Below are 115343 nucleotides of genomic sequence, written 5' to 3'. Positions count from 1 at the left end.
CCAACGCGAGACCTGCGGCGCCGGCCGTCACGGTCAGGGCCAGAGTCCCGACCGCATTACCGAAAGCGGGCCAATAGCGTTGGCGTTGAATCAGCCGCACCGTTTCGAAACTTGCCGTGCTGAAGGTGGTGTACCCGCCGCAGAACCCGACTCCGACGATCAACTGCAGCTCGCGCGAGGCGCCGTGGAAGAGGACGGCTCCGGTGACCAGTCCCAGGATCAAGGAGCCGGTGATGTTGATGATCACTGTGGCCCAGGGGAATTCGGCACTACGCCGGGTTCGGATCGCCCCGTCGAGAACGAAGCGGGCCACTGCGCCGGCGCTACCGGCGAGTGCAATCCACACGGTGATCATCGTGCGGCCTCGACACGTCGGGTCCGTACCTGCGCGCCCACGGCGATACCGGCGGTCGTGGCGAGGAGACCAGCGATCACACTGGCCACCGCGTACAGGGCGGCACTGCCCAGGTGGTGATCACGGAGGAGCAGATCGGTGTCCACGGCGAGGGTGCTGTAGGTGGTGAACGAGCCGAGCACACCGGTGCCGACACACAACCGCACCCGCCGGAGCCACCCGGCGTCTTCACCGAGGCGGGTGAGGGCTTCGAGCAACAATCCCAACAGCAGGGCGCCGGCGATGTTGATCGCGAACGTCGTCCACGGGAATTGTCCGGCCGAGGTGGGGAACGCGACGCCCAGTCCGTAGCGCAGCGGCGCGCCGAGCAGCCCACCTGCGGCGACGGCGGCGATGGCCGAGGGGCGCACATGCAGCGGCCCCGGCTCGCGGGGAACGGAATCGGGGTCGACCGGCAGCGTCGGTGCGGGATCGGTGGGGCGGGTCACAGGCACAGTCCTTCCACGGTGGGAAGGAGCCATCAGCCCCGGGAGTGGGGCGGTTCAGACAACCCTCCGGAGGGTGTGTCTAGGCGGAGATCCATCGCCTGTTACTGATGAATATATCCTGACTGGGCCGCGGCTGTCGCCTCCGGGGAACGCTCGAGTCTCACAATCCCCACTCCTCTCGTGGACGAATTCGTCGCCGGCGGGTGCCGGCTTCGAGTCGCTCCATTCCCCCATCGCGGCGTAACGTGAAATCCACGATCATGGCGGTGGGGCTCGCCATAACCGCATTTCGCACCGGACGGAGCGGAACGCCAACGGTCCCTGGTCCAGCACACAACGCTGGCCGGGGCTCCTACCCACGAGGTGTCGGTAGCCGGTCAGCGGCAACCACATCCCGAGGGGGATCCGATGTCTGTCACATTCTCGACCATTCGCGCGGTGGAAATCCTGGATTCACGCGGCAACCCCACCCTGTCGGTCACCGCCGAACTTTCCGATCGGACCGTCGTCTGCGCAGGTGTTCCCTCCGGCGCCTCCACCGGCACCCGTGAGGCGGTGGAGTTGCGTGATCACGACGCAGCACGATTCGGTGGCCGCGGTGTTTCCCGGGTTGTCGCTCACGTCAACGGACCGATCGCCGGTGCGCTGACCGGGCGGGTGTTCGAAACACTCGCCGATGTCGACGCGGTGATGATCCAACTCGACGGCACTGCCGACAAATCCAGATTGGGTGCCAACGCGATCGTCGGTGTCTCCATCGCCGCGGCCCGCGCCTTCGCCGCCAGTGCGAAGCAACCGTTGTGGCGCGCGCTGACCCCGGACGGTGTGCAGCCGCGGCTACCGGTACCGCATTTCAACGTCGTCAACGGTGGCCGCCACGCCCCGAACGCCCTGCAGTTCCAAGAATTCATGATCGCCCCCCTCGGTGCCCCATCGATGGCCGATGCCGTGCGGGCCGGATCGGAAATTTATGCCGACCTCCGAAGCTCGCTCGAACACCGCAACCTCGCAACAGGTCTCGGCGACGAAGGCGGCTTCGCGCCCGAGGTGGCATGGCCGGAAGAAGTGCTCACCCTGCTCGTCGATGCGATCAAGAAGGCCGGCTACATCCCCGGGCTCGGCGACGTGGCGATCGCGTTGGATCCGGCGGCGAGCGAATTCCACACCCACGACTTCTACGAGGTTTCCGGGCAACACGTCACCAGCGCCGAGATGATCAGCCGGTACGAACGTCTGGTCGACGAATACCCCATCTGGAGCATCGAAGACGGATTGAGCGAAGGCGACCTCGACGGGTGGAAACACCTCACCACCACCCTCGGCGATCGGATCCAGATCGTCGGTGACGACAACTTCGTCACCAACCCGGCCATCATCACCGACGCCATCGCCGCCGGTGTGGGCAACGCGGCCCTGATCAAGGTCAACCAGATCGGCACCGTCACCGAAACCCTCGAGGCGCTGAAAATATGTCGAGACGCCGGATACGGGGCGATGATCTCGCACCGCTCCGGCGAAACCGACGACACCTTCATCGCCGACCTCGCCGTCGCATCCGGATGCGGCCAGATCAAATCCGGTGCGCCCGCCCGCGGGGAACGGGTCGCGAAGTACAACCGCCTCCTGCAGATCGCCGACGCCAACCCCCGCCTGCGCTACGGGCTACCGTCGTGACGGAGGCGTCTCGACCTGCCGACCCACCGAACTCCGAACCGACCGACAGTCGCTGGTTGACCCCGGGAGTGCTCGGGGTGGGTGGGGCGTCCCTGTTCAGCGACGCCAGCCACGAACTGGTCACCAGCCTGCTCCCGACGTTCCTCACCTCCACCCTGCATGCCGGCCCGGGGGCGCTCGGAGCGATCGACGGCACCGCGGACGCGTTGACCGGGCTCGCCAAGCTCGCTGGCGGCCCGTTGTCGAACGACCCTGCCCGCAGGTCCAGGCTGGCCGCCTCCGGCTATGTCGGCACTGCGATCGCCACCGCCGCGATCGGGCTGACCACCGCGGTGTGGCAGGTGGCGTTCCTGCGCTCGTTCGCGTGGATCTCACGAGGGGTGCGTTCACCCGCCCGCGACATGCTGCTGACCTCGCTCTCGCGTGACGACTCGTACGGGCGGGCATTCGGTGTCGAGCGTGCGGGCGATAATGCCGGGGCGATCATCGGGCCGTTGGCGGCATCGATCCTGGTCGCCGTCGTCGGTGTCCGGCATGCGATGGTCCTCTCGATCGTTCCGGGCATCCTCGCGGCGGTGGCGATCCTGATCGCCGCCCGCGAAGCCAAACGCTCCCTCGGTGAACCAGCCGGCCGGCGGACCCTCACACTGAACCTGCGGGAGCTGCGGGAAGTGGGGTTCGCCCGCACATTGACGCCGGTGGCAATGTTCGAACTCGGCAATCTCGCCACCACCCTGCTGATCCTGCGGGCGACGGATCTCCTGCAGAGCGGAGGTCGGGATCTCACTGCGGCCACCAGCCTGGCGATCCTGCTCTACGTCGCACACAACGCCGCCGCTACGGTGTGTTCGCTTGTCGCCGGGCAACTCTCGGACCGCATCGGCCCGCGGCTGGTGTTCGCGAGTAGCGCGCTCGTCTACGTGGCGGGGTATCTGGTGTTCGCTGTCGGTCCGCACGCGTGGCCACTGCTTCTGTTGGGGTTCGTTCTCGCAGGTCTCGGGATCGGCGCGGCCGAGACGGCCGAATCGACAGCGGTCGCGAAGACGTTGCCGGAGGGTCTGCGCGGCAACGGTTTCGGGGTTCTCGGCTTGGTGCAGGCGTTCGGTGACATGGGTTCGACGGTCATCGCCGGGATCTTGTGGTCGCTGATCTCGCCGATGGTGGCGTTCGGGTACGTGGCGGCGTGGATGTTCGCGTCGGTGCTCGCATCGCCGCTGCTGCAACCCCGTGACCGCCGCAACTGGACAACGGCATGACCGGGCGACGCTGCGCAGGTACTCGAATCATGCGCTGAGACAAGGACCGAGGGCCGCGTACACCAGCTATCGACGATCTGCCGCACCCCTGCGCGACAAGCGACTCCGAAAAGAGCGAACCACCGGCGGGCAGCGGTTCTCAGCAAATACACAGCGCCATCGGTGAAGACTGCGCACGGAGAGGCCGGTGACGGGCGGCTGGTGCACACAGTGGTGACGGCATCGCGTACCGGGATGGGCAATCGTGGACGATCCGCCACGGGAGTGGGCAGTCGAGTTCTCCGGCGGCCGATTCGCCGGACCGGGTGCTGCGACAAACCGGCGCAACCGACTGACGACGACAGACGAACGAGGACATGAACACACACAATCTTGCGCTCGACGGATCCGGAATCGACGGATCGTCGTATATCGACGTGACCGATTTCGCCCGAGACACACCGTGGCTCAACGAGCCGATGTATCTGTACACCAGCATCGGCATCGCCTTCTTCGGTGTGCTGATCATCGCTGCGTGGTGGAAAGCCCGGCGCGAAGACTCGGCGACCATGGCCGCCGTCGTGGCCGCACCCATCGCCGCGGTCGCCGCGTACCTGGTCAACGACGCGGTCAAAGGGGTGGTCGAGGAGCCGCGGCCCTGCAACTCCTATCCAACTGCGTTCATTCTCGAAAAGTGTCCACCTCTGGCGGACTATTCGTTTCCCAGTAACCACACCGTCGTCGCCGCCGCGGTCGCCGCCGCCCTGTTTTTCGTCAGCTGGCGATGGGGCACGGTGGCAGCGGTGGCCGCCGCCTTGATGGCCTTCTCTCGCGTCTACGTCGGTGCCCACTACCCCCACGACGTCATCGCCGGTCTTGTCGTGGGATTCGTCGTTGGTCTGGTCACCGCACTAGTACTGCGCAAGTATGTGACCGCACTCGTCGAAAAACTCTCGACCGGGCCGCTTCGTCCTCTACTTTCAGGGGCCACTGCGCCCGAACAACCGGAGCACAACGCAATCACCATCACGATGCAAGGTCGGCGTCGAGCAGTGGGCCCGACTAAACAGTGAACAACTCTTCGCCGACCCGGCTAAACCCAGGTAAGAGCACGCCACTCCCGTCGAGAATCGCATCTTTCGTGTCAGGTAGCAGTCAGATCAGAGACGAATGCTCGAGGCGCACTCCGAAGATTCGCTGGTAGAGGTCCTCGCCGAAACTGGTGGGCAACGGTGCGCCCGGGATGATCCGGAAGGTGCGCTCCCCGTCCGGTCTCCGTTCGGCGCGGAGGAAGAGAGTGGTGTCGCTGGCCTCGGTGTGGAGGCTGTCGGCGAGGTCGAACATGTGGGTCACGAAGAAGACGGTGGTTCCGGTGTCCACCAGCCCGTGAAGGATCGAACTCGCTATCTGCGAGCCTTCACGTTCGTTGGTGGAGGCGAAGGATTCGTTGCACAGCAACATCGCGTTCGTCGGCATCAGGTCGATAGTCCGGCTCATCCGGTGAAGTTCCTCGTCGAGTTTGCCGCGCTGCATGGCGGCGTCTTCTTCCCTCTTGAAATGGGTGTAGACGCCGGGGCGCGCAGTGGCCCGCATCGATTGTGCGGGCGCGAACAGTCCGGCTTGCATCATCAGTTGGGTAAGCCCGACGCTGCGCAGGAATCTCGACTTCCCACCCTGGTTGGCGCCCGTGATCATCACCAGTGTGTTCCCGTCGGCGGCGATGTCGTTGCCCACCACACGATCTTCGGCGGTCAGGCTCAGTGCCACGTCGTACATTCCGGTGCAGGTGAACACGGTTTCTCCGGGGCGCGTGGGTTCGGGGAAACAGATGGGTTCGTCGAGTGCGGCGAGGTGCCGGGCGAGATTCAGGGCGCCGATGTAGAAGCCGAGTTCTGTGCGCAGCATCCGAAAGAAGCTCAGGATGTGGTCGGCGGATTGGGCGAGGGCGTTAGCGACGAGGATTACCCCTTGTCCCTTCAGATCGCCCAGTGCCTGTGCGCCGGCGATATCGCGGTCGGCGATCTCGAAGCTGTAGGAGACCGGCTCCTGCATCGCGAAAATCCGTTCCCACCACCGCCGATGAGGCGGTTCGTGGAGAACGTATCTCTCACCTTTGTTGCCCTCGCCCAGGGTGGCACTGAGCAGCGCACCTTGAGGAAAGTGCAACTGCTCGAGTTGGTCCCGCGCGCTACGGAAGAAGGTGTCGTCGAGTTCACGGGCGAGCGTGGTGAACAGTGTCGTGAACCCCTCCGATGTGAACTCCGCGGAATGTTCGGCTCCGATGTTCTTGAGTCGGGCAAGCATGTCGAGGAACATCTCGAGTACCTCAATGGATCGGTGCAGGACCGGATCGGGGGAATGGATCAGCAGTGGATAGTACTGCTTGTGTTCGCGTTCGATCGCCTCGACGGCAAGCTGGTACATCTGCGTGACCACGGCGGGCTGCGCGAAGCAGTCGCGCAGTATCTGTTGCCGGTAGATGATGGCATCCGGGTCGGTCACTGTCGTCAGCAGCGCGGCGTCGGCCACACCGCGCAGGAAAGAATCACCTTCGGCCATTGCATCGAGCATGGTGTCGAGTTCGAGGTCTTTCCTCAGATCGGTGGCGTGAGAGGGTAGTTCGGTTCCGGCGGCGAAGTCGCGGCTGCGGTACATCAGGTGTGCTTTCATGATCGACGTTCCTTCACCTGCTGGTAGGTCAGGCGGTACTTTTCTGCGAGCGTGAGGGCATACGCCAGGCCGTCCGCGCGCTGGCGGACGAGGGTGAAGGTGCGATGCGCCGGATCGTCGGGGTCGACGGCGGCGACCATGCTGACGGTGGCCTCGTTCAGCCTCGACAACTCGTCGACGAACGTGACGTACACACCGAGCATGCCGCGGTCGATGATCCGGTTGAGCACGGCGCCGCCGAGAAGACGGGCGTCCTTGACGGTGGTGGAGGTGAAGGTTTCGTTCATGATGACGATGCTCTCGCTGGTGGCCTGGTCGAGAATGTCGTGAATCCGCTCGAGTTCGTCCTGGAGTTTGCCGCTGAGGTTGGTGATGACCTCCTCGCGTTCGAAATGTGTGAACAGGTGATCGTAGAGATGCAATCGGGCCCGGTGGCCAGGGACAAGGCAGCCCAGGCGGCCCAGGTAGTGCATTTGTCCGAAGGTGCGCGCGAAGGTGGTCTTGCCGCCCTGATTGGGTCCACTGACCACGATGACGCGTTCTCGGCCCGTCAGTGCGAAGTCGTTGCACACCACCGCTCGTTCGGGAACAAGGCGTTCGGCGAGCGCGATATCGAATGTGTCGAACGCGCTGACCTCATGGGACCGATCGGTGACGTGGGGGTAGCAGAACTGCAGGCCGGCGTGTTCGAACCGGTCGAGGTAGTCGAGATAGACGAGGTAGAACTGGATCTCGCGGTCGAAGTCGTCGATGACCCGGTCGAGGAATCCACGGTTGTGCTGACAGAACTGGTTCAGTTCTGCGAACTCGCGGGGATGTAGTCGGGCGAGAAGATCCAGTACGTGCGCTTCGACGTGGTTCAACCCCCACCCGGCGGTGTTGCGGAGATGGTGCTCACGCACCTCGCCTTGCTTGAACTTCTCGAATGTTCTCTCCACCTCAGTGCTGTAGTCCGATTCGCCGTCATATCTTCGGACCGTGATGCGGTCACCCTTGATGATCAGGCAGTACCGGATGCCCGACAGTGCCCGCTCGACATTGTCCAGATCACCTCGCAGCGTGGAGAACTCCGGGCCCTGGAGATAATCGGCGAGGTAGTCGCGGAATCTACGCAGACCCGACGATCGTAGGGACAGAACAGTGAGGTTGTCGGACAAGCGGGTAGTGGCCACGGCGAAAACGCGGACAGCCATGAGAAACCAGGCCTGCTGTTCGCGGGGGTAGTACCGCTTACGGGCACGGGCGAGGTGTGTGCGCATCTCGTGCATCCCGGCCGCGAACTCGTCGACCGCCGACCGCACCTCCTCCATCTGCACGTCGCGGAAGACCTCGTGTCGGTAGGTGATCGCCGCGGTATCGGTCAGGGCCGTGTGGAAGAACTGCTCGAGGTCGTACTCCTCGTGGCCGGCGACGATCGATGTCACGACCTGCTCGAGGTTCAGATCGCCGAAGAACTCGGGCGGATTCGTCTCGAGAGGTGGTGCGGTTGCGGGGTTTTCGAAGAGGATGCTGCGAAAACTCTCGGCTGTCATAGCTGCCGCGTCGTCGTCGGGTGCGTACGTGCGATGAATGGCGTCGACATTGTGCATTGGAAGGGGCGGTCGGACGTTCATCCGGATCTCCTCTCGGTCAGTCGACCGAGCTGTTAGATCCTCGTGATCAGTGCGGCCCCGGTCAGCATCGAATATCTGACCAGGAACCGTTGGCTCCACCCGTACGGATGCCGGATGAGCGCACATTGTGGCGAGTCCCACCGCCATGCAAGCTAACTATCAGAATACTCCGTGTCGATCCTGCCTGACCAGCATGCGGTCACCGAACCCGCGTCGAAGAACTCGAAATCCCGTGCCGTGCAGAAGAACAGCACATGTGAGCGCAGGATGCGCGGACGAGCCGACCCTGTCTGATTCCGAGGCACACGAGCAGGCGGACATCGGAAGTGAGGACTGCTATGGCGGCGGTTCGATCGCCGCGGCACCCCTCACGCGGTATACGACGGAAGGACACCGTCGGGAAGGTCCTCCGGCGTTGAAAACCCGGGAGCCGACGCCGCGGATTGCCCTCGACAACTCCACCGGTGACGACCGAGATCGGCGAGGTTCACCACGACCATGTTGTTGTCGATCGGATCATGGTTGCGGCCCAGACCGTCGATGAGCGTTCGATAACCTGTGCCGTGCAGCAGTGCCTGGTGACGGTGGTGGAAATGGCCGTGCCACAGGCGTGCCGGTTGCACGTGATCGACGATCTCCCGTAATCGTTGCCGATTGGCTTCCGACGCGGCCAATTCCCGTGGTGGGAAGCCGTACCGATCGCGCTGCATTCCGGGAACCGGAATTCCGGCCGGGCAGTCATGACAGAACATGACATCCGCGAGGCCACCGGTGATCGCCGCGTCCATCTCGCCGGTGTCGATCGTTTCCTGCGGCCACCACGACGTGCCCTCGATCCGTAAGAACCGATCGATGGAGTACGCGCCACCCATCGCCAGGCATGTCGTCGATCCCCACGACCACCGCAATCCACGGGGCAGATGCACGATCCGTTCTCGCAGGTACCGAAGACCGTCCGGTGCGACGGGACGCGCCAACAGCGCGTCGAACGCTTCATGATTGCCGTCCACGAAACCCAGGACCAGATCGAACTCGGTGAGAGCAGCGTCGAGTGCATCGAGGTAGGCGTCGGTGAAGCGATACCCGAAGTCGCCGAGATGGACTACCACGTTCGCATTGCGTTTGGCTGCATGTTCGATCGCCTCGACCGCATATCGAGTGTCGGCATGCCAGTCCCCTGCAATCGCAATACGGTTGGGAGAGTTGAGGAATCGTCCCGTCGTGGGCTGGTGAGCTGTGTACATAGCGGAACCTTCGGCCGTGATCTCTGCTGTTCGAAGAATGGTGAAGTTCCGAGCGGTCCTGCGCGTCGACGACGCCCCGAAAGGTGTCGACGATGCCGAGAATCGGCAGCCACACCGTCGCGGTATTTTCCGGTGCCTTCACCGATGCGATGCGGCAGAGCGGCCTACCTTTCCGAGCGATACGTCGCTCGATTCGAGGTAGGGACCGTTGGCGGCGCGAACACCGCATTTGGTGGTGGGCCCCACCACCACTGTTCCGGTCAACTTTACTCCCGCCGGCGTACGTTCCCATACTGCAGTGTGGACGAAACCGCCGAACTCGAAGGTGATGTAGACACGCCACCGTCGAATCGTCACCAAGCCAGGTGTGGTGTGCGGCACCATCTAACCGAGCGTGAAATTACCGATGTCTCCCCGACCTCGTCTCGGTTGTACCCGACGTTCTCGACGAGACCTCACTTACCCAACCCCACGAGTACAGGCAACGCATGTTGAACCGCCGCCCGGCAAGTTCGAAAACCTTGATGTGGCCCGGTGTCGAGATGTGGCGAGGATCGACGGAACTCGCTGCACCTTAAGGACGGCCTTGGCGCTTCTACGCGCCTCAGGTACTTTGAGCCGCACCGAATCCCGCCGGCTCAACCAAAATGATTCCTCCCAGGTCGATGCCGCGGAGAAACATCAGATTCAATGAGTCTGAACATTCGGTGAAAATGGCCGAAATCCCAGGACCGGCCGAATGTCGCCCGGGGAGCCCTTACCCCTACCTGCAGGCGATTCGTCGCTCTACAGGGCCGCTGACAACGACGCTGAAGAGCCTGAACAAGCCGCCTGCTCCACTCGGCAACAACACCGGCTGCCCATCTCACGGTGCCGCACTTACGACAACGCCTTGGTCGACTGTTGCCATGACAACAAAGCAGCCACGCCAAATCTCCCGCACCGACGGCAGCGAGATCCTCGCTGCATCCGATCTCCGGGCCTGCGACGTTGTCCGGATGAAGGACGCCGACGGCAACGTCACCGAACCGACCGTGAAGGCGGTGAAAGCGATCGACCGGTGGTCTACCGAACTCGACCTACTGGACGAAGCGGGAGCGTCACTGGTGACTGTGCATCTCCGGCCCGAAACGCTGGTGACTGTTGTCCGTCCACACGAACACGTCCTTCGTACGTCGAGCCCGGTGGTAGTCGACGGCTCGGCAACCTTGCAGCCGCTGTTCTACGACCGCGACGCGGTTCCCTTCCCGTTCAGCGAAGGTCATCGGGTTGAGATGGTCAATGTTGCGAATGCTCCGGTGCAGTCGGATTCGGACTACGACATACAAACGAGGATCAACCAGGATGAGATGTCGCTGCTCGTGAACGGATCCCTTGTGTGGAACGCCGACCACCTGCGCGCCCGAGCCGCCGGGGTCACCACCAGCGAAGGCGGTTTTCTGGTGTTCTATGTGACCGACCGCTCCCGAAATGAGGAGCAGAAGGTGGGGGAGTGGCCCGTTGACCTCAACGATCGTCATGCAGTTGCTCGGTCCGCATTGCACTTGTTCACTTTGTGCTCGATCTGACCTGCCTCAGTAGGCCCCGATCACTCGATCGGGGCCGATTCATGTCCGGTTGAGTGGCCATCGGGACAGTTCAGCCGTGATGGCCGATTTGTGGATTCGACTCGGCGTCCACGGAGGACTCCACTAGTTGAGGTGCGGGCGTGTTGCTTCCGCGATCGCCGCGTAGAGCTGATCAAATATCGGAATGACACGACCGCCAGCGTCGGCGCCTGCGATTCGCCTTCGCATTGCTCCGGTCCCAGTCGCGGTTTACGCCGCCTTCACGATGCTCGTGCTCGTCTTCGCTGCGTACTTAGTCTTTGACGGCCTCACGCAACCGATTGCCCTACCGAAAGTCATTGCGGGTGCAATGTACGGAGCCATCGTGATTCCAGGAATCATGCTGATGGTCACATACTTTGAAAAGGTCGACCGTCGCACATCGATACGAAGCGTGTTGCTCTCATCCGGATTTGGAATACCGCGCCCCATCAGGATCCCTCACCGTCCCGTCGAGCCATTGCTACTGGGTGTTGTTGCTCCCCTCGTCCTCGTCTTCGTCTGGTTACGGGTGTTGGATCCTCTGTTGCGTTCTGCCACATCGATAACGCCGGCGATCGTTTCCACTGACCGCATCAACTGGTACACCGGTCTCTCCACGGGTCTGGTGATCGTGTCGATCTCAGCTGGTGTGCTCTGGGAAGAGGTCCTCTTTCGTGGCCCCGGGCTGCTGCTCTGACCGTGTCGAGAGCCAGATCAGCAGACGCGCGCTGACGATCGTCTCGATCATTGGTGGCGGTCTACTCTCCACCGTCGCATTCGGCTTCCACCACAGCAATCAAGGCGCATGGAATGTGCTTCTCGCGTGCACGTTCGGTGCACTGTTCTACCCGCTCACGCTGGCAACACGATCACTGTGGCCGTCGATTGTCGGGCATCTGGTGTGGAATCTGGATGCGTGGGGGATCGTGAACTGGCTCCAATGATCGGTCGGTGAGGTCAGAGGGCACCGCTACGGTTCCAGATATGGATCCGTCAACGATTCCGAACCTCCCCGCCACCACTTCGGCTAGAGGACAGCTCTCGCCCTGGGGCAGAGGGGGCGACGAAGCGAAGGCCCGTGTCGTCGAAGCGGTCAGTCAATCGCAGGCCTCGACGACAACCCGCGCGTATCGCTCGGATTGGCATCGGTTCGCTCGTTGGTGCGCAGCGAACGAACTCGATGCCTTGCCGGCGGCCGCGGAGACGGTGGCGTCGTACCTGGCAGAAGCCGCCTCCGAACCCCGGGAGGGCATGGGTCCGTACTCGCCGACGACTCTGCGCAGGTGGGTGGCGTCGATCAATTTCTTCCACAGGGCCGCGGAGTTGCCGCCGCCGGGCACGAGTCAGTTGGTGGCGTCCACGCTGGCCGGTTTGCAACGCAAAGCTGCGCGCGATCCGAACCGACGTAGCCGACAGCGAGAAGCGTTGCTGCTCGACGACATCGAACACATCCTGGTGACTGCTCGTGAGGGGTGCAGTAGTTGGGTTGACCGGGTTCGTGAACGCCGTGACTCTGCGCTGTTGCTTCTTGGCTTTGCTGGTGCGTTCCGGCGATCGGAGCTCGCGAACCTGGTCCTCGCCGATGGCCGGATGCACCGTGAGGACGGACTGCATCTGCGCGTGCGGGTGTCGAAGTCGGACCAGAGCGGTGTCGGACAGACCAAGGTGGCGCCGTTCGGGCGGGGTCATCATCACCGGTGCCCGGTCTGCGCGTACCGGCGATGGCATCAGGTGGTGTGTGCGTTCGATTCGGGAGGCCGGCCCGCGGTGATCGCGGAGCTGGCGCGGACCGAACCGTTCACTCATCATGTGTGCCGCGATCGCGGTGTCTCCCCGGTTGATGGGTTGGCGCCGTTGTTCCGGAAGATCGACCGGCACGGGAACATCAGCGAATCCGGGTTGTCAGGGGCGGCGATTCACAGCGTGATTCGGATGCGGGCCAGTGCATCCGGGTTCAGCGATGAGGAGGTGATGATGTTGGGTGGGCATTCGCCTCGCGCAGGGTTCGTCACACAATCGCTGTCGAATGGCGCAAGTACACATTCGATCATGCGTCAGACCGGGCACAAGTCCCCGGCCACGGTTGAAATCTATGCGCGCGAACGCAATCCGGCACAAAACAACGCAGTCATGGATCTCGGGTTCTGACCACTGGACGCCAGGGCGACCTACGCCCGCCAATTCCCCTCGCGTGGTGCATCTACGAGGGGAATTGGTTGTGCCCACACCGGCATATGTGAATCAGATTTGAATCAGGTCCATGATCATGTGGATGCCGAACGGAGCGCTGAGTAACAGCGCTATCCCGATGAGAGCGGCGACGATAAGTTGTTTGCTCTGGTGGATCTTGAATTTGTTGTAGGCCGCCAAGGACTCTGCATCTCGTCGCGTGTATTCGTCGAGGAGCACTGCATCGGCAGTGTTTGAGGGTCCGCCGTCTCGGAAGATCCGGACCAAGTTGTAGCGGTCCGCCCCGGTGAACCCGAGTGCCACGATGTTTGCGTCCTGGCCGTGCGTTGCGTGATTTGGGACATTCATTGCGCTATTGCCTTTCTGGTCGTGCATCTTCCGAAACGGAGGTTCCGGCGTGGCTGCCTCCTCACGATGCGGGGCCCTGGAGGAGGGCGCGGCACGTGTCCCTCGTAGGAATTGACTCGGCCTTCGAACGATTGACGTCGCACATACATTGTCGAGCACGCTCGGCGCACTCGATCATCGTGAGACCGGAGACTCCCTGGTTAATTGACGAGACGAGGGCTCCCCGGGCTCCAGACATGAGACGAGCGTTCGGCTGGATACCTACTGATTGAGAGCGGAGCTGTGTAGCCGCTCGAAGAGGAGCGCCTGATTGGATGCGGCCAATGCCAGTGTCGCGTAAGCATTCGCGAGCTGGACATGTTGGGTCGCAACGCCATCTGGGTCACCACTCTTGATCGCCGTGTCTGCGTCGTCAATTTGTTCCGTGGCTAGCACCGCGAATTCCTTCGCGCCTTTGCCAACGAGGGTTGCCTGGCCCGCAGCGAGATCTAGGATTTCGTTTCGCACGCGGTTTTTCGCTTCTTCGTCCATCGAATATCTCCTCGGTTCTGGTGGGCTGCTGAGTCCGTCACGTGAACCATAGCGATTTCGGCGGCCGCTGTGGCACATCGTGTTACCACAGCGTGAAGGGCAGTCCGGCCTGTTCTGCGAGATAGATTCGACGGTCGATTTCGGTGCTGTCTTCGTTTCGTTCGAGGCCTGCTCGGACAGCGTCAGCGATGGCCCGGGTGCGGCCGGCCGGTCCGCGTACGTCTGCGAGAGGGCTGGCGATGTTGCGGCGGCGCAGTTCGTATTCGCCGCGGTTTGTGCGACGGGTGCCCAGTCGCAGATGAGTCGGATTTGTACAGCCAGCGAAGTCACACTGATGGCACAGCACGGCGTCGTCGGCATTGGACCAGCCCAACCGTGGAATTACCCCGTATTCGAGCTGAAATGCGAACAGGTGGGCCGGGACTGTTCCCCGACGCGAGGGGCCTGGCAGGCTTGCTGCGCGGAAGGATCCATAGCCTGTTGATGACACCCCGGAAGTCCATGGCCAGCATTGGTCGTCCAGCCGCCGGTATCTTTTGGACTCGAAGCGAGCCACGATCGCGGGGTTCTCGAACCAGGATCGCCATATCCGTTCCGGGATCCGGACTGGTTGAGGTTCGCCGATCAAAGTCAGTTGGAATGCATGAGGTTCCGGCGCGGGTTCAGGCATCGAGGGAAGTGGCTGTGGTGCGTCGTTTCCGAATGTCATCAGCGGTGCACCTCCCGCGGTTTTGGACTGCTACCGGTACCAGCGTAGGCGGCTGGACAGTAATCGCAGACAACCGGGAGCGTTCGCGTACTCGGAACGTGAAGTGACATTGCGAGCGTCGGCGCCGTTCGGGTACGAGCTGGTGTGACGGTGTGCCGCAGCCAATAGGCACGTAGGGAAGAGTTGTATGTGAAATCACCGGCAGAACTCGGTCGGTTCGTACCAACATCATCGGAGGCTCCATGTCCACTTCCCCTGCCCTGACACAGATCCCGCAACTCTCGCCGGAAGCACCCCCGGGCGTCGCTGAACTCGTGGGCAAGTTCGACGGGTTCTGGTGGTTCGCCCTCGTCGTCGGGATCGCTGCCTTTGCGATCGGCTTCGCGTCCTATCAGGGGCGGATACGCATGACGGTGAGTCAGGAGTTCCCGTTGCTCTTCGGCGGTGCAATTGCCGCTGTCGTCGCAGGCGCGGCACTGATTTGGGGCGCGTAGCAGCGACACAGCCGACCCACAAAAAGCCTAAGCGGTGCCCCGAATAGCTATTCGAGGCACCGCTTTCGTACTGGTCGCTGCACGTTGTTGTCGTGTCCGTCGACTTCGCCGAGGCAGGCTCGGATATGGGAAATGGTTGGACAGCCAGCCCCAGGGCCGGCAGGGATGGGCTGGTGTCCACCACGCGGAACTATCAGTCACTGGCGGGTTCTGTCGCACACAGAAATGCCGCAGCCGGAACGCATCACCCGGGGGGAGGGCTGACGTTCCGGCTGCGGGGGAGACCTGCACCCGCTCGGGGGGTTGCGGGTGCAGGTGGCTTTCAGGCCGCGATCTCACGGCGGTAGCGGTCTACGGCGGCGTGCCAGTCAGTGCCCGCGTCGGCGATCCAACCGGCCACGACAGCACCGTCGAAGGTGCGGGCGACTTCCTGGGTCGACACCTCGAGGAATCCCTCAACCAGGACACGAGGACCGGAAGTGGTGGAACCGTCGGCGAACACGACGAGCATGGCGCCCTCGCCCGCTGCGTTGTGCAACGCGGTCGAGATCATGTTGTCGTCGGTGAATGTCGTCAGTGGCGTTCATCGTGTGCTCCTCGGCTCGGCGTTTGCTGTTGGGACAACTCTCTCTGGCGGGGTTCCGGTGTGCGGCACCGTCGAACAGCGCAGCCGTCGGGCTCACCTCCGCGTAGGCCACGGCATTTCCACCGGTGAACGGGGCATTCGACGAACGATTCGTAGGTCCGCGTCGACGGACAGGGTTCAGAGCTTCGGCAAGGAAGCGCCGCGCACGATTTGCGGCGGGACCGTGGCGGATACCGTAGGGCCATGCACGATCACGATGAACTCGAACGCGTGGGCATGCTGCTGCCTGCACGCCATCGAGCGCGGTGGTCACTGTTCACGGATTGGTGCATCGGTGTCGGCGCCACCCCTATACCGGCAGACCGTGAGACGCTGATCGGATTCGTGCGCGCCAATCCGGCGGCGTTGTCGACACAACGGGAACGACTGGCGGCTGTGCGGGCAGCTCATATGCACGCTCAGGTCCCAGTGCCTGCCAAGGCCGATGCGAGGGCCGTGAGAGGCGGTGGCGGTCACGAGTGGCCGTCGAGCGAGGCCGCACAGGTGGTAGCAGCGCTGCCGTCAGCAGGATGGCCGTCGGGATTGTTCGGCCGCCGGGATGCGCTGCTGTTGGTGTTGTCGAAGGCCGCTGGAATGTCCTACGGGCAGATCGAACGGCTGCAACGAAGCCAGGTGCGGGTAGTCAACTCGACGTTGCAGGTTCAGGTTGGCCAGGTGTGGATTCAGGTGCCGGCCAACGATGATCCGCGCATGTGCCCGGCTGCGGTGTTTCTGCGCTGGGCGCGGTTGTTGGCGTATGTGGACAGGTGGCCTTCGACGGCGGCGGTCGCGGCCGCGCTCGCGAAAGCTCAGCCGATGACCGCGCAGTCGCAAGAGTCGTACGCAGCTTTGCCTCAGGTGGTCCGAGACGGCCCGCTAGTGGTGCCAATCGATCGCTGGGGCGGCCTGGGGATGGGGCGGTGGCGGCAGAGTGCGCGCGCTCGGTGGGGGTTGAGCGCGACGGCGATTGGGGAGATCGTGGCCGCGCACCTATCTGGCAATGGTGGCCGGCACGTGGGGTCGGGCTGGGATGGTTTGCCCCGGATGCCCGAGCTAGAGGACGAGCCGGACAGCCCACCGGTGTCGACGCTCAGTGATGTGGATCCGGCAGTGGGTTGGCACGCGCGGGCGCGGGCGCAAGAACAGTTGGCGAATGTGCGGGAGACGCTGAACGACGTGGAGCGGGAGGCTGAGGCGTTGGCGGCGAGGATCGCAGCGATCCTCGCCGATGACAACGAATAGCGTTCACGCCCTTCGTCGATCAGATCCGCGCTTCGGAGATCAACGTGTTCGAAGTCGATGGGCTCTGGTGAAGCTGTAGGCAGAGGCCGTGAGGGCGAGGACTCCCGCGACGAACATGGTCCGGGTGCCAATGACGAAGTCCAGGGCCGCGACAGCAAGGGCTGCGACCCCGAAGACGTTGTGGCGGATCACTCCCGCCCTGGTTCGGTGTTCCGTTTCCGGATTCGCGGGCCGCTTGTTCGCTGGATCGGTCACAGTTGGCCGTCACGGATTTGCGATGTCGTCAACTGTTTTTGGCTGCGAATGACTGCCAGAGCTGCGCGCAGACTGCGGGCTGCGGCGTCGAGGTGGGTGGTGATGTCCTGGTTGGAGGCTTCGCCTGCGAGGAATGTTTCGACTTCGTCCGACGCGGTTGGACCTGAGTACAGGTCTCGGAGGGCTTCGCGAGCATCGCTGATTCCGGCGAGGGAATCGTCGAGGGCGGCGAGCATGGCTCGCAGTTTCTTTTCGACGGTATCAACATCCGCGCCGAGGTTCCGGTTCGGAATGCCCGAGACGGAGTGCAGTGCGGCGCTCATGATGCATCCTCCAGCCGATTGGCGGTGGACGCTGTTCGATCGACTGGTGGAGTGTCGGTATTCCAACCGTGCACTATTCGTTTACGCAGGTCCGCTTGGGTTTTCACTGATGAATCCATATCGCCGCTTCTCATCGGTGGTCCGGGCACAGGAGGGTGGGCGTCAAATTCCACCCACTGGCAGTCAGCCATTGTTGAACAGGAACCGGGAGGCCTTCGACTGTCGCGGCGTGTGCGAAGGTGTCGGCAAGAATTGGACCGTCACCGCATACGGCGCACGCGACGTCGAAAGCGGGTGGCTCGGGTTCGCAATGGCGACAGTGCGAACGGATGACGACCGCATTCGGATCGTCGACATCCGGGTGGAGCCATGCAACGGCCAGGTCGCCGCGTTGATGAGTGGCTTCCGCTCGTGTACTCGGCTCGTAACCACACGTCGGGCAGGTGCGTGGCACTCGCATGGGCACAACAGAATTCACAGGAACGTCCCCGCGAGGATGCGCTGTGGGGGTCGAAGCTGACTTGTTCTTGTTGAGATGGCCGTACACAGTTGTGCGGGGCACGTTCAACATCGCCGCAATCTGCGCGACCGTATTCTCTCCGGCGTCGTACAGCCGTTGAGCAAGTGCGATTTGATCGTCGGTGAGCTTCGAGGGGCGCCCGCCCTTTCTGCCGCGCGCCCGCGCAGCAGCCAAGCCGTCCCGAGTGTTCGCCGTTATCTATACGACGGCAGGAAGGATTCTCCTCTTCAGCTGGGGAATCAGGATATTCGGCGACATCGCTCTGGTGAGTTACATGGGTGACGAGCGGTGGATGCCAGCATGAGGCGATCGGCGGTGTCGCCGATCATGGGCGAGGTTTCGAAAAATGAGGGCCGAGCCCGACACCCTGACATGAATGAAATCCGAGTCGGCGGGTGTCCCTCCGATGCGAGCGAAAGAGGTGTCGAAAACACCGTCGAAAATCAATGTCGACTAACCACCGTCGGGGTATTGTCGACGGATGCTGCTCGGATATGCCCGGGTCTCGACCGCAGATCAGAACCCTGCCCACCAGATCGACGCGCTGCGCCGGGCGGGGGTTACCACTGAAAACATTCACGTCGATCACGTCAGCGGCGCGAAGGCCTCCCGCCCTCAGTTGGATGTGGTGCTCGCCCTGTTGGACGACGGCGACATCCTGGTCATCACGCACCTGGATCGGCTCAGTCGTTCGGTGCTGCACCTGATCACGCTCGGCGCCGACCTGCGCAAGCGCGGGGTAGGTTTGAAGGTTCTCGAGCAGGGCATCGACACCGCCACCGCCGAGGGCCGGGCGATGTTCGAAATGCTGTCGGTTTTGGCCGAACTCCAGCGTGAGCTCGCCGTGAACAATGTCCGGGAAGGTGTGGCGGCGGCCAGGACTCGCGGCCGCAAGGGCGGACGCCCACCGAAACTCACCGACGATCAGGTCCAGCTCGCGCAGCAACTCTACGACGGCGGTGAACACACCGTTGTCCAGATCGCCGACATGTTGGGCGTGCCTCGCACTACCGTCTACGGGCATCTGAACAAAGCCGCAGCAGCAAAAACTACTGGAACAGTCTCTCTCGCAACAACTCCCGAGCCCGCGGCTCCGGAGTCCGGTTCGGTATCCGGCACTGTCCCCCGGCCGAGCCGGACACGCAGGACAACCCGCGCCTGCCCCACTTGCAGGCACGAACCGACCACCCGAGCCGAGGCGGCGCATCAGCGCGACGATCTCGCGGTGAGCTGGCTTCGTCCCGACAAAGACCGGCGTGGCGAGCTGGTAGCCCAACATCATTGTCGCCAGTGCGAACCCGACCTGCCGGTCTTCGACGTTGCCTGCGCCCTGTGCGGAGATGGCCCCATCCTCACCGGAGAGCTCGCCACCGCGGCAAGAACAGTGTTACCCGTACCGGTGCAACGGTGGCTCGCCGACGCCGGCTGGTGCACCTCGCCAACACTTCTGTGCCCCGACCATTCTCTCCAAAGCCGATAGCCACGCGGCCGGTGTAGGTGTTTCGCCGATCATGGGTGCGAGCGGCTGGCTTCTTTCATGTACCGGCGGAGCAGGATGTTCGCGGTCTCGAGGTCGTCGCGTTGCTGGTCGGTCAGCTCGACCAACCGAGTATTGGTTTCGCGTAGCTGCGCGTTGTCGACACGCAGGTTGGCGACGAGGGCCTCGAGGTCGGCGATGCGAGCGGCCAGCTGGGAGTGGTCGATCTGTTCGATTTCGTTGCCGAGGGTGCGTTGCAGCCGCTCACGGAGCTTGCGTTCGGAGGTGCGGAGCGCGGCGATCTCGTGCCGGGCGAGTTCGAGGTCGGTGCGCAGGCTGTCCCCGGACGTGAGGGGGCCTGGCGGGTGTCGGGGTGGGCTCTGTTGGGCCATCGCGTCCCGGATTGCGGTCGTCAGCTCCGGCTGGTTGTAGAGCAGCCACGTCGACACGCCGGCCTCGCGGGCGACCCGCGCGTAGGTGATCCGGGTACCGGATCGCACCAGCTGGTCGAGTGCGCGGAGGGCGTGGGCGTGTTTGTCGCGGCTGGCTTGTCGGCGGGCCGTGAGGAGCCTGTCGGTGCGGGTGTCAGTCATCGACAGCGCCTCTGCGGTGGGCGACGCTCAGCGGCAGAAAGTGCCGTTGGTGTTCGCGGGCTTGGCGGATGGTGCCGATTGCGGCATCGAGGGCGGCGCGTTCGTCGGGGTCGAGTCGGTGCAGGTGGGTGGTCATTTTGGTCAGGATGCCCTCGAACATGGCGAGGTTGTAGCGCAGGTTGTCCACCACTTGCGGTGCGGCGCACAATTCGGCCTCTTTCACGTCGGCCTTGATCTTGCGGATTTCCTGCTCGATTTCGGGGATGTAGGAGGGGTCGGGCCGGTAGTGGTCGCAGCCACCGCATTGAAACCTGATCGGGCAGGATTTGCCGCCGGAGTTGACGTTCGACGGTTCGACGCATCCGCCGAGAAGCGTGGAGACGGTTCGCCGTTCATATTCGATGAGCTCGGGTGTGGGACGCAGCGCACCTCGCCGGTCCATCACCATGTTGCCGACGCGTTCGATCGCCTCGCGCTTGCGGTGGTGTCCGATGCGGTAGTAGCCCTGGGTGACGGCGAGGTCGCGGTGGTCCATCAAAGCGGCGAGCACATCGACGGGAGTGCCCGCGTCGGCATGATTTTGTGCGTAGGTGTGGCGCAGCGAGTAGGCGACCAGATCCCGCCGATCGATGAGGCCACCGGGGTGGGGAACCGTCCGGATCAAGGGCGCCAGTTCGTCGATCGAGTCCACCCACTGGCGGAAGATGACGCCGAACGCGGACGCCTTGAAGTGCTTGTCCGAGCACGGGTCCGACAGATCCAGTTGCGGAAACAGGTGGGCGGTGCGGCGATCGGGCCGCAGGGTCGTCACCCGCGCCAACCAGGCGCTGACCGCCGCCGCGGCAGCGGTGGTGATGTGCAGTCGGCGCCCGAGTCGGTTGGCCTTGGCGTTGGTGTAGATCAGCACCGGGCCGCCACCGGGATCGGTGTCGAGACAGTCACGGCGCAGGGCGGTGATTTCTCCCGGTCGCCGGCCGGTGTCGCGCAGCAGCTGATAGATCGTCTGCCGCATCACTGCGTAGTCGTCGTTCGACCATCCCTCGACGCGGTGTCCGGCAGTGAACGTGGGCCGCAACAACGTCATGTTCCGGTCGAGGACCTCGACGATCTCGGTGGGCAGGGCCCGCCCCGGTTCGTCGTCGTCGCGGTGAGGAGGGACCGGTCGTTGTTTCAGGTGCGCGGCGGTGAGCGCGAATGCCCCGGGAATCTCGTCCATGTGTCCGGCGGACCGGCAATACCCGAGGACAGCCTTGATGTTCCCCAGTCTGTCGTCGGCGTAGCTGCCCGCGAAAGGCGCACCGGTGGCGGCGGTCTTGCGGCGGCAATGGTCGATGATGGCGGCGATGTCGCCGCGCCCCGCAGCACGACGATCGGTGAAGGCGGGGCCGAACTCGAGGGCCTCGGACGCCCACGTCAGTGCCCGCAGCGACGGCCTCAGGTGCTCGTATCGGGGCAGGGTTTCCTTGGCCCATGTCTTGCCGAGCATGCGTAGCCAGCCGCAGCCGACGGCGGACCAGTCGATGACGAGGTTGCGGCTGCGGGTGCCCGCGGCGCTGGGGAACCGGTCGAGGACCTCGGGGCCCCACCGGTCCGGCTCGGTGAGATCGATTCCCTCGAATGCGCCCCGCTGCTGCCGCAGCAGCGGCAACGTCATCCGCAGGAAGCTCACGACGTGCGCGTCCGAGGCGGTGGCCTCGAACAGGGTGCGCGCGCCGTGGGCGGCTTTGACGAGATTACGCATCCGCAAGAGGGAGATTCCGAATCCCCGGCGGTCGCGTTCTTGCAGGATCCACAGCAGCTCCGCTCGCACCAGATCCGTGCACCCGGCCAGGGTGAATTCGTGCGAGCGGATCAGCGGCAGCGCCTGGGCCGCGAACTCGTGCGCGTCGATCGGCGGCTCGCCGCGGTCCTGACGGCCCCGATACTGGCTGCGGTGGGATTGGCATAGTGGTGTCGAGGGGTGGAAAACCTGGTGACTGCAGCCCCCGACCGCGCAGGTTGCCAGCGCACCGAGTGGTTGCGCGTCGGCCATGAACTCGGTGATGCCGATGCCGCGGGTCTTCGCCGCGTGCGCGAACCGGCTCTGGTGTGTGAAACACAAACCGGCGGTGGAGTATCGGGGACGTGCGCAACGGACGTCGGCGGCGGCGACCGTACAAGGTTCGACGATGGTGTCGTGAAAGCGGCGCGTGAGGGTTTTGCTGTGCGGCTTGGCTTCGGTGAGGCAGAACGAGCATATGGTGTTGCGAACCCCGGTCGGGTGCACACAATTCGGATGGGCGCACAAATACACAAAGGTTTTCTGATTGTGTGGATCGCCGGTGAAGATCAGCGTCTGCGGGTCCCATTCGTTCGGGCGCCACCGCTCATCGAGCCGTTCCGTCAGAAACGTGTGCCACCGGTCGCCGTCGCCCGGCGTGATCGCATGGCCGGCGGCGGCCACCGCGCTCATCGGATGGTCTTCGCGTGCGCGTTCCGCCGGTGTGCGACGGCGTCCACGGCGGCCCGCATCTGCTCGTCGGACGGGTGCAGGTATTTCGCCGTCGACACCGGACTCTGATGTCCCATCAACTTTTGCACCACGTCGATCGGGGTGCCCGCGCGGGCCCATGACGTACCCGCCGTGTGCCGCAACATGTGCAGCCGCGCCTCCACCCCCGCACGGCGAGCCACTCGGGTCAGGCAGTTTCGGGTGTTCTGATATCTCATGGCGGTATCGGGCGCCGACGTCGAGTACAGGTTGATGAACACGAAATCGCATCCACTGTCGGGTACAAGCCGATCACGTTCGTACTGGTAGTCGCGGTAGGCCGTGGTCGTCTGCGGGCCGACCGGGACACTGCGCGGGTAGTGACTCTTCGCGAGCGCGTGGTTCTCGTTGGCCCGGCGTCGCACATGCAGATGGGCGCCGGGCAGGGCGCAGCCCAAGGCCTTCGAGTCCGGAAGGAAATGCAGGTCTTCCCGGCGTAACCCCAGGGTCTCGCCGACACGCAATCCGGTCTCGACCATCAACTGGATCAGTAGGAAGTCCCTGACGTTCGCCGTCGCTACGAGGAGCGCGGTCACCTCGTCGTCGCTGAGGGATTCCGGTGGCCGCGTCACTTCCTTGGCCTTGATGACCTTCGCGGTGATGTATCGATGCGCGCCGTTTTCGCGCTGCGGCATCGTCTCCGGAGCAAAGCGCAGATGTTTGGCCTCGACGAACTTGTCGACGACCGCGTCGTCGATCACGCCCATCCGGGCGCAGTACCTGAGAAACTCGACGATCGCCGTGATGTGTGCGTTCACCGTCTTGCCGGCACGCACCCGACCGGAGGGTCCCGGTTCCGCTTCCAGTGACCGCTTGTACAAAATCAGTTGCGGCAGAGATATTTTGGTCCACTCCACTACCTGGAAATGGCACCAATTCAGGAACCGGGCAAGCCGGGGAATGTAGGCCCGCAACGTGTTGACGCTCGCGCCGCCGCCGTCGAGATACAACGCGAACTGGGTGACCTCATCGACCGGATCGAGCCGATCATCGAGCACCAGCCACGTCACCTTGCCGGCGACAGGCCCGATCGCCTTCTCGGCAACAAACGGACCATTCACACTTCGAAGCTAATCCCCGTCACTCACTGGGTGTGGGATATCCGCGAGGGACGTCAGCAGGCGTGTCGTAACCCCATGTCCCTCACAGGAAACCGACGCGTATAGATAATCGCCACAATCAGCTCACGCTGAAGTTCCGCGAGTACCGACAGCATCCCGAACATCGCCCGACCTTCGGCGGTGGCGGTATCGATTCCCTGCTCGAGGACTTTCAACCCGATCCCCCGCCCACGCAGATCGGCACCGAGCGTGATCAGATGCAGAACCGACCGGCCCAGCCTGTCGAGGCGGGTGATCACCAGCGTGTCACCGTCGCGCATTCGCTGCAGAACAGCATCCAACTGTGGCCGTGACGCCTTCGCGCCGCCGGTGTGATCGACATGAATGTTCTCGACCTCGACGCCCGCCCGCGCCAACGCGTCGACTTGGTGAGCGGGATTCTGATCTGCACTGGAGACTCGTGCGTAACCGAACAACATCTGTCGAAAATACCCGACGTCAGGGTTATTCGACATAGTTTTACGACACGAGTTTCAGACAGGGATGAGCTGGGCGTACGTCGACTCAGGACGGTGTCGAAAAACGATCTTGGTCTCAATAGGTCAACGCATCACCGAGGATAACGGATCAACCCCAGAAGATCGGATCCCCACCGCTTTCGATGTGATCGAGCAAATCCTGAACGTGAGGGCTCGGATCCAAGAACTGGTAGCGGTGAAATTTGAGGTTCCGGTCCCGCCAATACAGAGTCCACAGCCCGGTTTTCTTCGTGTAATACAGGCGGGCGATCGGGAATCGCGTCCATTCCGGGCCGAAGTCCTCACGCCACGGCGGCCGGCATTCGCAGATCGTGACATGGCGCGGCGCGATGTCGCATTCGACCCGAATCTCATGACGCAGACGATCGGGAACTCTACTGGCGCAGTACTTCACGATACGGGCGACATCGAGTTCGGGGAGTCCGGTGGCAGCCATGACCATCATCATGCCAACCGCCGTTATGGCCAGCTTTGCTATCCAACTGCGGAGGAACCGAGCACCTGGTCTTCTCGTTGTCGTGGACTGTCCCAGTCGAGCACCCGACGAGGCCGATCGTTGAGTCTCGCCGCGATCGAATTCAGGCCCTCCTGGCTGAAAGTGCGCAGGTCAGCGTTCTTGCGCAGGTACTGGCGCAGGAGCCCGTTCGTATTTTCGTTCGTCCCTCGTTGCCACGGATGATGCGGGGCGCAAAAGTAGACGGGCAGGTCGAGTGCTGCGGTGATGCGCTCGTGCGCGGCCATTTCCAGTCCCCGATCCCACGTCAACGACCGACGCAGATGCGCAGGCAACCGGCCCAGATAGGCAATCAAGGCGTCCGCAACCGTCTCGGCCCGGTACCCGTCCGGCAATGCCACCACATGGGTGACGCGTGATTGCCGATCCACCAAAGTCGCGACCGCCGACGGGCGGGTGCCGAACACGAGATCACCTTCCAGATGTCCGGGCTCGCTACGAGCATCCGCTGCTGGGCTGCGGTGATCGATGGGGACCCTGTTCCGTATCTGCCCGCGCCCGTGGGAGCGTTTCTTCCCACGAGGCCGGCGGATCCGCCGATCAGTACGCAGTTCGTGAAATTTTGTGTCGTCGAATACTTGTCGCGACGGTATATACAGGCAACGGTAAATCGTCTCGTGCGAAACCCACATCTGCGGATCGGACGGATACTCGCGCCGGAGCCAGGCGGAGATCTGCTGCGGTGACCACTGCTCACTCAGCTTCCCTGTGACAACCTCCCGCAGAAAATGCCTGGTAGAGAGAGTCGAGATTTGAGGGCGGCGTGCGCGGACATACGCTGCGGCATCCGCCGGGGTCGCCCGATAGTGTTCGCGGCCGCCGTTGCGGGCGATCTCCCGTGCGATCGTGGACGGGGATCTTCCGAGTTTGTCGGCGATCGTCCGAGCGCTGTCACCGGCGGCGATCCCACGGGAAATCTCTTCACGCTCCCCGGCCGTGAGATGCGATGCTCGCCGACGACGTGGGAGCGGCCGGATACCGCCGGATTTACGCAGGAACCGGCCGATCTGAGGGACACTCTCCCCGAGGACCCGCCCGGTCGCACTCAGCGAATCACCGCGACGCCACATCTCCCAGATCGTGTTCTCTTGATCCATAGTGAACCCGAGCGCCTTGTTGCCCATCCATGCCTCCACGATCACGCATCATGTCACCAGTAGTGATGCGTTGACGTGTTGAGACCAAGATCCATTCTCGACAGGAATTATGACATTCAGCGTTTCTGAGTTCGCGAGTCAACATCCCATCTATGGCATACGGTCGATTCTGCTGACACGCACCAGCGGCAACACAGAAAAGTACTCACCACCCACCCGCTCGCTTACGAGAATTCATGTCGGTACCCTCCTGCAGGATTGGCACATGGAAGACGCGCAGCAACTGGCAGAAGACGTATTCGAGTCATTACGCCGACACGTGATGATGGCTCGGCTAGCGCCATCAGGTGGAGCAGTCATAGCCCTTCTAAAAGTCCGTCAGTCCTATTCCGTGAGTCGAAACCGGCCAATCTACTTGGATTTTGCCCACAAAGATGGCATCCAACTGGTCGTCGAGCCGACGCTGACGACACAGCAGATTGACAACCAGCTCACGACTTTTGGACCTGGAACCGAGATCTTTCGATGGTTCAACCGTGCCTGGATACCTTCGTTCTACGAAGAGTGGGAGGGTGATTACCGACATCGGTTGGCAACGCTCACTGAGAGGAAGTCTGACGAGGTGAAGGTCGGCTATTTCGGAGATCTCCGACTGGTTCGCAACGACATCATTCATCACAGAGCTCAGGTCACGGAGTCAGACCGTAGCAAGTGCGGTGTGCTGAAGTGGTTCGATAGTGGAGATGAAATTGAGCTCAACAACGGTCATTATACGGACCTGTTCGACAAGTTCCCGTGGAACAAATTCGGTGCGACCACTCCTGATCCAGCGTCACCGACGCCAGTCAACACAAGCATCCCTGACTCTCCACTTGCAGCACTCCAGTGGCTCCAACGAAATGGCGGTTTCGTACGATGAATGCGCAGGTGGGTGCCGTAAGCAGGGGCCGTACGAGTGACGCCTTCAACCGAATTCTTCAGCATCGTGAGTGTCGCAATATGTGAAGATGTCGTGAATACCATCGGAAGCTGTCTTCAGATGTTTCGGCGAAATAATCAGCGACGCGCCTCAAGCTTTTCGTAGACTCGTTTACCTAAGAGTTTGTCCACAGGATATCGATCGATCTGATTCAACGTGAGACATGACTCCGGATGCATCAACCGAGACACTGCCGCGACTGAAGGCTCCGGTACATCGAGTGCAACGGCGCGCGCGTCCGTCGAATCGATGTTCTCGTAGGTCCATTCATACTGGTCATCCTCACGGCCATAGTCCTCGGTCAGGTACCAATTCGCTACGAACGCACGACTTTTCGGCAGAAGCGTCCATACCTTTTGCCGATCGATTGCAGCGCGCGCTCCCGGTCGAGTGATCGCAAGCCACTCAAGTTCACCGCTCGACACACGGTTAACTCGCCAAAACTCCCAGCCATCCTTCGCCATCGAGCCACTTCCTCACAATCAGTTGAATTCAATAATTTTTGTTGAAACAGACACTGTCCCGCACCCGTGGAACTGGATGCTGTAGGCGTCGCATAGCGTCCTGGGCTTGGACCGCTTCCGAACTAGGCAAATTATTGCTATCGAATCCGCTGACTGTCGTGCTGGAATGTTTTTGCAAGCTTCCACGATCCCATTAGCCGACCGGAAAGAAAACACAGATTCTGTCAGGAGTGGGACTGTCCGAAATCGAAGAACCATCCGTTCTCGCCACAGAGAGCGCTTCTCTTCACCGTTCCTTTCCCTGGGATTGCAGGAGCATCGTGCGGAAGGTCGTAGTGCGCTATTCGATCTCGAAACCTGCCTGATCGAATTTGAGAACAGTGGCGTTCTCGCTGACTGTTCGGATCTTGTTGTCATCGAACCCTGTAGGAGTCGTTGCAGTGATCTCAATTCTCACTTCGAGTTGCACTCCGTCTGCGGCAGCGAGGTGTTGAATGATCTCGTTGGTGATTTTGTTGAAGTCGCGGACGTAGAAGTCCGAGTTCAGTTCAGTCGAGCCGAAGAATCGGTTCTTTCGCGCCACCACGACCGGTTTTCCGCCGTCTCGCTTTCCTCCGGCGCGAGATACTGCGGATGTCCCGCTCGCTGTTTCACCAGATTCCGCTTCGGTATTTGTCTCGGGATCTGTGTCAGCTCCTGTGGCGCCTTCATCAGAGTTTTCGGGCGGTGTGATAGCTGCGATTTCTCGCTTACGCTGTGCCTCTGCTCGTGCCGGCTGTACCAGCAGCAGCGAATCCGTCATTTGCGGCGGTGTCACCTTGTCTGAGGGCAACACCAGACCGACGTAGTCGGTGCCGTCCCAACTGTCGGCGAACGCGAAACCAGTTTGCTGCCAAATCAATTCGTCGAATACCGAGAGTGCGCCCTCCTCCAATACTGTGCGGTCGCGCAACCGAGCGAGATACGGGTACGTCGTGTAGAAACCGAACAACTGCCCGAAAGTGAGGTGGCCGTCGCGTTCCCAGGCCGCGCGTAGCCGGCCGTCGAGATCGTGTCGGATCAGCGCCGGACCACGCTGAATCGTCAACCATCCCTCGTTGCGCAGGCGCGCGGCAGCCCGGACAGCGAGCTGCTCACCGCTGGAATCTTTCTTCGCCTCGATCGTCAACGGACGGGTGGCGTCTGGCTGGGTGGGTGCCAGCACCCACTGGTAGGTCTCGAGCAGGCGGTCTCGCACAGTCCGGTCGTGCATGGCGACCCGATCGACAGCCTGCTCACGCTGCGCGAATGTCAGGCCCAGACTCTTGTCGGCGTTGTCGCGTACGTATGACCATGCGAGGAAGTCGCGGACCGCGGTGTCGAGTTCCTTCCACCTGGTCGCGTCGGCTGCGAGGAAAGTAACCATGTTCCGATGGCTGCGGGCGGCGTTGCCGCGGTGTTCTGTGACATCGCGGGCCCAAGCAACTGCGTCGGAGTCGGTTTTGGTGTGGGTGTGTGACGGCGGCACGATGACCAGGCGAACCTCCTGCTGGTCGGGCACATCGGCTGAACTCTCCGGTGCCACGTGCACGGCGGTGAACCCGTCAGCGGCGGTCTTGCGGTGAGTCTGCAGCCGTTTAATGACCTCGTTCCAGACCTCCTCTTTGTGGAGTCGTTCTGCGTGGTCACGGGCGGTGCGGGTGGTGTTGGCCTGGGTGTCGTACCAGTACAGCGACTCGGAGTTGTAGAAGTACGTTGCAGTGTTTGCGAGATGGTTGAGGGCCGAGTGGAAGTTGCCGGGAACGTCGCCCGGCATGGCGGTCCCGAGGAATACCCGCTGCTTGTCCAGGCCTTTATGCGCCGATCTCAGGGTCGGGGTAGCACCCATGAACACTGTGCGAGCCAGACGTTGGGTGGTCAGCCGAGTCCCGAGCAAAGTATTCGCTTTGTCCACCTGCGCTGGGGCGGAGTTAGGCCCATCGACGTCGGTGTCGATCAGTGCTTTCCACTTGTCATCGAGGTACTGGGCGAGCTCGGTGACAACCTTGTCGGCGCGCAGCGGCACCGATCCGGGCATGATCAGCGGTGCAGTGTCGTTCTCCCGCCACAACTGCCCGACGATCGTGTTCATCAGCCGCAGCACGCCACGAGTGCGCTGGAACTTGTCCAGCGTGGACCAGTCCTCGTAGAGCCTGTCGAAGAGTTCGGGATGGATCGGATAACAGCGGCGGATTCTGTCCAGATAGTCGTTCTCGAGCACCTCACGAGGGAACTCGGAGCGGTGATCACGGTAGAAGTCGACGAGCTTCTGTGAGGTTGCGTTGATCTTCGCGATGGCCTGACTGTCCGGGGTTTCGAACAACCGGCGGCGGACGATCTCGAAGCTCTCCTCAGCGTTGGCGGCGCGCCACTGATCTGCGACCCGGCCGACGGCTTTGCGGAGCATCTTCAGCGCCTCGCGGCCGTTCTCGCCGCCGACCTCCTCCTCATCACCGACGTACTCGCCGTCCTTCATCTCGGCGGACGCCGGGATGGAGATGAGCACGAGGGTGCCGGGGACAGCTTTCGCTGCTTCGGTCAGCGCCTGCGCGAAGGTGAATTGGGTGTCGAAAGTGCCGTCGGGCAGGTCCTCGCGTCCGTAGAGCTGGCGAGCGTAGGCGACCCACTCGTCGATGAGGATCACTGCGGGACCGAACTGCTGGAAAAGTTGGCGCAGCGCGTCACCGGGGTTGGTGCGCGCCTCGTCGGACTGTCGGATGATCTCGTAGGCTTCGCGGCCGCCGAGCTGCCAGGCCATCAGGCCCCACAGCGTGTTGACCTTGGTGCCGTCTGCCATCTCCTTGACTGCGCCGGCCTGGATTTGGGTGCCGACGAGCGCGACCCGGCGGGCTTTGGGGAGTTCTTGGCCGGCGAGCACGTCTTGGACTTCCTGCGGATAGTCGGCCAGTGGACGACCTGATGCGAGATGCCACACGGCGAGCATCGAGTGGGTCTTGCCGCCACCGAAGTTGGTTTGCAGGTTGATGATCGGTGCTGCATTGAGATCACCTGACAGACGTTTGACTGCACGGACGGTGAGATCACGTAAGCCCTCTGTGAGGAACGTGCGCTGGAAGAATTCGATAGGGTCGGTGTATTCGCTATCGCCCTCACCGCGCGACACCATTGCCAAGTCGGCGGCGAACTCGGCAGCGTGGAAGTTGCCACTGGCCACGTCCTCGTGCGGACGCAGCACCAGGCGCCACGGTTCGAGGCCGGCAGAGCCGACCTCCGCGGCCGGAGAGGCTTTAACGACCTTGCGATCCTCCTTGTCCGAGCTCAACCGCATCAAGTCGATCCTGGAGCGGCGGACCTCGTCTGCGGCGTCGGGTGCGCCGATCGCACGCAGGAACCGTTCGGCAGTATCGAGGGCGCGGTAGGCGTCATCGGCAGTGAAGGAACCGTTGTGCGCCCAAGTATTTCGCACATCACGCAGCTCCGTCGCCCAGCTCTGCTCGGTGCGCGAGAGATGGTCGGAGTACGGGTACCAACCCTTGCGGAGCTGATTCGGGATCTGCTCGGTGACCATACGCAGACCATTCTGCGGATCGGTGCGACTGTAAGTCCTGCCGCTGCCACTCTTTGGAGAATCCTTGAGGGCCAGCAGCGCGGTCCAGTCCTGGCCAGCAGGGATTTCCTTCGCAAGGACGTATGTATGGAACTCGTCGAGCGCAGTGCCGAAGAGTTCGAAGGCGCGGCCGATGCGGTCACGGTTGCTTAGTGCCATGTCGATCCCCTATGCGTCGAACGTGAGTTGGGTTGCCGCGTTACGCGATTCGGCCACAATGTCATTCCAAGCAGTGCCGAGGGCGTTGAAATCAACGGCGAGCTTGGTTTGCTTGCGGTCCTCGGCGATCGCGAACAGTAGGAACGCCAGCTCCTTGCAGAGGTCGCGGTCGATCGACGCCGGGACGTCCGCGAGTATTTGCGCGGCGGCGGGCACGCCTTTTGCTGTAAGCAGACGGGACAGGTGCATCACCACTTCCCACGCGCTGATGTGCTGATCGGTCGAGGGATCGTACTCCTTCTCCGCGTACATCGCGTCCAACGCTTCGGGAGAGAGCAGTGTGACCTTGCCGGCAGGTTTGGTCAGGATGCCGGCACGCTCGAGATGATCAAGCGATGCGTTGCGGGCGCGCGCGAGATTGTCTGCATCACCGAAGGATCCGGCGTCGAAGCCGTGCTGACGGAACCAAGCGATCCCGAAACGGGTATCGACGTCGAAGTCTCCTTCCTGCTCGGCCAGCACCTCATCGAGGATCTCGTTGATCCGGGATAATGCTGCACGGACAGTCATCTTGCTACCGTCATCGGTGAGCACGCCGGAATAGCGGGAGAAAACCCCCATGCCGGGACCGATCGCAGCCTGGGGAAGATCAACAGGGGCGATCGCTCCCTGCTGGAGTTCCTTAAGTTTGGCCGGGAGTTCTTCCTTGAGAGCGTTGATAAAGCCGCGGCGATCGATGGAGGGTGCATCGTCTGGGCGCGGACGCAGGGCCAAAACGATCGAGGAAGCGAGGGCATTAGTGCCCTGGGAAACCATCCGGCTGCCCATCTCGCTGCGCACTGGCCATGTCGCGGTTATCGTCCATCCCGACTGGATCATCCCTTCTAGTACAGTTTCCCATCCAGTTGATGCTTCGCCATCTGCGGTCGTTTCGGATTGCTTGAATGCGTAAAAGACGGTGATTGGGAATCCTGGCAACGCGGATTTTCGGGCGCGACGAAACACCTCCCGAAAGCCGTTCTCAAAGAAATTATGTGCTCCTTCCTTTCCGTTGTGGCGGTACGGGTTGGCGACGAGTTCGTCATTTTTGGGAACCAATAAAGTACTTAGCAGCTTCGGATGAATCGCGCGCAGGGATCGGCGCAGCCACACGTAGAAAAAGTCGGATAGATCGGAATATCCAACATTATCGTAGTATGGCGGATCCGTTGAGAGCAGCATGCCATCTAGATGAACTGATCGTGCGTCCTGCTGCAGCGCCACTGCCATTCTCGTGGTTGAGAGTTGACTTAATCCGTTCGCGTTCATTTCCAAGCAGCTCTTCCAACTTCCGGTAGCTGTCCCAAAAATATTGGTTTCGCCAAAGTCCCACAACATTGGGATTGCTTGGCGCCCGAAAATATGCTGGATCTTTTCGCCTGTCGGATTCCATCGACAATGACTATTGCCCGACATTGCTGCTCTATCCAGTGCTAGTCCTAGATATGTGGCGATGGTGTCGGCATACGCTGCCGCGCCAGTGCCTCCAGCTTCAAGCCGAATGCCCTCATCCATGCCCATGGCCAGCGAATCCGCGAGCACCCGCTCGCGGGCTTCGGGGACCAGGTCACTAAAGGTGGTGAGTGCGGTGAGTTGGCGTGCGGTGAACAGGTCTGCGAATTCTGTCATTCCAAAGGCGGGTGTTGAGAACCATCGGGGATTCGTCGCAATTTCGCCGTCAGGCGAATCCACAGGGCGCGACAATTTCGTCGCCGCTTCGTGTTCTGACGTTGGCTCCAGGTAGATCCGCATTCGCTTGCCCTCTGCGACCGTTGCCATCAGCTGTGAGCCGATGCGCCCTGCTCGTCCTTCAGCGCGGATGTAGTTCAATTCCACCGCCGACCCGCATCCAATACAGGTCGCCCCGGTGCGCCCGATGGTACCGTCGTTCTCCTTGGTCGGAGCGGTTTTAGCGTCGCCTCCGATGGAAAACTCGACCTTCCCGTCCACTACGGATGGGACGACGTACGCCTCCTTATTCTTCTTCTTTCCCAGCCACCACGACCGCACCAGCGGCATAGTAATTCCGCAGGCCGGGTTCGGACAGGTCACCGTGCGCGCCCAGACCCAAGCAATCACCTTTGCGTCGGATGTCTCATTACCGTTGTCCAGCTTTGCCTTCGGGTACAGGTGACCGATTCGTTTCTCGGCTTCGTCGCTGATCCACTGTCCGTAGCGGCGGACATCCTCGGCAAGCCCGGTTGCGCGAGGCCAGTTGTTGATCTGCGAGTCTGCCGTGCCGGGGAACACAGGCGGGCGGCCGGCGAACTTCGGGGGAATTTCGATCAGGGCTTTGTTGATCAACACAGCCACCGGGTTCAGGTCCGAGGCATGGGCCTCGAGCCCCAGACGCTGCGCCTCCATCGGGATGGAACCACCCCCGGCGAATGGGTCGAGAATAGGCGGCGGGTTGCCATCGGTGGAATTCAGGATCTCCTGGTGTGCCTCTGCGAACAGACGTTCGTCATTCGAGTTCTCCCATAGCACGAGACGTTCGATCATCTCATGCAAGCGCTTGCGTTCCTTATTTATAGACTCTTCGGTAGGAAAACGATCGGGGTGGGAGGAGGGATCGTCCACCAGCTGCGCAAACAGCACTGCGCGGGCAGCCGCCAAGGGGCGCCGAGCCCACCATAGGTGCAACGTTGAGGGGTGCCCGTGGCGGATGGACTTTTCCCGCGCCGACTCCTTATTGATCGTTTCCAGAGGTATGGCCACCTCGATCAACTTACGACGAAGCACGGGGGTGGAGGGTTCGGCGGGCACGGGGCGGATCCTTGTCTACGGAGTCGCCGCTGACGCGGCAAGTGTGGTGTGAACATTAGCGGGCGATCCGGCCATCTCCCGGGTCGGTCCTGGTCAGAGAGTTTGAATTGAAGTTATCCCCTTAGGAGGGTGAGGTTCCTTTCGCCCAAGTCTTGGCCCAATCGAGGCGCACCTCGGTGGCGGCGAGGTCGCCCATGTCGATACGACGGAACGGCTCGTGCACGTATCGGAGTTGATCGTGGTCCGGCCCTTGATCGCTGACGGCCACGAGGGCAAGGCGGTGCTGATCGGGGACGTTCTTGCCGTAGAGGACTTCGTTGAATGTGACAGTGAAATCTTCCGCACCTTCGACGCGCCCTTTGACCTCGATAAACACGTAGCGGCCGTCCGCATCGAGGGAGCGGATATCGTAGCCCTTGTTGTTGTGTGGCATCTCCTCGGGGACCCTGCCGAGTGCGCGTTCTGCCGCGAGGATCGCGTCGACCGCGCGGCGTTCGACACGGGCAGTATCCCGGGCGTATGTAGCTACCGGGCCCGGCAGCATCCCTGCCGGAATGATCAGGGCAGCTCCTTCGACGCGGGGTGGTTTCGCCGCGAGCCGGGCGTGCCGGTCGAGCTCGGTGGTTCGGGCATCCAGGCGTGCCTCGAGGTCACGGGCTCGGGCTTCGAGGCGCTCGGGGTTCTGCTTGTTCTTCGTCGGACGACCGCGCTGGGCTGAGGAGTTACTATCGCGGATACGTGCAGCTTCACTGTCGAGGTAGTTGACCTGTTGCGTGAGTCGTTTGTGCACCGCGGTGCGGGTCTTTTCCACCAGTGGCAGTACCCGGGACCGGACTTCGTCCAAGTGCTGGGGTTGGGCGTGGGCGATTGCCCACGATTCGGCGAGCCGATCAACCCCGCCGGCGAGCCACGCCTGCGCAAGCACACTGTCCGCGGCGGTGCGGGCGGTATCGGGCAGCGGGTGCAGGTCCAGGTATGGCGCCGGCCCACAGCTGGTTGCTTGACCGTCTGGGGTCAGTGCGATGAATTCGAAGCGTTTGGAGACCACTTGACCTGTGCCGTCGATGATTTCCCCGGTCACTGCGACGATCAGACGCGGCTGCTCACCAGGGTCTGTGGGATCGAACAGGACTGTGCCCGATTCGAGGGCATGACGGTGAGTCTCGATGGTGGCATCGAGGACTGTGTCGAGCAGAGGATGTCCGGGGGCGAGGAACTCGGCTCTCGTCCCTCCGTCTGCGTCGATGTTGGCGGTGTCGAACGTGACCCGGTGATATCGCGAGGCTATTGGCAAGGCTGCCCCGGGTCGCTGCCGGGCACGTAGTGCGGCCGGGACGTTGGTGATCTCGAATCGTCCGGCTTCGCGGCGGGTGAGACGGCCGCCGGCGCGGGCAAAGGCATCTTTGAAGAACGCGGCAATATAGTGCGGCTGGAGTTTGCGGGCGCGGGCCTCGTCCATCTCGCGGCGTAACCGTTCGAGCTCGTGCGGGTCGAGGCTCTCGCGGGCGAGGGCACGCTCGTCGAGGAGGTCGGAGAGTCCGCGGGCGACCTCGGCGTCGATGATCTGGTTGAGTTTGTCGAGCTGGGCGGGGTCGTCGCCGTAGCGGACGGCATCCATCAACAACCCGCGTAGCGGCTGGTCGGCGAACGCGTCTCCGAGGACATCGAAGAGTCGTCCACCGTAGGCGCGGCGCTGGGTTTCCATTTTCTCGAGGAGTCGGGTGAATACCTGGCCCTCGCGGGTGCCTGCGGCGACGAGGTTCCACAGTCGACAGGTGTGCTTTTGCCCGATGCGGTGAATGCGGCCGAAGCGTTGCTCGATACGGTTCGGGTTCCACGGCAGGTCGTAGTTGATCATCAGGTGCGCAGCCTGCAAGTTCAAGCCTTCACCGGCAGCGTCGGTGGCGACAAGAACCTGGGTGGTGGGGTTGTGGGTGAACTGCTCACGGATACCGCGGCGCTCCTCACGGCGGGTACCGCCATGGATGGTCACCACCGCGTCGGGCCGGCCGAGGATGTTGCGGATCTGCTCGGTCAGGTAGAAGAGGGTGTCCTTGTGTTCGGTGAACACGATCAGCTTCCGCGGTGCGCCTTGTGGGTCGCGCAACAGGTCTGCGTCCAAGAGCAGAGATCGCAGTTCCGCCCATTTCCGGTCCTCACCGGAGTCGCGAACCTGCTCTGCGAGTGCGACGAGTTTCTGAAGTTGGGCGATTTCGACGTCGAGTTCGGCAACAGTGCGGGCAGCAGTCGCCGCATCGACGACCTGTTCCTCGAGGTCCTCGAGTTCGTGGGAGTCGAGTTCGTCGGGGTCGGCGAGCCTGGCCCCGAGTGTGGTGTCATCGAGCAGCCGCGGTTGCGGGGTGAGCATGTCACGACGTTTGCTCTCGAGTCGGTCGCGGCGTCGCTGCAGTGATCGCACGATCGCATGAGTCGAGGACGCAAGGCGACGCTGGAGCACGGTGAGGGCGAATCCGACTGTGCGGGCCCGGGGGTTGTCGTTGCCGAGTTGGCCGGCCTTGTTCATTTCTTCCCGCACATACCGCGTCACTTCTTCGTAGAGGTGCTGTTCCCCGTCGGAGAGGGTGTAAGGAACGGTTTCGGCGATCCGCTCGGGGAACAACGGTTTGCCTTCGAAAGTGAGCAGTTCTTCCTTGACCACCCGCCGCATCAACCCGGAAGTGTCGGTTGTGTGCGCCCCTTCCCGGTATTCGCCCTCGAACCTGTCCGGGTCCACCAAGGCCATGAAAGCCTGAAAGCTGGCTTCGTTGCCCGAGTGTGGGGTGGCGGTCATCAGCAGGAGATGGCGGGTGATCTCACCGAGCTTTTGACCGAGTTGGTAGCGGCGGGTCGTGTCGAGCTGTCCGCCCCACCAACTCGCCGACATCCGGTGCGCCTCGTCGACGACGATAAGATCCCATTCGCTCGAGTCGAGCAACACGAGTAGGTCATCGTTGCGGGCGAGTTGATCCATCCGGGCAATCAGGATCGGGTGCCGGTCGAACGGATTGGTATCCACGCAGGAAGCGATCAACTCCCGAGACAGCAACTCGGCCGCGATTCCGAACTTCGTCGCAAGCTCGTCCTGCCATTGCTCGACCAGTGAGCCGGGTGCGACGATCAGCATTCGGGACAGGTCTCCGCGGAGCATCAGCTCTTTCGCATACAGCCCGGCCATCACGGTCTTTCCTGCGCCGGGATCATCGGCCAGGACAAACCGCAGAGGTGTTCGTGGCAGCAGTTCCCCGTAGACCGCTCGGATCTGATGCGGCAACGGATCCACAGCGCTCGATGCGACGGCGACCATCGGATCGTGCAGACCGGCCATCCGGATCCGCAGGGCCTCGGTGGCAACCCGGAAGTCGGCAGGGTCGGCGTCGAAACCCCACCGCGCTTGGGGGGTCGCGATCCGCAGGCGCTCCTCGTCGAGCCGGTACAGCACCTGCTGTCCGAGGCCGCCCGAGGCGTCTTTGAAGGTCACGGTCACTGCCTCGGTGCCGTACCGATCCACGGCCACGATCGTCACCGGCTCCGAAGCAACGCCGATCAACATCACACCTGACTGGAGGTCCTCCAGACGAGCCGGAACACCGTCAGAAGAACTATCTGCCACGCACCTCACCTTTCGTCAACGAGCAATCGGTTCATCGTGTCACCCTGAACCGACACGTCGACAACGAAATAGTCAATCCGGCTTGCGCGGTATTTGTGTCGGCGACGCCGGCGATGCCCGGTCCGCACCGCCCAACATGCGCCTTTGCTATTGACCAGGGGTGTCCACTCTGTACTTAATCAAGCTGCGAAGGACGACGGAATCGACTACTCGAGAACGATCTTTACCGACGGTTCCCAGGGAGTCCGCCACGTGAGACTCCGCGGAAGGCGCTCTGACGCTGCTTCGATATGTCACTGACGACCTCCTGGCCGAACTTCACCATTGCGTCGTTTCCCACGAACCCCTGGCTTGCCAACTCCGCGCGCAGCGCTTCGGCAATCGACCTCGGCAGATTCTTCATATACCGATCCACGATCCCGGGGATCCACTGCCGCATTTCACGGATTGATGCGCGAGTGGCTGCTTCGCCGAGTCCTGCAAGAACGACGTTGCGCAGCACAGCGACATTCGCGCTTGGCCCCTGAGAACTGGTCTTTCGGGCGTCCCGGGAAACGTTTGCCTCCCTGCCTGAATCGTTGTTCCTCGATGCACGTTTTTGAGATCTGCGACGTTCGAGGGCGAGCGCCTCTTCCATTTTCTTCGCCTCAGCCAGACGAGCGGGACGCGTCGCGTTCCACTCCCTCCGTGCGGACTTATAGCAGGACCGGCACAGTTCCAAGACCCAGTCGGAGACTCCCCCGCAACGGACACAAGTACGTAGAACTGCCATGACTAAATCCTAGGTTGCGGGTTGGAATCAGATTTCAAGGGCGCAGCTAGCCTGCGCTGGGCGATTACGTTCACCGTCCGGCGTGGCCCGGTCGGAAATCTATGGAAATGGCCGAAACACAGTTAGTCCAGTCTCACAATTAATGGGTCGTTCGAGCTGACATAAGGGCGGTTCTCGGACGCCTGCCGTCGACAAGCCGGCTGGTATTTTTTCGGGCTGGTCGTCGACCAAGGTGGAGAAGACCCCACAACCCAAGCAGGCTCCGGCGATGTCGTCGTCTGATCGCGTCGCAACATTCAAATTGCAGGAAGCCCAGGCGTTGCCGCCTCAGACACGCCAAAGGTCCCGGTCAGCAGTGCCTACTCAAGATTGGAGAACCTGAGGCAACGGATGCTGCTACCCGGTCAGTAACACCGACGCTTGCGCTGGCAGTCGACCCTCGTCTTTCCTGCGGAACATCTCAGCAGGCCGACCGTTACCCGGGTTCGACATCTCCCCCGTGCTCTCGAGCGCCTCGATGACATGGCGCCGGAACGCGTCCTTCTGTAACTCACGATCGAAGATCACCTCGTAGAGTTGACGCAGTTCCAGCACGGTGAACGAGTCCCCCAGCAGACCAGCGGGGTCGACCTGCGCCGCATACCGCGTTCGCAAGTCCTCAACCGCCAGCCGCACCATATCGGCATGGTCGAACGCCAACTCCTGATCCACCGTCCCACCCGACACGATCACCAGGATCGCGTCGGCAGGAAGGTCCGCGGCAGGCACGACGGCGGTGTGGGCCATCGATAGGACCCAGCCCCGGTCGTCGCGGGCGAGATCATCGAACATCGCCAGCTGGTGAAACTGTGTACCGACCAGGCCCGCTTTGGTGCGCAGCGCCCGTTCCGCTGCGTCGGTGAGTAGTTCGCCCTCGTGCAAGAAAGTTCCGGGCAACGCCAAACCCCGACGGCGATGCTCGACCACCAACACCTGTAGTGCGCCGCCGGAGTACGTCAACACTGCAACATCCACCGCCACCGAGGGGCGCGCGTAGTCCTCAAGAGTCTTGCCTTTCGTGTCTGTCCATTCATTCACTCTTGCATATTATCTCAAATCTGATCTATGCTTAGCGCAAAATTGATCAAAGGAGACGTAGTGGAGCTGAACACACAGCAGTCCGATCGCGCAGCAGGAGTTCTGCTTGCTACCGCCGCCGGTGACGCACTCGGTGCCGGCTACGAATTCGCCCACCTGAGCGCGGACACTGCCATCGGGATGACCGGCGGCGGGTCGTTGAATTGGGCACCGGGTGAATGGACCGATGACACGGCCATGGCAATAGCCATTGCCGAAGTCGCCGCCACCGGCACGGATATCGGTCACGGCGCCGGTCTGGATGGCGTTGCAGCACAGTTCGTTCGGTGGTTCGAATCGAACCCGGCGGGCATCGGCAAGCAGACCCGCGCAGTGCTCTCACAGCGTCCCGGCAGCGCCGACGCCATGACTGCCCGCGCCCAGGCAATTACCGGACGCAAAGGCGGAAACGGCTCACTGATGCGCACCGCACCCGTAGCGCTCGCCTACCTCGACAATCCAGAGCAATGCATCGACGCTGCCGCTCGAATCGCATCGCTCACCCACGACGACGAACGCGCCGTCCAGGCCTGCCAGCTGTGGACGTACGCGATCCGCCACGCTGTTCTGCACGGCACCTTCGACGGGGTCCGCGGCTACCTGTCCATCGCCCCGGCCGACGTCGCCGAGTTCTGGGGACCGCTGCTCGATCAGGCCGAACACGGCTCCCCCGAAGATTTCGCGAACAACGGCTGGGTGGTACACGCCCTGCAGACTGCCTGGTGGGCGATCACCACCACCGACGCCGGCGACGCCCGCCACCTCCAACTCGCACTCGAAGCCGCGGTCCGCGCCGGCGGCGACACCGACACCACCGCCGCGATCGCCGGTGGCCTGCTCGGTGCCCGGTGGGGCTCATCCGCAGTGCCGGCGCGCTGGCGCCGAATCCTGCACGGCTGGCCCGGATACACCGCGACCGATCTGGTGCGCCTGGCCGTCAAGACCGTCAACGGCGGCGCCGATGTCGACGGCATTGACAGGCGACCTGATGAAGAGGGGCAGAACAGCTCGGATGCTCTGGAGATCGCATCATCCACAACCCTTGTCGAGGTGACACCTGGTGTCGCAGTGGTGTTCGGTGAAGTCCCCGAAGGCCTTGAACTCATCAGCCTTGATCTGGTGCCGTCATTCGACCGAACGCAACTCTTTACTGCTCTGTGCTCGCTCGGCAACGTGGGCACGGTAGTTGGAAACATTGCGGAGGCTGCATCAAGCGTGCAGGGCCTATTTCGGGTCAACGATGCGACGTTGTCTCTGCTGAAGGGCGGCGGGCAGATGGCCGGAAAAGACGGCGCCAAACTCGGAGCGATCCTCCAGAATGGCAAGGTGGTCGCACAGGCACGCTTTATCCCCGTGTCGATGACGGCCGCAACGGCCATCGCAGCGATCGGCCCGGCCGTGGCCATGATCGCGCTCCAGATGCAGCTCGGCGAGATTTCGGGTCTCGCCCGCACCAACATCGCGCTCACCACACAGACACTCAAGACCATCCGAAACGAGCAGTGGGCCAAACTCGAGGGACTCGCGGAGGCCGTCGATGAGGCACTCCAGGAGGCTCACGAACTCGACACCATCACGGACTCTGTCTGGGAGCCCATCGCTCCCAGCGGTCCACTGATCCGCAAAGAGATGAACCAATACCGAAAGAACGTGGACGGACACATTCAGGAAATCCGGAAACTGGACGGGCGTGCGCTCCGCCACTACCTCGAATCCAACGCCGAGGCGATCGTCTTCGACACTCATGCGCTATTCAGTTCCCTGAAGACATACGCCGATTACCAGGCGATCCGTGCTGCGCTCGCCCGAACCCGAAGCACCAACAACGAGAGCGAAGCGCAGCTCGCCGACCTGATCGCGCGGGACTTACCCGCCGAGATCGACGAGTCTCTCCGCGAGATCAGGCAACTCACGGCATCACTCGTGCGTGAGTTGCGGATCATCGCCGAACTCCCTGACCGAGCTACGGCTCCGCTCACGCGAAAGCGCAAGGATACGAAGGCATCCCAACTTACGTGCAAGCAACTCCTCGACGCCATCGAACCCCTGGCCAACAAGCTCCATCCGGCAATCGAGATACCTGCCGTACCAGAGACCGTATGCGCGCCCGAGGGCCTTGATCTTGACCCGTACCTGCGTGTCCTTCGGTGGTTCCTCGAGGACGGCGAGACGCTTCGCAGCGTCGCGTTCCCCTACGAGGCAGGACCTCACAACCTCACTGGAGTCGTACCAGCAATCCTTGCCAAACGAGTTGACGCCACCTGGGACGCACTGGCTCCAGGCAAGGCTGGCGCAGTGGTCGAGAAACTCACTTCGAGCACCTTCATGGCTGTAACTAACCGCCGGATCGTCACCGCCACCCCGAAAACCCTTCTGCGGCGCGGCGAACTCGGCTCGATCTATTCGCTGGATGAGGTTAGGTACGTGCGCCCACGTTCGAATCATGTTGCGGGCGTACGCCCAACCATCGGCATAGCCACGGACCGTCGCGACGTCCAGTGGATGTTCCCGACCGAGGCCGACCCCGAGCACATAGACAACCTGGCTGCGGTGATCTCAGACGGAGCATCAGTCACAACCCGGACTCCAGCAGCGATCGACGAGTCTGCCGCACGAGGCACCACCGTCGGTTCCTGAACTCGGCGACACAGCGGAAACCTTCTGGCCGACGAGGAGTCGGGTCGCACAGGAGGTTTGGACCGCTGCTCGGTTTCTGATCATTGCTCGACATTGACCAAAGGACACCACATGCACTACATCAGCAAGCTCTCTCTCACCATCGCGACCGTCGGCATCGCGGTTAGCGGTCTCGTCGGCTGCAGCTCGGCAGGATCGACTGCCGCACCGCAGGCGGGCTCGACAGCCGCCGTCAACGCGCCGGCCGCAGCTCCCGCCGAGGCGTCGTTCGAGGACAACGTCCTCACCACGAAGGACGTCACGATCAAGATCACCGACGTGAAGACGATTCCAGTAGGTGAGAAGGGCAACGAGCACGGCAAGGAGCCCGTCATCGCATTCTGGTACGACACGACGAACGTCTCCGGCAAGGAGACGGATCCTATGACGGCATGGATATTCCTCTTCGCCGCGTACCAGGACAACGACCCCAACGCTGAGAACAAGCTTGGTGTCGGTTCACTGCCGGACGCTGCTTTCCTCGATTCGCAGACAAGCAAGATCAAGAAGGGCGGCACTGTCACTAACGCGGTCGCATACGAGCTGTCCGACACGACAACCCCTGTGAAGTTGGTTGCCTCCACGATCCTTCAGGACGAGATCGGATCGATGACCTTCGAGCTCAAGTAGGCACCAAGAGACCCGCACGAGGAAGAGCTGCCAGGATGATTGCCTGGCAGCTCTTCACTATTGATGAGCCCGGAAAGCTCTACGACGCGAACGCGCTGTACCTGAACGTGCTTCGCAATGTACTGATTCGCCTTGTTCAAGCGGACTGGTGCATGCCCGGTGGACCGACCGGATTCTTCTACGAGATGTTCCGCAATCTCGCAGGGTTGCCTGCAAAATGCAGTCTTTGACCCGATATATGGGGCGGTTATCGGACTTGACGGGACTACGAAAGAGTCCCCTTGACATCGCCCCGCCAACGACGTTGCTGCTAGTGATCATCTAGTTGTCGTTGATTCGTGGGTTGCTTCGGGCATCGAGGTAGTGCGCCCAGTCGCGGCGAGCGTAGTCGGCCCACCGACTGACGGAATGGATATGCAACCCGAGCAGGTCGGCGACCACCGGTGCAGGTAGATCTTCGGTGAGAGTACGGAGAGCGGAGTTGCGGCTGATCCTGACCGGGATATCGAGGTCGGTCATCGCGACCCCCACCGGGCGGGCATGACGAGCCGTCCCGGGCACGGTGCGGCTGGGAAACAAGAACGGCGAACCAGTCTTTGTAGCCAGAGGATGGGCGATGGCGGTTTCTACCAGTTCGTTGACCAATGTTGCGACCGGCGGTGGCAACCTGACCGGGTTGCGAGCGAAGACGATGTTGGTTTCATCATCTTGTTGCTCGACGGCGCTGGCGGTGAGTGCGAGGATTCGGATGAGAGGGATCCCGTACAGCAGCACCAGAAGTCCGGCGACACGCAGCGGCAGTTCGATAGTGGCGTCGGTGAGAAGTCGTCGGATTCTTCGTGCGTGTTCGTGTGCTTCCGCGACGTCGGTGGGGAATGCCGATTGCCTCCTCGACACGGCGGCGTCACCGATGATGTCTCGTTGTCGTAGCCAGAGGACGAAACCGGTGATCCTATAGGTTCGGTGCCCGTTGATGGAGGTCCAGCGGTCGAGTTGGTGCTGGTTCAGATCGGCTATCGCGAGGTCGTTCTCATCGAGCCATTCCAGTAGGTGAACTGCTCCCCAGATGATGGCTCGGTCACTTTGCGCGCTGGAGTCGGTGTAGCTGCGGCGGACGGCGCGGCGGCGAGCACGGCGCAGCACACTCCATTGTGCGTACGGCCGGATCAGCGCCGCGTGTTCTGCGGTCAGCGTTCCCGTCAGATGGTGGAGCCATTGTTCGAGTCGGCCCAACGGCTCGATTCGAGGCGGGAGGACATCAGCGTGGACGAGGACCGCACGAAGGTAATGCAACGCAGTGGACGGGGGGTGGGCGTCGAGGTCGGCATGCACGATCGGGTGCTCTACTCGTGCGATGTGTTGCAGCAGTGCAATGGTTTTCGGGTGGTCGAGCCATCGCAGAGTCGAGTCGGGACGTCGCTCCTCGGCAGCGAGGTACACGATGAACGGCAGTATCTGGGAGCAGATGTATCCGTGTTCATCCGCCAGCAGTGTTGCTGCCCGGCGCCGCACCGAGCACCGTAAGCAGGTTCGGGCGTAGTGCTGTAGGCCGGGCTGATCGCACGTCGTGCAGCGATAGTCGATCGAGGAGCCTGCGCACGGTCCGCAGACCGCGCGGCCTGTGAGGTCATTTGCGGTGAGGACCCCGATGCGTGAACACGTGGCGCACGGATCCGGGTGAATGAGAGCCTGGCGGTAGCAGGCCCGGCACACCGGCCCTTTCGGCCATATCGCCTTGGCGGATCGCACTCGCGAGCACACTACACAGCGGTGCGTCCGTTCGGGTCGGCACCGTTTACACAGGTCCGGGTGTTCTCCCCCGCTTCGATGTGCGATCGCCACGATGCGGCCGCATCGTCCGCATGGCCGGCGCGGCGGCTCGTAGCAGCGCGCACAGAGTGGCCCCGTGTCGCTGAACTTCTTGGCGATCGCTGTCCGTCCGCACTGCGTGCAGATGTGCTGTGGGCGTGCGCAGGTCCCGCACATCGGATCGCCCGAGTCGTCTCTCGTGGACGGGGCACGGACTCGTCCGCAGCGGATGCTTTTCTCGGTGCGTTGTGGTTCGTGTTGATAACAGGTGCGGCAGATCGTTCCGTCCGGGCGCACCGCAGTCGGATGCCCGGCCTTGCCGCAGCGGTCGCAGGTCACGGTGTTCGCTTTGGTGACGCACCATTCGCAGCATCGTCCTTCGGGAGCGAGGCGGATCAGTCTGGGCCATCGTTTACCGCATCGCGCACACGCGGGAAGTTCAACGCGGCATCCGGCCGCGTGCAAGCCGTACGCCAGGCGCACAGCGGTGATCGGGGCGTGAGGATCCGGTGAGGACAAGCATCCGGGGTGACTCATCAGATACCGGTGCAGGGTCCGTACCCCACGGGGTTGCCATGCCGCCGCGTCCTGGAGTAGTTGTCGTGCATGATCTTCGGTGATCTTTCCGGGCGCGACGGACTGGGTCGCCGCGATCATCCGTGCGCGTATCTCGTCGAGTGGTGTGCTCGGCGGCGTTCCTCGTGGTGGCATCGATCAGTGCTGCGGCCGGCGAATCGTGGTGCGTCGCAGCGGCGTGGGCGCGGAGCGGTCGCTTGCGGCTTTTCGGATCGTTTCGTTGACGATTTTCGGTTCGATGAGATCGTTGGGTGTGCATTCGAGTATGTCGCAGAGCGCAACCAGGGTGTCCATGCTCAATCGTTGCGGAGGTGAGGTGACCAGGCGGTAGACCTGCTCACGGGAGAGCGCGATTCCGCGTTCGGCGAGTAACGGGACAAGGTCCGAGGTGTGGAAGATGTCGCGTTCGGCCATCTTGTGCCGCAAGTGCCAGGCGTAGCCCATTTTCTTGTTCATGATTCGCTCCACAGTTCGCCGTGTCGGTTTCGCATCGCGCGGGTCAACAGTTGATTTCGGTACTCGTTCGAGACGCCGGTGTAGATCGACGTCGTCGATGCATGCGTGTGCCCGACCTGTTCTTGGACGAAGCGCACCGGGTAGTCGAATTCGATCAGATGGGTCACGTAGGAATGTCGCAGGCAGTGCAAGTCCAGGATCGGGTCGAGATTCGCGTCGTCACGGGCAGCAGTAAGCGCGGCGTTGACCGATCGCGGGGAGATGCGACCTGCGCGTTCGGTCACCCACAATGCCGGATGCGCGCCGGGCGCAAACGCTGGTCGGATTTCGGCCAGATAGTGCTCGAGGACGTCGACGATCCAATCGAATTCGGGAACAGTGAGCACAGTCCGGCGTTTCGTCGGCCCGCCGCGCGACGCCTTACCGAATCGAACCGCGACCGAACCCGACGAACCATACTGCGGGGCTTGGGAATTGCGCCGAAGATCTACCAGGTCGATATTGCACACCTCCGAGCGGCGTAGCCCGAAGGCGTAGCAGAACTTGAGCATCGCGGAATCGCGCATCGCCGCGAGGGCGCCTTTGCGGCCATTCTCCCGAATCTTCTCGGCTCGTCCGTCAGCGGCATCGAACAAGGCTTGGATCTCGTCGTACGTCAGCGGACGCCGACGCGGACTGCCTTCGTAGTCCCCAATGTGCAGCACGGAGTTGCCCTCGTGGAACACCAACTGGGGTGTTGACCCGAACCTGTCGGCGCACACCTGCATCCAGCCGTATCGGTGGTCGGTGAGGTACTCGCAGAACAGTCTGACCGTGATTTCGTAGCTCCGGATCGTGGACAACGCGAGCGCCCGGTCGCCGGATCGCAGATCACTGATCCATGCCTCAGCTTCTGCTGGAGTCCACTGCCACGGATACAGATTCGTGAACTCACCGAATCGTCGAATCATCCGAATCCGCGCTGCAATGGTCTGGTCTTTGAGGAATCGGCTGCGTTGTTGTCGCGTCCAGCCCTCGATCATCGCTTCCGACATCGCCGGTGCCGGATCGAGATGGACGACATTCCCCGCGAGTATCAGATGTGCCGATCCCGGCGCCTCGTTCACCACATTAATGTTGTATCAGATGCAACATTGTTACATCCACTCGAAGCGCACGGTCCGGTTCCGTAAATCCAGGACTTACAACTCCCCTGCGGCGTCAAACAGCCAGTCCAGACAGGTCTTTCGAATTGACGCTATGTTGCATCTGCTGCAATACATCCCATTTCACCAGATTCTTGATTCGGTCGGGCCGGAACCCCGCCCAGTGGTCATCTCCGGCGACGACGACCGGCGCTTGCAGATACCCCAAGCTCATGACGTGCTCGCGGGCTCGAGCGTCTTCGGTGATGTCGACGACGGAGTATTCGACTCCAGCCTTGTCGAGAGCGCGGTAGGTGGCATTGCACTGAACGCACGCGGGCTTGGTGTACACGGTCACTGTCATGTCATCCCCCTGGGAAGTGAGTCGATCTTGCCACGATTGTATATCGAAATCTATTGTGCTGCAATAGCTTTCGAGATTCAACCATGATGTTTTGACTATAAAAGCTTTCCGTTTCACCTGCCTGATAGTTACAACGGTTGTACGGCAACAATTTTCAAGAGAATCTCTGCCTACATGGCAGACCTTGATTCGTCGGGCTGGGCGAGATCTGGCTGCCAGCCTCGGCCACCTCAGCGCGTTCGCCGTGGTCTGCATCCAAGTCGACACGACCAGCGAAGCGGCGATGCGGGTCTTTTGGACTCTTAAAATGGGGACAAAAACTAGCATGTATTAGCAGCTCAGAGATGCTGCATAGTATTGCATTCACAGCATGTCCAGACAGTGAATAGTCCACAGTGATATCAGGATGACCGCGCACCCTGAAGTATCCGCGGCCGCCGTGAGAATCGTGTAGACACGAACACCCGCTCAATCCGGAAAGCAGTGGGCGGAACCGCCGGACAGGACCGACGCGGAAATCGGCCGGCGACGGAGGTGGATCCGGTGGGCACAGGGGGCGGCGAGTCACCCCTGCGCCCACCGGCGCTCGCGCCACCGGATCAGACGGAGGCAGATCCTGGTGAAGCCTTGTAGACGGCTTCGGTGTGCCGGTCCTGGTAATCGCTGGAGGGGCGCAACCCAGCTGCGATCTCCGCGGTGACCAGACACGCACCGGCCGACTCGACCCACCACATCCGGCGGGCACGGCCCAACTCGTCGACGACCCGTCGCCGATAGTTCGGCCCGCAGACGGTGAACTGCTCCAACGCCGCCAGCCGATCCTCTGCGTTCGGCACGTTCTTCAATGCGTCTCCACGCTGGTTGATGCTTGACATGATGTCCTCCTGGTCGGGAACCGTTGGTATGTCCACTGTCTCGCCGCTCGGCAGGGTGCGCGGCACGTGGCGCGCTAGCGGGTCAGTGCTCGGCGCGAGCTCATTCGGGCGTTGCCGATATCGGCGCGACCTCCCGCGTTGGCGCCGTCCGCGTGGGCGCGGCCGTCCACATTTCGCCGCACCTTGAGTTGCCGGATATTGGGATACTCGAGCCGAAGCGCAGCGGCTGCACGGTCAGCGTCGTTGACGTGCACCAGATCGCTGCCAACGATGTCGTATGCGGCGTCCTTCTCCGCGACCTCGAGCCGGGTGGATACAGCGTGAATGAATCCGAGCATCCATGACCGACGAGCCCTGGACGTCGACGACGCGGAGACGCCCTTAACCTTGGCTGCACCGGCATTCATCTGCACCGAGAGAAGCGCGAACAGCAATTTGAGCCGCTCGATATTTGCGGCGGTGCCGAACACCTTGCGGCGGTCAGACTTACTCACTCGAATGGACGAGCAGTGCAGTGCCCCGGCAAGCGCGTTGAAAAGGAGACCGCGATCGACCTTGTAGGCGCCGGAGATCTCGATTTCGTAGACGATGATCTCGGCAGGGCCGGAACCGCTTACCCGTCGCACTTCGGCCTCGTCGACACCGTATTTGGCGATCAACTCGAACGCCTTCTGGTTGAAGACGTCCGCTTCGGGTGTGCCTGCAACGCTGTCTGCCTGCGCGAGCAGCTTACGAATCCGGTCAATCCTGTCGTCGCTCATTGCGACCTCCCTCGTCCCGTTCGGTTACCTTCTGCGACTACGTTCGCGAACGACCACGGCGACTGCGGCACCTCCGCAACCTCGGTACCGGCCGATCACCAGCAGCAACGACATGAATGCGGCGGACAGGACTCTCGACTGCGGGCGCCCCTGTTTCGGGCCGCATACACCGGAACCGGGCTCGATACGGTGGCCCTTCGATTCACTCGTCATCGAATGAGAGGACTTCCCATGACTGTTCGCCGAGGTTTGGCCCGGGCGACTGCTGTTGCCGCCTCCGCCGCGATCTGCGCTGCCGGGGTTGCCACGATCGCGGCTGGCACCGCGTCCGCCGCCCCTCCGGCCGCTGTTCTGCAGGTCACCGGCACCGACATCGTTCCTGTTCCTGCCGGTCCGTGCTTCGGCACGATTCACGTCGACTTCGAGGTGGTGCCGGGACATCCTGATCAGACAACGGTGAATCTCACACCGAACGGCACCTACGGCTCGATCCCGGGGTGTGAGGTGCCGGTAAACGTGTCGTGGCAGAACGGCATTGCGCCGTTCAATCACGTTGAGTCCACGCTGGCAGCCAACGGCCGGACCAGCACGACCATCACCGCCGGACAGGGTTTGAGTCTGGTCAGTGTCGGGGCCGGCGCGTATCTGGGTGGCCTTCCGAGTTGGGTGTCGAGCGGATACCTGTGGCTGTAGCTGTAGCCGACTCACATGGGAACGGCCGCAACACACCTAATCGTGTTGCGGCCGTTCCCATGTGTGGATGAAACGATACCGCCGGATCGAAGCGATACGTCTGGATCTGGCGTGGTCGCTCAGGCCGCTGCAATCGGCTCCGTGGGCTGCTCAACGGACACGGGGAAGGTGTTGCGTATGACGGCGTTGGTGAACAGGTGCCGAAGCACGATGTAGTCCGTTTGAACTCTGACGGCGGACTGCGCCAACGGCAACGTCAGGGTGTCGAGGCTTGGTAGCGCGATGGCGATCGGCTTCCTGTTCGATCGCGCCCGAGGAGCGCGCACCAGGGTGGGTGTGGTGACGGCGTCGGTGACGACGACAACCTGATGGGTACGCCGTTCGATGCTGTCGTACGGGCAGAGTACGTATTGCGGAGTCACAGTCTTCTGGAGCGCTTTCAGCCCAGGTAAGACGTTGCGGGAGAAGTCGGTCCAAGTCATGTGGGGGAGAGCGGTCAACGTCATTGAAGATCCTCTGCACTGGTCGGCGATTTGGTCGCCTTCACGATGCCGAAGCTAATTATGTTGTGCGGCAGCCTTTGTCCGTCACGCTATGGTGATGGACCTGGGGCTTGCCAAGCGGACGTCGAGTATTTCAAACACTGCTCGGACAGCTCACAACCGACCGGGAATCCTGTCGTCAGTCGGTTGTTTGTGTCAGGCCCGTTGATGCTAATGGTGCGTTCTAGTTGTCGTAGAACAGCGAAGAACTCGCCCACTTCTTCTTGGGGGTGGAGGTGACCTGCACTCCGCTGTCGAATTCGAGCGAATCAACCTCATTGCCGTTCACCAAGAATCGGAACGTCAATTCGACTTCTACCGACGTGGCTACCTCCATGTAGTGCTTGTTGAAGTCTGCGTCTTGCACGTCCCAATCAACATCGGAGATCGCGAAGTCAGCCTTATGGATCTGACCGCTGCATGTGACAGTAGCCAGGAAGCGAACTTCGCCGATTTGTGTGTCGCCTTCGTATTTCTCGTGCACATCGATGCCCACAGTGTCGAGACGTGGGTCAACTTCAGTGACGATGACGGGACCTTCGAGTTCCGGAATTGTCAGTTTGAAGGCAGACTCGTGAAAGAAGTCGTCGGAGATATAGTCGGGTAGTTCCATGCCCAGTATGTCGTCGCACGCGCCCGGGATCGCAGCCGTTATCAGCTGTGAGATGTCGTCATACAGCTCAAGGTCGTGATCGTCCTCGGACAGTTCTGCGTGAACGGAGTCCAGCTTGGTCAGAGTCATGGCTTCGGGAATGGTCTTCGCCAGGGCGACCGCATTCGGTGTCGCCGCCTTCAGGTCAGCGATCAGATTCTTGTGCAGCTTCCCCGAGTCATCTCCGCTCCCACAAAAATCGTTGTCATTGGTGATGAACACGATCTCGCTATGCGCCGGCGACGCCACGGCGATGGCCTTCACTGTCCCCCAGATCAGGGCGTCACGGTATCCCTTGTCGGTGGTGTCGAATGGTGGATGCGCGCTCAGGGACCACTCGACCAAAACATCGTGGTCAACAGGTGGGATCGGTGCGATCTTCACACCGTGGTCGGCGAGATTGGTCCTCAGCTCGGCAGTGTGATCCACCCGTGAGATTGTCGGGCGGTCACGCAGTTCGCGGACAGTCGGCACTTCAGGCGGCAATTCCACTCCCGCGGCTGCCAAATCTCGAAGGGCAGTGCTCCACGACTTGATTCCGGCTTTACGGAGTGATTCAGCGGCCGCGAATCTGCGGCGGCCGAACTCCCGAACGACCACCTCCGGGACCACGAGCGTGAATGAAGGCCCAAACTCCCTGACCAGGAACATCTTCTTCCAGGCCACATCGTCCAGTCGCGGCGTCCCGAGGACGATGTTGGTATCGAAAATGAAGATGGTGGACGACGTCGGAGTCATGGAATCAACTCTTCCACACGCGAACCGCCCGCCTCGACGGGCTGTCATGGCGGGCGGTCGCGTGGTCGCTACGGTCCGATGGTCACGTGCGATCGATCAGGAATCGCTGGTCTGTATCGGTGTGGTTGTGTCACACAGACGCGCGGAGGGGGTGCTTCTGGCAGACGGGCTGGCGAAGGGGTGCAGCTGGTTCCGACGCACCAGCGGGTGCGACTACGGGCGCTGGCTCAGCTGCCTGGTCGGGAGTAGCCACGGGTGCAGCACTGGGGTGGACGATTTCGAGTGCTGCCGCCGCGCGACTGGCCCAGCCCTTGCGGTCGTAGTGGGGAACCCCACTAGCCTTGGCCAGTGCGTTGAGAAGGATCTCCGTGTGCTCCGGGCTGAGCTCCACGATCTGCCCGTGCTCGTTGGATGTCCCGATCACCACCGGCCCGAAGTAGTAGCGGGTGAGCTGGGGGCGCAACACACGCACGATTGCAGATGCGAGCGGGTTCAGCTGCCCGTCAGCGGTTTCCCTACTGTCGGTCCACATCGCGAGGCTGGTGTTCTCGTCGCCAGCGAGGGCGACAACGTCGACCGCAGGGCATCCGATCTCGACGCGTAGGCCGACCTCGGCGGTCTGCCGCCCTACGGTCAAGTCGACTTTGTCCACGTTTGCATCTGTGCCGACCCGAATTGCGTACATAACGTCCTCCAAGATTTTTGGTGCGGTGCATTCTCCGATGGGATCAACATAGATCGACGGCCTCCGGTGCGTGGCACGTACGTCAAACACCGACGGGTTTGCGAGGGCACGTTTCCACTGGTGAGGCTGTGGAAGGGGCCGGACAGGCGGCCTCATGCGACGCACGCACAACTCAGCCCGCTCACCGGCCGTGGGCTGGTAGGCGGGCTGAGTTAGTTGGTCAGACCGACGCGCTGGCCGGCGCCGGGACGGTGAACCCCAATGCCGCTGCCCTGGTTGCGATCCACTGCACGCGGGCCGCCATGGGCACCCCGGCTACCTCCGCCAGACTTCCGAGAACCTTCGACACGTGCTCCGGGCGGAGGTCGACGGTCTCGCCTTCGTCGTTGGACGTCGCGAACAAGGCCGTACCGAAGTAGTACGCCTGCGCGTCTTCTTTGAGTTCACGGGCAATCCCGGAAGCGGCGAGGTTCGGAGTGCTGTTGTACATGCCCTCGTCGTCGACCCACATATCGAGGCTGGTGTCGTCATCGCCTGTAAGGCCGACGACGTCGAATACACGGCAGTCGATTTCCGCACGCAGCCCGTCACCGATGCTGCGCCCACCTGCGGTGAGGTCCACTCGGGATACGTTGAACTGGGTGTCGATCTTGATTGCGTCCACGGTGATCTCCTGATCGGTTCGGTTGGTTGCTGAAATCAGCTTGCGTGGAGGCACTTTGGGATGCGGCACCACAAAATCAGGCGATCTGGAGAAGCGTCGCCGGCGTTCGCGGCGCCGCAGGCTCTCGACCAGCAACGGGGCGCGGCGGCCAACCGGGCGCTCGGCCGGACAGGATGCAGTTCATCCACTCAACAACGACGCTCGCCGGACAGCGTCTTCACTTGGATCCGAAATCCCAGTACGGGATCTCGAATCCAACACGTTGACCTGCGCAACCTCTACCGATCTGGCATGAAGACACCGATCGTAGAGTCGTTTGGTCGTGTCAGCGTGGTCCCATCGCGGTACGTGATCGTTATCTGATCGGTGGTCGTTGATCCGGTGACCTGCTCAACGGCTCCCACGTTCAGGACATGAGGATTCAGTGCCACCCACATACCCGGAAACACCCTGTCGATACTCGTCAAAATCCATCGACCGTGGACGACGGGCCGAGCTGTGGCGTAGTAGCCCAAAACGCCAATCACCAGACTTAGACCCCAACCCGCGGCAATCAGCGCGCGGTCGACGACAGCGAGTTTGCCAATCGAAAAGACAATCAGAGCCAGTACAACAGCGGTAACGACTCCAACTGACAAGCCGAAGGCATCGAGATTCTTACGTGGGCGACCGAACACGCTGGGCGCCGGTACGCCAAGATTCAAACGCCAGGGCCCGTTTCGTACTACTGAACCCTTCCCCGGTATCGGCAACTCCATGGCGCCCAACGCCTCAACGATCTGCCCCTCCGTGACTGCTTGTTGCATTTCGCATTCGGGGCACACCCACACCAGCGAGGCCGCACTCACGGCCGACAACTCAATCCCGTCGCGAGGGCACGCCAACGGATCCACAGCGAACTCACTGTTCCACCGATTGAGCGCACCAACAGTGTCTGTGGCCGAGTCCTGATTTCCTGTAGCCATTTGGTTCCTCTTTCTCTGCATAGCTCAAATATGCAAAACCCCAGGGGAATACGCGGCGGCGGCGGTGTGCACTCATCGGTCATCGTCGATTCGTGGAGGTATCACTCGCCCCGGACGACCCTCAGCGCCGGCTTCGGCGGTGTCGCCTCCTTCGCACCATCCAACGGCTCCCGGACAGGACAAACGCGCTGCCAGAGCGCATCCCAATCACAGGTGAAATAGCGAGTCAGCACCCCGCCACGGTTGGGCGGCGGAACCGGCTTCCCGTGTTCGTTCCACAGCCGTTGTCGTTCATCGCGCAGTGCCTCCACCTCGGACGTGAGGTGTCGGCGGCAGTAGCCGATCCACACAGATTCTCCGGTAGCCGGTTCTCGGTCGATCCAGACGGTGACAGCGGGCTTGCTGCACTGCCCGCCTTTCCTGACCATCTCAGCGCAGCAACGCATAAGCCCCTGTGTACTTTCCGGGTCGTAGCGGGGAAGATCCCGTTCGACAGCTCGCCGGGCCCAGTAGAACGCCTTTCCTGGGTTGTCGCCGGTGGCTTGTTCCCCGACCTCGAGCAGGAGCCCGTCCAAGGTCTTCACTCGCACCCGTAGGCCGTCGTCGTCGCTCACTCGATCGAGAACGTGACGAAGGCACAGCGCGAACAGCAGGGTGTCGCCGACGAGGTCCGGATCGGAGAGCATCTGGGCAATGCCTCGGTCGCTGTCGGCGATCATGGTCTGGCCTGCCTTTTTGCCTTCGGCGCGGCGAGAACGTCGGCTTTGGACAGGCTCAGCCGCACTCCAGATTTCGGGTCGATCAGCTCTTCGACGATGTTCGCGAGGCTGCTCCTCAGATTGGTGGCAGCGCTGCGTACAGCGACGTGGTCAACTACCGCGTCCGCGATCGTCTCGAGCAACTCCTGATCCTCTGTGCGGGCCCATAACCACAATCGCTTCGCCACGATCTGCTCGTCGACCAAATTCAGTATCCGATGGATCCGCTCCGCCTCGAACTCTCTGGCACCGGTACCCACGGCTTTCACCCGAGCAAGCTCCCGCTGATCGCGCTCGTGCGTGCGTTGCGCTTCCTTCACTGAACGGGCAGCCTCGCGTTCGGCTTCCGAGGATTTCCACGCCTGCCAGCGAGCGAGTTTGCGCCAGGCGGCGCCAGTGTCGATCGGGGACAACTTCGGTGCGGGTCGCAGCACTGCCATCGACACCCCACCTCGCCGGACAGGTGGCGCCATGATGCCCCAGGATTCGGGAATCGTCAGGCCTTCGATGAGGGCGGGGTCGGAGATGACGAGCCACCACTGTGAGCAGTGCTTGGCCCAGTCGTCGTGTTTGGTCGGATTACGTAGTTCTGAGATCACGTCCTGCCTGCTGACTTTGATCTCGTGCCCGATGATGTGGTCGCCATTCGAGTGGGTCAATGGCGCCGCGATCAGGTCGGCCCGCCGATCCGATCCGGGGGCTGCGATCTCCGCCGCGAGTATGAATCCGGGTCGTTGAGCGCTCGGCGGGTTGTAGTGCCGGCGGAGCATCTGCTGCACCTCTGCAGCGGTGAGCGCAACGGCCTTTGTGGATGCATTTTTGGTGGTCATGTCAATGCTCCTGACTGCCAATGATTTCGGACAGCTCGGCTTCGGCCTGCGGATGTTCGTTGTGGCGTCATTCGTACTCCACCACGTCGCCGCACCGGGAGCAGTTCCAACCGAAAAACCGTTCCCCGATTTCGTTCCGTTCCCAATACGAGCCGGGCCTTACGAACCTGCCGCACGTGCATTGAATCCACTGCTGGCGTTTGGCCTCTTCGTATTTCCACTGCTCCGTGAACAGTTGATCGAAGGTCATCAGGTTCATGACTGTCTGACCTTCGGAAGCGTGATGTACGTGCACATTTCCTCGGTCTCTTAAACGACGGGGTGATCGCCAGCCGGCAGGTCGTCGGGATCGAAGTCGTAGTCGGTGTGACCTGTCAAGACGATGCACGTGTCGCCCTGTTGGCAGATCATGTCGCCGATCATCTGGTGTGGAAGGTCGTGGACCTGGCTCACTCCGTCGCGGTCGAGTTGGTTCTGGAGCTCGTTCCGTGGGTTGGTCGGGAGTTCCTTGCAGTCTTCGCATTCCCACCAGACTGTGCACGGTGCGCCGGGATGCTTGTACGGGCACACGATCTCGTATTCGGCGTCGTGCTCGTTGTCGGCGGCGCGCGTGATCCGCAGAATGTGATCACTCATCATTGTCCCTTTCGGAGCGCTTCGGGATCACCACGTCGAGGTGTTCTTGGTGGATTCGGCTGCCGACCCACGCGTTCGGGTGAGGGTTTTCGTTGTAGATGCGGGTCGCGTTCTCAAGGGTCGCTGGCCACACCCAGAGCGGGTCAGGCCAGCCAGGATGGCCACAGAACAGGTATCGCACCTGCACCTTCTCTTTCGGGACGACAACGCTGGTGGCCACGATTGCCTCGGCGACGTGGTGGCGCAGAAGGTAGGAGAGTGCGCCGGATGTGCTGTCGATCGGCGCGGACCGGAACTCGTCCCCCGTGCAGAAGACCTCAGCGCCGCAGGCGCAGTCGATCACCAAGCTGCGTTTGCCGAGATGTGTGACTGTCGCGGGACCGTGCTTGCCCAGCAGGTCCGCCAGTTCGGTCGTCGTGGACCTGGACATGGACTCCGCCTGTGTCTGGGCGTCGAGAGCTGCGATTGTTTCCGTTCGTGACCGTGACGAACGATTGTGATGCGGATCGTCGAGGGCGCCAGCTACTGCGGCCATCTGGTCTCCTCGGTCACCGGTCTCTGCGTAGTACATTCGCGATTCTCCTGACTTGATCGAAAACTGTTTGAGTGAACTGATTTCTGTGTGTCGCGGTCACGAGTTAGCCCCTACGAGGGCTCGTCGATCGACACTCACGGGTGCCGGACCCTCCAAGGCCACTCGTACGCGATCCCCGATCCACCGTGCAGCGTGGACGGATACCGCATTGCCGATCTGCTTCTTCACTTGCTTGGTGTTGCCCACGAACTCGTAGGCGTCCGGAAAACCCTGTCCCCTTGCGCATTCACGGTTCGACAGCATCCGGAAGCGAACACCCTCGTCGGTGACTGTCGCGATGCCGTGGTGATTACCGCCGGCAGTGATGGCAGCGAGCGGATGCGCATCAGCTCTGCGGGCCTGCGCGTTGCGCCGGTAGGTCACAAGGTGCGGGGTGTCGAATTCGGCGATCTGCTCGATCTGTTCCGACACGTACAGCTTGCGGGTGACGATCTTCCCGGGGTTCGGATCAAGGATCGTCGACGCGCTGACCTGCTCCGGTTCGGTCACGGTGAGATCCACGTTCCCGTCGCGGGTGAACACGGCGAAGTAGCGAACACGTCGCTGTGCTGCGCCAACGTCGGCGGCGTCCAGAAGCACGATTTGTTCGCGGTAGCCGAGCATTCGCATCCCGTCCAGCCACCACGGGTAGAGAGTCCAGGCCTGGAATTCGAGGACGTTCTCTACGATCACAGCGTCGTAGCGGTGCACTTCTGTTGCGGCGATGACAGCGAAGGCTGTAGCGCGGTCGATGGATCCCGCGTCGGCACGCAGTAGTTCCTGTTCCACCGGTGGTTTCTTGTGCCCGCCGGATCTGGCGTGCCAGACGCACGACGGGGAGAACCATGCGATGTTCGTTCTCGGGAAAGTGCGCCAGTCGACTTCGCTGAGATTCTCGTTCCGGTGTTCGGTGTTGGGATGGTTCCGTTGATGAGTGGCGATAGCCAGGTCCCAGTGGTTCGCGGCGGAAACGACCGAATACCCTGCCAATTCAAGACCTGTTGAGCTTCCACCAGCCCCCGCGAAGTTGTCGCTCGCAGTCAGTGCCATTCGGCCTCCGTTCAGAACCTGGGACATGTTGGCGGGCGCCTTCAAGTCCATCCAGTTCTACAGATGCGGGTTCCGGTGTGCGGCAAGGAATGCAGCGGTGAGGGCAGCTGGTGTTGGCAACCAGGATGAACAGATGACCACACGGCCCGCACAGGCGGACAGCCTTATCAGGCCCCTCGAAAACCCTTCAAGACCTGCTCAGTGAAGCCTGGCCACCACATTCGGCAGCGTCACGACGACACGTCACGGCGCTCGAGATTCGCGACGACAGTTCCATCGCGAACTCGTGGGCGTCACCTGGCGAGTCTGTGTATATGCCACTGCTATTCCGTCCAGGAAGATCGTGGCCTCAATCTCCCACTCGCCCGCACGGTCAAAGATGCTTCCGCTCAGGGCTTTATCTCCGAATTTGGTGCCCCAGAACATGCACGGTGGTGTGGTTCTGTGCGTCGATGTACGACTGAATTACCTCCGCAGCAGCTCTGATTGCCCACTGATCGGGTGGCTTCGACAGGTCGTCCTGCGCTATGTACGCGGCCTCGATCAACGCGGGTGACGGATTCTCCGGGTCCGGTAGTCGGACGTAGACGGCCACCTCGACCGATTCACTAGGTTCGCTTCCGCCGAAGCAGCCGTCGATATGCTCAGGCGCGTCACAGTCTCCGTCCATCGTGCATTCCTTTACCGGCTCGGGAACGTCGTGCCCGCGTCGCCTTAACTCGTCCCGGCCATGCCGAGCGAGTTTCGTCGCAAAAGGTTCAGTGCGGATCTCCACTGCCCGGGGCTTCGCATGGCCTCCAATGTCAGTCACGATGCACCCCTTGCATATCCTGCCTTGTCGACCATCCGCAACGTCAACTCCGCCAAGACAAGCACTTTGGTGCCATCGTCGGCACACAAGCTCATCGGCTGTGATGCGATCTCTTGGAGCCACATGTCCGCGATCTTGCGCCTGATTGACGTTCGATCCTCCGCGAGCGGCAGTGTGCTCTGTTGATCTGTGCTGCTTGTCACTGGTACGCCTCCGCTAAATCGAGCCGCCGAATAATGCTGTCGTCAGCGATGGTCCGAAGTCCCAGTGCGCCCTTGTACTCGATCGGGGATTCGAGTACTCGCGGATTTCGTAGGCGCAGATGGAAGTGACCCGGTTGCGCCCAGTCCGAGCAGTCACATTCGCAATCCCGGTCATGATGCACACTCGAGAGGTCGACGACACCGATGATCGCACCGTAGTAGTGGATCCGGGGGATACCACGGGGGTGCCTCATCGGAAGACCTCGCAGTGCTTCCATGTCGGGCTTGAGTGAAGCGTGGATAGCGACGGGGCCGCGGTATTTTCCTGCGATGTTCCTCGTCCGGTTCTCGATGTTCTTGTCTCCGTGAACGATTTGCCACGCGTAGGGCTGACGCACGGTCAGGATTCGCATGCTCTTCCCTCCTCCGCGGCTACCGACGGGGCGAGGAGCTTTGCTAGCTCGCGACTCTTTCCCGCGCCTGCAAGATCTGCGATTGACTGCCCCGAGACAAAATCCTTCGGCACCCGCACGGTTACGTAGGCGTGTTCTCCACCGGGGTTGCTGTCTGCTCCTGTGATAGCGCATAACATCTTCGATCCGGTTTCGGGGGGTACAGCAGTGAACGGCGCATGGTCGTTGAAGTCATTCCGCCCCGCTTTCGTGCTCTCCTCGGTGGGCACCATCTGCTCCGCGGTGAGAATGGGGTACCCATTCAAAGGCAGCCAGAAGAGGACTGCGTTGCCTGCCGCCAGGAAGAAGTCCTCGGGATCGGAACCATGGGCGACGCCCTCGCTCGCCTCCAGCGCTACTCTCCCGACATCGATTGCTACTTCATCTGAGTTGTTCAAGTTGTTCATGACATTGGCTCGATTCGTAAGTGGACGGGATGGGTGCGGCGATCGCTGGGCGACGACGTGCTGTCGGGCCGAAATGCTGCGTTGACGGTTATCGTTTCGCTCAGCCAAGTTCTACGAATAAAGGTTCTGTTGTGCGGCATCAGATGCGGCGCTGACGGTAGATGGCGCCGGCCGCCGCGCTGAGTGTGTAGGACAGTCCTGAGGATCCGCGAGCGCGCAGCGCGATCAGATCAGCGCTGATGCACGTCGGGAATCCGATGCAACCCGGTGGCGGGCTGTCACGGTTTCACGGTCACGATGTCGAGCTCGACGAACTTCGACGTTTTCTTCGAGACGGAGATGCTTCCGGCGACCAGCTCACTCAGTCGCGCATTGATGTCCTCGTCGGACTCGTAGCCGTTGCTGAAGATCCTGTCGTCGGGGCCACGTACACCGCGCCGGTTGTCGATGATCGTGTACTGCACTGTCTTTTTGAGATTGAACGGGCTGGTGAGGATCACGAAATTGTTGTCCTCGGACACGGCCCGCACGCGCCACCAGCGCTTGGATTCGGCGAACTGAACCTTCGTGCCTACAGCCAGGGATTGGGCAGTTGTCATGCACTCTCTCCAATGTTCTGAGGATCTGCCAACGAGCGATTATCGCGCTCTGCGCCTATGTCTACCGCTGGCACTTCCGGTCACTGCTGGGAGAAATCGGCAGTGTTTGTCACTCTTTGCTGACTGTGGACTCACCGAGCGGCCGGACTTCGTAGATCGCCCAGCCTTCACCGACCTCGTTCTTCCGCTGTTCGGCGTGCGCCATTTCTTGCCGAACCGCCTCGAGTGTTGTGTGTACAACGCCGTCCCACAGGTCGGCGGTGTTTTCGGGGTTGAGAACCATGTACCCGGTTACGTCTGAGACGTGCTCTGAGGGTGCAGGTACGACGAAGTAGCGCTCGATGTGTTCGGCGATCTCATCAGCGGTATAGGCGATTCCTGAGTTGATGTCGGTGATCACGTTCTGAGCGAATTCTCGGAGTTCCGCGGGTGAGGAGTGCACCACCGCGGGGCCGGCTGGTTTTGCCGGCGCGTCCACAGACAGTGCCTGGTGCAAGTTCGACGCGCGCTCGCGGACTTTGTTGGGGCACATGGTGTTGAGAATCCACGAGATCAGTGCCTGTGCGTCGCCGACTCGTTCTGCGGGCAAGGCTCGGCCTCCGGTGGCGATCAGGTCTGCGACGGTTGTCGCGCTACTGACGGTTGAGGTGGTGTCGGCCATGATCGTTCCTTCGGTCGGGTGAACAACTTGTGGAAGGAAACCTTGGCTGGTGTCTGGTCACGCTGGGGCACTGCCTGTTGGGGAGTTTTCTGGCAACGACTTGTCCGCTGCCGGACTGGGATGGCGTGCTGGCGGAGAGTTCGGACAGCACTCTCCCTGGGGGAGTGGGGGAGTGGGGGAGTCGCGTTTGCCTGCCCGGTCGGGGCAGCCGAACGCCCACCCGCCAGGCGTCGGCGGGTGGGCGCGAGTGGGCCTGTCGCGGGCTCAGCGCAACGGTGCGAGGGGAATCGAGTACTCCGTGGTGTTGTCGTAGGTTCCACGCTGCCCGGGCGGCAGAGCGTGCACCAGCGTCGTCATTTCGCTCAAGTCGACTCCATCGGCGTAGAAGTTGTCGAGGTCGTCGCTCGACGCGAGTACCCGCCCGCCGTCGACCGTGGTGACTTCGTAGACGTTGAATTCGATATCTGCCCGCAGCATCCCGGCCTCGGGCCACACATTGCGCACGAACTCGCTCAGGGCTGCCATAGCGATCTCGTCGATCTGGCGGTCGAGTGCCCTCTTGGCGTCGCACAGTTCGGTGAGCTTGTCCTGGAAAGGGGTGGGCGTCTTCGTTGTCAGCATCGCTGCATCCTTCTGTCGTGTGGTTGACGGTATGCCCCTACTCTCCGAGAACCGTTGTCCGAGTGCGGCATGACAGAAACAGCAGCCGCTCACGCATCGATGGGCCGGACAGCGCTCTCCCTGGGGGACTGAGCCGGACGCATTCACCCACCAGCGTCGGTGGGTGAATGTCGGCTTCTACGCGCCCTGGTACAGCCGGATAACGAAGTCCGGTTCGTGATGGTTGTAGTCCCCTCGCTGAGATGGCGGAAGGTGCGCGATCAACGTTCCGATGTCCTCGACGATGGGTGGCAAAGAATCGTCATTGTCGATCATCAAATACGGCTTGAAGAACTCCTCGTCGGCGAGCACCCGCCCGTCCACCGCGACTACCTTCTCGACGACCCATTCAGGACTGGAGTAGACGATCGCCGCATCCGGCCATAGGGCGCACACGTACTCCCTCATCGCCGGGAGCGCTAGCCTCTCGATCTTCTCGCCCAGATCGACATGCTCCGCGCTCAGACGGAGAAGCTCGTCCTTTAACGTGGCGTGCTGCTCGGGTGCAGTCATGATTGTTTTCCTTCCGTCAGGTGGGGGCCGGGCCGAGGTCAGCCGCCCCTGGGTGGTCAGATCGCGCGGGCGTAGTTGAAGCCCAGAAGGTCGTATCCGGCGTCGCTCAGGATGGCGCGCTCCTCTGCGAGCGTCGCCCATTCCCATCCGAGAATGAACGCGACTTCGGTGCCGTCAAGGGTGGTGACGCTGTAGCCGACTTTGTAGACCGTCATCTGGTCTTCGGCGACGTGGCGACCACTGCGGCGGATGAGGTGGGTGGCGTGTTTGCGCGCTGCAGCTCGGCGCTCGTCACTGATCTGTCGAGACTCGTATGCGGTGGTCGTCATCGTGCCCTCCCAAGGCCGTCGGCGTTCGTTGCCATCGATGACGATCCGCGCCGGCGCCTGACACTGCGGCACTGAGCCACACGCGAGATCCTTTGTCCCCCTGACAACATCGACTGGGTTTGCCGATACGCGACACCCCGAGCCGGACAGCTCTCTCCCCGGGGGAAGGGGGCCTGCCGGGATAGGCAGGAATCCAGCCCATCCCGGGAGGAGGGTCAGGAAGCATCACCACTCGGCAACTGGCCGACAGCGAACAGGACCGGGTGAACGCCGGGCGCGCAGCGACGAGATAGTCGCGCCACGCCCAACGCGACTATTGGCCGCCGCACTGGTCGACCGCGCCCGACCACGAATCGGCGTCAGCCGACCTCGTCGACTGGCCACGGACCTATTGCTGAGCTGAGCTGAGTTCAACTCGACCCGCCCACAACGGCCACGGAACTACATACCGGGTGAAATTCTTTGTCCCCCCGCTGCCCTCGCTGGAAACAGCACCCACACCATTCGAAAGCGGACAGCTCTCTCCCCGGGGGAGTGGGGGAACCGACGGTCAGGCGTCGCCGGGGAGGTACCCGGCGGCCGCGGTGAAGGCGATGCCGGCCGCGGCTTCATCCCGCACACCTTCCGGACCGGCACCAGTCTCGGCCGCCACAACAGCTTCCTTCGCTGCAGCCAACGCTGCGTGCCCGACCGCCCGGACTCGAGTCTGGATCTGACGTGGATCGGTCTCGTCGACCAGGTGCGCACGCCGAGCCGCAGCCGCCGCCAGATCAGCTCCGTTTGCGGCGGCCTGCCGGACGCTGGCGAGTCGCCATGCCCCGGTATGCCCTGCCCCAGGGGGTGTCTCGATTCGTGTCCCCTCCCACGAGGCGCTACGGCGGCTCTCCGAACGGGCCTCGAAACGCATGACCCGTTCAGTCAACGACTGCCGCGTAACCCCACCGAAGACGCCGCTGATCTCATCCCACGACACCCCGACCTCGCGGGCGTTGACGATCGCCGCCGCCGAACGATCCCGAGCTGTCTCCATCCGTTCCCGCAGCGCCGACTCCTGCTTGACCGCATCGGTCAGCGCGCCCACGGCCTTGCCTCGGGCCACATCCGACAGGTCGGTGCGAATCTCAACCACGCCAGCATCATCTCCTCGTAACCGGTGGGCCCTGGACATCACGCGACGGCGCAGGGTGCACATGCACAATCCCACCCCCGGTTCCGGTCACCCACGGACCGTAACGGACGCACCATCGTCGCAGCCCACGTTGATGATCGGCTCCTGTCACCACGATCTCTGCAGCTGTCGGACCTCACGCCACGCGCGCGTTCACATGACGCCGGCGACCGGGCACCCCCAACCTCACGCTCGGAGCGCGGCGCCCACCGACCACCCATCCGGACGAGCAACCTCAACCGCGAGAAACTCTGTCCCCCCACTGACCTCACAACATCACCCCACCCACCGACTCCCACCTATCGCACCCCCAAACGCCCCGATCCGGACAGCCTTCCCCCTGGGGGAGCCCACCCCGACCCTCCCCACAGCCAGCACGCACCACCAACCCAGCCCCGACACCCGGCCACGGCCGACTCACCTCACCGACGGAACCCCCTGCCCCGCAACCACACCCACCCTCCCGCGCCCACCCTCGAACCCTTGTCCCCCCACCAGCCAGGCGCAGGGAGCACCTGCACACCCCACAGGGGGCCCGCAACATCACCCCCACCGCACCCGCCGCCACCCACCACACCTCCTCCCCCCACACCCCCAACCACCCCTAACCACCCGCGCGCTTCGCGCGCGAGGCGACGTCGTCGACGGATGGTGTCTGCAGTTGTTGTCAGCCCCGGTGGGACTGTTTCGTAATCGGTGTTTTGGCCCGAGACGCTGAGTGAATGCTCGGCGAGGAGGTGCCGAGATGACGACACTGGAAGATGTGACGAAGAAGAGGGCCGAGCCCTCCGCGGAAGCTGCGGCGGCCGCGGAGTTGGTGCGCCTGGCCAAGGAGCAGGGCCTGTCGCTGACCGGGCCGGACGGTTTGCTCAAGCAGTTCACTAAAACCGTTCTGGAAACCGCACTGAACGAGGAGATGACCGAGCACCTCGGGCACGACAAGAACCAAGCTCCGGCCGATCGGGAGTCTACGAATATTCGCAACGGGACTCGGTCGAAAACGGTGTTGACCGAGGCCAGTGGGCATGTCCCGATCGAGGTCCCTCGTGATCGGGAAGGGACGTTCGAGCCGCAGATCGTCAAGAAGCGCCAACGTCGATTGAACGGGGTCGATGAGATCGTGTTGTCGTTGTACGCCAAAGGATTAACGACTGGTGAAATCAGTTCGCATTTCGCTGAAATCTACGGGGCCTCGGTCTCGAAGGAGACCATCTCGCGGATCACCGACAAGGTCCTCGAGGAGATGCAGGACTGGTCTGCCCGTCCGCTCGACGAGGTGTACGCGGCAGTTTTCGTCGATGCGATCGTCGTCAAAGTTCGAGACGGGCAGGTCGCAAACCGGCCGATCTACGCGGCGATCGGCGTCAGTCTCGACGGACGGCGCGACGTGCTCGGATTGTGGGCCGGCACCGGCGGTGAGGGCGCCAAATTCTGGATGTCCGTGCTGACGGACATTCGCAATCGCGGCACTCGGGATGTGTTCTTCCTGGTCTGCGACGGATTGAAAGGCCTGCCGGAAGTCGTCGAGAACGTATGGCCGGCCACGACGGTACAAACGTGCGTCGTGCATTTGATCCGCAACACCTTTCGGCTCTCGGGACGTCAACACTGGGACGCACTCAAACACGATCTCAGACCGATCTACACGGCACCGACCGAGGCTGCCGCTCACGCGGGGCTGGACGATCTCGCCGAGCACTGGGGTGAGAGGTATCCGGCGATCATCCGATTGTGGACCAACGCTTGGCAGGAGTTCATTCCGTTCCTCGATTACGACACAGAGATACGGCGAGTGCTCTGCTCTACCAACGCGATTGAGTCCCTCAATGCCCGCTATCGGAGGGCGGTGAAAGCTCGTGGCCATTTCCCTACCGAGGCGGCTGCGCTGAAGTGTCTGTATTTGGTGACACGTTCGCTCGACCCGACAGGCAAGGGCCAGGCACGATGGATAACGAGGTGGAAGCCCGCTCTGAACGCGTTTGCGATCACGTTCGCCGATCGTTGGCCGGGATCGGAAACTTACTGATGGAAAACCGCCGAAACACCGTTAAAGAGATAGACCCCCCCGGTGGCCGGGGTTTTGCTTTTGGCTCGAGAAGGTGACCACGAGGGTTCTGTTGATGTCAGCGATGGTGATGGGGTTGGGGCCGTCAGGCCCCGGCTTTTGTGGTTGGTGTTTGCGGCCGCTGGTGGCTGCGTTGGGTGGTTCGGGTGCCGGTTGTGTTGTGGGCGAAGGGGTGTCTGCCGGACCGGTTGTTGTGGTGGTGGGCTGCCCCGGCCGGCTTCCACTGCGTTCTGCTCGGCGCCGTCCGTGGCTGGGTCCGCTGCGCTCGGCTGCGGATGGTTGCGTTGTGCAGGTGCTCACCCCTCGGTGGTGTCGTTGGGTGTGTGGGTTTGTGTTGGTGGCAGCTCGTTGTCGGCAGCGGTTGGTGGCGGGTTGGCGGTGATGGTGGTGAGGGTTTTCAAGCCGGGTTGTTGGCGCTTCACAGGTGGGCGTTGAGGTCACGAACGAGTGGTGTGCGGGTTCACGATTCGGGTGACGGTTGGGGTCGTGGACCGGCTTCCACTGCGTTCTGCTCGGCGCCGGTCCACGACTGCTGTGGCTGGGTCCGCTGCGCTCAGCTACGGATGGTCACCGCATGCAGATACTCACCCACACGGTGGTGCTGTTGGGAGAGCTGGTTGAAGCTCGTCCGACCCGGGTTTCGGGTTGGCGGCCGCACCAGTTGTCGGTGACATCGACGGGCTGCGCGGCTACCGGCAGAGGGGGCTCACCCTGATGTCGACAACGCAGATCCCAACGAAGACAACACCGTTGACGACACCCCGCCAGGGGTGCGACACACACCCGGCCGGCGGACCCAGATGACACCAACAGCTGCACACAACAGATGACACCAACAGCAGCGACCAAACACTCAGGGGCAACCACCACCCGGGGGCGAGAAGCCACCGACAGAAGCCGACAAGGCTTAGCGCAGCGGACCGACCACCACCAACCGGATACGACCGCAGGTCAGTCGGCCACCCACCCCGTCAGGGCACCGGAGGATGCGAGCGAGCGAGCATTCTTCGGGGCACTGCTACGGGGTGGTCCACGAAGTGGCCGACACCTGCGGCGTAGCCGGAACCCCCATCAACCACGCACTCACACCATCACCCAGACAGCGAAGCGAATCTGTGGTGTGTGTGACGTGCGGTTGTGGGGGTTAGTCAGGATTTTTCTTGGGGGGCTGGATGTCGGGTTTTTCGGATAATAGTTGCTGGTTGCGGCATTTCCGGTGGAAAGTTGTTCTCGACAGCTGGTGTCGGGGTTGGGGTCCGGGTTTTGGGGAGGTTGGTTCTGTAGGGTGTGGGCAGTGCCGCTGCGGTGAGAGGTGAGACGTTGGTTTCGGTTGTGCAGTCCTGGGAGCGTGAAGTTTTGGCGACTCCGGAGTCTGTGTCCGAGTGGAAACGGGCTCGGTCGCGGCGACGGTTCGCAGCTGATGCTGTGCCGGCGGATCGGCGGGGAAAGCCGGGTGGGAAGGGGCCGGCGGGGTGGCGTCGGAAGCCTGCGGATGAGGACTTGCTTCGGTTCATGACGCTGCATGGTGTGGTGTCGTTGCGGCAGGCGGCGCATTGGTTTTACGGGGGGAAGATCAGCACGGCTCGGCATCGTGTTCGGTCGATGGAGGATGCTGGTTTGTTGACGCGGAATCAGGATCAGCCGTGGGCTGGCGTTGTGTTGGTTCCGACGCTTGATGGTCAGACAGTGGGGTTGGAGACGGCGGAGTTTCCGGTGTCGCATTCGTCGTTGCGTGGGCACATGACGGTGCCTGCGAATCTGTTGCATCGGTTGTTGGTTGCGGATCAGACGTTGGCTGCTCGAGCTCGGGGGCGCACGGTGATTTCGGAGCGCCAGATTCGGATGCTGGAGGCCCGCGATGAGAGTCAGTCGCATCGTTTTTTGCAGTCGGTGGGGGTGCACTATTCGTCGGATGGTGTCGCGGCCGGTGTTGTCCCGTCGCGGCTGACGTTGATCGATGAGGGGCCGGCTGGGACGACGGTTGTGGGGGAGCGGAACACGTGGTTGGGGTTGCCGGTTCGGACTGACTGGGACAACCGTGTGGCGCCGTATTCGCCGCAGCGTTCGGGTCTGCGTTTCCCTGATTTCATCGAGGTGTTGGAGTCGGGTGAGTTGGCTGCGGTCGAGGTGGAAGTCGCGACGAAATCGGAGGCACGCATGAAGATGCTCGTCGACGGTTACCGGTCGTCGTTGCCTTCCGTTGAGGACGTCGTTGATGCCAATGGTGCACCGGGGAAGCGGCTTCGGCGCGGTCAGTTCCGGCACTGCCGGTGGGTGGTGTCACCGGAGGTGCGGGTGGTGTTGCAAGGAACGACGAACTTCATCAGCGGTGGGCATCAGGATGGCCTTCTGCAGAAGCTGATGCCGGATGTGTACGCACAGAATTTTGATTGGTCGAAGCAGACTGACAAACTGCCCGTTCGGGTGATCGCGGCGACGTCGGAAGACACCGGCGTGCAGTACGCGTTGGATCAACGCAACCTTGAACCGCAGTACCGGTGCGACTATCGGACATGGCTTCGGTGGCGACGGTTGTGGGAGGCGCAGATACCTGCTGACAAGCGCGCCGTGTATACCTTTGCCCGGTGGATCAGGACGGCTGACAACCTCGAAATCTGCCGTCGTTTGGTGCGAGGCTGATCGTTTCGATTTGGTCGTATTCGTTCTGCCGGCAGACTAGCCTTCCGTCAGGCGGTACGTTCGGCCATCAAAATGTGAGAATTCTTGGGAGAGAATATGACCGACCAGACAGCTGCCGCGAGTGAAGAAGCCGTGCCAGTGGCTGATGCTTACCATGATGCGCAGGGCCAGCCGATCATGGCTGAGTCGATCGTCATCTACATCGACGCGCTCGCAACCAAGACGTTTTGGAAAGAAGAATCAGACTCCACTAAGCTCGAGTTTGTCAGGGACTGGGTACGTCAGTTCAACGAATTCCGAGGGGATCTCGACCTCTATCGAGGCCTAGTCGGCGGACCTGAAACGCCGCAACCTCCCATGGCTGTCACGTTCACGGACAACGTGGCCGTCGCGATTCCACTACCGCCGAAGCATATCGAGACACTTGCTGCATTGGCTGAGCACAGACTTCCAGCAGGTGCTGAGGCCGCGGAGCAAGCTCACGAAGCCTTGGACTGGCTCATGGACATGGTGTTCAGTCTCCAGATTCATATTCTGCGATTGGTGTGGGGACACAGCCGATTGTTCCGCGGTGCTGTGAGAGTTGGCCCTGTCTACGCGGACGACTGGACGATCATCGGCGACGGCCTCATCGACGCTGTAATGGGTGAGGAAAAGGGAACCGTGGTTCCTGCCATTCAGCTCCCCGAATGGATGGTGCAGGCATATGAACTGGATGCCAGTTTCTACAAAAACCACAAAGATTCCTCGCTGTACCAAACCCTTGGACACACGCAGTTCACAGCTGGATATGACACCTACTCGTTTGTGTTTTTGAACTACCTCACATGCCCCGATGGGGCCGAGTACGCGATGTGGCGTGACGAGGTCATCCCCGCCCACAAGGCCATGGTGACCAAAGGTCTAGAAACGAACGCCAACAGCCATGTCCGATTCAAATTCCTGTGGACAGCCGTGTACCACAACTGGGTTGTAGCAGATAACGGTCTCGACGAGTCCCTCCGAATAGATCTCGAAGACGAACTCGCAGCACGCTCCATCATCGTCCAATCGCTCGACAAAGCCACGTAACCGGCTCACACGACTGCGGCAACCAGATCGTGGAATCAAAAACACGCGTATCCAGAGTTCACCTTCAACCGCTGGATGCAGACACGCAACTACCTCGAATTCTGCCGCCGATTGACGCGAGGACAGCCGAATCTCGGACTACCTGTGACACATGCGCAGTGATCGAAGACGTGGGTTTGGAGCCGACGTCTGAGCTACATCGACTCTGCGGATAAGGAAAGATCAACGAATGCATCACTCAGTGGTCGCTCTGGAAAAGTACAAAGGCTGGACGTTCTACGCATCCAGTCACTCTGGGAAAGTCAAACGACTAATTGTGTTCGTGCACGGTTTCGGTGGTAACGCCATCGGGACTTGGAAAAATTTCCCTGACTCGGGCGAGCGAGAATGGTGGCTCGAAGCCGACATGCTGTTCATTGGCTATAAGTCTCGGAAAGAGAACCCAAAAGGTGTAGCGGACCGGATCCGGAGATCGATTGGTGACTTCTTTCCGAAACCCAACGCCGCAGCGCTCACCACCAGCGCTGGCGCCCTTCGGACGGACATCACGACCGAGTACGAGGAGCTGTTTCTGGTCGCGCACTCGTTGGGCGGACTGATAGTTCGCCAGGCACTGGCAGACGCCGCGCAGAAATGGAGAGAGGACGGCTCTCCCGCTGAAAAGAGACCTCCCATTTTGAGTGCACAGACTCGAATGTTCAGCCCTGCCAGTGCGGGATTTCAGGCATCCGGTGCTCTTGGAGCAATGAAGGCTGCGTCCTCAGTGTGGAGCGCTATCGAGGTATTTCTCCGACGAGCACCGGCGTTCAGCGATCTTCAACCCGGTTCCGAGGTCTTGGAAAGGACTCGGCGACGAACAGAAATGTACGTGAAGGAGCCTGGGTGTGAGGCGCTGAAAGCTCGGATCGTGTGGGCTAATCCGGACAACGTAGTCATCACCGATCGATACGACACGGATTTTGTTGACGAATCCATCGATGAGACCTCCCACACTACGGTCTGTAAACCGCGCGCCGCCGAACTAGCACCAAAAAGTTCCAAAGCCTTTGAAATGCCGTGGATTTTCATCGAGACTGGCACCACGGAGGAATCATGAGCACGCGCCCGGACATATCCGAAGAGATCCTGCAAGCACGGCTCACATCCTTCATAGATACGTTGGTTCGTCCAGAAATCGACGCCCTTCCTCCCTCTTACGGCCCCGAACGAGACCGCTACGTGATAGGCCTGACGACAGCCTGGAACATCGATGAGGCTGAGTTTTGGGCGGATTTCCCTGGGCAGGCTGCAAGCATGACAGCGATACTGTTCTTGTTCGAAAAACTCGATCTCCTGCTCCGCGGCCAGATGGCGGGATATTTCACCGAAGGGTACTCAGACGTCACCCGAGTCCTACTGTCGCTCCCTATGGGCCGTGGCGCAAGGCTCGCGAAAGCATTTCAATCCCACTCCTATCGACTGACTGAGGAACGCAAAAATAGCGCTGATTTCGTATCGGATTCCCACGCCCTTGACGACTTTCACACCAGATTTGCAACCATTCTCGACACTGACAGCCCGGAGTTCCGAGAGTTCATACGGCTGGTGCTCTTCGCCTCAACCGATGAGTGGACCTTCCGGATCCAACAGATCCATCTGTTAGCCGATGAAATTCTGCGTGATCCCGCCCTCGCTTTGTCCTCCGCCGAGGTAGACACGCTGTCATGGGCACTGTCCGGAGCTGACGAGGCACGCTTGTACGAAGACAATGGTCATCATTTAGATCCGGCGTCGCCGATCGAAGCGAGTGTGCGTATTTTGACGTACACGTCTCGATTTACAGACCTGGTATCCGCCCGTGACAGGTTGGCCGACATCGCACCAATAGTCACTGCCGATGAAAACACCGCTGCACAACGGGCTGCCACCCTCGAGCAATACATGTCCAGGACGAACCGCAAAGAACGTCCGCAGCCGTCACGCCAATACCCAACTCTTCGAGACACGTTCAACAGGCCCCCACATTTCGGGTGAACCTCTAGCTCCGATCCTCAACAGGGGCGGCGATTTGCAGCGGATTCCATCCGGTGCAAATCGCGTTGGAACTGCTACCGGGTTTCAGTGCGACGGATACGGTGCGGCCTTCGTCGTCGAAGATCGGGGCGGGGCGAACTGGCTTGTTTCCGGCGCTGCGGACAGCGTCGTGGACGCGCCGATCTCAGTGATGGGGTAGGGGACTGCTGCACGCTGCCAATGTGCCGGCTGCGGTGTATGCCAGTCGTGGCATCATTTTCTCCTCAGGAGCGAGAACAGTCGTCGTTGAAAACGACGTGTCAGGCCCAGTCGGCGGCAGCAGTGTGGCGCTGCTGTCGACGTGCACCTTTACCGTCTGAGCCGCGGCGGCCAGGGATGCGGTTGGCTCGCCGGCGTGTCGACGGCCATCGTAAGCTCCCCACTGGCGGCCATTTATGGCGCATTTTGTGGCCATGGTTTCTCCCCGCGTACGGCCAGATAGTTCCCCACCTGCTGTGAGTCAGATTCGGTCCCGGCAACGCTGGGTGGATGAAATCGAGCAGGGAGATCATGGAAATTTTGGAGGCGTACGACCTCACGGGTAGTTATCGGGCGGCGGCGGAGCTGGCTGGGTGTGATCACCACACGGTGGCCCGGTATGTGCAGATGCGCGCTGCGGGGCAGCCGCCGGACCGCCGGCGGCATCGAGCGCGGGCGATCGACGACTTTCTGCCGAAGATCGAGGAGTTGGTGGTCCGCTCGCAGGGCAAGGTCCGCGCGGATGTCATCCACGAACGGATCGTCGCGCTGGGGTTCACCGGCGGTGAGCGGACCACGCGCCGGACGGTCGCGGAGGCGAAGGCCCAGTTTCGGGCTGGTCGGCGGCGAGTGTATCGGCCGTGGGTAACCGAACCTGGGCTGTGGTTACAGTACGACTTCGGTGACGGGCCAACGATTTCCGGCCGGAAGACGACGTTGTTCTGCGCATGGTTGGCGTGGTCGCGATTTCGGGTGGTGATCCCGATCTGGGACAAGACATTGCCGACGGTGGCGGCGTGTTTGGATGCGACATTCCGCCGCTTGGGCGGGGTTCCGGTCTATGTCCTCACCGACAACGAGAAGACCGCGACGATCGATCACGTGGCCGGGATCGCGGTCCGCAATCCGGAGATCGTGGAGGTGGCACGGCATTACGGCACGACGCTGCGGACGTGTTTACCTGCTGATCCGGAGTCGAAGGGAGGAAGTGAGGCGACGGTGCGGATCGCCAAAGCCGACCTGTTGCCGAAGGAGGTGAACCTGCGCGAGCAGTATCACTCTTTCGGTGAGCTCGAGTCGGCTTGCCGGCAGTTCTGCACCGACGTCAACACCCGCGTCCACAGCTCTACTCGGCGGCGGCCGGTCGAGCGGCTGGCCGAAGAGTTGCAGCGGCTGCATCCGCTGCCGAAATCTCCGTTCACCGCGGTGTTCGGCACTACCCGGCGGGTGAACTGGGAGTCGACGATCTCGGTGGAAGGGGTGCGGTATTCGGTGCCGCACACGTTGATCGACACTCGGGTCTGGGCCCGCTTCCATGGTGAGGAGCTGATCGTGACCGCCGTCGACAATGATGGCGGTGCAGTCGAAGTCGCGCGGCACCGCCGCGGCCAACCCGGTTCACCGGTCCTCGACAACGACCACTACCCACCCCGCCCAGACCGCGACGCCGCCGACCGGGTGCCCAAGCCTCGTACCGCCGCCGAGCTCGCCTTCCTACAGTTGGGCCAGGGTGCCAACAGCTGGCTGGTCGAGGCTGCCGCCGCGGGAGCGCGCCGCATCAGGGCGAAGATGGCCGAGGCCGTGGACCTTTCGAAGCTGCACTCCCCGGACGCAGTCGACAGAGCGTTGGGGACGGCGGCGATGACCGGCCGGTTCGCCGATCGGGACCTGATCTCGATCCTCGACTACCAAGTCACCCACGAACACGCTGATCCGGTCCGTCGCAGCGAGAACCACACTCTGCAACCGGGCACCGCCGCCTGGTCCACCTTCGGCCAGACACCAGCGCCGGCCAGCCCAGCCACTACTGACGATGAAAGCGATGACGCCTGATGAGCACCCCTTTGCGCACTGTTACCAGCGCTAACGGCGACCCGTTGGCCGAGGCGATCGACCTGACTAAACGCCTGAAACTGCCCCATATCCGCAGGTCCTTGAGCGATATCATCCCGACCGCGAAAGCCCAACGCTGGGACCCCGCCGAAGTCGTGCGGGTTCTCCTCGCTGAGGAAGCCGCCGGCCGGGACCGGGCGAACCTGCACACTCGCCGCAAACGCGCGGGTTTCCCTACCGGCAAGACCTTCGGCGACTGGGACGAAACGAAATCGTCGATTCCCCGCGCCACCCAGGACGCGCTCCGCACCCTGGAGTGGGTCGGGCGGCGTGAATGTTTCTGCGTCTGTGGGCCTTCGGGAACTGGCAAGTCTCACTTCACCGAGGCACTCGGGCAGGCCGCAGTCGAAGCTGGGCTGGCGGTGTCTTGGTTCACCATCGAAGACCTCGGTGCCCTGGTCCGCCGGCACCGTGCCGACGACTCCATCGCCCGAGCCCTGACGAGGATCATCCGCTCCGACCTGATCATCGTCGACGACATCGGTCTGCTCCCGGTCTCTGAAGACGCCGCCGAAGGATTCTATCGCCTCGTCGACGCTGCCTACGAACGCCGAGCGATTGCCGTCTCGAGCAACCTGCACCCCTCCGGCTTCGACGAGATCATGCCCAAAACATTGGCCACCGCCACCGTTGACCGGCTCCTGCACCATGCGCACGTCGTCGTCACCGACGGCGACTCCTTCCGCCTCACCGAAGCCACCACCGGCAAGGGGGTGAAGCCCTTCAGCTAACCCAAATCAGAAAGCGGGTGGGGAAAAACAACTGGCCGCCACCGGGGAGAACCCGTGGCCACCAGCGGGGAGAACTACTGGCCGCCTACGGGGAGAACTTCGTGGCCATTGACACCGGCGCAAGGCTAGTTCGTGTTGCAGCCGCTCTTCCGACAGTTTTCCTGGGCCGTAAATCTTCGATCCGTTCGCGGTTGTGATCGTTGATGCCATCTTGTCTCTCCTTTCGATTTCTCGGTGTCTGCCCAACAGTATGAACTCACGTTCGGACTTGCGGCACTCATCCGCTGGTGGGTCTTACGGTGTGCTCGTAGTTGTGTGTGTCGAGGCCTTCGCGCATTGTGTTTCTACAGCCGCGACTCGGCGCATTGCGGCTGACCAATCGCAGTGCCCGCCGCTATAGGTCGGGAAGCGCCCGTACAGATCTCGCACCGGAGAGGACGGTTTCGCCGTCGCTGGTGCTGCGCGCCATTCGATCTCACTGCACCACCACGCCCAGACTTTCGACTCGCGGCGGTACCTGGTCTGTCTACGTTCGAGCATCCCTGAGACACCCAGATAGCCTGCGACACCTGCATACACGCGCTCGCGGTTCACCGCCTGCCCGCGATGGATCAGACGATTCGCCGTCAGCGCGGTCAGAACTCCCTCAAACACGTCGATCGAAACGCCCGTCGTATGTCGGAGCCGAGCCCGAGACAATTCCGGGGCAACGCTCAGGGTCCAGTGGACCATCGCGGCTACAGGTCCGAGCTTGTGGTGTTGCCAGACATCACGACCCAAGTGATTGAGGTATGCCCGGGACCGCTCGAGAGCGTGTTCCGGAGCGGGGGGCAGGGGGTGGGTAACCTTGTGTCCGACCTTCTGGACTGCAGGTATGACTAACCGGTACGCGGCGGCCTTCGGGCCTGAATGTGGGCGGGTTCTTACGAGCCAGCCGGCATCTATGAGCTCCCAGACCGTGGCGGCGAGGATAGTTTTGGTAGTGGCGGCCGCGATTGCCCAGCGGCGTACGTCGAGCTCGAAGTCGTCCGTGCTGTCAGCTCGGTACATGAGGTCTGCGATCACTGCGAGTGCTGCCCACCGGCGGAAGCCTTGTGCAGATCCACGGAAGAATGGCGTGTTCTCGGCGGCCGCCAGCGCGGCACGGACGTGTTTGCGTGCATGACTGAGGACGTCGGCCTTGGGAGTAGCTGGTGCGGCTGCTACCGCGTTCAGGGCGCGCTCCCACTGGTGTGCGATGTGAGCGTGGGGGGTCTTCCGTGTTCTGCGGCCGCCATATCCGGCGCCGCCAGGTTCAGTGCGGAGGTGTTCGAGTCCGGGGAGTTGGTCGGTGAGCGCCGCGGCGGTGATGTCGTCGAGGGACCAGTGTGCGTGCGCGGCAGACAACATGATGGACCACGAGATTCGGGACGTGTCGGCGGATGCGGTTGGGGCGGTGTTCGCGAGAGCCCGAATGTGTTCGGGGAGTGGTCGTGTGGTGCCGGGGATCATTCCGCGGGTGCAGTCGATTGTCCGCAGCCGTTTCGTCAGTGTGACGGAATCGCGATGGCGGTCGGTGCGCGTGGAAGCTGGCATGGTGCCGCCCGCCCATGCGGTGAGGTTGTCGACGACGCTGGGGTCAGCGCCGGTGTCGGCCCACGCAAGTGCGGCGGCGGCGTTTCGGCCGGCGGTTCTCAGTGGCTGTGATGGCGCGCCGTAGCGGTGGGGTGATCCAGGTGCGCGCGCACAACCGGATGTGGGGTTGAGGAGGCCGGAGGCGTCGAAGGTGTCTTTGTACTTCTGCGTGAACGCCGCTGCGAGTGAACGAACTTGAGTGGCAGTGACGGTCTCGGAGAGTCGGATCCACAGGTGCCGACTGTGGCGGCCGCCGGAGGCGCAGAGTAGGTGTGGGGTGTCGAGTTGGTGTAGTCGACGACTGACTTGTTCGGCGGCTCTGCGTGCAGCGCCGGGCTGGTTACCTTGCCTGTCGTCGAAGTCGAGGCACAGCAGCCGGAAGCGGCCGCGCGAGTCTGCGAGGTAGAGAGCCCACGGCACCTCCGGTGCCTGGGAAGGCATCCGGGTGGGGGCGTAGGTGTGTTCGCCGGCGGTGTCGACGCGGATGGTGAGGCGCGGCGACCAGCGGCGCACCGTGTCGAAAACGGTGGTAGCGAATGTGCAGTTGTCGGGGTCGGTAGGTGTGACCGACCCGCCCGAATTGGGCAGGGAAGTGGACGCACACCGGGGCGTGCTTGTACCCTGGACATCACGTAGCAAGTGAGTCCCTTCTGGTGGGAGGGACACCATGTCGGATCACCGAGCTCCAACTCGGCCGACCTAACTCGAATACTCGAAACCCCGTTCCTGCAAGAGCGGGGTTTCGTGCATGTCAGGGTGTGTTTTCGCCCCTGAGATGCTTGATTCTGTGGTGCCCTAATATTGAGTTATTGGGGCGCCGTCATCGGCGCAGAGACTAGATAGCCAGCGCCAATACCCCCTGCTCTTCGAGACGGCGGGGAATCGAACTCTCACTCAGCATCTTGCGTGCGAGCTTCGGGTCGAGTGCGAGTTCGTACATGTCGGCGAGCGCACCGGTGAAGGCATCGCCCTCGCAGTTGCGTACGCCGATGGTCAGGAGCGTCGAGAACACGAGCATCATCGGGATCTTCCCGTGAGGGGAGAGCGCGGAGCGGATTTCTCGGGCGCGGGTTTCGACGGGGGTCGGAGCGCGGCCTGTGATGCTGGTGATGGCGTCATGGGCGCTCGGGTCGAACTGCACCTGGCCGTCGACAGTGGTGCGTGTCAGCGGTAGCAGTTCCCTGAAGACTTCGTCGAACTGGTCGATGTGTCGGGTGCCGATGAGCAGCATGGTGCCCACGACGTCACCGAACGGGGTCTTGGTGTTGTCGGCGATGGATCGGATCGACGAATCGACATCCGCGCGGACGCGGGTGGCAATAAACTGCCGGTCGCCCTTGGACGGTCGTCCGCGGCTACCGGCCGCGCTGCAATTTGCAGGCATGGCACGCCTCTCAGATGGTGGTTTCATCTCCGATGTCGGTGACTTTACATCACTGCCGACACCTTTCGGATAAGGCTATGGGTTGATTTCCGCTGCGGGCTGCAGCGACACACCATTATCTGAAAATGGTTCGTGAGAGTGCGGCACGAATTGCCCGGCCCCTCAACACAGGCGGACCAGCAGCGATGCGAATCCGCCAGGCACCGGAACCCCTCGTGGAATGATCGCGAAATCGGAGACACACCGCATTCGGGAGGTTCGCAAATTCATGGGTAAAACGATTGGCGCGGACAGCGATCGGGAATCGGGGTCGAGTTCGAACGCACAGGCACGGTTGATTGCAGCGGTGCTGGCCCTCGCAGCTCTCGCCGCGGTTCCCGGCGTTGTCGTGGCAATCGTGTTCGCAGTCTTGGCATTCGAGATCCGGCGTGTCCGAGTCAAGATGTGGACGATATGGGCGGCGGTGACCGCCATCATCGGCATCGCCGCCGCTGGCTTCTCCCTGACTACCTGGTTGTACTGGTCGACGTCCTTCACCACCCGGATCTGGCTCCATACGCCGGCCGCAAATCTACCGCCAGACAGTTCAGGCCTACTCGGTTGGTCGCGGGCAAATGCTGACATGAGCATCCTGCACGTCATCTGGACCCAGTTGTGGTTCGGCGTGCCAGTAGGTTTCGCGCTCGCCGCCGTCTTGATCGTGCTGTTCCGTAGCCGCCCACGCGCACTAAGAGGCCGAATCGAAGGCGCGGAGCACTCCAACATGCGGCCCGTGGGGATCCTCGATCGTCGGCGCCGTGACATCGAACGAAACAAAGTTGCCTCCGGGCACTACCTGAGGGGCTGATATGTGGAAATCTCGCTTAGGGCCGGTTGTCGCAGTTGGCCTCGGACGGTACGGGCAGCCAGTACTTCGCCCCCTCAATAGTTTTAAGAACGCCACGCTCATCGTCGGCGGATCCCGCACGGGTAAGACCCGACTGGCGTCGTCGATCAGCGACCAGCAAGTTCGGACTTTTGGCGGTGGTTCGGTGACGATCGACTACAAAGGCGACGACGCGGTCGTAAAGGAGAAGGCCCGGCTCGCACAGCAAGAGGGCCGATCGTTCCTCCATTTCTCCCTGCTTCCGCCCAATGGCAGCGGCGAGTACCCGCAACTGCATCCCTATGCGCCGCCAGTCCCCGCACGCTATGACGGATTGGCGCGGGGCAATGGGAAGTCCAAAGCCGAGATGTTTCTCAAATCCGTACCGCGAGACGGTGACGCCGCCGCCTACCTAAGGTCAGCGCAGGAGGTCAGCGAATTAGCCTGGAACATAGCAGCATTGACTGGTTTCGACAGGACTGTTGGCCAAGACGGCAAGACCCGCATCTCTTCGCTGGAAGTGCTGACGAAGATGCTGTCGACGGCGACCGACGGGGAGTTGGAGCGGCAAGCACAAGCACTCAGCATCGGCACAGTGCTCAAGTACTACCCGCACCTGTCCGTACGTGATGCGGAGGTTCGGATCGACTCGCTTCGCGGACGGGTGCAGGCGGTCAGCGCGGAGTTGAAGAAATCAGGCAGCATTGTCGCGAAAGCCGTCTCTTCCACTCGCGAACTGGCCTCCACTTACGTCAATTCCTCGGCGTTCTATCCCGGAACCTTCGGCACCGGTCGAGCGCCTGCCGGTCAAATCGACCTGATTCGTGCGATTCTGCGCGGTGAAATCGTAGTTTTCAGTTTGCCCGCGCAGATCTATCCGGATTTCGCCGCCATGATGGGAACGATGATCCTGCTGGATCTGCAGAATGCGGTGGCGACCCTACGAGGTCGGCAGGCTGCGGTAGCCGCATTCCTCGGTGTACCTCTTGGCGGTGCCGACAGCACCCCGTGGCCACCGTTCGTCGTACAGATCGAAGAACTCGGCTCAGCAGCGAATCAAGCATCAGCGGAGGCCCTGATCAACCTGATCAACAAGAGCGCCGACGTCGGCATTCGTGTTGTCGTATCCACCCAGTCCCTGTCGGACATCCGCACGATCGATGATGGGAAGGGAGTGTGGTTGCAACGACTGTTGGGGCTGATCGCCAACCTGTTTGTACTGCAGATCGGAAGTCGCGACGACGACGAGGAGGTATCCGACTTCTCAGGGTCCGTCACCAAGCAGTACGCAACGAACGAGACATCAGTGTCGAACAATCGCTTTCGTTTGTTCACTGGGGCATCGGAATCGAAGAAGGTGCGTGGCGCCGAGCAACAGGAGAATCGCATCCCGGTCGGCACCGCACAAGCCTTGGACCGAGACCAGCGGGAAATGCTGTTCGTGACCAAAGATCCGAAACTGCAGTCCGTGCACACCACCGCGCCGGAAGGCCCGAACAACTGGTACGAGGTGCTGGAGATGGTGACAGTCCTGGAAGCAGCCCATGGCTACAACCCATTCGACGCTGATCCCGAAGTGATCCAACAGATGCGTGACGCTGCCCGCGAACTTGGCGCAGGGCTCAACGCCGAACTGGCAAAGCCGGATTCGCTTCTCTATCAGATCGTCGACAATTCCGATGCGAAGGTGGATGTAACACCGAAGGCCGGACCGACATCGTTCACGGCGGACGTTTCCGCTGTTAGTGAGCCGCCACCGGAAGATCTCTACGCCGACCCTTACGATGCCGGCGCCACCGTTGACGTCTACGAAGATGTGCCACCCGCGCCCGACCCCGCTGGATGGGATGCCCTGATCGCATCTGACCCGCGAGATCGCTGACCTCGCGTTCTTTGCCGAGTAGGGCCCGGGCCTTCGACGCTGGGCCCTACTGATCTCATACCATTCACGATCCCTCCGCCGGAAAGTCTTGCGCACCAGCAGTTGCGAGGATCGCCGTCTTCCATGAGGCGTTGCCCGCTCAGCCTCACGTCTTCCGAAGCAATCCGGTCACTCCAGCGACAAGGATCGCGGTGAATATCCAGGAGGAAATCCGTAGGACCGGAAACCGCCAGGTCACGAGGACTGACGCCTGTGAGCTCGTTGTCCAATCAGGTCGCAAGTTCGAGTTCGATGCCGGAATGACGTTTGTCAGTGCAAAACTCACAGGATTGAAGCACGGGTAGTCCGGGTAGTTGGCGCAGTCCTCGTTTGCCGTGATCGCATGCGGAAGTTCACTCCCTGGGTTGATCGCGTCGTATGCGCTTGCTGCAGCCCGCGCGGCCGCCGGGTTCGTCGGAACGAAATCCGCGCGGTTGAAGGATACGAGCGTGATGCCGAGAACGAGCGCCAAGAGAAGCCACGCCGCATCACCTCAAGCGAGGCAGCCTGCCTCGTGCAGGCAAGAACCGCAGGTCAAGGAATTCGGAATCGCGTGTTACCCGCAGCCGCCCCCTCTGCATGAGGGATGGCAGTTACAAAATCCGGCGATGACCGGAACACCGTCCTCTATCGTTTCCAGCATCGGAGTTGCATCACAGACAGAGGGCCTAAATTCATGCCTTTACCTGCAGTGATGCCTCATCATGACGGAAGGGGCGAGTGTGTCGCAAGACGCCGAACTGGATGGCCGGCTCGCGGTTGTTCTGCCAGACGGGTTCAATCCCGCACGCGACGACAAGCGGATCCCGGTGCGTCGTATCTACGGCATGTACAACCCCGCACGAGATTCCATTCGGGCCAGTGTCGACCAGCTGCTCGGGAGAAGCCCTGAACCAGTTTCGCAGGATGAGATGCACCGGCCGAGTATGGAGAAGGACCACGCCAGCGTTGTGGCACCCGTGCTCGAATCTGCAATCGCACCAAACCCGAACTGGGACTACGACGGTGACGAGCGTGTCTACAAGTGGATGCTCAATCACCGCGACGGAGTGTTCGTAGCGTCCGACGAGGCAGGAAACGAGCTGCAGGACTCGGCCGGCAAACGAATCTTCGTCGACGACCTTGGCCGTCGGGTCACTGACCCGGATGCCGACACCGCTGTGGACAGCGCTGCCACCGGAGAGAACACCGACAAGGCCCCCACGAAGAAGCGCTGGTTCGGTAGGGGCTCCTCGCTGCTACCTCGAAGCAAAGCGAAAACAGACGAAATACCTGATCTGTACGACCAACACGGAGTTCAGCTCGTCGACTTCGACATCGCCAAAGTCGGCAAGTCCGGTGTCCTCGGAAGTCGATACCGCGGCCGGAAAGCGCTGGCGCTCAGCAGCTCAGCCCTCGCGTTCGTTGCGGTTGTCGGTTTGATCATCGGTGTCACCGTCGGGCGTTCGGCGGTGCCGGCCGAAGGCGCAATCTCGCCCTCCGATGCTGCCGCATATCGACTCACCACCTTCCCCACCAACGCGGCGACAGCATTTGCACAGCAATACCTCACAGTGTGCTTGACCCACGGCGACGTCGAAGCTGTGAAAAAGCGAGAACAACTCCTAAAAGCGATGTCAACGCCGGGAACCGCACCCGGATGTGGCTGGACATCAGGTGGCCTGCAGCAAGAACCCACCATGATCGCGTGGGACGGGACCGTAACTCCTATCACGGAATTCGCCACCGGTGAGGCCGCCTACCTGGGATTCATCGTTTCAATGGCGGATGGCCAATACCAAACCATGTCCGTTCCAGTCTGGGTGAAATCCGGCAAGACCGGCAACGACTTACGGATAGTCGGCGACGTCGGGGTGTCCGCCCCGATGCGCCTGGAAAACCCACCACCGGCGAAGGCGAAGCTGACCGAGGATATGCAACTCGCAGGCCAGGTGAAGGACTCTTTGTTGGCTCCGTTCTTCTCCGCATGGGGCGCCTCGAACGCCGGCCAGCTCAATCTCGTCCTCGCAGATACGGCCGGGCCGCGAGCACGAACCGGTCTGGGTGGTGTCGTGACGAAGCCGCAGATCGAGAAGGTGACGGTGAGATCACCGCGCGCCACCAACACCGCGTCGAATCAAGCGATCGTCTACCAAGACGGGGACATCGCAGTCGCCGAGGTTCGAGTCACATGGAATGTTCCGGCATCTGAGTCGATGCAGGCCAGTGGATACCGCGTCGACGTCGTCCGAAACTCGGGCAAGTGGCTAGTCACCGACATTCGCGCGGGTCTTGTCGACCGTGAGGGCGCAGCGAGTAGTGGATCCGGCCTGGGATCGGCGACCGATCTCGTGCCCGGCGCTGCCTCGACCCGAGGATCCAACGACGGCGAATAGGCCGGTCGTACAAACACTTCCGGTAGACGCCGGCAGAGGAGAAAGGAAGTTCCATGAGAACACACAGCACCGTCCTGGTCGTGGCTGAGGGAGCCAGCGGAATCACCGATTCCATCGGAAATCTATCGACCATGTTGAAGGTCATCGGTGGCGCCCTGCTCGTGCTGATGATGATCGTCATCGCAATCATGATCGCCGTGGCATCCGCGAAAGAAGGCGGGTGGCGATCGAGCATTCAGAAGCTGCTTGGCGTGCTCGCCGCAGGCCTGGTCCTAGGCGGTGGACCCCTGTTCATCGGATACATGGTCGAGGCCGGTGAGTCGGTGCCCGGAAACGGTGGCGGCGGAGCAGGCAACAGCCAAGTCGAGTGACATAGAAATCAAACCGGACGACAACGGCAGCGGAGGACGAATATGCCCGAAGGGCGGGAGGCGCTTGACCGCACACATGTGATGAATCACCGAAACCGCATGTGGCAGTTAGGTAAAGATATTTCCCTTGCGTCGATCGGCGGTGTCGACGGGCAGCTTGCAGCGGTGTCGGTGTCGGCGGCAGCGGTGGCAGGCGTCATTTTGCTGCCGATCGGATTCGCTATCGGAAAGACATTTCTCACTGTTGTTGTCGGAGCGTTGGTCGTCTTCGCCGCGACTTATGTATTGTCCCAATGGAAGTGGGGGAGTAGCCACGAATCGCCTTTCCAGTTCGTTCGGCTGTCTTGGGCGAGGATCTTCAAGAATCCCGACCTGATTTCAGGCGGCACATCGAATAAGAACCCCGGAAAGTTGGAGTGGACCGCGGTCATCTGGCGTCCTGAATGGGCGCGGGTCAATCTCGACACACCCCTGCAACGGCCGGTCTATGACCCGAAACCCGTTGGTACCGGCGATTTCTTCCCGAAGCGGAAAGCGCGAGTCACCTTCGATCAATTACTCGAAACATCAAGTTCAACAAACTACGGTCAGGAGACGCGACCATGAAGATCCTCATCATCATGGCGTTGGTCGGAGTCTGCCTCGCAGGCCTCAGCTATTGGGTCGCGAATCGATGGCTCACCAACAAGGGCGGCAAAAAGTCGAAGGCCCCCAAACGGGGTACCGATCGCCAGCGTCTCGGTGTGCGTTACGCAGAGGACGGCTTGTTCCTGATCGGTGACGGCATGTGGACAGGGGTGATTCTCCCTGGAAACAGTGACGACTTCACCTCAGGCACTCAGCAGGAATTCGCATTCGACCGATCCACCGATTTCTACAAGCAACTCCTCATGTGGGTCGAAGCTGAACAAGGCCGCGACGCATCACTGATCTGCCACGAATTGGTCCGCTATCAGCCCGTCGACACCTCCCGTTGGGAAGACGAACTCGATCGAGCGATGTGGGATCCGTCGAAAATGTTTCAGACGTTGACGACCAAAAAAGTGGCCCCCCACATCTCCGAGACCACACCAGAACCACGGCGGGTCCTGATGATTCGGCTGGGAACTTTCTCAGGCCCGAGCATGTCTGATCCGATGACGCTGATCCTTGGGAAGGCAGACCACGTCGCCGAAGAGCACTTCCGGTCAAGTGATCTTGACCCATTTCGTGACGCTGTCGACACGTTGTTGGGACGGCTGTCTGCGTCCGGTGCCGAATTGGTCACGCGAGCTGATCTGGTTTGGCTCACTCGTAAACCCCTCTACGGACATTTTCAACCACCGACTGATCGCGACTATCAGTCCACACGACCTTGGCGTGCAGGATATTTCGATCAGATCGTCGATTTCGACGCGCACAATCTGACGGACTGCGTTGAAATCACAGAGCCCTTCCCTGAAACGGACGAGCCTCGGAAGAGTTACACGACGACCCTAGTCATCGCCGATGGCGACTCCGTCCTGCCGTTCCACTATCACCGCGCATGGGGACGTGCGCTGCGTGCGATGCCATTTCAGGTCGAGGTGAGCTGGCGCTACAAGCTCATGACATCAGAGGCCTGGAAGAAGCTTGCGAAACGTCGTATCGGACTCATCAAAGATGAAGCGACAGACCGCGGTGGCGCAGGCAAAATCGACGACGCCAAATTCTCCGAGGTGCTTGGCGACGCCTTGGACCTCGAACGCGAACTAGACATCGAACCCACACCCGCGATGATCGGGCAATTACGACTGACCATCTCGTGCCCCTCCCGAAAGGAACTCACCAAAGCCGTCCAGGACGTGCAAGCAGCATTCACCGACTTCACCCTGCACGTCCCGCTCAACATCCAGCATGCGCTTCTGCGCGAGCAGATCCCGGGTGACCCTGATCCGACCTACGTCGGCAAGGTCAACCTTTGCGACGACACGCTCGGATACGACCTCGGTACCCGGTGGACGAACCTCGAAGCGCTTGCACTGGCCAGGCTCGACTCGTCACCAAGCGTCGGGGACGCAGTGGAAGTGAGCCGCAACGGTCAGGTACTTGGGTGGCGCGGCGTCGCCATCGGGTACTGCATGGAGAACGGCGCAGTCGTGCACTTCGATCCCCACGTGCAGGTCGCACGTAACAACGGAGCGGGAATCGGCATCATCGGCGCATCCGGTGGCGGCAAATCTGCCCTCGCGCTGATGTTGTTCTTCTGGATGTCAGAGTCAGGCACTCAGGTGGTGGCCGCCGACCCGAAGAATGACATCGAAAGATTCTGCTACTACATCTCGTTCGGTCCGCAAGTTCTCGACCCCGACTTCGCCAACCACGCCCGCGCCGGCACTCTCGGCACTCCTGAGTCGAAGTTTCAGCCGATCAACCGAGAGTTCTGGGACGAAACTGACATTGTCGACCTCTTCGGCGGCCCGCGAGGAATGCTGTGCGCGTGGGCCTTGACCGACACCTACGAGGACGGTGAAGCGCTGGCCCGTGCGCAGCTCGAGTTGCTGATTCCTGACCGTTCGGATCGGGATCGCTTGGAGCAGGGCTTCTATGCGATGAAGGAGCACTACCGCAGTGCTGAGAGCAGCGGAGAGAGCTACATTCCGACCTTGACGGAACTGTCGGCGTCGCTATACGAAGAAATTGAGACCCTTTCCGAGGCCGCTGGCGAAGGCAATACGGACTGGTCGTCACGGCTGCCGGCGAAACACGAGTTGTCACGCCTCCAAGGGTTGAAGTCGCGGCTGGAAGGTGCCTCCGTAAATCCCTACTCGCGTCTGCTGTTCGGCCAGGCAGACAGGTCTGTTGGCTTCCGAAGCATCAAGAAACGTCGCACTGTCATCACACTTTTCCGGTTCACACCGCCCGACCCGAAAAAGCCTGCTGCGGAGTGGAGCGATACTGAACGTGAGGCTGCAGCAGCCATTTTCACAGCCTTGCACCGGATCAACAATTTCTTCGGTGACGTAACGGAATCGGTCAGTCCGCATTCCAAGCGGCGGGGGCGTCGACCTCGGGCTCTGTTTATCGACGAGGCATACATCGTGACGTCGATTCAGGCTGGACGCGAACTGATCTCGAGGGCTCTGCGCCAGGGCCGGTCACTGAACTTTGTCGTCGTGTTCATCTCCCAGCAGGCCAAAGACATTCAGATGATCGAGCAGGCGATGACCGACGCCGCAGAGACTGATCAAAATCAGTTTTCAACAGTGTTCGTGTTCATGCAGAAGGGCACCGCGGAGGCCAAGTCGGCGTTGGCGCTGTTGCGAGAGCGTTCGGATTCAAACGAGGGGGAGTGGGACGCCCTGGCTAAAAGGTTGCTGCCCTTCACCAAGGGCGGCGACCTGGGTAACGGCGTGTGTGTGATGCGTGACGTCGACAATCGGGTGAGCGTCGTTCAGGTCGACCAGATGCTCGTCGAAATCGCGAACGCATCCGAGACGAACGCGACTATCTCAGCCCACGCGCAGTCGACTCCGATCTCGGCGGACGCGATGGACTGGTCCATCAACCCGCTTGCCCGCGACCACGTCCGGAGCGGTGTCAGTACAAAGGCGATCGCCGTCGCCGACGTCGACGACCACCACAGCTATGAGTTCGACGATTTCGCTGAACTCCTGAGCAACTAATCATGATCGACGAGCGACAGGATCACCCATGGTGACGTTGAGTACGGTGGCACAGGCACCGGCAGCGGTCTATCCATTTTTCGCGCGATACGGCCGAATACTGGAAAAATGGGTGGTCGGCGCGTTGGCGACGCTGTTCACCGTGGCTGGACTGCTCTCGATCGCAGGCATACGAGGATTGGTCGCGTTCGCCATCGTCGGCGGCAGCGCTGTAGGAATCTGGTACGGCGCCAGGCGGTTACCCCAGGCGACCGGCGCTTTGTTGTCGACCCTGACATGGATCGGGTTGATCGGGTCGCTGGCTGCGGCAGTGGGCCCGGTGTACGCGATGGTGCATACCGATTTCCTCGTCCTTTACCCGATCAGCTTGCTGGCGGTTCTCGCCGTTACGTATGTGTTGCACTCCCCGGGTGTGCACCGCGGATGGACCGTCGCAGTAGCGCACGGCACCTTGATGGCGACCTTCCCTCTGTCTGTGGTGTGGCCGAGCACGACAGTTTCTGGAATTGGCTTTCTGGTCGGCACATTCGGAGCTCTCGCGATCGTTCTCTGGCGCGACAGGAAGGGCACCCGGGTAAGGCCACAGCGCACAGGGGGCCGCCGGTGGGTCACTCGGATGGCCCGTGCGACGGCGTACGGCTTGATCTCGGTCGTTCTTTTCGGATCCATCGCTGTTGCGAATCCGATTCCAGCTGAAGCCAGCCCGATCAGTTGGGTCTCGGACAAAATCGGTGGCGCCGCATCCGGCGCTATGTCTGACGTGGTGTGCTCGATCACGCGCCCTGACCTCGGCGGGCAAGGCATCGGGACGGGTCCAGAAGGGTTCTTGTCGAACCGCAACCTCGGCAAGGTCGAGAACCGGAATCGGGAGGTTCCAGACTTCGCCAAGGACGCAACGCAATTCACCCGTGCTGCAACGGCCACCGATCATTCGATGGATTCGTACACGCTCTACGAGATCTCTGGGCTTCGAGGCGTCAAGTGGGTCAACTGGCAGTTGAACGCCGAAGGCGAAGAATCGTGCGCGATGATGCCCTGGATCTCCACGATGGTCGGGAATCTGATCATGCAGGGGAACGTGTACATCCTGCAGGCGACTATCGCCTTGAAAGAATATGCGCAGGCGAAGAACCCGATTCAGGGTGTGTACCAGAATGTTTCACCCGTTGTCTCTAATCTATACAACTACTTTTTCATCCCTATGGCGGGCGTGATGATTCTCATCGCCGCCATTTCCATGGCAGTACGGGCAGCGAGTGCAGGCGGGGTGCGCCAGGGGATCCAAGACGCGGGCCTGACAGCAATGGTGGCGATGGTCGCGGGGGTCATGTACGGCGGTGTTGCGGTAGCTTCCTGGGCCAAACCGGACGGCAACGGCTTCTACATGATCGCCTCTCTCGGAGACCACATCGGAGGAACGCTCAGCAGCGCAATCGCCAACACCGTGTTCGGGACATTGGACCAGCAGGCACAGGGTCTGATGTGCCAGGCACCGCAAGCACTTCCGGGCGCGCAAGCAACCGACCCTGGTCACCGATTCACCTCCTGCGTTCTCGCAGAAACATTGGTTTACCAGCCGTGGGCCGTAGGACAATTCGGCAAGGCCGGCGAGGAACCGATCACTCCCCCTGCCGAGCCGAACCGCTTCGGCAATCCCATCGCCCGTGAAGGGGCCATCAGCCGCAGCGGCGACGAAGACGGGTTGCCCTGCTACAACAACTACCGCGGCTGCAACGACATGCGGTCCTATCTGCTGGCCCAGACCGGCGGCCCGTCGATCGACCGGGCCCGGGCCGATTGCCTTGACGGCGATGACAGCTTCGAAGCCCTCAGCAGTTGCGATCCGACCTACGCCGTAGCCGCGAGCCTGAACAAGATATCGGGGTCTGACGGCAACGATCCCGTTGGGAAGTCGAATCTCACCCCAGACGAGGCGGCTGCGGCGTTGTCAGCGTTCTCCGGCAGCGGCACTATGCCGCACGTCGCGAAAGCCATCTCGGCTCTCTTCGGGACCGTGATCGCTTCCATCGGAATCGCAGCGATGTCCTTGATTGCCCTCTGGTGGCACGTGATGTTGCTGGTGGCGTTCATCCTCGGGCCGATGAGACTCGTGTGGGCGGCGTTCCCGGGCAAGTCGAAAATGATGAAGAACTGGATAGACGACATCGTCTACGCACTGCTGATGGCCACCGTCTATTCCGTTCTGTGCACGTTGATGGTGTTCATGCTCGGAATCATGTTCACCTCTAGCGTCGCTACAGGTTTCAAGCTGCTGTGGAGCGTCGCCGTTCTGGTGTGCATGTGGGTTGCGATGAAGAAGATCGAAGCCGCGGCCCGGCCAGAAGGTGCTGCACAAGTCGGTGCTGCCTCGACTGTCCAAGGTGCGGCTCTCGGAGCGTTGAGCACCGCAGCGGTGATGTCCGCGGCCGCTCGCCGACGCGGCGGTTCGGGACGTGGAAAGCAAGCGGAGGGCGAGACAGACGAGACTGCGAGCCCTGCTCGCGCACAGCGTCGCCCCAATCGACCGTCCCCGTCGAGGCCGAATGCTTCCGGCCCCGGTAAAACGTCTCCGTCAGGCTCAGGCCAGTCGGGGAGCGCTACGAAGCCCGGCGGTGGGAAGGCTGCTGCGGCCGCGCAGGCAGCGGAATTCTTGTCACGGCCTGTCGTCCAAGGCGTCAAACGTGGCGCTGGACGCGCTGCGGCCGCCACTGGTGCTGCAGTCCGAAACAACCCGCTCGTCGCGGGTGCCGAGCAGCTGGGCGGACAAGTCGTGGGCGGCGTGCGAACAGCCGGCGGACGCATCGTCGATGCGGGCCGTGGTGTGGCACTGCGAACCTACGGCGGACAAATCCCATCGGCGACCAGAGATCGATGGCTTCAGCAGAGCGACGGAAACCTGGCAGGTGCCGGGTCCAGGGCTCGTGCGAGAGCAGTCCGAAGCGCACAAACCAGACAAGCACATGAGCAGGCCATGGCCGGATACCGGGAAGCAATGCTCGGCGCTCGAAACCGGAACGACTGAGAGTAGGCAGCGATGAACGAATACAACCCTGATGACTCACGGCTACCCGGTAACGGCGCGATACCCGCAGATACCGAACTGCATGCCCGTATGGCTGCACTGCAGACCCGGCGAGAGGGGTTGACCGTAGCCGGAACGAACTTCGGCATCTTCTACGACGAGAGCGATCCGCGTGAGGCTGAACTGCAGGTGACTTTCGACGACGGCACCGCCCTCAGCCGTGTCGTGCTCGCGCTCGATCCTGCTGCCCTCGTGGAGCTCTCGGATCAAGCCCGAGAGGTATTGCAGGCGCAACGCGCCGCTATCGAGGCAGACCTTCCGCCTGGCTTTGTTCTCGCTGTCGCCGGGCAGGACGCACCTGAGCCCTTGGACGCAGAACATCAGACCGAAGAGGACGAGGAGAACGACGACACTCGCAGCAAGTACGCCCGGGCATCCGATCCCATGAACCTGCGTGGACTCGTTCAGAATCTCCCCCCGATAGCCGGCGTGCCCAGCAGTCGGTGGTTACCGATGGTCATAGGCCTGGTCGTGATTGTCGTCGTGCTCGCCGCGCTCCTGGGCGGCGCTTTGTAGATGGATGAAAACCGCTGCCACAGCGGTCCCATCGCGCGGTGGCGGGCATGCAGGGAGGTCACCGGAACCGCGACCGCCAGAATGAGGGCTATCGGAGGTGCGTACGAATGAACGATAGGCCGAAGAGCCCAGAGAAAACACTGACGTGGGGTCAGTACGGTCAGTTGCTTACAGCGACGATCGCGACTTGGCTGTCCGCTGCGCCTGGCGGCATCGTGGTTGCTGCGCAAACATTTTGGAGAAGTCGCCCTACACGCGTAGTCGTGTTGGCGTTGATCGCTGGCATTGCACCCGCGTGGACATTCTCCTCCGATATCGCGCAGCACGCGAGCTACATCGTCGCATTGGCAGCAGCTGGATGGCTGGTCCTGACTCTGACAGCAGGTGGCGTTCGCGGGGCATTCAGCGTCACCCGACGACGGGGACGCCAATGAGTAGCGTCAGACGCGCGGCCGCGATTGCGTGCATGGGCGCGTTCCTTACAGCGTGCGGCGGCCAAGCTGCGGACCACCCGGAGTCGTCCGCATCGACCACCGCAACAATTCCTGGCTTCACCACAAGCGCTGAGCCATCGGCGCCGCACGAGTATGAGCCGCCGTACGCACCACCGACAGCTATCCGTGGGAACTCCGTCGAAGCGGCGGAAGCGACTGCGCAACGTTTCATCGTCGGGTGGACCACGTTCGTTCCCTGGGACTTCGAACCTGCTGATGACTGGTTCGCACGCTGGCAAGAAACAGCATCGCCAGAATTTCTGGGACAGATGCAGACGTCGGTGAACCAGATGTGGTCCTGGACATGGAATGAGAAGCGTAAGGCGTTCGATTCTCGAGTCGAGCGCGTCGACAGCACCTCGATCAGTCCGGATGGAAAGTCTGCGGTCACAAGGGTGACGATCAGCCGCTTGATTCTCGGGATGGATCAGCGCGTTGACCAAAGAGAGGAACAGATCCTCACCTACGACGTGCACATGGACCTGTCGCGTTCAGGAAAACCGAAAGTGACAGGTGCCGTCGAGATCCGGTCCGATTCTCCGCCGGCCGCTGCCACTGTTGGCGAGGGCAGGTAAGTGGCGGACAACGGAGGAATCCGGAAGATCCCGTCCTCCGGCGGAGCACGGAAAATCGGAGGAAAAAAGGCGGCAGGTGCGGCCGGCCGTAGAACAGGTGGAACCGGAGGCAACCCGCGCGGAGTCGGGGGGAACACCACCGGGGACCGTGCAGCACCAGGGGCACAGAAGCGAGCCGCCGGCAGAACACCGCCACCACCTAACGCGGCAACACCGTCACCGTCGAACAGCGCCCGGCGACCAGGATCTGCAGGATCACCACCGATCGGGCCCGCCGGTCAACGAGGAAACACTGCCACACCCGCTGGCCGCGGCGGTAGCACTCCGCGACGTGGCCGTCAGGGAGAACGTGAACAGCCCAATGGACCCGCCGGGTCGATGAAGGCCGCCGCTGGCAAAGCGAAAGACACTGCAGGCAAAGCGGTCAACCGCTCAGTGGAGACCGCCCTCGCAGCATCGACAGGCGGCACTGCCTCGTTCCTGTATCGGATCATCCCGAAACCGACGGACAGCAAAGCGGAACGACAGAAGAAGACGCAGCGACTGGTTCTGTTCGGTGGAGGCGCCGTCGCGCTGATTTCGATGTGGATGATTCTGACCTTCATCGTCTCCATGTCGTTCCTCGGACTGCTGAGCGGTACCACCGCAGCGATGGGTGCCGCTGGCACAGCGCAGAACGGGTCATGCACCGATTTCTCAGTTCCTCGGGTCACCCAAGGCGGGCCCGGGGGAGCGGCCGGTGTCCTCGGGTTGCCACTCGACGAAAAGAACATGGTCGTCTCGAGTCCGTTCGGATATCGCGAAATCGGGGTCGGCACAAACAGTCACGACGGAGCCGATCTGGCAGCACCGGGTATCGAGGGTGCCCCGATCTACTCGGTCGGTGATGGCGAGGTCCGCGAGGCCGGACCTGCGAGCGGGTACGGAAACTGGATCGTGATCCGCCACAACGTCGGTGGTCAGATCGTCGACTCGCTCTATGGGCACATGTACGACGGGCATGTTTTCGTCAAACCAGGCGATCATGTCACCGCAGGGCAGCACATCGGGGACGTCGGCAGCGCAGGGTGGAGCACAGGCGCTCACCTCCACTTGGGTATGTACCCGGGTGGGTGGATGGCCGGACAAGGTGTCGACCCGATGCCGTGGTTGAAGAAGTTCCAGGACGGCGCCAGCGCGCAACCAAACGCCCCACCCCCGTCCGAATCCCAGCCGTCAACCGGGGCCCCCGATTCGAAAGCTTCGGAAGCTGATCTCGCCGCGATGCGGCCGTACCCCTTGGACGGCGGCGCACAACAGGAACAAACACTCAACACCGAACAACAGGCCAACGTAGCCGCGCTGATCTCGTCGGCACGCGAATCAGGATTGGACCCCGCCGGCCGTGCCGCGGTTATCGCCACAGCGCTCAGTGGCCAATCCACGAATCTCATATCGCAACCTCGCGACGGCAACGAACCGGTCGGCGTTTTTGCCGAACGCCCGCTTGGCGATTCGAAAATCGACAATCTGATCAATCCGAAGTACGCGGCCAAGCAGTTCTTCGGGAAGTTGAAGACTTACGGCGAAGCCCATCCGGATTGGGCAACTCAACCGATCGCTGACGTGATCATCGGTGTCATGCCCGAACGGGCAAGTCTGCGTGATCAGTTCGTGTCGTGGGAACAGGCCGCTGTCGACACCGTTGCTGCCCTGTGGACCAGCGCTGACGCACAGTCCGGAGCGACTTCCCGGCTTACCTCGGCCACAACGAACCCAAATTGTGCGTCAGGTGTCGTCAACATGGGGTTGGCACCTGGTCTGGTGCCACCCGAGTACGTCCAGATCATCACCGAAGCCGGATCGATCTGTGCTGATATACCGCCAGCCTTCATCGCGGCGATCATCGAGCAGGAATCCGGATGGAATCCGCTGGTCACCAGCGGTGGGGACGGCGTCAATTCCGGTGGCGCTCAGGGCATGACCCAGTTCATGCCGGACACATGGACGTCAATGGGGAAAGACTCAGGCCTGGATCGGAACGGTAAGAAAGAAGCCCCCAATGCGCCGGACCCATTCAACGCGTACGACTCGATTCTCTCTGCGGGGCACTACCTGTGCTACATCGCGGACCTCTTGAAACCGAAGATCGCCAGCGGTGAGATCCGCGGTGACCTGCTCGACTTGGCAGCCGCTGGATACAACGCGGGTGAGGGCGCAGTTATGCAATACGGGGGAGTGCCCCCCTACGGGCAGACCCAGGCGTATGTACCAAGCGTGCGCGCCAAGTACGAGAAGTACTCGCAAGCTGGTACTGCCCCAACTTCCGAAGTGCAGTTGGTCAACTTCACTGGTGGTTCCCAATTCGGCCGCGGCGTCGTTGAAGCCGCCATGACCCAGATGGGAAAGCCCTATGTGTGGGGTGGTGGCGACCCGAATGGTCCGACAATGGGTATTTCACATCCCGAGAACCCGGGCACGCCAGGGTTCGACTGCTCCGGACTCGTCGAGTTCGCCACCGCACGGGCATCGAACGGCAAAGCGACGGCAACGGGAAACACCTGGGCGCAGCTGTCACAAGGAAAGACAATCGACGTCAAGGACATTCAGCCTGGCGACGCTGTGTTTTCCAACGGAACCGGCCACGTCGCGATCTGGGTCGGTGACGGCAAAGTCATCGAGGCACCCACCTTCGGACAGAGCGTGTCCATCAACAACTTCGACCTGTCGAAAGCAGAAAACATTCGGAGGTACGGATGAGAAACCGACTACGCGTCGCTTCGGCAGCAGCGCTGATTCTGATGTTTCCGATTCTCGGGGGATGCAGCAACGGGAGCACTTCAGATCCAGATGAGACCACAACAACAACCGTGGCTGCCACACCCACAGAGGAGTTGCCCCGGTCGCTGTCGCCTATCGACATCACGATGATCGACGTTCACGATCCTGATGCCGTCGCGGAGGCCGCGATCGCGGCCATGTACACGTATCTGCCTCGGGTGGATCTCAACCAGAATGCCGCCATGCTCCGCGCTGCCCCACTGCTCAACGAGAAGATGGCCGCCGGCGCATACAATTACGACCCACCGACGGGCCCTGGCCGCACCTGGGATCGTTGGGCGGACAGCAATACTCTCGTATCGGCGCAAGCGCAGGTCATACCTCAGCAGAGGCCCCCGGACGACACTTTCGCGTTGCGATATGTGACGGTGCAACAGACCACACGTACTCAATACAGCACGCAGAAACTGGCACCGATCTATCTGGTCGTTTCGCTGGAAAACACTCCCGATGGTTGGAGAGTGGCGCAGACCTTGCAGCGGTGACGGATCGGCGAACAAGCCGTGCCGCACTGGGATTGAGCCTTTCATACCGTGATGGATGTCAGCTCGCCCCGTGATCGGAAGGATCCACCATGAGCACTCGAATCGCGTCCATCCTGCACAACGCTGCGGTCGACCAGGAAGGTCGCCACCTCGGGTTCTTCGGCTACCAGCCGGGGCAGCCGATGGTTGTCGTGTTCAATGCCGAGATCCCCACGGGCATAACGGCTATCCAAGCTCTCGGCTTGTTGTTCGACGAATTCAACGTCGGAGAGACTTCCAAAGCCGCCGTGGCGTACCGGAAGATCCACGGCCTGCGGTCGCTGTCAGTAGGGGACGTCGTCAAGATCGACGGACAATGGTTTTCATGCGACTCCATGGGCTGGTCGATGCTCGAGTCGGAGCCACTGATCGTGGCGACTGCTGCGCCTCACGCTTGGAAGACGATGGAACCGTGGGGAGATACGGAACTCGACGGTTTAGCGTGGTCCGCATGAGTATCAGCAGACGCGCGCTTGACCGCACTGGGTCGACGAAAAGCGATCCTGTCGAGTCCGCTGCACGAAGCCTGCGCGGAATCGAGCGGGAACAACAACGATACCGCCGTAACCGCAGCGCAATTCGCGTCTCGGCGATTGTGTTGGGTCTGTGCGGTGCCGCTGCCGTGATCACAGGTTTCGTCGCCGACGCTGAGGTCGGAGCGTGGATTCTGACCGTCGCGGTCCTCGGCGCCGCCGGGTTGAACTACGCGGTGTCTTTGTACGGAGCCGCCGTCATGGTGGCGTCGATGGTCGCAGCGGCAGGCACCACCGTGGCAGTGGGGGTTCATTTCGGGATCGGTGTCGGACAGCTCGTCGCGGTCGGTGCTATCGCGGTGGCAACGTGGATCGTCGGCACGTCACGTAGGTTGCGGTTTCCTCGCACGCCCTCTGTCGTCGCCGCACAGTGGTGTGTTCCGGTGTGCGTTGCCCTGGCTGGCGGACTCGGACATGCCGCCGCGATCAGTTTGGCTTTGGTTGGTACTGGTGCTGCCGCCGCTCTCAGCATCGACGTGGGGACGGTGATAGCTGCGCGGCGGGCATCGAAGCGATCTGGGATCCCGATGAATCCTGGAAGCAACTTGGCGCGGAATCTGATCGGGTTCGTCGAGCCACCCTCTATGGATGCGCACAACTTGCAGGCCGGGATCAGCGCAGAGCAACAGACGGCCGCCGAACTCGCCCGTCTCGGCCCGGAATGGACCGTCCTACATTCGCGCTCGCTCCCAGGAACCAACGCTGACGTAGATCACGTGGTAATTGGCCCCCCAGGGGTTCTCGTAGTGGATTCGAAGCACCGCAATGGTGTCCTGACCTACAGCGGCGATGTCGGCCACACTCCGGAGCGCCGGCAGATCGACGAACTGTTCGGCGCAGCAACAGGTGAGCACAGCTGGACTCTGAACGGGCGGGACGCGACGTTCATCGCCGAATCGTCGGTGTTCGAAGCTGCGTGCATCGACGATCTACTGGCGATGCCGCCAGATCGATTGGTTACTCCGACTGTGCTCGCCGTTCATGGCGCGACGATGAACTCTGCCAGCGGGCCGATGGACGTCGCCACTGACGGCGGATTCCAAACGCAAGTGCAGATCGTTGCGGGCCCTCATATCGCAAGTTACCTGCGGTCGTTGCCGACGCTGGGTAGGCCGGCAGAGTTCATCGCGGACTTGGCGGTGGTTGTCGACTATCTGCTGCCGCCCAAGTAAGCCGCGGCTGATCCAGCATTCGATGTCGCCCATGTCGCGATTTCGGGTTTGGGGCGGTGCGCAGGTAGCCGTCTGGACAGCAGTTCCAACTGGCGTGCGAGAACGGCGACGCCGACCGCGTAGAACGGCCATGCCACCCACATGCCCCCGTGCTGGTCGCTCCAGCCGAAATAAGTAAGAGCCAGCGGTGCGAGCGCTCCGGCGAGGTACATCAGGGATCGTGCAGCTCCTGAGTTCCAGACGCGGCGGATCAGCCATACGGTCATCGCCAATGCAATGAACCCGAGTACTACCTGCATGGCAGTTCCTTTCCGTTACGCCCCGGGGTGGGCTAGCTGACGCTGCCCTTCGGCAACGTCGAAGTTCCGGCGCGGAAGTAGTCACTGATCGCCATTGTGAGATCTGCGGCGGGGCCGCTACTGCTGTCGGGGTCGCCGCCGCCGGTGATGTCCGTGCTGACAAAGTACGCGTCGAGTGCCGGGGCCTGATTGTTCAACTGACTCGGGGCGATCCGGGCGTACAACAGCCAGTCGTCTCCGACCACTCTCGTCGCGTTGATTTGGTCTTTCGTGCTGCCGGTCGTGGCGTTGACTTTGCGATATCCGGAGTCGGGTGCTTTACCGACGGTCGTCGACGGGTCGAGGAACGTCTTGCCAGTCGCCGCAATGACCTCTTCCGTGATCAGTCCGGCCTGGTCATAGGCGATGCGGGTAGGACTGCAGGGTGCGGCCGGGTTCAGTACATCGCTGTCGTTACAAGGCCTTTGAATGTCAAGGCCGGCCGGCGCTGGCTCGATCGGTGCAAGCCGCCCGAGGTCGTCAACAGTGGTGGACAGCGGGTTCTCAGCCGCAGGAAGTACTGCGACCGATACCGTGGGCACATTCCACGTCGAGCTTCCGGAGAGACTGAACGTGCAGCTGTTCAAGTTCCCGGGGCCAATCCCCTTGCTGGTCTCGACCTTCAGTGAACTGACGTCGTTGCCTGCCTTCTCGTACTGATATCTGATGATCTCGGTAACCGGGTCGGTGATGTCGCTGCTGCAGGCGTCTTTGCTTGCTGTCGTCGCGAGAGCTGCAAAGTCTGCAAGCGGTGCAGGAAGGCTCGGTGTGCCGGCATTCGACTGACTCGCACCTCCGGCCGACGAGGTTCCACTACCACCGGGGGTTTCTTCGGTGCTTCCACCGCAGGCGGACAGGACCACGGCCGTCACACCGAGGAGTGCGACGGTCAGGGAGGTTCTGGACATGGCCACGGGTGGAGCTCCTTCACTTGGTCGGTAGCAGTTCTAACAGCAAAAGCATCCCGGTGCAGTCGAGAGAGTCCGCGTGTTGGCCAGATCCTCCGGACGGGTTTACCCCGGCTTTGGTTGCCAATCTATCCGGGTTGATTTTGCCGGACGTCGATCGGATCGATGCGAGCATGCGTCGAGCGTCACGGCTACGTTCGCTTCTGCGGCGTTTCTGCTCGGTCGCTGTCCGCTTGTTCGCTGTCCGCTTGGGCGCAGTTTCCTTCGCTGTTCGCTTGGTCGCAGTTTCCTCAGTCGCTGGTCCCTTGGTCGCAGTTTGCGTGACGGGTGGCTTCCGGACGGGCCCAATAAAGCCGGCGAACGGTGCGTGAGCGGCGTAGTCGAGCGGATCAGGGAGCGGCTCGTATCCTTCGGACCGGTCTGCGTAGTCGTGAAGGATCTCGTCGATAGGCCGAGGCGCAGCTGGCGTAGTGAAGGATCTGCCCTCTGCAAGTTCCTGACGCACCGCAATGCGGTCCCCGTTCGACAGTGCCTGCCACGCCCTACCATCTTGGGCTGCTTCGATCACGTGCATGCGTGCGGCGGCAGTATTGGCAGCCTCAGCGCACTTGAAGTGCTCACGGGACCAGTGGTTCCATTCAGCAGGGTTGTCGCCGTTGATGTCCATTCTCACCTTCGCCCTGGCCATGTCGTATCGAGCGTCTCCGAGTTCTCGGTACGCCTCGACTGCCGCGGGGTGAGTTGGCCGGGCCGGCATGGCTGCGACTTGTTCTCGCCGGTACTCGTCCATCAGCCTGCCTTCGATGAGCCTCTTCGACAGCTTTGCCAGTTCTGGATCTTTCGGATCTGCTTCGACACGTCTGTTGATCTCCGATTCCAACTGAGCTCGGACCTCGTCCGTCGAATCGAGCTCGGTTTGCCTCATGATTAGCTCCCGCGCGGAGGACCGGACCTCTGATCCCAGAGCGTCCTGGTCCGCAGCGGATTTGTTCGTAGCCGCCGCATATCTGGCTTGGGCACGGGCAAGCGCGCTACGTTGCGCTGTCACGGCTGCGCCGCGGCACTTGGGGCAGCGGCGGCCCGGCTTGGCCTTACACATGACGCGTAGTCCTTCCGACGAGGTATCCGCATCATTGTTGCCTGGCCGGTTCCGGTGCTCCGAGGTTCGCGGCATGGTGCAGATATGCGAATGGCCCGCTATTGCGGGCCATCACGCCTATCGGAGATGCTCCACATCCATCAGGGGACGCGACGCGAGGGCAACCGTTGAAAGACGCCCGAATAAACGTCCCGGTACCGCACTCGCGATTTTCGGCCTCCCCAAAAGGGAGGCAGCTTCATGATAAGCATGTAAGTCGTCAATCGACAACGTACCTGGAAAAAACCGACCACATGATGGCAATTTGTTCGCTATTCGAAAAAACTGTCAGGTAGCCAGTCCGCTCCGAACAGCTTCGAAATGGCCCCCAGTGCGCTGGTATCGCCATTCACACTCGTCGATGTCACTACCAATCTGTTGATCATCGTACGGGCCGCATCCTCTTCGACGGTGTCGGCTGAATAGATGACAGACCACGGGCAAACTTGCCCGTCACGGTGTGCTCGACCGATTGTCTGGCGCGCTGCGATCCCGGAATACCGCGGCTGATGAAAGAACCCAATCCTCGGAGTCGCGCTCGCTCGCGTCCCATCCGCAAACATTTCCCGGGCTTGCAGATTAATTGCCGAAGTGGTGTTGAAAACCACGACAGGGTTGCGACCCACCTGGAACGACATCCGCTCAGTCTCGAGATCTCCACCACCAAAGATGCGAGAAACACCCAGCCCTTGTTCCTCGAGGAGATCGGCAACAGGAGCAGCAGCAGTAGTGGTGAGTTCGACAGCCACGAGCACCTGATATCCGCGTTCCACTGTCGCAGCCACCAACTCCGCAGTCTGGGGTGCCCGTAGCAGGCTCGCCTTCTGCCGAAACCGCATCAACGCGGCGCGACCGCGGGCCGTGTCCTGACCGGTACGAGCAAGTCGCATCTCGGCACGAAACTCTCCCCAATCCTGGTGGTATGACGCCCATTGCGCAGGTGTGAATTCCACAGGGAGCCCGTCAAGGGGAGCGGGCCCCCCAAGGTGCATCGCGGTGCAGCAGCACTGGTGGGTTCGTGTTCTCCATCCAGCGGCGGACCCTCGTCACCGCCTGATTCTGTGTCGTCGTGGATTCCTTCGCGTCAGCGGTCCACTGCCACTTACCTTTCTCCCAACCCGGTTCGAGCGGCACACCCATTTCGGCGAGCCTGGCGCCGAGGTCGGCCCACTGCTGTGGGCGCTCCCCGTGGATCTGAGCGAGCAGCGACGACAGATAGGTGTATTCGCCCGGGTGGTGTCCGGGTGTGGCTGTCACCGACAGTACAAATGGGGCCTGTTGTGGTGGTGAAGAGAGTTTGTTGATCCGCCGCATGTACTGCGTGCGTTGAGTTGTGATGTGTCGGAATTGCTGTGCCTCGTCGTTGATCACGACGGCGAATACATGCTTCGGCTGTCCATTCTTTCCAAGGAGTTTCTTCAGCTGGTCAGGCGACATGATCAACCAGCGAAAGCCGCCATCTCCACCGAATGAAGCGATCGCATCACGCCAGGCACCGATTGTGATCTGCGCCGGTCGGTCCACCGTGATCAAGATCGTGTCGCCGCCGCCGAGATGGCAAATCGCCTTGGCGGCAAGCACTGCCGTACCAGTCTTTCCGCACCCCATATCGTCGCCGAGCAGTATGCCTCGGTAGCCACTCTTGTACGCGGTGGCGATCGCTTTGGCGCCGGAAATCTGCATTGCCGTAGGGGTCTTCGGGGCGGCCCGCGCGCCCGGCCCTCGCACACCGTTCATTTCGTCCTCGATCCACCGCGCGTAGCTGTACGGCTTGGATGCGTAGACCTGCAATGTTTCCGGCAGGGTCTCCCCGACATAGGCATGCGCGCGAATTCCCGGGTAGTAGTGAGCGCCGGGAGGTGTCGCTCGGTAGGGAACACCGTCGAGAACCCAGACCCTCTGTCCACGCGCGACGGAGGGCACTTCCATACGTTTCGCAGGCGGGGCCTTTCGAGGTTTACTACGTGCCCGTGTTCGTGGTGGCACGTTCGATCAGCCCCAGGGGTCTTCGGTGGCCACGGCTTTCGTCGATGACGCTGCAGGGGGAGCCGTAGGAGTCATCGCTTCTGCAGGAGCAGGTTTCGGGGGAATTGCAGGTGCGGGTGCAATGTTCGGCGCAGGTGCCGGCCTCGAATTCTGCTGCGGAACAGGATTCTTCGGAGTCTCCGTGTGCTGCGACTGATCGCTACGCGGTGCCGTCGATTGCGTGCTCATGGGTGGATCCCGCAACTCCAGCAGCACGCCTGAGCAGCGCAGTACCATCGCGGTATCCCACCGTTTTGCGACGTCGAATAGCGAATCGACTATCGGTCCTGGAGTATCAGCGTTGTCGGCAGCTTCGCGCATCGCCCTAGCGAGAGAGCGAAGGTTGTCCGGGTCGGCGGCTACAACCGCACGTGCATCGTTGGGGTCGATCAGCCCGCAGAGGTGCCTCTCGGTGTTGTTGGGGCCAGGTGCGACCTGTACTGCGTCTTTGATGTTCAGAGACAGCAGCCATGGCCCGGCGCAGGCACCTTCTGAAACCTCGTTCTCGACCTTTTTCGCCACCGTCGACATGAACAGTCGGCGGCTGTCGTCGGTGTAGCGCGCGACCGATGCAGCCATTGTTGAAGCTCCCTACGTTGTCCGCGTGAGCGCGGTGATCACTGGTGTGATTGCCACTGTAGGAAGGCCGGTTCCGGTGTTCGGTGAAACACTGCGCTCGCAACTGCCACCCGTCAGCGGCGTGCCGCACGGTGTCGGGCCTTCATTCGCGGTGCCGCACGGCGGAAGGGCCCTTCGTACCGTCATTGCATCACCAACACGAGATCACAGATTGGAACGATGATGAATGCCCCTACGCCCCTGCAATTGCGTGCCGGCGGTGCCGTACCGCAGCTGAACAATCCACTGACCGCTGTAATCCGAGTCGTGAACCCGCACTACTCACTCGGTGTCGACCACAAGATCATCACCGGAATACTTGCCGACGCAGGCGACACGCTCACCCAGAAAGCGATCTCATCCAGCAACGCTTCCGACAGCTGGCGGGCCAGCGTCCTCGACATCTTCGCTGACCTCTACGAACGCGCGAACGCCGCGAATCGAGAACTGCTTGTGTACATCAGTGACCGGCACGTCCGCGACATGCTGATCGAGAGCGCAGCCTCATTCTCACAGGCGGTCTTCGCAACCAACCTCTACGACCAGCTCGGCTCCCGCCTCCGCCTGCTCTATGACGCCGCCGGCCAACTCGACGCTCGTACGGCACGAAATCTGGAAATGCGACGGCCGCTGGTCGTTTACACCGATGGCTCGGTCTCGGCGACCAGATTGGGCTGCGGAATGGGTGTGGCAACCGATACCGAACTGCACGCAACCTACAAGCCCGACGCACCCAACACTCCAATCGTCGCCGAGCTTCTCGCGATCGAGCTGGCTCTGAAAACCTTTGCCCAGAAGCACCTGGTGATTCGAACCGACAGTCGAGATGCGATCGGCCTAATTGGGCTGACGCCAACTGAACTCGACGCTCGCAATCGGTGCGGCGAACTGCACACAGATCGCTACATCTCATCGGTCGTACGACGAATCCACAATGCCTCCGCCGGCAGACAAGTCTCGTTCAAGTGGGTCAAGGGTCACGATGGCGATCGGCTCAACGAGGCTGCGGACCGCGCCGCCAAATGCGTGCGCAGATTCAACTCCTACAGCATCGGAAGTTCCGCCTTGACCCAGGTTCTCGACAACATTCGCCATGACATCGCAGCGTGAAAGGTATGTCGGTTATAGATTCATGACAGTAGACACGCTCGCATTTCAGGAAGTTCCATTGCCTGGCGCCAGCAAGAAGACCTTAGCCCATAGAATTCGACTACCAGTCGGACATAGGCGAGAGCCGTTGTGCCGCAGGTCTAGATTGAACATGACTACTCACAGGGGGTTCGATGACCAGCGATGAAAGTGAATTCAACACAGCACTCAACCGCGGGCGCGTCTATGACTGTGCCGCCCAGTTACGCACCGCCCCGCAGGGAACGCCGATTACCGATGCCACAGGCCGACATTGGATCCGCGGTTTCAACGACCCCACCGAACGCCGGTGGCGTCGCAGAAAAGCACCTCGGCTGATCTGGGTCGGGATCGGCGGCGATCAAGACCGGTGCCCATCCTCCGAAATCCCTCTACCTGCCCGACATACCACCACCGAGGCCTTCTGGGCACTCGATGGGCTACCCACGACCCTCCTTGAAACCTCTCAGACACCGTTCTCGATCGGCGCGATTGCCGGAGGCTGGGTCGGCGGCACTGTAGACAGTGCGCAGTGGGATCAGGCCAACACCGCTACCCGCGACTACTGGTTGGGGCTCGGGCTGAGCCCGGTTCCAGCCATACCCGTAGCCGGAGGAAGCGTCGGCGGCACTCCCGCTGCCTCACTGTGGGATACGACTCATGCACGCTCCCGTAATGTTTGGGCAGACACCGGGGAATCCAACACCGACAGGTTGGGCATATAACAGCGGAATCGTGACGATGCTGAACGCCACTTTGGATCGCCTATCGACGCCGATCTCCGCAATACCGACGGCTGTTACCAATCCATTTCCCTCGATGTCGCGGAACGAGCCAGGCGAAAATCCGGCAGCGCACAGCTGAAAGGATCTTGCAGCCAACGCATCCGACTGGTTTCTCGTTTCACGGTGCCTGGAATCCAGTCAATTCTTGTCACCAAACCATGTGCTGATTACCGGCGTCGTTACCACACAGATTCCGGCGATCAGTATGAACGTGACAGCCAGAATCCCCATGGCACGTGTCAGTGTGCCGTGGTTAGCAGGTATGGCGAGCGTAAATGCGTTGGCGGACATCGAAGCCACCAACGCACAAACCGCGATTCTCACCGAGGGACTGCGCTTCCCGACCAATCTCGCCCCGAGGGAAATCGCAGCGGAGGCGTTGATCAAGCGCTACGGCACCGAAGGTGTCTACGAATGCCTGCGCTACCTCGACAGCGACGACCTCGAGGGAAACGCGTACTGGCATATCCAGTCCGTGTTCGAGGAGCTGTACCTCGTCGAGGACATTCCGATACGCACAATGCTGCTCGAGATCAGTACTGCCGCGAAGTACAACGATCAGAAGGCCCACGCGGACGAACTCTTGGACACGCACAACCTGTCAGCCAACGCGCAGGGCGTCTTGAAGGAAACTACGCAGTGAGCCGCGGAGGGCACCCGTGGGCCCTGGGTACATCGATCTCCGTCTACGTTGCGAGGAACTCCCTTCCTCAGCGCGACGTGTAGCCAGGCCCCGTCGACGAGAGCGACATTCGAATCGCGCTGGGTAACCAGATAGTTGAATGCCGGGCCCCTCGAAACGCGGTAGCGGCACGCAGTTCGCCTCCCAGCGACCGCGTCGTCGATTCGATACGCTGCGAACATGCGGGTTGACGGCATCAGAGATGAGGCTGTAGCAGAGGCATGTGACGCTCTGCTGGAGTCGCTCGACGTGCTGCTCGAACGCCTCGCCAATCGAGTCGAATCCGCGCCGGCGGCCGGCAGCGCCGAATGGAAAAACCAGTGGAGTGCACGAGAGTCCGCAGATGGACGCGAGCGACTCCGACGACACCTTCTGGTCAAAATCGCAATCGCCACCGCAGCACGCGTCGATCCCACCCACGACATCGAAATGGCCCGACAAGCCGGAATCCCAGAGGCCGACATCGCGCGCGCGTCCGGCCGGAAGACGCAGCGACGAGCACCACACGGAAACGCAGGTCTCACACCCACCCAGACAACTCTCTGGTAGCGCAGATTCGTCGGCGGGGTCGGTGAATGGCCGGGCGAAGCACTGCAGCCTTACCGGGCCTCGCTCTCTACGCATGACCGCACGACTTCGTGTGGGTTCCCGATCGCTTGAGGCGTTAGTCGCACAAATCAGTCAGAGATCTCCGACGAACTGGAGCCATGCCACTGCCGCACGAATCATGGCAGCAAACGATGGGCCGACAAACAACTCCAGATCCAACATCTCAACGTCCCCTCCGGCATCTATCGGCAGTACCCACCAAGCCAGCATGGAGCGTTATCGAGAATTCCTTGCCTGATGTAGTCCGGAATGAGCCAGGCGGGCATGAGCCACCAGATCGGTGGATAGTCCATCATGATCCCTCTCGCCAGTCTCGCCGGGCATCCCGCACGTCGAAACCCTTAATGGTCTCGGCGTGGATACCCAGCGCGTTCGGCAATCAGACGCTGAAAGTAGACCGTCAACAGCGTTTTCCACACCGACAACCTTAACATTAGCCCGTTAAACTTATGCTCGTGAATGACGATGATCGACAGAAGGCCCTTGAGGATGTCGAGGAACTTGCCCGCCTCCTACACGCGCTCCGTGGACTATCCGTTGAGGTCGAAGCGCTACTTGTGGACGCGATGAAGATCGCTCGCAGTTCCGGACTTAGCCAGGCTCTTATCGCTGAGGCGGCCGCGTTGTCTCCTGGTCGCGTCAGTCAGGTGGTCAAGTCCGAGGGAGCGGTGGTGTCACGATCACATCTACACGACCGCGTATTCAATATCAGCGAATGGCCAGGTGAGGCCTTGCACCCTTACAAAGCCTCGTTCACTGGACGCATGACAAGGCCGCCCTACAGCAAGCGGCGCCCTGCCCCGGCCAGTAACGATCGAATGAGAGATGACCTGATGTAGCGCACAACTATCCACAAGGTCTCAAGTAAAAGGTAGCTAGTCGATGTGCGGGCCAAGAGTTCGTTCCCCCGATTGCCATCTGTAGTACAGAGCAACTCCAAAGCAGGCAGACGACGCGATGAGGAGACCGCCGGAGATACGGATGAAAAGCGCATCTTGAGTAATCAGCAGCACAATCCCGACGACGCCTAATGCAGCACCCGCACAAACTCGGCCAAGCTTCCAGGGTCGTGACCCAAGGCCATTTCGTACCGATGTGGGGTTGCTCTCGTCGCGCCACCAGGCGATCCAACCAACGACGACCAAAGTGCTCCACAAGATCTGGATCCAGTCGCCACCAACAATGCCCTCCACCAGCAGGAAAAGCGCTGCCGCGGATACAGCTGCCACTGCGCTCACTCGGAGATACTTGGATTGAAGCATGACTGAGCTTGGGGCTCGACCGCCTATGTCGTCAATGCCAGTCGATCTCACCCCTGGGGCGCTCTAGATCTCGTACGTGTCCGCTAAGTGTCAGGTAGTTGACAGAGGACACTCTGCGGCGCAGAGTAAAGAAATGACAAAGGCTGAGGATTCGAAATCGGCAGGTACTGATCAACTCGCAGCCCTCGCGATATCAGTTCAACTCAGGCGTCGAGTGAACTCGACGAATCTCTTTGGCTACGGGTCGGGTTCGTTGCTCATAGGTCTTGTGTGGATGTTCGGTGAGAGTGCGAGTCAGAACGGTTTCATCGCACTCGTGGTGCCGCTGACTTTTGGAGGCCTCTGGGCTGCGACAGCGATGCGATCCTCGCGGCTCGGCGTACGCGGATACCGGATCGGGTATGGCGCGCTGTTCCTGTTATCGCTAGCCGCTACGGTCGCCGGACTGCTTGTCGCGTCATCGAATTTCGGTGCCCTGACGTTGCTTAGTGTGGGCTTTTTCTGGCTTGGCTGGCGCGAGAGAAGTCAGCTCGTTTGGGGAATGTCGGCGTTCGGATTCATGCTTGGGCTGGTCACCTCCGCGGCTGCCGTGCGGCAGATTTTCGGAATTGTCGAGACGACACGGTCAATGCAGGTCTCGGCCTACATTACGACCGCATTTGCGGTGGTTGTGATCGCGACGGCAGTCTGGTCAATGCTGGATGAGAACCAAAGGCTCACTTCAATTGTCCGATAAAGGAACAGTAGGGGAGAGTCTCGACGAGGTCGTTCATCAGCGCACTCGACTGTCGATCCTGATGTTGCTGGGCGGTGGCGTGGAGGTCGACTTTTCTTTCCTCCGAACGTCACTCGATCTCACCGATGGAAACCTCGGGCGGCATCTGGACGTCTTGGCGGAGGCAGGAATCATCGCCGTGAGGAAGACGTACAACGGACGAAGGTCCCGATCTTGGATCCGTCTGACGGATTACGGGACGCTCAAACTCGGCCAGGAAGCGCGCATTCTGCGGTCGATCGCGGACCAGATCGACCAGGTCAGAGCACTAAATAGTGATGAAACGTACTAAGTCCCTGCACATTTCGCAAGACTTTTGAACTTCTTTACCAATTCCCGGAAAACCGACCACGCGCGATGGTTTCGTTGTTATGGTCGTGATGTCCCGCCAGAGAACATCATTCGAAGGGAACAAACAATGCGCAGATCACTTGCAGTTGTCTCGCTCACTGCCGCAATCGGTTTGATCGGTGGTCCGGCTCTCGCGCAGCCGGCGGAAACGCCACCACCACCTGGTGTTGGCGCCCCGGCCACGGGGATGTCAACACTCGAAGATCCTGTCATCCAGCCGTTCGGAACGACCTGTATCCAAAATTGCACTGGATATGTCGCGGCAAACATCGAAAGCAAGTCCAGCCAGCAGTCCTTCACCTTCCGGGCGAACTTCATTTCTGCCGGCGGAGTCCAGAATCCCCGCCAGCAAGTACGGATGCTTGGCTTCCAAGGTCAAGTGATCGACGAACAGAACCAGTACGGCGGCGGGCGCCAGTACAGCGGCGAGTTCCGGATGGGCCGCTCCTACCTGACGCCCGTGGCATCGGTCTGTAACACACTGTGGGAGGGCGGCGTTCAGCTCGGTACCGCGTGCACCGGCGTTTGACCCTGCTAACCGTGGCCAGCTGAGATCGAAGTAACTGCTTTGGCGCCAAAGCATTTCACGAAGCACAACGAACAACTCATATACAACAACAAAACTGGGCTAGGAGGACCTGCATCAACGCCGGCGCAGGCGCTGGGCCATCAATAGCAGCGGCCGAACCGTCTCGCTCTCCAATTAGCTCGCCGCATCGATGACCTGAGCGTTTTCCTCCCGTCACGGCGAGCGCGTAAGCGGCGTGATCAACAGTTCTGGAAGGCTCCCTTTTCGGTTCACGAGGCCGGTACCTCACGCAGGGGGGAACTGCTCGAAGTCAGCGTCCATCAGCCCTCGTTTTTACGAAAGTGGGTACGAAACCAGTTGCGTCGAGGGAACTCTCGGCTACCAGCATCCGCCTCCATGTCTAGGCGAGAGGTTCCTTCTACTCGAAGTTTCGGCGTTTCGCCCAAAACTGCGGCTCTAATCGCAGACCAATTCGATAACTTCCACCAATCGAACAAATCGAGTGTCGACACAACCCGTACATCGAGAGAGTTCACGAACTCGGGGCGGGTGTAGACCTGGCGCGAGCGGTCACTCGGATCCGTCTTTCGTTCATGATTGACAATCAGTGTCCCGCCGTTGACGGACTCGCTCGGATGCTCGCTCGCCCAGGTGGCGAGGTGCTTCTTGAGATCGCCGACGAGCGCTTCTTTTGCTCTACCGCCCTCCGACTTGACCTCTACGAGATACCTCCGTCCCTGATCATGGACGAGCAGGTCCGCCGACCACGTACCCTTGCCTGTCTCATCCAGATTGAGTATTTCGAGGTGCGCGTCCTCAAACACTCGCGCGACGGCTTTCTCGAGCTCAGTGCCACTCCCGTACAGCAGGCCGTCTCGCATGCTGGTCGCAGTCTCCCTCGCCTCCTCGAGCTCCGCCAGGAGCCGGGCGCACTCCTCCTCGTGCCGCTTCTCCATGTCGGCCAACGCATCCTGGGCTGCGATTTCTCTCGGGGTCTGCCATTCGGGTGCAACTGACCCTGCGATCCTGTACCGGCGGGCGGCCATCGGAGCGAAATGCGGGATCGCTTGCTGAACCAACCAATCGATGATCTGGGTCCAGTCGACCGCATCAGGGATGACGTACCACCGCATGCTGCCGTCAGCGGGCGCCCATGCTGCTACCACGGGATTGCCGAGGGCATCGATCAGGATGGGTTCGAAGCTCCCGCGCGGCGGGCTCGGAGTTTGAGCGCCCGTTGGCGATTCGAAGGCGGTGCCGAGCAACTCCAGGGACCACCACGGTGCGGTAGCGGGGCGGTTGAGCAATCGCAGTCCGAGATCCTTATCGGCGACGTTCAGGCCAGGAGCGAGTATGGGCCAGGCACCGGCCGGAAGCCGCCCGCCGCCGATCGTGCCGCGGGCGTCGGGGAGCAGGAAGGAGCTATCTGAGCCTTGGAAGAGCGATTTCACTGGTTCGGCGCGGCTGGCGGTGCCGAGCATACTGATGACGAGTGCTGGCTCATCTCGCTCGTTTGCTCCGGCTGAGAAGCGTCGAAATTCGTCGGCGCCACCACTACGGTCAAAGATGTGTGGGTCGATCGCGGCCACGCAATCGGCAGCTTCTTGTCCTAGCCACCGCGGCTCAACATCTAGTTGATCCCAGTCGATCGCGGCGGCACTAATCGGTGTCTGCTGATCAGTGTCGTCACCGGTCGCCGAATGCTTCCTGGCCGGTGTGGCTGGTTGCTCGGAGGGAGCTGCACACCCGATGTGCACGGGTAGGGCGGGGGATCGCGTCACCGGTGAATCGTACGGCGGCTCGACGTCGGAGTGGGTCGACGTGGGCGAGTTCTACTCGAGCATCTTGTAGACGGGGTTCGCCGCTGCGGCGACGCGTGTCTCCTGCCCGGCTGCCGCGGTGTAGCGAGACGTCGTTTGAATCGACGAATGCCCGAGCATCTGCCGCAACTCGTAAACCGAGACACCTTGGTCCGCAAGACCGGTGGCGAAAGTATGCCGCAACTGGTGCACCAGAGCTCCGCGCACCTTCTGGTCCTCAATACCGGCCCGGAAGTACGCCCGTTTGGTGCGGTATTGCACCAGCGATCTCGACACGCGAGCACCGTCCGGGCCGACGAACAGGGGATCGGTCGCCCGGAAACGGGTCCACGGTGTGGAATCAGATCGCGCACGTACGCGACCGGTGTGAGGAAAACGGATCGCCCGCGACGCGAGGTACTCACCGAGTACGTCGACCAGGCCAGCTTCGATCGTGACGGTGCGATCCTTGTCTCCCTTTCCTCGCACGCGTACCGCTTTCGCGCCGTTGGCGCCGTCCACATCGCGCAGATCTCGGATGTCGAGGCCGACGAGTTCGGAGAGCCTGCAGCCGGTCAGAAGGGAGGTGAGCACGATCGCCAGGTCACGCTCCGGCCAGGCTCGAGCGTGGGTGTCGTCCGGATCACCCACTGCGGCCAACAATTTCGCGACAGCTTCGCCGTCGAACGACGACGGTTGCCGCTTGGACATCGCCGGCCGCCGAACCGTCGACATCGGGTTGGCTTCGAGGAGATCCTCGGTGCACCAGAAGCCGCACAACGTATTCCACGTCGACCAGCAACGCCGCACGCTCGCCGGAGCGCGGGTTTCGGCGAACCGGGCGAACGCACGGCGCATGTGGTCCTTGTCGAGGACGGCTGTCGTCAGGTGCTCGATCGGAACGGTCAAGTCGGCGGCGAGGGCGTCAGCGATGCCGACGAAATCGTGGCGGTAAGCCTCAGCGGTGTGGGTAGACATGGTTCCGCCCTTGCGCCAGTTCATGAAGGTATCGAACGCGACGTCGAGGGAGGTGCTCACAGTTCGGGGGCCTCTCGTCGACAGCGTGGGGAGTGGGGTCAGGCCCACTCATTTTGCTACATAATAGTAGTTATGTAGCAAAACGGTGGGAAGCACTTTCAGCGTGCCGACTACTCAGCAATCCGCGAACTCCACTGGCCCGGAACCAGATCGGTTCCGGGCCAACAGGGTGTCGAGGCGGCTACTTCAACTTCTTGATGTCCTTGCCGTTGAGACTGTAACCACCCTTGAGACGCGTCCCCTTCTCACGAGTGGCCGTGCGCAAGATCCGCGCGATCTCCTTCTCGCTGCTCGGGAGCCTCACGTCCTTGGCGTACTTGGCGTACTGCTGTCCCAAGCCGGTGCTGCTGTTGCGGGCAACCGGGTCGCCCCCGAGTCCACCGAGAGCCCCGAGGACGCCCACGGTGGCGCCGATCCGGCTCCCGGCCGCCTTCATCTTCTTGAAATCCATGGTGGTCAGTTCTCCTTCGGATTGAGCAGAGCGTGGTGTTCGGTCAACTCGTTGGCCTGACGTCCGATCTCGAGGATGGTCGGACTGTCGAAGGCCGGCGCAGGCACGGCGGTGCGGGAGCCGGCGTAGGAACGGGACGCGCGAATCGCCTTGTCGGCGCTGCTGCCGGTGACCCTCTGCGCCGCGGCCTCGGACGCAGCAGCGAGGGTCCGGTGCAAGGTAGCAAGGACGATCCCCGACTCCTCCACGAGAAGAGCGCGCTGCTTGCCGAGCTGCTGGATGGTCGCTTCACGATTCCCGAGCTGACTGGCCAGATGCTTGACGCGATCGGTCTGATCAGAGCCGTTCTCGTACTCGGACATGTAGTTCAAGTAGCCCGCCGTACCGACGAGAACCGCCAGCAATCCACTCAAGGTCAGCACCAACGCCAGCGGCGTATCCGCTTCCATCCCTTCGGTGAAGATACGGATCCCCATTACCGACGACGCGAAAATCACGATCGCGGCAAGCGCGATCTGCTCGGCGCGCATCCGTTTGCGGGTCGAATCCGGAGCCCCGAGCGCGGTGTCCGCGTCCTTGAACCTACGGTGCCGGGCACCGCTACGGCCCATGATCTCCGCGAACAGCCAGGTACCGAAGATCGCGAACACGATCGCGGTGCCAGCCCCGACCAACGCGGGTCCATCGAGATTGAACACCTGACGCAGGTTGACGTTGAGCAAGCCCATCATCGCCAACAGGAACACCGGGAAATCGAGCATCATCAACCGCCGATTCCGGGCCTTGCTGTAATCGCGGTCGATGAGGTGCTCCTTGGAACCCTCCCCGATCTTGCGCGTGACCTGATCACGCATGGTGTCGTGCGCGTCCTGCGCCTCACCCGGAGTGAGCAACTCCCCGTTCGGACCATGAAGCGACATGATGTCAGCAGCGCCGATCAGCTTGTCGAGCATGTTGATCTGGCCGTACAAGCTGCGGAGCTTGGCGATCAACGGGACCACCTTGCGTTCGACGTCCTTCGCCAACCCCTTCTCCGCACGGCCGACGACCTTCGCGCGCACCGCCTGCTCACCGAGCGTCAGCTCCCCAACCACAGGACGGGTGTCGAGGCGATGGCTTTCGGTGACCAGCGCCTGGACTGCGGGGATCTTCGACGCCGGCATAGGGCCGAGACCGAACAGCGAGGAGATCTTCTCCCCCCGCGGAATCGTCACCTCCCCGCGTGCAGGCTTGCCGGCCGGGTCCTCCCACCGGGCGAACTGGTTCTCAAAGTTCTCGATGTCAGTCATCGTGACTGCCCCTTCGACTCTCACATGCTCCGGAGGATTCCGGGGCGATGAGATAACGAAATCGCCACACACACGGCGCTGTCGTGGGGTTGTGTGCTGTGTGTGCTGTAAATAGATAGGCGCGTACGCGCCTGGTCCGAGAATCGTCTGACCGCCCGTCCGGTCTGAACCTCGAAGGGGCGATGTTGACGAACGAGCCAGAGCTGAGCTGGACACCAGCGCAACGCGCGTATTCGGTATGGCTCGAGGAGACAATCGAGGCGTACCAAAACTTGCCCGCTGTTTACCGGTGGATGCAGCGATACCTTCGCGACCATGACCTCTTGGACGGGCTAGGCAAGGGGTGGCACGTCGGCAATAAGACGCCGTCTAGCGCGTATACCCAATGGAGAAAAGGGCGCGCGGAGGACCCTGCGCCGGTGCCGACGACGCCGGACAAGGATGCCCTACAGCAAGCGCTCATCGCGGTGGTGAGTGACGCCGTTCCGCAGCCGCCTGAGCGTATCCAGAGACTGGGATTGGATCCCGACGGCCGGTGGGACACGTTCGCGAAGGTGTTCTGGGCAGTCCACAATGCGAAAGACGCGTCACGGACGAGTACGGCAAAACAAGCAGCTGAAGGCGCACATTCGGAGGAACGCGCCCGCAAAACCCGCGATCTCACCGCCACGGAACCTGTGTCGGCAGCCGAACTCGACCCGAAAGCACTGAATCTGGGGTCGTCGATGTTCGGCGGCGGAATACCTCCGTACGTCGCGCGGACCGCGGACGTTCAGCTTGCGGAACGGCTCACGGCGATCTCCACAGGTATCACCGTGGTCGTGGGCCCACCGAAATCCGGGAAATCGCGCAGCGTCCTCGAAACACTCGCCGGTGCGGTCCCGGATGCCACGGTGCAATGGATCAACCCCGCCCCTGGGGTCCTGCCAGCGCTGGTTGATCTGCATAGGAAAGAAAAGAACGCCGGCCCTGGCGTTGTCGTTCTCGATGACGCCCAGTTTTTGGGTGTGAACCCTATGGACGGGCTCAACGCGCAGCGGTTGACCGAACTCGCCTCGAGGAGCCGGTTGATCGTCATCGTCCACGAACACGACCTCGGCACATGGCGCAATCAGATCAACAACCGCACCGTCACCGCTGATGCCGATCTGTCCCGGATCGGTGCGACACCTGAACTGATCGAACTCCTCGACGAACACCGAATCTACTACCAAACAATCCTCGACGCCTCCGAATTAGGAACAGCCACAGCACTATTGGACAACGTAACGTCTCCGGTCGCAGGGCTCGATTTCACACGCCTGGCCGAAGCGCTCGCTTCCGTAGATCACTTCAAATCCGAAGCCACCAAAGAACTCGCCGCCGGCGGTATCCGCGCTGCTCTCATCGAAGCGGCGATCGATGCGACCATTCTTTACCCCACCGGCGCCGAAATTAAACAACTCGAACAACTCTGCAAGCTGCACTACCTGCGCTTTCGCCCCAATCTCCCCTGGCGCACTGGTCAATTCGACGACGCCTTCGGCTGGGCCGCCGAAGGTTACAAAGGATCTCCCCACGCCATCCTCATCCGCACCCCCGACCATGATCAGGAGGAGTATCAACTCTTCGACGCCCTCACCCCACACCTGAGAGCTGCAACCCGTTCACTCAATCTCCTGACTGGCCTCGAACTCGATTCGAATGCCGAGTTCCACGCCGGGCAGTGGGAGTACAACTCAGAGCGCTACGTCGCGGCGGAGCATTGGTTCAAAGTGGCATCGGACCATCGTCACAGCGGCGCCATGTTCAACCTCGGGGTGCACGCTCACGACCGCGCAGACGTCGACGCGGCTCGAAGCTGGTGGGAAATGGCCGCCACGTACGGCGAAGCGGACGCCATGTTCAACCTCGCGGTCTTGTGCCATATCGACAACGACATGCCCAGGGCGTGGGGTTGGTTTGCATGCGCGGCTGCCCACGGCCAGACCGAGGCCATGGCCAACCTCGGCAAGAAAGCGCGCGACGACAATGATCACGGCACCGCGAGAATATGGTTCGAGATGGCGGGCGCACTTGGCCACTTTGAATCAGAGGTAGCCGCCGCGGTCCTAGCGTACGAAGACAACGACCTCGTCACTGCACGCGCCATGCTCGAGAAAGTTGCCGCGACATCACCAACTGACATCGCTCAAGATGCTCTCGCTCTACTTGAAGAGATCTCCAATGTGCTTGACGCCTAAGGTCGGGGAAACGACCAAGAAGTTTGAGATCTTCCCAAGAAGTTTGAGATCTTCCGAGGGGAAGAGCCAAATACCGTCCACCGTTCCCACCGCCTTAGTAGTTGGTTCTACTAGTTGATGGTGAGGGTGACGATGCGGTTGCGCACCGCGAGGTCTTCGCGGAAGTTGCCACCGGGCATGTTGTCGATGATCTGCCCGCCGGGGCGGGCGGTCCCGATCGCCGCGATGGGAGCGCCGAGGTCACGGAGTCGGGTGAGGACGGCCTGCGCGCGGCGCTTCTCGAGGTCAGGGCCACCACCCCAACTCTCGTGAGGGACGGAGGCACTGTGGCCGACCGCGTCGACAACCGTCGTTCCGGGGCAGTTGTTCAACTCCTGCGCGATCGGTGCAAGCACGCCATCGACACCGCCGAGCAGGATGTCGCTTTCCGGGGCGAACGCGATGCTGGTGTCGATGTCGATCTGACCGGCGCACTGTGTGCTCAGCTGGTTGAGCTCGACGACGGGTACCGGAGTCGTCGACACCGGCGGCAGATCACTCACCGGCCCCGGAAGCACGTCGCAAGCAGTGGCATTCATCCGCCAGCAGAGACCGGTCATCATGGTCTGCAACGCAGTCCTCACCGCCGGACCAGCGACCGTCTGAGCACTACCGGGAGCCGGGTAGCCCAGGCCGACGAAAGTGATGTTCTTGCCCGCCGCGTCGGGCAGGTTCCGATCATCGATCGCGTCGACGAACTGATCAGGAGCGGTGATCCAGTTGCCGGCGGCGTTGAGATCGATCGGGTCGACCGTGGCGAATCCGCTGCTCATGAGGACTACCCGACCTCCGGAGGTGGTGGCCTCGAGTGCCCGATCGAGGACACCCAACACATCCAACCCGGGGTGGCTCGAGCTGACTGAAGACGCAGTCTGCTGAAGGTTCTCGATGTTCGCGGCGATCTTCTTCTCCGCCTTGCCGTCAGTAGCCTCGACGGCCTCGCCGCGCATCGGAGTCAGATCGACGGTGGTGGTCGTTTCCGGAGTGACCAGGGTGACGATGCCGTCTTCAGGATTCAGAGATCCAGCCGCGTGTTCGGTCAGCAGATCCATGATCGCCTCGGTCGAGGGGGCAGGTTCGTTGCTGGTCGCCGTCATCGCGATCGTCAACGCGGACGGGGATTCACTACTGCAGGCGGACAACGTCGTCACCGCCGTCAGCACCAACAAGGCAGCAGCACACGTGGTGCGGGTGATCGTCATGATCGGTGTTCCCTTCGTAGAGGTCATGCACAGAAACCGAGGCGCGCAGCGGAGCCAGCGAGTTCCGCCAGCTGCGGAAGTCGCTCGGTGTGCCGGCGAAGCAGGTGATGATCTGCCCGTCATGGAGCACGAGAAGGTGCTGTCTGCTGGTGCGGCGAGTGACGTATCCGGCGTCGTGAAGTTTGGCGACGAGTCGGCGCTGTTCCTTGTGCATCCGGTCTCCTCGGTTCTGTGCGGGCCGCAGCGGGGTGGGCTGCAACTTCGCTTCCGATGAGATCGCCACACACACGGCGCCGTCGTGGGGTTGTGTGCTGTGTGTGAGGCTTTTAGAACTTCGGCGGGGTTGG

At 61.7% G+C, this 115343-nt stretch carries 109 protein-coding genes, 1 pseudogene and 1 riboswitch (1 of these 111 running past the window's edge); of the genes and pseudogenes, 44 read left to right on the top strand and 66 right to left on the bottom strand.

Annotated elements, in window-relative coordinates; all coding sequences use genetic code 11:
• Nucleotides 1-355 carry the 5' portion of a fluoride efflux transporter CrcB gene (gene crcB, locus RA302_RS30585; RefSeq protein ID WP_338481218.1) on the bottom strand. The gene continues 11 nt to the left of window position 1, outside the view, so the window shows 355 of its 366 coding nt (coding positions 1-355); it begins with the start codon at nucleotides 353-355; its stop codon lies beyond the left edge, outside the window.
• Nucleotides 352-876, bottom strand: coding sequence for a CrcB family protein (locus RA302_RS30580; RefSeq protein WP_338481217.1), 525 nt, complete (start codon nucleotides 874-876; stop codon nucleotides 352-354). Before RA302_RS30580 ends, crcB begins: the two co-directional genes overlap by 4 nt.
• Nucleotides 860-951: riboswitch (Fluoride riboswitch) on the bottom strand. (Overlaps the previous gene by 17 nt.)
• 300 nt (nucleotides 952-1251) lie before the next feature.
• Here RA302_RS30580 and eno point away from each other — a divergent pair.
• The 3 genes from eno (at nucleotide 1252) to RA302_RS30565 (ending at nucleotide 4825) form a co-directional block, all read left to right on the top strand.
• Nucleotides 1252-2517 carry a phosphopyruvate hydratase gene (eno, locus tag RA302_RS30575; RefSeq protein WP_338481216.1) on the top strand — a complete coding sequence of 422 codons (1266 nt, stop codon included), beginning with the start codon at nucleotides 1252-1254 and terminating at the stop codon, nucleotides 2515-2517.
• Nucleotides 2514-3773, top strand: a complete 1260-nt coding sequence (locus RA302_RS30570) for an MFS transporter (RefSeq protein WP_064074692.1) — start codon at nucleotides 2514-2516, stop codon at nucleotides 3771-3773. The genes eno and RA302_RS30570 overlap by 4 nt, the downstream gene beginning before the upstream one ends.
• A gap of 356 nt (nucleotides 3774-4129) precedes the next feature.
• On the top strand, nucleotides 4130-4825 hold the full coding sequence (locus tag RA302_RS30565; RefSeq protein WP_064074691.1) for a phosphatase PAP2 family protein: 696 nt from the start codon (nucleotides 4130-4132) through the stop codon (nucleotides 4823-4825).
• An 82-nt stretch (nucleotides 4826-4907) separates the two neighbouring features.
• On the opposite strand, the gene RA302_RS30560 is transcribed toward RA302_RS30565, so the two are convergent.
• The 4 genes from RA302_RS30560 to RA302_RS30545 all read right to left on the bottom strand — a co-directional run bounded on the left by RA302_RS30560 (nucleotide 4908) and on the right by RA302_RS30545 (nucleotide 9663).
• Nucleotides 4908-6422, bottom strand: coding sequence for a hypothetical protein (locus RA302_RS30560; RefSeq protein WP_064074690.1), 1515 nt, complete (start codon nucleotides 6420-6422; stop codon nucleotides 4908-4910).
• Complete coding sequence (locus RA302_RS30555; protein WP_197486185.1) at nucleotides 6419-8035, bottom strand: DNA mismatch repair protein MutS; 1617 nt, start codon at nucleotides 8033-8035, stop codon at nucleotides 6419-6421. Before RA302_RS30555 ends, RA302_RS30560 begins: the two co-directional genes overlap by 4 nt.
• Before the next feature lie 368 nt (nucleotides 8036-8403).
• Entirely contained in the window at nucleotides 8404-9279 is an 876-nt protein-coding gene (locus tag RA302_RS30550) for a metallophosphoesterase (RefSeq protein WP_064074689.1), read from the bottom strand.
• Nucleotides 9280-9417: 138 nt separating this feature from the next.
• A complete protein-coding gene (locus RA302_RS30545) occupies nucleotides 9418-9663 on the bottom strand; it encodes a hypothetical protein (RefSeq protein ID WP_064074688.1) in 246 nt (81 codons plus the stop codon).
• Between the two features lie 524 nt (nucleotides 9664-10187).
• Here RA302_RS30545 and RA302_RS30540 point away from each other — a divergent pair.
• The 4 genes from RA302_RS30540 (at nucleotide 10188) to RA302_RS30525 (ending at nucleotide 13016) form a co-directional block, all read left to right on the top strand.
• The gene (locus RA302_RS30540; RefSeq protein WP_075835649.1) at nucleotides 10188-10847 is read left to right on the top strand and encodes a hypothetical protein; all 660 of its coding nucleotides are present in this window, start codon (nucleotides 10188-10190) and stop codon (nucleotides 10845-10847) included.
• A gap of 265 nt (nucleotides 10848-11112) precedes the next feature.
• Nucleotides 11113-11565 (top strand): hypothetical protein, encoded by a 453-nt coding sequence (locus RA302_RS30535; protein ID WP_338481215.1) that lies wholly within the window; start codon nucleotides 11113-11115, stop codon nucleotides 11563-11565.
• The gene (locus tag RA302_RS30530; RefSeq protein ID WP_075835645.1) at nucleotides 11543-11812 is read left to right on the top strand and encodes a CPBP family intramembrane glutamic endopeptidase; all 270 of its coding nucleotides are present in this window, start codon (nucleotides 11543-11545) and stop codon (nucleotides 11810-11812) included. The genes RA302_RS30535 and RA302_RS30530 overlap by 23 nt, the downstream gene beginning before the upstream one ends.
• Before the next feature lie 40 nt (nucleotides 11813-11852).
• Nucleotides 11853-13016, top strand: coding sequence for a site-specific integrase (locus RA302_RS30525; protein WP_075835643.1), 1164 nt, complete (start codon nucleotides 11853-11855; stop codon nucleotides 13014-13016).
• Between the two features lie 93 nt (nucleotides 13017-13109).
• Here RA302_RS30525 and RA302_RS30520 read toward each other — a convergent pair whose 3' ends face one another.
• The 3 genes from RA302_RS30520 to RA302_RS30510 form a co-directional block, all read right to left on the bottom strand.
• Nucleotides 13110-13406 (bottom strand): hypothetical protein, encoded by a 297-nt coding sequence (locus RA302_RS30520; RefSeq protein ID WP_058228451.1) that lies wholly within the window; start codon nucleotides 13404-13406, stop codon nucleotides 13110-13112.
• Between the two features lie 261 nt (nucleotides 13407-13667).
• Nucleotides 13668-13937: a hypothetical protein gene (locus tag RA302_RS30515; protein ID WP_075835641.1), complete on the bottom strand. Its 270-nt coding sequence runs from the start codon at nucleotides 13935-13937 to the stop codon at nucleotides 13668-13670.
• Between the two features lie 82 nt (nucleotides 13938-14019).
• A complete protein-coding gene (locus RA302_RS30510) occupies nucleotides 14020-14646 on the bottom strand; it encodes an HNH endonuclease (RefSeq protein ID WP_064112232.1) in 627 nt (208 codons plus the stop codon).
• Between the two features lie 242 nt (nucleotides 14647-14888).
• On the opposite strand from RA302_RS30510, the gene RA302_RS30505 reads away from it, so the two are divergent.
• Nucleotides 14889-15140 (top strand): hypothetical protein, encoded by a 252-nt coding sequence (locus RA302_RS30505; protein ID WP_047269172.1) that lies wholly within the window; start codon nucleotides 14889-14891, stop codon nucleotides 15138-15140.
• A 322-nt stretch (nucleotides 15141-15462) separates the two neighbouring features.
• Here RA302_RS30505 and RA302_RS30500 read toward each other — a convergent pair whose 3' ends face one another.
• Entirely contained in the window at nucleotides 15463-15693 is a 231-nt protein-coding gene (locus tag RA302_RS30500; RefSeq protein WP_075835639.1) for a hypothetical protein, read from the bottom strand.
• 276 nt (nucleotides 15694-15969) lie between these two features.
• Between RA302_RS30500 and RA302_RS30495 the strand changes: the two genes are divergently transcribed.
• Complete coding sequence (locus tag RA302_RS30495) at nucleotides 15970-17007, top strand: hypothetical protein (RefSeq protein ID WP_075835637.1); 1038 nt, start codon at nucleotides 15970-15972, stop codon at nucleotides 17005-17007.
• 251 nt (nucleotides 17008-17258) lie between these two features.
• Here RA302_RS30495 and RA302_RS30490 read toward each other — a convergent pair whose 3' ends face one another.
• Together RA302_RS30490 and RA302_RS30485 are read right to left on the bottom strand one after the other, a co-directional pair.
• Nucleotides 17259-17585 (bottom strand): hypothetical protein, encoded by a 327-nt coding sequence (locus RA302_RS30490; RefSeq protein WP_052959781.1) that lies wholly within the window; start codon nucleotides 17583-17585, stop codon nucleotides 17259-17261.
• Between the two features lie 130 nt (nucleotides 17586-17715).
• Nucleotides 17716-18279 carry a helix-turn-helix domain-containing protein gene (locus RA302_RS30485; protein WP_223304384.1) on the bottom strand — a complete coding sequence of 188 codons (564 nt, stop codon included), beginning with the start codon at nucleotides 18277-18279 and terminating at the stop codon, nucleotides 17716-17718.
• A gap of 307 nt (nucleotides 18280-18586) precedes the next feature.
• On the opposite strand from RA302_RS30485, the gene RA302_RS30480 reads away from it, so the two are divergent.
• A complete protein-coding gene (locus RA302_RS30480) occupies nucleotides 18587-19585 on the top strand; it encodes a recombinase family protein (protein ID WP_075835633.1) in 999 nt (332 codons plus the stop codon).
• 29 nt (nucleotides 19586-19614) lie between these two features.
• Here the strand turns inward: RA302_RS30480 and RA302_RS30475 are convergent, their stop codons facing one another.
• The 6 genes from RA302_RS30475 to RA302_RS30450 form a co-directional block, all read right to left on the bottom strand.
• Nucleotides 19615-20175, bottom strand: a complete 561-nt coding sequence (locus RA302_RS30475; protein WP_064074903.1) for a DUF6262 family protein — start codon at nucleotides 20173-20175, stop codon at nucleotides 19615-19617.
• Entirely contained in the window at nucleotides 20168-22627 is a 2460-nt protein-coding gene (locus RA302_RS30470; protein WP_064074904.1) for a tyrosine-type recombinase/integrase, read from the bottom strand. Before RA302_RS30470 ends, RA302_RS30475 begins: the two co-directional genes overlap by 8 nt.
• On the bottom strand, nucleotides 22624-23766 hold the full coding sequence (locus RA302_RS30465) for a tyrosine-type recombinase/integrase (protein WP_082893248.1): 1143 nt from the start codon (nucleotides 23764-23766) through the stop codon (nucleotides 22624-22626). The genes RA302_RS30470 and RA302_RS30465 overlap by 4 nt, the downstream gene beginning before the upstream one ends.
• Nucleotides 23767-23819: 53 nt before the next feature.
• Nucleotides 23820-24281: a recombinase family protein gene (locus RA302_RS30460; RefSeq protein WP_223304383.1), complete on the bottom strand. Its 462-nt coding sequence runs from the start codon at nucleotides 24279-24281 to the stop codon at nucleotides 23820-23822.
• 112 nt (nucleotides 24282-24393) lie between these two features.
• On the bottom strand, nucleotides 24394-24741 hold the full coding sequence (locus RA302_RS30455) for a DUF3024 domain-containing protein (protein ID WP_075835926.1): 348 nt from the start codon (nucleotides 24739-24741) through the stop codon (nucleotides 24394-24396).
• A gap of 38 nt (nucleotides 24742-24779) precedes the next feature.
• Nucleotides 24780-25943 (bottom strand): IS30 family transposase, encoded by a 1164-nt coding sequence (locus tag RA302_RS30450; protein ID WP_075835631.1) that lies wholly within the window; start codon nucleotides 25941-25943, stop codon nucleotides 24780-24782.
• A 238-nt stretch (nucleotides 25944-26181) separates the two neighbouring features.
• Between RA302_RS30450 and RA302_RS30445 the strand changes: the two genes are divergently transcribed.
• A complete protein-coding gene (locus RA302_RS30445) occupies nucleotides 26182-26835 on the top strand; it encodes a hypothetical protein (RefSeq protein ID WP_143542515.1) in 654 nt (217 codons plus the stop codon).
• A gap of 137 nt (nucleotides 26836-26972) precedes the next feature.
• Here the strand turns inward: RA302_RS30445 and RA302_RS30440 are convergent, their stop codons facing one another.
• The 6 genes from RA302_RS30440 to RA302_RS30415 form a co-directional block, all read right to left on the bottom strand.
• Nucleotides 26973-27359, bottom strand: coding sequence for a hypothetical protein (locus RA302_RS30440; RefSeq protein WP_075835627.1), 387 nt, complete (start codon nucleotides 27357-27359; stop codon nucleotides 26973-26975).
• Nucleotides 27360-27699: 340 nt separating this feature from the next.
• A complete protein-coding gene (locus RA302_RS30435; RefSeq protein WP_075835625.1) occupies nucleotides 27700-31104 on the bottom strand; it encodes a Swt1 family HEPN domain-containing protein in 3405 nt (1134 codons plus the stop codon).
• A gap of 9 nt (nucleotides 31105-31113) precedes the next feature.
• Nucleotides 31114-33909: a DUF1156 domain-containing protein gene (locus RA302_RS30430; RefSeq protein WP_075835623.1), complete on the bottom strand. Its 2796-nt coding sequence runs from the start codon at nucleotides 33907-33909 to the stop codon at nucleotides 31114-31116.
• Between the two features lie 121 nt (nucleotides 33910-34030).
• Entirely contained in the window at nucleotides 34031-37459 is a 3429-nt protein-coding gene (locus tag RA302_RS30425; protein WP_075835924.1) for a helicase-related protein, read from the bottom strand.
• A gap of 283 nt (nucleotides 37460-37742) precedes the next feature.
• A complete protein-coding gene (locus RA302_RS30420; RefSeq protein WP_143542514.1) occupies nucleotides 37743-37922 on the bottom strand; it encodes a hypothetical protein in 180 nt (59 codons plus the stop codon).
• A 765-nt stretch (nucleotides 37923-38687) separates the two neighbouring features.
• Nucleotides 38688-39368: an NUDIX domain-containing protein gene (locus RA302_RS30415; protein WP_075835619.1), complete on the bottom strand. Its 681-nt coding sequence runs from the start codon at nucleotides 39366-39368 to the stop codon at nucleotides 38688-38690.
• A gap of 60 nt (nucleotides 39369-39428) precedes the next feature.
• On the opposite strand from RA302_RS30415, the pseudogene RA302_RS30410 reads away from it, so the two are divergent.
• From RA302_RS30410 to RA302_RS30400, 3 genes and pseudogenes are all read left to right on the top strand, one after another.
• A pseudogene (locus RA302_RS30410) lies at nucleotides 39429-40346 on the top strand (ADP-ribosylglycohydrolase family protein); the annotation flags it as partial.
• Between the two features lie 1809 nt (nucleotides 40347-42155).
• Complete coding sequence (locus RA302_RS30405; RefSeq protein WP_223304382.1) at nucleotides 42156-42713, top strand: DUF5067 domain-containing protein; 558 nt, start codon at nucleotides 42156-42158, stop codon at nucleotides 42711-42713.
• Nucleotides 42714-42748: 35 nt separating this feature from the next.
• Nucleotides 42749-42943 carry a hypothetical protein gene (locus tag RA302_RS30400; RefSeq protein ID WP_075835615.1) on the top strand — a complete coding sequence of 65 codons (195 nt, stop codon included), beginning with the start codon at nucleotides 42749-42751 and terminating at the stop codon, nucleotides 42941-42943.
• Nucleotides 42944-43034: 91 nt separating this feature from the next.
• On the opposite strand, the gene RA302_RS30395 is transcribed toward RA302_RS30400, so the two are convergent.
• From RA302_RS30395 to RA302_RS30370, 6 genes are all read right to left on the bottom strand, one after another.
• The gene (locus RA302_RS30395) at nucleotides 43035-44225 is read right to left on the bottom strand and encodes a hypothetical protein (RefSeq protein WP_075835613.1); all 1191 of its coding nucleotides are present in this window, start codon (nucleotides 44223-44225) and stop codon (nucleotides 43035-43037) included.
• A gap of 1011 nt (nucleotides 44226-45236) precedes the next feature.
• Nucleotides 45237-45554 carry a helix-turn-helix transcriptional regulator gene (locus RA302_RS30390; protein ID WP_065353036.1) on the bottom strand — a complete coding sequence of 106 codons (318 nt, stop codon included), beginning with the start codon at nucleotides 45552-45554 and terminating at the stop codon, nucleotides 45237-45239.
• The gene (locus RA302_RS30385; protein WP_075835920.1) at nucleotides 45551-46630 is read right to left on the bottom strand and encodes a tyrosine-type recombinase/integrase; all 1080 of its coding nucleotides are present in this window, start codon (nucleotides 46628-46630) and stop codon (nucleotides 45551-45553) included. Before RA302_RS30385 ends, RA302_RS30390 begins: the two co-directional genes overlap by 4 nt.
• 124 nt (nucleotides 46631-46754) lie before the next feature.
• Nucleotides 46755-47042, bottom strand: coding sequence for a glutaredoxin-like protein NrdH (gene nrdH, locus RA302_RS30380; protein ID WP_075835609.1), 288 nt, complete (start codon nucleotides 47040-47042; stop codon nucleotides 46755-46757).
• Between the two features lie 599 nt (nucleotides 47043-47641).
• Nucleotides 47642-47917, bottom strand: coding sequence for a hypothetical protein (locus tag RA302_RS30375; RefSeq protein WP_125053106.1), 276 nt, complete (start codon nucleotides 47915-47917; stop codon nucleotides 47642-47644).
• A 74-nt stretch (nucleotides 47918-47991) separates the two neighbouring features.
• Complete coding sequence (locus RA302_RS30370) at nucleotides 47992-48678, bottom strand: DUF2786 domain-containing protein (protein WP_064112228.1); 687 nt, start codon at nucleotides 48676-48678, stop codon at nucleotides 47992-47994.
• 231 nt (nucleotides 48679-48909) lie between these two features.
• Between RA302_RS30370 and RA302_RS30365 the strand changes: the two genes are divergently transcribed.
• Nucleotides 48910-49371, top strand: coding sequence for a hypothetical protein (locus tag RA302_RS30365; protein WP_058228460.1), 462 nt, complete (start codon nucleotides 48910-48912; stop codon nucleotides 49369-49371).
• Between the two features lie 119 nt (nucleotides 49372-49490).
• Here the strand turns inward: RA302_RS30365 and RA302_RS30360 are convergent, their stop codons facing one another.
• From RA302_RS30360 to RA302_RS30265, 20 genes are all read right to left on the bottom strand, one after another.
• The gene (locus RA302_RS30360) at nucleotides 49491-49877 is read right to left on the bottom strand and encodes a hypothetical protein (protein ID WP_047269179.1); all 387 of its coding nucleotides are present in this window, start codon (nucleotides 49875-49877) and stop codon (nucleotides 49491-49493) included.
• A gap of 220 nt (nucleotides 49878-50097) precedes the next feature.
• Entirely contained in the window at nucleotides 50098-51303 is a 1206-nt protein-coding gene (locus tag RA302_RS30355) for a PIN domain-containing protein (protein ID WP_058228461.1), read from the bottom strand.
• 130 nt (nucleotides 51304-51433) lie between these two features.
• Nucleotides 51434-51955, bottom strand: a complete 522-nt coding sequence (locus RA302_RS30350; RefSeq protein WP_143542513.1) for a hypothetical protein — start codon at nucleotides 51953-51955, stop codon at nucleotides 51434-51436.
• Between the two features lie 253 nt (nucleotides 51956-52208).
• On the bottom strand, nucleotides 52209-52652 hold the full coding sequence (locus RA302_RS30345) for a DUF3846 domain-containing protein (protein WP_141695865.1): 444 nt from the start codon (nucleotides 52650-52652) through the stop codon (nucleotides 52209-52211).
• A gap of 278 nt (nucleotides 52653-52930) precedes the next feature.
• Nucleotides 52931-53500, bottom strand: coding sequence for a hypothetical protein (locus tag RA302_RS30340; RefSeq protein ID WP_143542512.1), 570 nt, complete (start codon nucleotides 53498-53500; stop codon nucleotides 52931-52933).
• A gap of 218 nt (nucleotides 53501-53718) precedes the next feature.
• Entirely contained in the window at nucleotides 53719-54336 is a 618-nt protein-coding gene (locus RA302_RS30335; protein ID WP_047269183.1) for a hypothetical protein, read from the bottom strand.
• On the bottom strand, nucleotides 54333-55205 hold the full coding sequence (locus tag RA302_RS30330; RefSeq protein ID WP_075835601.1) for a hypothetical protein: 873 nt from the start codon (nucleotides 55203-55205) through the stop codon (nucleotides 54333-54335). The genes RA302_RS30335 and RA302_RS30330 overlap by 4 nt, the downstream gene beginning before the upstream one ends.
• A gap of 309 nt (nucleotides 55206-55514) precedes the next feature.
• Nucleotides 55515-55841 carry a hypothetical protein gene (locus RA302_RS30325; protein ID WP_087503783.1) on the bottom strand — a complete coding sequence of 109 codons (327 nt, stop codon included), beginning with the start codon at nucleotides 55839-55841 and terminating at the stop codon, nucleotides 55515-55517.
• The gene (locus RA302_RS30320) at nucleotides 55834-56376 is read right to left on the bottom strand and encodes a hypothetical protein (protein WP_143542511.1); all 543 of its coding nucleotides are present in this window, start codon (nucleotides 56374-56376) and stop codon (nucleotides 55834-55836) included. Before RA302_RS30320 ends, RA302_RS30325 begins: the two co-directional genes overlap by 8 nt.
• Nucleotides 56377-56472: 96 nt before the next feature.
• On the bottom strand, nucleotides 56473-57465 hold the full coding sequence (locus RA302_RS30315; protein WP_223304381.1) for a DNA cytosine methyltransferase: 993 nt from the start codon (nucleotides 57463-57465) through the stop codon (nucleotides 56473-56475).
• Between the two features lie 397 nt (nucleotides 57466-57862).
• On the bottom strand, nucleotides 57863-58135 hold the full coding sequence (locus RA302_RS30310) for a hypothetical protein (protein ID WP_143542510.1): 273 nt from the start codon (nucleotides 58133-58135) through the stop codon (nucleotides 57863-57865).
• Nucleotides 58136-58272: 137 nt separating this feature from the next.
• A complete protein-coding gene (locus tag RA302_RS30305; protein WP_075835591.1) occupies nucleotides 58273-58479 on the bottom strand; it encodes a hypothetical protein in 207 nt (68 codons plus the stop codon).
• On the bottom strand, nucleotides 58476-58892 hold the full coding sequence (locus RA302_RS30300) for an ASCH domain-containing protein (RefSeq protein ID WP_075835589.1): 417 nt from the start codon (nucleotides 58890-58892) through the stop codon (nucleotides 58476-58478). The genes RA302_RS30305 and RA302_RS30300 overlap by 4 nt, the downstream gene beginning before the upstream one ends.
• Nucleotides 58880-59338 carry a hypothetical protein gene (locus tag RA302_RS30295; RefSeq protein WP_075835587.1) on the bottom strand — a complete coding sequence of 153 codons (459 nt, stop codon included), beginning with the start codon at nucleotides 59336-59338 and terminating at the stop codon, nucleotides 58880-58882. The genes RA302_RS30300 and RA302_RS30295 overlap by 13 nt, the downstream gene beginning before the upstream one ends.
• 278 nt (nucleotides 59339-59616) lie before the next feature.
• Complete coding sequence (locus RA302_RS30290; RefSeq protein WP_058228469.1) at nucleotides 59617-59937, bottom strand: hypothetical protein; 321 nt, start codon at nucleotides 59935-59937, stop codon at nucleotides 59617-59619.
• Between the two features lie 109 nt (nucleotides 59938-60046).
• A complete protein-coding gene (locus tag RA302_RS30285; protein WP_064112147.1) occupies nucleotides 60047-60598 on the bottom strand; it encodes a hypothetical protein in 552 nt (183 codons plus the stop codon).
• 264 nt (nucleotides 60599-60862) lie between these two features.
• Nucleotides 60863-61219, bottom strand: a complete 357-nt coding sequence (locus tag RA302_RS30280) for a hypothetical protein (RefSeq protein WP_047269191.1) — start codon at nucleotides 61217-61219, stop codon at nucleotides 60863-60865.
• A gap of 177 nt (nucleotides 61220-61396) precedes the next feature.
• Nucleotides 61397-61771: a hypothetical protein gene (locus RA302_RS30275; protein WP_047269192.1), complete on the bottom strand. Its 375-nt coding sequence runs from the start codon at nucleotides 61769-61771 to the stop codon at nucleotides 61397-61399.
• Nucleotides 61772-61827: 56 nt separating this feature from the next.
• The gene (locus RA302_RS30270; protein ID WP_047269193.1) at nucleotides 61828-62100 is read right to left on the bottom strand and encodes a hypothetical protein; all 273 of its coding nucleotides are present in this window, start codon (nucleotides 62098-62100) and stop codon (nucleotides 61828-61830) included.
• 550 nt (nucleotides 62101-62650) lie between these two features.
• Nucleotides 62651-63229 carry a hypothetical protein gene (locus RA302_RS30265; protein ID WP_064112145.1) on the bottom strand — a complete coding sequence of 193 codons (579 nt, stop codon included), beginning with the start codon at nucleotides 63227-63229 and terminating at the stop codon, nucleotides 62651-62653.
• Between the two features lie 784 nt (nucleotides 63230-64013).
• On the opposite strand from RA302_RS30265, the gene RA302_RS30260 reads away from it, so the two are divergent.
• The 7 genes from RA302_RS30260 to istB all read left to right on the top strand — a co-directional run bounded on the left by RA302_RS30260 (nucleotide 64014) and on the right by istB (nucleotide 73918).
• A complete protein-coding gene (locus RA302_RS30260; protein WP_075835918.1) occupies nucleotides 64014-65294 on the top strand; it encodes an IS256 family transposase in 1281 nt (426 codons plus the stop codon).
• Between the two features lie 1641 nt (nucleotides 65295-66935).
• A complete protein-coding gene (locus RA302_RS30255) occupies nucleotides 66936-67973 on the top strand; it encodes a hypothetical protein (protein ID WP_157127661.1) in 1038 nt (345 codons plus the stop codon).
• Nucleotides 67974-68069: 96 nt separating this feature from the next.
• Nucleotides 68070-69044, top strand: a complete 975-nt coding sequence (locus tag RA302_RS30250) for a hypothetical protein (RefSeq protein ID WP_075835583.1) — start codon at nucleotides 68070-68072, stop codon at nucleotides 69042-69044.
• Nucleotides 69045-69273: 229 nt separating this feature from the next.
• Nucleotides 69274-70140 carry a hypothetical protein gene (locus RA302_RS30245; RefSeq protein ID WP_058228340.1) on the top strand — a complete coding sequence of 289 codons (867 nt, stop codon included), beginning with the start codon at nucleotides 69274-69276 and terminating at the stop codon, nucleotides 70138-70140.
• Complete coding sequence (locus RA302_RS30240) at nucleotides 70137-71057, top strand: hypothetical protein (protein ID WP_075835581.1); 921 nt, start codon at nucleotides 70137-70139, stop codon at nucleotides 71055-71057. The genes RA302_RS30245 and RA302_RS30240 overlap by 4 nt, the downstream gene beginning before the upstream one ends.
• Nucleotides 71058-71585: 528 nt before the next feature.
• Nucleotides 71586-73127, top strand: coding sequence for an IS21-like element IS1415 family transposase (gene istA, locus RA302_RS30235; protein WP_030538069.1), 1542 nt, complete (start codon nucleotides 71586-71588; stop codon nucleotides 73125-73127).
• Complete coding sequence (istB, locus tag RA302_RS30230) at nucleotides 73127-73918, top strand: IS21-like element IS1415 family helper ATPase IstB (RefSeq protein WP_003944771.1); 792 nt, start codon at nucleotides 73127-73129, stop codon at nucleotides 73916-73918. Before istA ends, istB begins: the two co-directional genes overlap by 1 nt.
• Nucleotides 73919-74212: 294 nt before the next feature.
• On the opposite strand, the gene RA302_RS30225 is transcribed toward istB, so the two are convergent.
• Nucleotides 74213-76045 carry a hypothetical protein gene (locus tag RA302_RS30225; protein ID WP_075835906.1) on the bottom strand — a complete coding sequence of 611 codons (1833 nt, stop codon included), beginning with the start codon at nucleotides 76043-76045 and terminating at the stop codon, nucleotides 74213-74215.
• Nucleotides 76046-76367: 322 nt separating this feature from the next.
• Nucleotides 76368-76916 carry a hypothetical protein gene (locus RA302_RS30220; protein ID WP_047269201.1) on the bottom strand — a complete coding sequence of 183 codons (549 nt, stop codon included), beginning with the start codon at nucleotides 76914-76916 and terminating at the stop codon, nucleotides 76368-76370.
• Nucleotides 76917-77184: 268 nt separating this feature from the next.
• On the opposite strand from RA302_RS30220, the gene RA302_RS30215 reads away from it, so the two are divergent.
• On the top strand, nucleotides 77185-77763 hold the full coding sequence (locus RA302_RS30215) for a hypothetical protein (protein WP_156519331.1): 579 nt from the start codon (nucleotides 77185-77187) through the stop codon (nucleotides 77761-77763).
• A 184-nt stretch (nucleotides 77764-77947) separates the two neighbouring features.
• Nucleotides 77948-79663: a TraM recognition domain-containing protein gene (locus RA302_RS30210; RefSeq protein ID WP_075835904.1), complete on the top strand. Its 1716-nt coding sequence runs from the start codon at nucleotides 77948-77950 to the stop codon at nucleotides 79661-79663.
• A 145-nt stretch (nucleotides 79664-79808) separates the two neighbouring features.
• Here the strand turns inward: RA302_RS30210 and RA302_RS30205 are convergent, their stop codons facing one another.
• The gene (locus RA302_RS30205; RefSeq protein ID WP_064113435.1) at nucleotides 79809-80174 is read right to left on the bottom strand and encodes a hypothetical protein; all 366 of its coding nucleotides are present in this window, start codon (nucleotides 80172-80174) and stop codon (nucleotides 79809-79811) included.
• Between the two features lie 250 nt (nucleotides 80175-80424).
• Here RA302_RS30205 and RA302_RS30200 point away from each other — a divergent pair, with 250 nt between their 5' ends.
• The 12 genes from RA302_RS30200 (at nucleotide 80425) to RA302_RS30145 (ending at nucleotide 95808) form a co-directional block, all read left to right on the top strand.
• On the top strand, nucleotides 80425-82077 hold the full coding sequence (locus RA302_RS30200; RefSeq protein WP_197494262.1) for a conjugal transfer protein: 1653 nt from the start codon (nucleotides 80425-80427) through the stop codon (nucleotides 82075-82077).
• Nucleotides 82078-82130: 53 nt separating this feature from the next.
• Nucleotides 82131-82448 carry a hypothetical protein gene (locus RA302_RS30195; protein WP_064113437.1) on the top strand — a complete coding sequence of 106 codons (318 nt, stop codon included), beginning with the start codon at nucleotides 82131-82133 and terminating at the stop codon, nucleotides 82446-82448.
• Between the two features lie 42 nt (nucleotides 82449-82490).
• Nucleotides 82491-83054, top strand: a complete 564-nt coding sequence (locus RA302_RS30190; protein ID WP_157127678.1) for a hypothetical protein — start codon at nucleotides 82491-82493, stop codon at nucleotides 83052-83054.
• A complete protein-coding gene (locus RA302_RS30185) occupies nucleotides 83051-86092 on the top strand; it encodes an ATP-binding protein (protein ID WP_064113439.1) in 3042 nt (1013 codons plus the stop codon). Before RA302_RS30190 ends, RA302_RS30185 begins: the two co-directional genes overlap by 4 nt.
• A gap of 28 nt (nucleotides 86093-86120) precedes the next feature.
• Complete coding sequence (locus RA302_RS30180) at nucleotides 86121-89114, top strand: hypothetical protein (protein WP_064113440.1); 2994 nt, start codon at nucleotides 86121-86123, stop codon at nucleotides 89112-89114.
• A 12-nt stretch (nucleotides 89115-89126) separates the two neighbouring features.
• Complete coding sequence (locus RA302_RS30175) at nucleotides 89127-89690, top strand: hypothetical protein (RefSeq protein ID WP_064113441.1); 564 nt, start codon at nucleotides 89127-89129, stop codon at nucleotides 89688-89690.
• Nucleotides 89691-89797: 107 nt separating this feature from the next.
• Nucleotides 89798-90124 (top strand): hypothetical protein, encoded by a 327-nt coding sequence (locus RA302_RS30170; protein ID WP_125053000.1) that lies wholly within the window; start codon nucleotides 89798-89800, stop codon nucleotides 90122-90124.
• On the top strand, nucleotides 90121-90759 hold the full coding sequence (locus RA302_RS30165; RefSeq protein WP_047269211.1) for a hypothetical protein: 639 nt from the start codon (nucleotides 90121-90123) through the stop codon (nucleotides 90757-90759). Before RA302_RS30170 ends, RA302_RS30165 begins: the two co-directional genes overlap by 4 nt.
• A 378-nt stretch (nucleotides 90760-91137) precedes the next feature.
• Complete coding sequence (locus RA302_RS30160; protein WP_075835897.1) at nucleotides 91138-93498, top strand: peptidoglycan DD-metalloendopeptidase family protein; 2361 nt, start codon at nucleotides 91138-91140, stop codon at nucleotides 93496-93498.
• Complete coding sequence (locus RA302_RS30155; protein ID WP_064113442.1) at nucleotides 93495-94064, top strand: hypothetical protein; 570 nt, start codon at nucleotides 93495-93497, stop codon at nucleotides 94062-94064. The genes RA302_RS30160 and RA302_RS30155 overlap by 4 nt, the downstream gene beginning before the upstream one ends.
• A gap of 89 nt (nucleotides 94065-94153) precedes the next feature.
• Nucleotides 94154-94558 carry a hypothetical protein gene (locus tag RA302_RS30150; protein ID WP_064113443.1) on the top strand — a complete coding sequence of 135 codons (405 nt, stop codon included), beginning with the start codon at nucleotides 94154-94156 and terminating at the stop codon, nucleotides 94556-94558.
• On the top strand, nucleotides 94555-95808 hold the full coding sequence (locus RA302_RS30145; protein ID WP_064113444.1) for a nuclease-related domain-containing protein: 1254 nt from the start codon (nucleotides 94555-94557) through the stop codon (nucleotides 95806-95808). Before RA302_RS30150 ends, RA302_RS30145 begins: the two co-directional genes overlap by 4 nt.
• Here RA302_RS30145 and RA302_RS30140 read toward each other — a convergent pair.
• From RA302_RS30140 to RA302_RS30115, 6 genes are all read right to left on the bottom strand, one after another.
• Entirely contained in the window at nucleotides 95787-96107 is a 321-nt protein-coding gene (locus RA302_RS30140) for a hypothetical protein (protein WP_064113445.1), read from the bottom strand. The two genes, RA302_RS30145 and RA302_RS30140, sit on opposite strands and share 22 nt — an antisense overlap.
• A 32-nt stretch (nucleotides 96108-96139) precedes the next feature.
• On the bottom strand, nucleotides 96140-97054 hold the full coding sequence (locus tag RA302_RS30135; RefSeq protein ID WP_075835895.1) for a hypothetical protein: 915 nt from the start codon (nucleotides 97052-97054) through the stop codon (nucleotides 96140-96142).
• Nucleotides 97055-97073: 19 nt separating this feature from the next.
• Nucleotides 97074-97979 carry a hypothetical protein gene (locus tag RA302_RS30130; RefSeq protein WP_064113447.1) on the bottom strand — a complete coding sequence of 302 codons (906 nt, stop codon included), beginning with the start codon at nucleotides 97977-97979 and terminating at the stop codon, nucleotides 97074-97076.
• A gap of 485 nt (nucleotides 97980-98464) precedes the next feature.
• Nucleotides 98465-98941, bottom strand: coding sequence for a hypothetical protein (locus RA302_RS30125; RefSeq protein WP_338481213.1), 477 nt, complete (start codon nucleotides 98939-98941; stop codon nucleotides 98465-98467).
• A gap of 214 nt (nucleotides 98942-99155) precedes the next feature.
• Complete coding sequence (locus RA302_RS30120) at nucleotides 99156-100115, bottom strand: DEAD/DEAH box helicase family protein (protein ID WP_232354262.1); 960 nt, start codon at nucleotides 100113-100115, stop codon at nucleotides 99156-99158.
• A gap of 69 nt (nucleotides 100116-100184) precedes the next feature.
• Nucleotides 100185-100796, bottom strand: a complete 612-nt coding sequence (locus RA302_RS30115; RefSeq protein WP_064113449.1) for a hypothetical protein — start codon at nucleotides 100794-100796, stop codon at nucleotides 100185-100187.
• Between the two features lie 219 nt (nucleotides 100797-101015).
• Here RA302_RS30115 and RA302_RS30110 point away from each other — a divergent pair, with 219 nt between their 5' ends.
• From RA302_RS30110 to RA302_RS30095, 4 genes are all read left to right on the top strand, one after another.
• On the top strand, nucleotides 101016-101945 hold the full coding sequence (locus RA302_RS30110) for a ribonuclease H family protein (protein ID WP_064113450.1): 930 nt from the start codon (nucleotides 101016-101018) through the stop codon (nucleotides 101943-101945).
• Nucleotides 101946-102118: 173 nt separating this feature from the next.
• The gene (locus tag RA302_RS30105; RefSeq protein WP_047269223.1) at nucleotides 102119-102688 is read left to right on the top strand and encodes a hypothetical protein; all 570 of its coding nucleotides are present in this window, start codon (nucleotides 102119-102121) and stop codon (nucleotides 102686-102688) included.
• A 322-nt stretch (nucleotides 102689-103010) separates the two neighbouring features.
• Entirely contained in the window at nucleotides 103011-103391 is a 381-nt protein-coding gene (locus RA302_RS30100; protein ID WP_156519333.1) for a hypothetical protein, read from the top strand.
• Nucleotides 103392-103610: 219 nt separating this feature from the next.
• Nucleotides 103611-103979 (top strand): hypothetical protein, encoded by a 369-nt coding sequence (locus tag RA302_RS30095; protein WP_064113452.1) that lies wholly within the window; start codon nucleotides 103611-103613, stop codon nucleotides 103977-103979.
• A 935-nt stretch (nucleotides 103980-104914) separates the two neighbouring features.
• On the opposite strand, the gene RA302_RS30090 is transcribed toward RA302_RS30095, so the two are convergent.
• Nucleotides 104915-105277, bottom strand: coding sequence for a hypothetical protein (locus tag RA302_RS30090; RefSeq protein WP_155419153.1), 363 nt, complete (start codon nucleotides 105275-105277; stop codon nucleotides 104915-104917).
• Between the two features lie 157 nt (nucleotides 105278-105434).
• On the opposite strand from RA302_RS30090, the gene RA302_RS30085 reads away from it, so the two are divergent.
• The 3 genes from RA302_RS30085 (at nucleotide 105435) to RA302_RS30075 (ending at nucleotide 106956) form a co-directional block, all read left to right on the top strand.
• A complete protein-coding gene (locus tag RA302_RS30085) occupies nucleotides 105435-106037 on the top strand; it encodes a hypothetical protein (RefSeq protein ID WP_075835893.1) in 603 nt (200 codons plus the stop codon).
• Complete coding sequence (locus tag RA302_RS30080) at nucleotides 106027-106368, top strand: transcriptional regulator (protein WP_231915853.1); 342 nt, start codon at nucleotides 106027-106029, stop codon at nucleotides 106366-106368. Before RA302_RS30085 ends, RA302_RS30080 begins: the two co-directional genes overlap by 11 nt.
• A 126-nt stretch (nucleotides 106369-106494) precedes the next feature.
• On the top strand, nucleotides 106495-106956 hold the full coding sequence (locus RA302_RS30075; RefSeq protein WP_047269230.1) for a hypothetical protein: 462 nt from the start codon (nucleotides 106495-106497) through the stop codon (nucleotides 106954-106956).
• 320 nt (nucleotides 106957-107276) lie between these two features.
• Here the strand turns inward: RA302_RS30075 and RA302_RS30070 are convergent, their stop codons facing one another.
• From RA302_RS30070 to RA302_RS30055, 4 genes are all read right to left on the bottom strand, one after another.
• On the bottom strand, nucleotides 107277-108737 hold the full coding sequence (locus tag RA302_RS30070; RefSeq protein ID WP_156519334.1) for a hypothetical protein: 1461 nt from the start codon (nucleotides 108735-108737) through the stop codon (nucleotides 107277-107279).
• 51 nt (nucleotides 108738-108788) lie between these two features.
• Complete coding sequence (locus RA302_RS30065; RefSeq protein WP_231915854.1) at nucleotides 108789-109793, bottom strand: tyrosine-type recombinase/integrase; 1005 nt, start codon at nucleotides 109791-109793, stop codon at nucleotides 108789-108791.
• Nucleotides 109794-109974: 181 nt separating this feature from the next.
• On the bottom strand, nucleotides 109975-110244 hold the full coding sequence (locus RA302_RS30060; RefSeq protein WP_075835891.1) for a hypothetical protein: 270 nt from the start codon (nucleotides 110242-110244) through the stop codon (nucleotides 109975-109977).
• Between the two features lie 5 nt (nucleotides 110245-110249).
• A complete protein-coding gene (locus RA302_RS30055; protein ID WP_157127677.1) occupies nucleotides 110250-111533 on the bottom strand; it encodes a hypothetical protein in 1284 nt (427 codons plus the stop codon).
• Nucleotides 111534-111952: 419 nt separating this feature from the next.
• On the opposite strand from RA302_RS30055, the gene RA302_RS30050 reads away from it, so the two are divergent.
• On the top strand, nucleotides 111953-113755 hold the full coding sequence (locus tag RA302_RS30050) for a sel1 repeat family protein (protein WP_075835888.1): 1803 nt from the start codon (nucleotides 111953-111955) through the stop codon (nucleotides 113753-113755).
• Nucleotides 113756-113865: 110 nt separating this feature from the next.
• Here the strand turns inward: RA302_RS30050 and RA302_RS30045 are convergent, their stop codons facing one another.
• Both RA302_RS30045 and RA302_RS30040 read right to left on the bottom strand, forming a co-directional pair.
• Nucleotides 113866-114996: a hypothetical protein gene (locus RA302_RS30045; protein WP_157127676.1), complete on the bottom strand. Its 1131-nt coding sequence runs from the start codon at nucleotides 114994-114996 to the stop codon at nucleotides 113866-113868.
• Complete coding sequence (locus RA302_RS30040; RefSeq protein WP_157127675.1) at nucleotides 114920-115210, bottom strand: hypothetical protein; 291 nt, start codon at nucleotides 115208-115210, stop codon at nucleotides 114920-114922. The genes RA302_RS30045 and RA302_RS30040 overlap by 77 nt, the downstream gene beginning before the upstream one ends.
• Nucleotides 115211-115343: the final 133 nt, after the last annotated feature.

This window comes from Rhodococcus sp. DN22 (assembly GCF_036669995.1).
Taxonomy (GTDB): domain Bacteria; phylum Actinomycetota; class Actinomycetes; order Mycobacteriales; family Mycobacteriaceae; genus Rhodococcus_F; species Rhodococcus_F erythropolis.
This window is presented reverse-complemented; position numbering and strand designations above follow the sequence as displayed.

Coding starts and splice junctions, on each gene's coding strand:
- RA302_RS30580 (WP_338481217.1), bottom strand. CDS start 876: ATGGCTCCTTCCCACCGTGGAAGGACTGTGCCTGTGACCCGCCCCACC.
- eno (WP_338481216.1), top strand. CDS start 1,252: ATGTCTGTCACATTCTCGACCATTCGCGCGGTGGAAATCCTGGATTCA.
- RA302_RS30565 (WP_064074691.1), top strand. CDS start 4,130: ATGAACACACACAATCTTGCGCTCGACGGATCCGGAATCGACGGATCG.
- RA302_RS30560 (WP_064074690.1), bottom strand. CDS start 6,422: ATGAAAGCACACCTGATGTACCGCAGCCGCGACTTCGCCGCCGGAACC.
- RA302_RS30555 (WP_197486185.1), bottom strand. CDS start 8,035: ATGAACGTCCGACCGCCCCTTCCAATGCACAATGTCGACGCCATTCAT.
- RA302_RS30550 (WP_064074689.1), bottom strand. CDS start 9,279: ATGTACACAGCTCACCAGCCCACGACGGGACGATTCCTCAACTCTCCC.
- RA302_RS30545 (WP_064074688.1), bottom strand. CDS start 9,663: ATGGTGCCGCACACCACACCTGGCTTGGTGACGATTCGACGGTGGCGT.
- RA302_RS30540 (WP_075835649.1), top strand. CDS start 10,188: ATGACAACAAAGCAGCCACGCCAAATCTCCCGCACCGACGGCAGCGAG.
- RA302_RS30535 (WP_338481215.1), top strand. CDS start 11,113: ATGCTCGTGCTCGTCTTCGCTGCGTACTTAGTCTTTGACGGCCTCACG.
- RA302_RS30525 (WP_075835643.1), top strand. CDS start 11,853: ATGGATCCGTCAACGATTCCGAACCTCCCCGCCACCACTTCGGCTAGA.
- RA302_RS30520 (WP_058228451.1), bottom strand. CDS start 13,406: ATGAATGTCCCAAATCACGCAACGCACGGCCAGGACGCAAACATCGTG.
- RA302_RS30515 (WP_075835641.1), bottom strand. CDS start 13,937: ATGGACGAAGAAGCGAAAAACCGCGTGCGAAACGAAATCCTAGATCTC.
- RA302_RS30510 (WP_064112232.1), bottom strand. CDS start 14,646: ATGACATTCGGAAACGACGCACCACAGCCACTTCCCTCGATGCCTGAA.
- RA302_RS30505 (WP_047269172.1), top strand. CDS start 14,889: ATGTCCACTTCCCCTGCCCTGACACAGATCCCGCAACTCTCGCCGGAA.
- RA302_RS30500 (WP_075835639.1), bottom strand. CDS start 15,693: ATGATCTCGACCGCGTTGCACAACGCAGCGGGCGAGGGCGCCATGCTC.
- RA302_RS30495 (WP_075835637.1), top strand. CDS start 15,970: ATGCACGATCACGATGAACTCGAACGCGTGGGCATGCTGCTGCCTGCA.
- RA302_RS30490 (WP_052959781.1), bottom strand. CDS start 17,585: ATGAGCGCCGCACTGCACTCCGTCTCGGGCATTCCGAACCGGAACCTC.
- RA302_RS30480 (WP_075835633.1), top strand. CDS start 18,587: ATGCTGCTCGGATATGCCCGGGTCTCGACCGCAGATCAGAACCCTGCC.
- RA302_RS30475 (WP_064074903.1), bottom strand. CDS start 20,175: ATGACTGACACCCGCACCGACAGGCTCCTCACGGCCCGCCGACAAGCC.
- RA302_RS30470 (WP_064074904.1), bottom strand. CDS start 22,627: ATGAGCGCGGTGGCCGCCGCCGGCCATGCGATCACGCCGGGCGACGGC.
- RA302_RS30460 (WP_223304383.1), bottom strand. CDS start 24,281: ATGTCGAATAACCCTGACGTCGGGTATTTTCGACAGATGTTGTTCGGT.
- RA302_RS30455 (WP_075835926.1), bottom strand. CDS start 24,741: ATGGCTGCCACCGGACTCCCCGAACTCGATGTCGCCCGTATCGTGAAG.
- RA302_RS30450 (WP_075835631.1), bottom strand. CDS start 25,943: ATGGGCAACAAGGCGCTCGGGTTCACTATGGATCAAGAGAACACGATC.
- RA302_RS30445 (WP_143542515.1), top strand. CDS start 26,182: ATGGAAGACGCGCAGCAACTGGCAGAAGACGTATTCGAGTCATTACGC.
- RA302_RS30440 (WP_075835627.1), bottom strand. CDS start 27,359: ATGGCGAAGGATGGCTGGGAGTTTTGGCGAGTTAACCGTGTGTCGAGC.
- RA302_RS30435 (WP_075835625.1), bottom strand. CDS start 31,104: ATGGCACTAAGCAACCGTGACCGCATCGGCCGCGCCTTCGAACTCTTC.
- RA302_RS30425 (WP_075835924.1), bottom strand. CDS start 37,459: ATGTTGATCGGCGTTGCTTCGGAGCCGGTGACGATCGTGGCCGTGGAT.
- RA302_RS30420 (WP_143542514.1), bottom strand. CDS start 37,922: ATGAAGAATCTGCCGAGGTCGATTGCCGAAGCGCTGCGCGCGGAGTTG.
- RA302_RS30405 (WP_223304382.1), top strand. CDS start 42,156: ATGCACTACATCAGCAAGCTCTCTCTCACCATCGCGACCGTCGGCATC.
- RA302_RS30400 (WP_075835615.1), top strand. CDS start 42,749: ATGATTGCCTGGCAGCTCTTCACTATTGATGAGCCCGGAAAGCTCTAC.
- RA302_RS30390 (WP_065353036.1), bottom strand. CDS start 45,554: ATGAACAAGAAAATGGGCTACGCCTGGCACTTGCGGCACAAGATGGCC.
- nrdH (WP_075835609.1), bottom strand. CDS start 47,042: ATGACAGTGACCGTGTACACCAAGCCCGCGTGCGTTCAGTGCAATGCC.
- RA302_RS30375 (WP_125053106.1), bottom strand. CDS start 47,917: ATGTCAAGCATCAACCAGCGTGGAGACGCATTGAAGAACGTGCCGAAC.
- RA302_RS30370 (WP_064112228.1), bottom strand. CDS start 48,678: ATGAGCGACGACAGGATTGACCGGATTCGTAAGCTGCTCGCGCAGGCA.
- RA302_RS30365 (WP_058228460.1), top strand. CDS start 48,910: ATGACTGTTCGCCGAGGTTTGGCCCGGGCGACTGCTGTTGCCGCCTCC.
- RA302_RS30360 (WP_047269179.1), bottom strand. CDS start 49,877: ATGACGTTGACCGCTCTCCCCCACATGACTTGGACCGACTTCTCCCGC.
- RA302_RS30355 (WP_058228461.1), bottom strand. CDS start 51,303: ATGACTCCGACGTCGTCCACCATCTTCATTTTCGATACCAACATCGTC.
- RA302_RS30335 (WP_047269183.1), bottom strand. CDS start 54,336: ATGATCGCCGACAGCGACCGAGGCATTGCCCAGATGCTCTCCGATCCG.
- RA302_RS30330 (WP_075835601.1), bottom strand. CDS start 55,205: ATGACCACCAAAAATGCATCCACAAAGGCCGTTGCGCTCACCGCTGCA.
- RA302_RS30325 (WP_087503783.1), bottom strand. CDS start 55,841: ATGAGTGATCACATTCTGCGGATCACGCGCGCCGCCGACAACGAGCAC.
- RA302_RS30320 (WP_143542511.1), bottom strand. CDS start 56,376: ATGGCCGCAGTAGCTGGCGCCCTCGACGATCCGCATCACAATCGTTCG.
- RA302_RS30315 (WP_223304381.1), bottom strand. CDS start 57,465: ATGGCACTGACTGCGAGCGACAACTTCGCGGGGGCTGGTGGAAGCTCA.
- RA302_RS30310 (WP_143542510.1), bottom strand. CDS start 58,135: ATGGACGGAGACTGTGACGCGCCTGAGCATATCGACGGCTGCTTCGGC.
- RA302_RS30300 (WP_075835589.1), bottom strand. CDS start 58,892: ATGCGAATCCTGACCGTGCGTCAGCCCTACGCGTGGCAAATCGTTCAC.
- RA302_RS30295 (WP_075835587.1), bottom strand. CDS start 59,338: ATGAACAACTTGAACAACTCAGATGAAGTAGCAATCGATGTCGGGAGA.
- RA302_RS30290 (WP_058228469.1), bottom strand. CDS start 59,937: ATGACAACTGCCCAATCCCTGGCTGTAGGCACGAAGGTTCAGTTCGCC.
- RA302_RS30285 (WP_064112147.1), bottom strand. CDS start 60,598: ATGGCCGACACCACCTCAACCGTCAGTAGCGCGACAACCGTCGCAGAC.
- RA302_RS30280 (WP_047269191.1), bottom strand. CDS start 61,219: ATGCTGACAACGAAGACGCCCACCCCTTTCCAGGACAAGCTCACCGAA.
- RA302_RS30275 (WP_047269192.1), bottom strand. CDS start 61,771: ATGACTGCACCCGAGCAGCACGCCACGTTAAAGGACGAGCTTCTCCGT.
- RA302_RS30270 (WP_047269193.1), bottom strand. CDS start 62,100: ATGACGACCACCGCATACGAGTCTCGACAGATCAGTGACGAGCGCCGA.
- RA302_RS30260 (WP_075835918.1), top strand. CDS start 64,014: ATGACGACACTGGAAGATGTGACGAAGAAGAGGGCCGAGCCCTCCGCG.
- RA302_RS30255 (WP_157127661.1), top strand. CDS start 66,936: ATGGAGGATGCTGGTTTGTTGACGCGGAATCAGGATCAGCCGTGGGCT.
- RA302_RS30250 (WP_075835583.1), top strand. CDS start 68,070: ATGACCGACCAGACAGCTGCCGCGAGTGAAGAAGCCGTGCCAGTGGCT.
- RA302_RS30245 (WP_058228340.1), top strand. CDS start 69,274: ATGCATCACTCAGTGGTCGCTCTGGAAAAGTACAAAGGCTGGACGTTC.
- RA302_RS30240 (WP_075835581.1), top strand. CDS start 70,137: ATGAGCACGCGCCCGGACATATCCGAAGAGATCCTGCAAGCACGGCTC.
- istA (WP_030538069.1), top strand. CDS start 71,586: ATGAAATCGAGCAGGGAGATCATGGAAATTTTGGAGGCGTACGACCTC.
- istB (WP_003944771.1), top strand. CDS start 73,127: ATGAGCACCCCTTTGCGCACTGTTACCAGCGCTAACGGCGACCCGTTG.
- RA302_RS30220 (WP_047269201.1), bottom strand. CDS start 76,916: ATGCCTGCAAATTGCAGCGCGGCCGGTAGCCGCGGACGACCGTCCAAG.
- RA302_RS30215 (WP_156519331.1), top strand. CDS start 77,185: ATGGGTAAAACGATTGGCGCGGACAGCGATCGGGAATCGGGGTCGAGT.
- RA302_RS30195 (WP_064113437.1), top strand. CDS start 82,131: ATGAGAACACACAGCACCGTCCTGGTCGTGGCTGAGGGAGCCAGCGGA.
- RA302_RS30190 (WP_157127678.1), top strand. CDS start 82,491: ATGCCCGAAGGGCGGGAGGCGCTTGACCGCACACATGTGATGAATCAC.
- RA302_RS30185 (WP_064113439.1), top strand. CDS start 83,051: ATGAAGATCCTCATCATCATGGCGTTGGTCGGAGTCTGCCTCGCAGGC.
- RA302_RS30180 (WP_064113440.1), top strand. CDS start 86,121: ATGGTGACGTTGAGTACGGTGGCACAGGCACCGGCAGCGGTCTATCCA.
- RA302_RS30175 (WP_064113441.1), top strand. CDS start 89,127: ATGAACGAATACAACCCTGATGACTCACGGCTACCCGGTAACGGCGCG.
- RA302_RS30170 (WP_125053000.1), top strand. CDS start 89,798: ATGAACGATAGGCCGAAGAGCCCAGAGAAAACACTGACGTGGGGTCAG.
- RA302_RS30165 (WP_047269211.1), top strand. CDS start 90,121: ATGAGTAGCGTCAGACGCGCGGCCGCGATTGCGTGCATGGGCGCGTTC.
- RA302_RS30160 (WP_075835897.1), top strand. CDS start 91,138: ATGAAGGCCGCCGCTGGCAAAGCGAAAGACACTGCAGGCAAAGCGGTC.
- RA302_RS30155 (WP_064113442.1), top strand. CDS start 93,495: ATGAGAAACCGACTACGCGTCGCTTCGGCAGCAGCGCTGATTCTGATG.
- RA302_RS30150 (WP_064113443.1), top strand. CDS start 94,154: ATGAGCACTCGAATCGCGTCCATCCTGCACAACGCTGCGGTCGACCAG.
- RA302_RS30145 (WP_064113444.1), top strand. CDS start 94,555: ATGAGTATCAGCAGACGCGCGCTTGACCGCACTGGGTCGACGAAAAGC.
- RA302_RS30140 (WP_064113445.1), bottom strand. CDS start 96,107: ATGCAGGTAGTACTCGGGTTCATTGCATTGGCGATGACCGTATGGCTG.
- RA302_RS30135 (WP_075835895.1), bottom strand. CDS start 97,054: ATGTCCAGAACCTCCCTGACCGTCGCACTCCTCGGTGTGACGGCCGTG.
- RA302_RS30130 (WP_064113447.1), bottom strand. CDS start 97,979: ATGAGGCAAACCGAGCTCGATTCGACGGACGAGGTCCGAGCTCAGTTG.
- RA302_RS30115 (WP_064113449.1), bottom strand. CDS start 100,796: ATGGCTGCATCGGTCGCGCGCTACACCGACGACAGCCGCCGACTGTTC.
- RA302_RS30110 (WP_064113450.1), top strand. CDS start 101,016: ATGATGAATGCCCCTACGCCCCTGCAATTGCGTGCCGGCGGTGCCGTA.
- RA302_RS30105 (WP_047269223.1), top strand. CDS start 102,119: ATGACCAGCGATGAAAGTGAATTCAACACAGCACTCAACCGCGGGCGC.
- RA302_RS30100 (WP_156519333.1), top strand. CDS start 103,011: ATGGCGAGCGTAAATGCGTTGGCGGACATCGAAGCCACCAACGCACAA.
- RA302_RS30095 (WP_064113452.1), top strand. CDS start 103,611: ATGCGGGTTGACGGCATCAGAGATGAGGCTGTAGCAGAGGCATGTGAC.
- RA302_RS30085 (WP_075835893.1), top strand. CDS start 105,435: ATGACAAAGGCTGAGGATTCGAAATCGGCAGGTACTGATCAACTCGCA.
- RA302_RS30075 (WP_047269230.1), top strand. CDS start 106,495: ATGCGCAGATCACTTGCAGTTGTCTCGCTCACTGCCGCAATCGGTTTG.
- RA302_RS30060 (WP_075835891.1), bottom strand. CDS start 110,244: ATGGATTTCAAGAAGATGAAGGCGGCCGGGAGCCGGATCGGCGCCACC.
- RA302_RS30055 (WP_157127677.1), bottom strand. CDS start 111,533: ATGACTGACATCGAGAACTTTGAGAACCAGTTCGCCCGGTGGGAGGAC.
- RA302_RS30045 (WP_157127676.1), bottom strand. CDS start 114,996: ATGACGATCACCCGCACCACGTGTGCTGCTGCCTTGTTGGTGCTGACG.
- RA302_RS30040 (WP_157127675.1), bottom strand. CDS start 115,210: ATGCACAAGGAACAGCGCCGACTCGTCGCCAAACTTCACGACGCCGGA.